This is a genomic window from Roseivirga ehrenbergii (assembly GCF_001593005.1).
GTDB lineage: Bacteria > Bacteroidota > Bacteroidia > Cytophagales > Cyclobacteriaceae > Roseivirga > Roseivirga ehrenbergii.
Genome location: NZ_LQZQ01000049.1, coordinates 1 through 115,343, shown reverse-complemented (window position 1 = coordinate 115,343; position 115,343 = coordinate 1). Strand labels below are relative to the sequence as shown.

110 protein-coding genes (1 of these 110 running past the window's edge) are annotated in these 115,343 nt (G+C 39.3%); 69 read left to right on the top strand and 41 right to left on the bottom strand.

The features are described 5' to 3' along the window. From MB14_RS14920 to MB14_RS14905, 4 genes are all read left to right on the top strand, one after another. On the top strand, window positions 1-396 hold the end of the coding sequence (locus MB14_RS14920) for a restriction endonuclease (protein WP_062592977.1). The gene continues 516 nt to the left of window position 1, outside the view; only the last 396 of its 912 coding nucleotides appear in the window; the start codon falls outside the window, past its left edge; its stop codon occupies window positions 394-396. Between the two features lie 428 nt (window positions 397-824). Further along, complete coding sequence (locus MB14_RS14915) at window positions 825-1,154, top strand: PadR family transcriptional regulator (RefSeq protein ID WP_062592975.1); 330 nt, start codon at window positions 825-827, stop codon at window positions 1,152-1,154. A gap of 5 nt (window positions 1,155-1,159) precedes the next feature. Further along, window positions 1,160-3,766: an ABC transporter permease gene (locus tag MB14_RS14910; RefSeq protein WP_221405505.1), complete on the top strand. Its 2,607-nt coding sequence runs from the start codon at window positions 1,160-1,162 to the stop codon at window positions 3,764-3,766. A 139-nt stretch (window positions 3,767-3,905) separates the two neighbouring features. After that, window positions 3,906-5,453: an SDR family NAD(P)-dependent oxidoreductase gene (locus MB14_RS14905; protein WP_062592973.1), complete on the top strand. Its 1,548-nt coding sequence runs from the start codon at window positions 3,906-3,908 to the stop codon at window positions 5,451-5,453. A gap of 5 nt (window positions 5,454-5,458) precedes the next feature. Here MB14_RS14905 and MB14_RS14900 read toward each other — a convergent pair whose 3' ends face one another. Beyond that, a complete protein-coding gene (locus MB14_RS14900; RefSeq protein ID WP_084376100.1) occupies window positions 5,459-5,893 on the bottom strand; it encodes a DUF2147 domain-containing protein in 435 nt (144 codons plus the stop codon). A gap of 287 nt (window positions 5,894-6,180) precedes the next feature. Here MB14_RS14900 and MB14_RS14895 point away from each other — a divergent pair, with 287 nt between their 5' ends. The 16 genes from MB14_RS14895 to MB14_RS14820 all read left to right on the top strand — a co-directional run bounded on the left by MB14_RS14895 (window position 6,181) and on the right by MB14_RS14820 (window position 17,377). Then, on the top strand, window positions 6,181-7,080 hold the full coding sequence (locus MB14_RS14895) for a cell division protein FtsX (protein WP_062592969.1): 900 nt from the start codon (window positions 6,181-6,183) through the stop codon (window positions 7,078-7,080). Window position 7,081: 1 nt separating this feature from the next. Then, entirely contained in the window at window positions 7,082-7,297 is a 216-nt protein-coding gene (locus MB14_RS14890; RefSeq protein WP_062592967.1) for a DUF3098 domain-containing protein, read from the top strand. Then, the gene (locus tag MB14_RS14885) at window positions 7,297-8,088 is read left to right on the top strand and encodes an undecaprenyl-diphosphate phosphatase (RefSeq protein WP_062302279.1); all 792 of its coding nucleotides are present in this window, start codon (window positions 7,297-7,299) and stop codon (window positions 8,086-8,088) included. Before MB14_RS14890 ends, MB14_RS14885 begins: the two co-directional genes overlap by 1 nt. Continuing rightward, complete coding sequence (gene truB / locus MB14_RS14880) at window positions 8,088-8,798, top strand: tRNA pseudouridine(55) synthase TruB (RefSeq protein ID WP_062592965.1); 711 nt, start codon at window positions 8,088-8,090, stop codon at window positions 8,796-8,798. Before MB14_RS14885 ends, truB begins: the two co-directional genes overlap by 1 nt. Continuing rightward, window positions 8,795-9,748 carry a bifunctional riboflavin kinase/FAD synthetase gene (locus MB14_RS14875; protein ID WP_062592963.1) on the top strand — a complete coding sequence of 318 codons (954 nt, stop codon included), beginning with the start codon at window positions 8,795-8,797 and terminating at the stop codon, window positions 9,746-9,748. The genes truB and MB14_RS14875 overlap by 4 nt, the downstream gene beginning before the upstream one ends. After that, on the top strand, window positions 9,738-10,436 hold the full coding sequence (locus MB14_RS14870) for a CoA transferase subunit A (protein ID WP_062592961.1): 699 nt from the start codon (window positions 9,738-9,740) through the stop codon (window positions 10,434-10,436). The genes MB14_RS14875 and MB14_RS14870 overlap by 11 nt, the downstream gene beginning before the upstream one ends. A 78-nt stretch (window positions 10,437-10,514) precedes the next feature. After that, window positions 10,515-11,171: a 3-oxoacid CoA-transferase subunit B gene (locus tag MB14_RS14865; RefSeq protein WP_062592959.1), complete on the top strand. Its 657-nt coding sequence runs from the start codon at window positions 10,515-10,517 to the stop codon at window positions 11,169-11,171. Between the two features lie 383 nt (window positions 11,172-11,554). After that, on the top strand, window positions 11,555-11,893 hold the full coding sequence (locus MB14_RS14860; protein ID WP_053225050.1) for a PadR family transcriptional regulator: 339 nt from the start codon (window positions 11,555-11,557) through the stop codon (window positions 11,891-11,893). After that, a complete protein-coding gene (locus MB14_RS14855) occupies window positions 11,890-12,588 on the top strand; it encodes a hypothetical protein (RefSeq protein WP_062592957.1) in 699 nt (232 codons plus the stop codon). Before MB14_RS14860 ends, MB14_RS14855 begins: the two co-directional genes overlap by 4 nt. Beyond that, entirely contained in the window at window positions 12,585-13,271 is a 687-nt protein-coding gene (locus MB14_RS14850) for a hypothetical protein (protein WP_062592955.1), read from the top strand. Before MB14_RS14855 ends, MB14_RS14850 begins: the two co-directional genes overlap by 4 nt. Next, window positions 13,268-13,954 carry a hypothetical protein gene (locus MB14_RS14845; protein ID WP_062592953.1) on the top strand — a complete coding sequence of 229 codons (687 nt, stop codon included), beginning with the start codon at window positions 13,268-13,270 and terminating at the stop codon, window positions 13,952-13,954. The genes MB14_RS14850 and MB14_RS14845 overlap by 4 nt, the downstream gene beginning before the upstream one ends. Further along, the gene (locus MB14_RS14840) at window positions 13,951-14,664 is read left to right on the top strand and encodes a hypothetical protein (RefSeq protein WP_062592951.1); all 714 of its coding nucleotides are present in this window, start codon (window positions 13,951-13,953) and stop codon (window positions 14,662-14,664) included. Before MB14_RS14845 ends, MB14_RS14840 begins: the two co-directional genes overlap by 4 nt. Before the next feature lie 12 nt (window positions 14,665-14,676). Next, a complete protein-coding gene (locus MB14_RS14835; RefSeq protein ID WP_062592949.1) occupies window positions 14,677-15,321 on the top strand; it encodes a hypothetical protein in 645 nt (214 codons plus the stop codon). Then, window positions 15,305-15,985: a hypothetical protein gene (locus tag MB14_RS14830; RefSeq protein WP_062592948.1), complete on the top strand. Its 681-nt coding sequence runs from the start codon at window positions 15,305-15,307 to the stop codon at window positions 15,983-15,985. The genes MB14_RS14835 and MB14_RS14830 overlap by 17 nt, the downstream gene beginning before the upstream one ends. Then, entirely contained in the window at window positions 15,978-16,682 is a 705-nt protein-coding gene (locus tag MB14_RS14825; protein ID WP_062592946.1) for a hypothetical protein, read from the top strand. The genes MB14_RS14830 and MB14_RS14825 overlap by 8 nt, the downstream gene beginning before the upstream one ends. 113 nt (window positions 16,683-16,795) lie before the next feature. Further along, on the top strand, window positions 16,796-17,377 hold the full coding sequence (locus MB14_RS14820) for a hypothetical protein (protein WP_062592944.1): 582 nt from the start codon (window positions 16,796-16,798) through the stop codon (window positions 17,375-17,377). Window positions 17,378-17,516: 139 nt separating this feature from the next. Here MB14_RS14820 and MB14_RS14815 read toward each other — a convergent pair whose 3' ends face one another. Beyond that, window positions 17,517-18,977, bottom strand: coding sequence for a DEAD/DEAH box helicase (locus MB14_RS14815; RefSeq protein ID WP_084376099.1), 1,461 nt, complete (start codon window positions 18,975-18,977; stop codon window positions 17,517-17,519). Window positions 18,978-19,301: 324 nt separating this feature from the next. On the opposite strand from MB14_RS14815, the gene MB14_RS14810 reads away from it, so the two are divergent. Continuing rightward, window positions 19,302-20,501 carry a sensor histidine kinase gene (locus tag MB14_RS14810; RefSeq protein WP_062592942.1) on the top strand — a complete coding sequence of 400 codons (1,200 nt, stop codon included), beginning with the start codon at window positions 19,302-19,304 and terminating at the stop codon, window positions 20,499-20,501. Between the two features lie 4 nt (window positions 20,502-20,505). Continuing rightward, window positions 20,506-20,931 (top strand): response regulator, encoded by a 426-nt coding sequence (locus MB14_RS14805; RefSeq protein WP_089082181.1) that lies wholly within the window; start codon window positions 20,506-20,508, stop codon window positions 20,929-20,931. Window positions 20,932-20,977: 46 nt separating this feature from the next. Here the strand turns inward: MB14_RS14805 and MB14_RS14800 are convergent, their stop codons facing one another. From MB14_RS14800 to MB14_RS14750, 10 genes are all read right to left on the bottom strand, one after another. Next, entirely contained in the window at window positions 20,978-21,469 is a 492-nt protein-coding gene (locus MB14_RS14800; protein ID WP_062592937.1) for a hypothetical protein, read from the bottom strand. 194 nt (window positions 21,470-21,663) lie between these two features. Beyond that, on the bottom strand, window positions 21,664-22,674 hold the full coding sequence (gene aroF, locus MB14_RS14795) for a 3-deoxy-7-phosphoheptulonate synthase (RefSeq protein WP_062592935.1): 1,011 nt from the start codon (window positions 22,672-22,674) through the stop codon (window positions 21,664-21,666). A gap of 126 nt (window positions 22,675-22,800) precedes the next feature. Continuing rightward, window positions 22,801-23,574 (bottom strand): tryptophan synthase subunit alpha, encoded by a 774-nt coding sequence (gene trpA / locus MB14_RS14790; RefSeq protein ID WP_062592933.1) that lies wholly within the window; start codon window positions 23,572-23,574, stop codon window positions 22,801-22,803. Window positions 23,575-23,654: 80 nt separating this feature from the next. Then, window positions 23,655-24,836, bottom strand: coding sequence for a tryptophan synthase subunit beta (gene trpB, locus MB14_RS14785; protein ID WP_062592932.1), 1,182 nt, complete (start codon window positions 24,834-24,836; stop codon window positions 23,655-23,657). A 408-nt stretch (window positions 24,837-25,244) separates the two neighbouring features. Continuing rightward, window positions 25,245-25,859, bottom strand: coding sequence for a phosphoribosylanthranilate isomerase (locus tag MB14_RS14775; protein ID WP_062592928.1), 615 nt, complete (start codon window positions 25,857-25,859; stop codon window positions 25,245-25,247). 91 nt (window positions 25,860-25,950) lie between these two features. After that, the gene (gene trpC, locus MB14_RS14770) at window positions 25,951-26,751 is read right to left on the bottom strand and encodes an indole-3-glycerol phosphate synthase TrpC (protein ID WP_062592926.1); all 801 of its coding nucleotides are present in this window, start codon (window positions 26,749-26,751) and stop codon (window positions 25,951-25,953) included. 91 nt (window positions 26,752-26,842) lie between these two features. Further along, entirely contained in the window at window positions 26,843-27,829 is a 987-nt protein-coding gene (trpD, locus tag MB14_RS14765) for an anthranilate phosphoribosyltransferase (RefSeq protein WP_062592923.1), read from the bottom strand. Between the two features lie 80 nt (window positions 27,830-27,909). Further along, on the bottom strand, window positions 27,910-28,497 hold the full coding sequence (locus MB14_RS14760; protein WP_062592921.1) for an anthranilate synthase component II: 588 nt from the start codon (window positions 28,495-28,497) through the stop codon (window positions 27,910-27,912). 39 nt (window positions 28,498-28,536) lie between these two features. Next, window positions 28,537-28,941, bottom strand: coding sequence for a four helix bundle protein (locus MB14_RS14755; RefSeq protein ID WP_062592919.1), 405 nt, complete (start codon window positions 28,939-28,941; stop codon window positions 28,537-28,539). A gap of 26 nt (window positions 28,942-28,967) precedes the next feature. Further along, window positions 28,968-30,377 (bottom strand): anthranilate synthase component I family protein, encoded by a 1,410-nt coding sequence (locus MB14_RS14750; RefSeq protein ID WP_062592917.1) that lies wholly within the window; start codon window positions 30,375-30,377, stop codon window positions 28,968-28,970. A 320-nt stretch (window positions 30,378-30,697) separates the two neighbouring features. On the opposite strand from MB14_RS14750, the gene MB14_RS14745 reads away from it, so the two are divergent. The 3 genes from MB14_RS14745 to MB14_RS14735 all read left to right on the top strand — a co-directional run bounded on the left by MB14_RS14745 (window position 30,698) and on the right by MB14_RS14735 (window position 33,076). After that, window positions 30,698-31,555 carry a M28 family metallopeptidase gene (locus MB14_RS14745; protein ID WP_062592916.1) on the top strand — a complete coding sequence of 286 codons (858 nt, stop codon included), beginning with the start codon at window positions 30,698-30,700 and terminating at the stop codon, window positions 31,553-31,555. A gap of 74 nt (window positions 31,556-31,629) precedes the next feature. Further along, window positions 31,630-32,361 (top strand): hypothetical protein, encoded by a 732-nt coding sequence (locus tag MB14_RS14740; RefSeq protein ID WP_062592914.1) that lies wholly within the window; start codon window positions 31,630-31,632, stop codon window positions 32,359-32,361. Between the two features lie 133 nt (window positions 32,362-32,494). Continuing rightward, the gene (locus MB14_RS14735) at window positions 32,495-33,076 is read left to right on the top strand and encodes a MiaE family protein (protein ID WP_053224207.1); all 582 of its coding nucleotides are present in this window, start codon (window positions 32,495-32,497) and stop codon (window positions 33,074-33,076) included. Between the two features lie 103 nt (window positions 33,077-33,179). Here MB14_RS14735 and MB14_RS14730 read toward each other — a convergent pair whose 3' ends face one another. The 3 genes from MB14_RS14730 to MB14_RS14720 form a co-directional block, all read right to left on the bottom strand. Then, window positions 33,180-34,070 (bottom strand): endonuclease/exonuclease/phosphatase family protein, encoded by an 891-nt coding sequence (locus MB14_RS14730; protein ID WP_062592912.1) that lies wholly within the window; start codon window positions 34,068-34,070, stop codon window positions 33,180-33,182. A gap of 110 nt (window positions 34,071-34,180) precedes the next feature. Continuing rightward, window positions 34,181-34,687 (bottom strand): hypothetical protein, encoded by a 507-nt coding sequence (locus tag MB14_RS14725; RefSeq protein WP_062592909.1) that lies wholly within the window; start codon window positions 34,685-34,687, stop codon window positions 34,181-34,183. Window positions 34,688-34,717: 30 nt separating this feature from the next. Continuing rightward, window positions 34,718-36,001 carry an NRAMP family divalent metal transporter gene (locus MB14_RS14720; RefSeq protein ID WP_084376098.1) on the bottom strand — a complete coding sequence of 428 codons (1,284 nt, stop codon included), beginning with the start codon at window positions 35,999-36,001 and terminating at the stop codon, window positions 34,718-34,720. Window positions 36,002-36,078: 77 nt separating this feature from the next. Here MB14_RS14720 and MB14_RS14715 point away from each other — a divergent pair, with 77 nt between their 5' ends. From MB14_RS14715 to MB14_RS14670, 10 genes are all read left to right on the top strand, one after another. Then, window positions 36,079-36,744, top strand: coding sequence for a hypothetical protein (locus tag MB14_RS14715; protein WP_062592907.1), 666 nt, complete (start codon window positions 36,079-36,081; stop codon window positions 36,742-36,744). 110 nt (window positions 36,745-36,854) lie between these two features. After that, window positions 36,855-37,523 (top strand): SRPBCC family protein, encoded by a 669-nt coding sequence (locus MB14_RS14710; protein WP_132643959.1) that lies wholly within the window; start codon window positions 36,855-36,857, stop codon window positions 37,521-37,523. Between the two features lie 104 nt (window positions 37,524-37,627). After that, entirely contained in the window at window positions 37,628-38,695 is a 1,068-nt protein-coding gene (locus MB14_RS14705) for a D-alanine--D-alanine ligase family protein (RefSeq protein WP_062592903.1), read from the top strand. Window positions 38,696-38,756: 61 nt separating this feature from the next. Then, window positions 38,757-39,524: a hypothetical protein gene (locus MB14_RS14700; RefSeq protein WP_062592901.1), complete on the top strand. Its 768-nt coding sequence runs from the start codon at window positions 38,757-38,759 to the stop codon at window positions 39,522-39,524. A gap of 147 nt (window positions 39,525-39,671) precedes the next feature. Next, window positions 39,672-40,043 (top strand): hypothetical protein, encoded by a 372-nt coding sequence (locus MB14_RS14695; protein WP_053224212.1) that lies wholly within the window; start codon window positions 39,672-39,674, stop codon window positions 40,041-40,043. Between the two features lie 53 nt (window positions 40,044-40,096). Next, window positions 40,097-41,086, top strand: a complete 990-nt coding sequence (locus tag MB14_RS14690) for an NAD-dependent epimerase/dehydratase family protein (RefSeq protein WP_062592899.1) — start codon at window positions 40,097-40,099, stop codon at window positions 41,084-41,086. Between the two features lie 19 nt (window positions 41,087-41,105). Beyond that, complete coding sequence (locus tag MB14_RS14685; RefSeq protein WP_062592896.1) at window positions 41,106-41,579, top strand: nuclear transport factor 2 family protein; 474 nt, start codon at window positions 41,106-41,108, stop codon at window positions 41,577-41,579. Next, window positions 41,576-42,340, top strand: coding sequence for a 5-oxoprolinase subunit PxpA (locus MB14_RS14680; RefSeq protein ID WP_062592894.1), 765 nt, complete (start codon window positions 41,576-41,578; stop codon window positions 42,338-42,340). The genes MB14_RS14685 and MB14_RS14680 overlap by 4 nt, the downstream gene beginning before the upstream one ends. Continuing rightward, complete coding sequence (pxpB, locus tag MB14_RS14675; RefSeq protein ID WP_062592892.1) at window positions 42,337-43,044, top strand: 5-oxoprolinase subunit PxpB; 708 nt, start codon at window positions 42,337-42,339, stop codon at window positions 43,042-43,044. Before MB14_RS14680 ends, pxpB begins: the two co-directional genes overlap by 4 nt. After that, a complete protein-coding gene (locus MB14_RS14670; protein WP_062592891.1) occupies window positions 43,037-43,912 on the top strand; it encodes a 5-oxoprolinase subunit C family protein in 876 nt (291 codons plus the stop codon). Before pxpB ends, MB14_RS14670 begins: the two co-directional genes overlap by 8 nt. A gap of 78 nt (window positions 43,913-43,990) precedes the next feature. Here MB14_RS14670 and MB14_RS14665 read toward each other — a convergent pair whose 3' ends face one another. Together MB14_RS14665 and MB14_RS18845 are read right to left on the bottom strand one after the other, a co-directional pair. After that, a complete protein-coding gene (locus MB14_RS14665; protein WP_062592889.1) occupies window positions 43,991-44,332 on the bottom strand; it encodes a hypothetical protein in 342 nt (113 codons plus the stop codon). 269 nt (window positions 44,333-44,601) lie between these two features. Beyond that, window positions 44,602-44,718, bottom strand: coding sequence for a 30S ribosomal protein THX (locus MB14_RS18845; RefSeq protein ID WP_071426786.1), 117 nt, complete (start codon window positions 44,716-44,718; stop codon window positions 44,602-44,604). A gap of 102 nt (window positions 44,719-44,820) precedes the next feature. Between MB14_RS18845 and MB14_RS14660 the strand changes: the two genes are divergently transcribed. The 4 genes from MB14_RS14660 (at window position 44,821) to MB14_RS14645 (ending at window position 50,109) form a co-directional block, all read left to right on the top strand. After that, the gene (locus MB14_RS14660; RefSeq protein ID WP_375596898.1) at window positions 44,821-46,029 is read left to right on the top strand and encodes an S-adenosylmethionine:tRNA ribosyltransferase-isomerase; all 1,209 of its coding nucleotides are present in this window, start codon (window positions 44,821-44,823) and stop codon (window positions 46,027-46,029) included. A gap of 27 nt (window positions 46,030-46,056) precedes the next feature. Further along, entirely contained in the window at window positions 46,057-47,211 is a 1,155-nt protein-coding gene (locus tag MB14_RS14655) for a mechanosensitive ion channel family protein (RefSeq protein ID WP_246032559.1), read from the top strand. Between the two features lie 85 nt (window positions 47,212-47,296). Beyond that, window positions 47,297-48,637 (top strand): Trk system potassium transporter TrkA, encoded by a 1,341-nt coding sequence (gene trkA / locus MB14_RS14650; protein ID WP_053224271.1) that lies wholly within the window; start codon window positions 47,297-47,299, stop codon window positions 48,635-48,637. A gap of 14 nt (window positions 48,638-48,651) precedes the next feature. Then, complete coding sequence (locus tag MB14_RS14645; RefSeq protein ID WP_062592885.1) at window positions 48,652-50,109, top strand: TrkH family potassium uptake protein; 1,458 nt, start codon at window positions 48,652-48,654, stop codon at window positions 50,107-50,109. On the opposite strand, the gene MB14_RS14640 is transcribed toward MB14_RS14645, so the two are convergent. Further along, on the bottom strand, window positions 50,106-50,339 hold the full coding sequence (locus MB14_RS14640) for a heavy-metal-associated domain-containing protein (protein ID WP_062592883.1): 234 nt from the start codon (window positions 50,337-50,339) through the stop codon (window positions 50,106-50,108). The genes MB14_RS14645 and MB14_RS14640 overlap by 4 nt on opposite strands. A 66-nt stretch (window positions 50,340-50,405) precedes the next feature. On the opposite strand from MB14_RS14640, the gene MB14_RS14635 reads away from it, so the two are divergent. Further along, window positions 50,406-51,620, top strand: a complete 1,215-nt coding sequence (locus MB14_RS14635) for a DEAD/DEAH box helicase (RefSeq protein WP_172796117.1) — start codon at window positions 50,406-50,408, stop codon at window positions 51,618-51,620. 291 nt (window positions 51,621-51,911) lie between these two features. After that, window positions 51,912-54,374: an ABC transporter permease gene (locus MB14_RS14630; protein WP_062592881.1), complete on the top strand. Its 2,463-nt coding sequence runs from the start codon at window positions 51,912-51,914 to the stop codon at window positions 54,372-54,374. 315 nt (window positions 54,375-54,689) lie between these two features. On the opposite strand, the gene MB14_RS14625 is transcribed toward MB14_RS14630, so the two are convergent. Genes MB14_RS14625 through sdaAB form a run of 3 tightly spaced genes read right to left on the bottom strand, consistent with a single transcriptional unit; the run spans window position 54,690 to window position 58,198 of the window. Then, on the bottom strand, window positions 54,690-56,057 hold the full coding sequence (locus MB14_RS14625; RefSeq protein ID WP_062592879.1) for an efflux RND transporter periplasmic adaptor subunit: 1,368 nt from the start codon (window positions 56,055-56,057) through the stop codon (window positions 54,690-54,692). Window position 56,058: 1 nt separating this feature from the next. After that, a complete protein-coding gene (locus MB14_RS14620; protein ID WP_062592877.1) occupies window positions 56,059-57,507 on the bottom strand; it encodes a TolC family protein in 1,449 nt (482 codons plus the stop codon). Between the two features lie 13 nt (window positions 57,508-57,520). Next, window positions 57,521-58,198, bottom strand: coding sequence for an L-serine ammonia-lyase, iron-sulfur-dependent subunit beta (gene sdaAB, locus MB14_RS14615; RefSeq protein WP_062592875.1), 678 nt, complete (start codon window positions 58,196-58,198; stop codon window positions 57,521-57,523). Window positions 58,199-58,280: 82 nt separating this feature from the next. Between sdaAB and MB14_RS14610 the strand changes: the two genes are divergently transcribed. Continuing rightward, entirely contained in the window at window positions 58,281-59,087 is an 807-nt protein-coding gene (locus MB14_RS14610) for an aminotransferase class IV (protein WP_062592873.1), read from the top strand. On the opposite strand, the gene MB14_RS14605 is transcribed toward MB14_RS14610, so the two are convergent. From MB14_RS14605 to MB14_RS14575, 7 genes are all read right to left on the bottom strand, one after another. Beyond that, complete coding sequence (locus MB14_RS14605; protein WP_062592872.1) at window positions 59,065-59,859, bottom strand: thymidylate synthase; 795 nt, start codon at window positions 59,857-59,859, stop codon at window positions 59,065-59,067. The genes MB14_RS14610 and MB14_RS14605 overlap by 23 nt on opposite strands. Before the next feature lie 128 nt (window positions 59,860-59,987). Further along, window positions 59,988-61,352 carry a DUF5723 family protein gene (locus tag MB14_RS14600; protein WP_132643958.1) on the bottom strand — a complete coding sequence of 455 codons (1,365 nt, stop codon included), beginning with the start codon at window positions 61,350-61,352 and terminating at the stop codon, window positions 59,988-59,990. Between the two features lie 8 nt (window positions 61,353-61,360). Then, a complete protein-coding gene (locus MB14_RS14595; protein WP_062592868.1) occupies window positions 61,361-62,989 on the bottom strand; it encodes a hypothetical protein in 1,629 nt (542 codons plus the stop codon). A gap of 27 nt (window positions 62,990-63,016) precedes the next feature. Beyond that, on the bottom strand, window positions 63,017-63,205 hold the full coding sequence (locus MB14_RS14590) for a PspC domain-containing protein (protein ID WP_053224232.1): 189 nt from the start codon (window positions 63,203-63,205) through the stop codon (window positions 63,017-63,019). A gap of 23 nt (window positions 63,206-63,228) precedes the next feature. After that, a complete protein-coding gene (locus MB14_RS14585) occupies window positions 63,229-64,224 on the bottom strand; it encodes an endonuclease/exonuclease/phosphatase family protein (protein WP_062592866.1) in 996 nt (331 codons plus the stop codon). A 111-nt stretch (window positions 64,225-64,335) separates the two neighbouring features. Beyond that, on the bottom strand, window positions 64,336-66,750 hold the full coding sequence (locus tag MB14_RS14580) for an ABC transporter permease (RefSeq protein ID WP_132643957.1): 2,415 nt from the start codon (window positions 66,748-66,750) through the stop codon (window positions 64,336-64,338). An 89-nt stretch (window positions 66,751-66,839) separates the two neighbouring features. Further along, window positions 66,840-67,943: an alanine racemase gene (locus MB14_RS14575; protein ID WP_062592863.1), complete on the bottom strand. Its 1,104-nt coding sequence runs from the start codon at window positions 67,941-67,943 to the stop codon at window positions 66,840-66,842. 39 nt (window positions 67,944-67,982) lie between these two features. On the opposite strand from MB14_RS14575, the gene MB14_RS14570 reads away from it, so the two are divergent. From MB14_RS14570 to MB14_RS14560, 5 genes are all read left to right on the top strand, one after another. Then, window positions 67,983-68,840 carry a DUF4349 domain-containing protein gene (locus MB14_RS14570; RefSeq protein WP_157716601.1) on the top strand — a complete coding sequence of 286 codons (858 nt, stop codon included), beginning with the start codon at window positions 67,983-67,985 and terminating at the stop codon, window positions 68,838-68,840. Window positions 68,841-69,030: 190 nt separating this feature from the next. Further along, a complete protein-coding gene (locus MB14_RS14565; protein WP_062592858.1) occupies window positions 69,031-69,882 on the top strand; it encodes an SPFH domain-containing protein in 852 nt (283 codons plus the stop codon). Window positions 69,883-69,934: 52 nt separating this feature from the next. Continuing rightward, window positions 69,935-70,081 (top strand): hypothetical protein, encoded by a 147-nt coding sequence (locus MB14_RS18990; RefSeq protein ID WP_157716600.1) that lies wholly within the window; start codon window positions 69,935-69,937, stop codon window positions 70,079-70,081. A 5-nt stretch (window positions 70,082-70,086) separates the two neighbouring features. Next, window positions 70,087-70,257 (top strand): type II toxin-antitoxin system antitoxin, encoded by a 171-nt coding sequence (locus MB14_RS18840; protein ID WP_084376097.1) that lies wholly within the window; start codon window positions 70,087-70,089, stop codon window positions 70,255-70,257. Continuing rightward, entirely contained in the window at window positions 70,257-70,637 is a 381-nt protein-coding gene (locus MB14_RS14560; protein ID WP_062592856.1) for an SdpI family protein, read from the top strand. The genes MB14_RS18840 and MB14_RS14560 overlap by 1 nt, the downstream gene beginning before the upstream one ends. Before the next feature lie 12 nt (window positions 70,638-70,649). On the opposite strand, the gene MB14_RS14555 is transcribed toward MB14_RS14560, so the two are convergent. Continuing rightward, window positions 70,650-72,383, bottom strand: coding sequence for an ArnT family glycosyltransferase (locus tag MB14_RS14555; protein ID WP_221405504.1), 1,734 nt, complete (start codon window positions 72,381-72,383; stop codon window positions 70,650-70,652). Window positions 72,384-72,465: 82 nt separating this feature from the next. Between MB14_RS14555 and MB14_RS14550 the strand changes: the two genes are divergently transcribed. Both MB14_RS14550 and MB14_RS14545 read left to right on the top strand, forming a co-directional pair. Continuing rightward, entirely contained in the window at window positions 72,466-72,852 is a 387-nt protein-coding gene (locus MB14_RS14550; RefSeq protein WP_062592852.1) for a GtrA family protein, read from the top strand. A gap of 207 nt (window positions 72,853-73,059) precedes the next feature. After that, complete coding sequence (locus tag MB14_RS14545) at window positions 73,060-73,695, top strand: peroxiredoxin (RefSeq protein ID WP_062302357.1); 636 nt, start codon at window positions 73,060-73,062, stop codon at window positions 73,693-73,695. 112 nt (window positions 73,696-73,807) lie between these two features. Here the strand turns inward: MB14_RS14545 and MB14_RS14540 are convergent, their stop codons facing one another. Then, entirely contained in the window at window positions 73,808-74,515 is a 708-nt protein-coding gene (locus tag MB14_RS14540; protein WP_062593430.1) for a DUF4197 domain-containing protein, read from the bottom strand. A gap of 236 nt (window positions 74,516-74,751) precedes the next feature. On the opposite strand from MB14_RS14540, the gene MB14_RS14535 reads away from it, so the two are divergent. From MB14_RS14535 to MB14_RS14520, 4 genes are all read left to right on the top strand, one after another. After that, window positions 74,752-74,991, top strand: coding sequence for a hypothetical protein (locus MB14_RS14535; protein WP_062592850.1), 240 nt, complete (start codon window positions 74,752-74,754; stop codon window positions 74,989-74,991). Window positions 74,992-75,011: 20 nt separating this feature from the next. Further along, a complete protein-coding gene (locus tag MB14_RS14530; RefSeq protein WP_062592849.1) occupies window positions 75,012-75,356 on the top strand; it encodes a TfoX/Sxy family protein in 345 nt (114 codons plus the stop codon). Between the two features lie 202 nt (window positions 75,357-75,558). Next, window positions 75,559-76,215: an oxygen-insensitive NAD(P)H nitroreductase gene (gene nfsB / locus MB14_RS14525; protein WP_062592847.1), complete on the top strand. Its 657-nt coding sequence runs from the start codon at window positions 75,559-75,561 to the stop codon at window positions 76,213-76,215. 35 nt (window positions 76,216-76,250) lie between these two features. Continuing rightward, window positions 76,251-76,628 (top strand): nuclear transport factor 2 family protein, encoded by a 378-nt coding sequence (locus MB14_RS14520; RefSeq protein ID WP_062592845.1) that lies wholly within the window; start codon window positions 76,251-76,253, stop codon window positions 76,626-76,628. Window positions 76,629-76,698: 70 nt separating this feature from the next. Here MB14_RS14520 and rapA read toward each other — a convergent pair whose 3' ends face one another. Next, window positions 76,699-79,530: an RNA polymerase-associated protein RapA gene (gene rapA / locus MB14_RS14515; protein ID WP_062592843.1), complete on the bottom strand. Its 2,832-nt coding sequence runs from the start codon at window positions 79,528-79,530 to the stop codon at window positions 76,699-76,701. A 436-nt stretch (window positions 79,531-79,966) separates the two neighbouring features. Here rapA and MB14_RS14510 point away from each other — a divergent pair, with 436 nt between their 5' ends. Continuing rightward, window positions 79,967-81,346, top strand: a complete 1,380-nt coding sequence (locus tag MB14_RS14510; protein WP_062592841.1) for an ATP-dependent nuclease — start codon at window positions 79,967-79,969, stop codon at window positions 81,344-81,346. 195 nt (window positions 81,347-81,541) lie between these two features. Here MB14_RS14510 and MB14_RS14505 read toward each other — a convergent pair whose 3' ends face one another. Beyond that, complete coding sequence (locus MB14_RS14505; protein WP_062592839.1) at window positions 81,542-83,935, bottom strand: ABC transporter permease; 2,394 nt, start codon at window positions 83,933-83,935, stop codon at window positions 81,542-81,544. Window positions 83,936-84,312: 377 nt separating this feature from the next. Then, the gene (locus MB14_RS14500; RefSeq protein WP_062592837.1) at window positions 84,313-84,558 is read right to left on the bottom strand and encodes a hypothetical protein; all 246 of its coding nucleotides are present in this window, start codon (window positions 84,556-84,558) and stop codon (window positions 84,313-84,315) included. A 129-nt stretch (window positions 84,559-84,687) separates the two neighbouring features. Here MB14_RS14500 and MB14_RS14495 point away from each other — a divergent pair, with 129 nt between their 5' ends. Continuing rightward, window positions 84,688-87,627 (top strand): leucine--tRNA ligase, encoded by a 2,940-nt coding sequence (locus tag MB14_RS14495; RefSeq protein WP_062592835.1) that lies wholly within the window; start codon window positions 84,688-84,690, stop codon window positions 87,625-87,627. Window positions 87,628-87,700: 73 nt separating this feature from the next. Here MB14_RS14495 and MB14_RS14490 read toward each other — a convergent pair whose 3' ends face one another. After that, a complete protein-coding gene (locus tag MB14_RS14490) occupies window positions 87,701-88,336 on the bottom strand; it encodes an outer membrane beta-barrel protein (RefSeq protein ID WP_157716599.1) in 636 nt (211 codons plus the stop codon). Between the two features lie 280 nt (window positions 88,337-88,616). Between MB14_RS14490 and MB14_RS14480 the strand changes: the two genes are divergently transcribed. After that, a complete protein-coding gene (locus tag MB14_RS14480) occupies window positions 88,617-89,006 on the top strand; it encodes an endonuclease domain-containing protein (protein ID WP_062592829.1) in 390 nt (129 codons plus the stop codon). A gap of 88 nt (window positions 89,007-89,094) precedes the next feature. After that, on the top strand, window positions 89,095-89,532 hold the full coding sequence (locus tag MB14_RS14475; RefSeq protein WP_062592827.1) for a hypothetical protein: 438 nt from the start codon (window positions 89,095-89,097) through the stop codon (window positions 89,530-89,532). A gap of 169 nt (window positions 89,533-89,701) precedes the next feature. Here MB14_RS14475 and MB14_RS14470 read toward each other — a convergent pair whose 3' ends face one another. Both MB14_RS14470 and MB14_RS14465 read right to left on the bottom strand, forming a co-directional pair. Continuing rightward, window positions 89,702-90,598 carry an alpha/beta fold hydrolase gene (locus tag MB14_RS14470; protein WP_157716598.1) on the bottom strand — a complete coding sequence of 299 codons (897 nt, stop codon included), beginning with the start codon at window positions 90,596-90,598 and terminating at the stop codon, window positions 89,702-89,704. Window positions 90,599-90,671: 73 nt separating this feature from the next. Beyond that, entirely contained in the window at window positions 90,672-92,834 is a 2,163-nt protein-coding gene (locus MB14_RS14465) for a glutamine synthetase III family protein (protein ID WP_062592823.1), read from the bottom strand. 232 nt (window positions 92,835-93,066) lie between these two features. Here MB14_RS14465 and mtaB point away from each other — a divergent pair, with 232 nt between their 5' ends. The 3 genes from mtaB (at window position 93,067) to MB14_RS14450 (ending at window position 95,462) form a co-directional block, all read left to right on the top strand. After that, window positions 93,067-94,386: a tRNA (N(6)-L-threonylcarbamoyladenosine(37)-C(2))-methylthiotransferase MtaB gene (gene mtaB / locus MB14_RS14460; protein ID WP_062592821.1), complete on the top strand. Its 1,320-nt coding sequence runs from the start codon at window positions 93,067-93,069 to the stop codon at window positions 94,384-94,386. A gap of 178 nt (window positions 94,387-94,564) precedes the next feature. Continuing rightward, complete coding sequence (locus MB14_RS14455) at window positions 94,565-94,861, top strand: hypothetical protein (protein WP_062592819.1); 297 nt, start codon at window positions 94,565-94,567, stop codon at window positions 94,859-94,861. Between the two features lie 127 nt (window positions 94,862-94,988). Further along, the gene (locus MB14_RS14450) at window positions 94,989-95,462 is read left to right on the top strand and encodes a heme-binding domain-containing protein (protein ID WP_053224255.1); all 474 of its coding nucleotides are present in this window, start codon (window positions 94,989-94,991) and stop codon (window positions 95,460-95,462) included. 92 nt (window positions 95,463-95,554) lie between these two features. On the opposite strand, the gene MB14_RS14445 is transcribed toward MB14_RS14450, so the two are convergent. Continuing rightward, window positions 95,555-97,960: an alpha-ketoacid dehydrogenase subunit alpha/beta gene (locus MB14_RS14445; RefSeq protein ID WP_062592817.1), complete on the bottom strand. Its 2,406-nt coding sequence runs from the start codon at window positions 97,958-97,960 to the stop codon at window positions 95,555-95,557. A gap of 333 nt (window positions 97,961-98,293) precedes the next feature. On the opposite strand from MB14_RS14445, the gene ald reads away from it, so the two are divergent. Both ald and MB14_RS14435 read left to right on the top strand, forming a co-directional pair. Further along, window positions 98,294-99,409: an alanine dehydrogenase gene (gene ald / locus MB14_RS14440; RefSeq protein WP_062592816.1), complete on the top strand. Its 1,116-nt coding sequence runs from the start codon at window positions 98,294-98,296 to the stop codon at window positions 99,407-99,409. A 221-nt stretch (window positions 99,410-99,630) separates the two neighbouring features. After that, a complete protein-coding gene (locus MB14_RS14435; RefSeq protein WP_062592814.1) occupies window positions 99,631-100,203 on the top strand; it encodes a hypothetical protein in 573 nt (190 codons plus the stop codon). 177 nt (window positions 100,204-100,380) lie between these two features. Here the strand turns inward: MB14_RS14435 and MB14_RS14430 are convergent, their stop codons facing one another. The 4 genes from MB14_RS14430 to MB14_RS19140 form a co-directional block, all read right to left on the bottom strand. Next, on the bottom strand, window positions 100,381-101,292 hold the full coding sequence (locus MB14_RS14430) for a DUF6607 family protein (RefSeq protein ID WP_062593428.1): 912 nt from the start codon (window positions 101,290-101,292) through the stop codon (window positions 100,381-100,383). Between the two features lie 76 nt (window positions 101,293-101,368). Next, window positions 101,369-102,460, bottom strand: a complete 1,092-nt coding sequence (locus MB14_RS14425) for an HmuY family protein (protein ID WP_062592812.1) — start codon at window positions 102,458-102,460, stop codon at window positions 101,369-101,371. Beyond that, window positions 102,457-104,730 carry a TonB-dependent receptor plug domain-containing protein gene (locus MB14_RS14420; RefSeq protein ID WP_062592810.1) on the bottom strand — a complete coding sequence of 758 codons (2,274 nt, stop codon included), beginning with the start codon at window positions 104,728-104,730 and terminating at the stop codon, window positions 102,457-102,459. Before MB14_RS14420 ends, MB14_RS14425 begins: the two co-directional genes overlap by 4 nt. Before the next feature lie 100 nt (window positions 104,731-104,830). Next, window positions 104,831-105,496, bottom strand: a complete 666-nt coding sequence (locus MB14_RS19140; RefSeq protein ID WP_084376096.1) for a LuxR C-terminal-related transcriptional regulator — start codon at window positions 105,494-105,496, stop codon at window positions 104,831-104,833. A 160-nt stretch (window positions 105,497-105,656) separates the two neighbouring features. Here MB14_RS19140 and MB14_RS14410 point away from each other — a divergent pair, with 160 nt between their 5' ends. The 7 genes from MB14_RS14410 to MB14_RS14375 all read left to right on the top strand — a co-directional run. Further along, on the top strand, window positions 105,657-106,946 hold the full coding sequence (locus MB14_RS14410; protein ID WP_062592804.1) for an aminopeptidase P N-terminal domain-containing protein: 1,290 nt from the start codon (window positions 105,657-105,659) through the stop codon (window positions 106,944-106,946). 6 nt (window positions 106,947-106,952) lie between these two features. After that, entirely contained in the window at window positions 106,953-107,393 is a 441-nt protein-coding gene (locus MB14_RS14405; RefSeq protein ID WP_062592802.1) for a GNAT family N-acetyltransferase, read from the top strand. After that, window positions 107,390-107,665: a hypothetical protein gene (locus tag MB14_RS14400; protein ID WP_062592801.1), complete on the top strand. Its 276-nt coding sequence runs from the start codon at window positions 107,390-107,392 to the stop codon at window positions 107,663-107,665. The genes MB14_RS14405 and MB14_RS14400 overlap by 4 nt, the downstream gene beginning before the upstream one ends. 9 nt (window positions 107,666-107,674) lie before the next feature. After that, complete coding sequence (locus MB14_RS14395) at window positions 107,675-108,088, top strand: RidA family protein (protein WP_062592799.1); 414 nt, start codon at window positions 107,675-107,677, stop codon at window positions 108,086-108,088. Window positions 108,089-108,180: 92 nt separating this feature from the next. Further along, complete coding sequence (locus MB14_RS14385) at window positions 108,181-110,544, top strand: alpha/beta hydrolase family protein (protein WP_084376095.1); 2,364 nt, start codon at window positions 108,181-108,183, stop codon at window positions 110,542-110,544. Window positions 110,545-110,714: 170 nt separating this feature from the next. Then, window positions 110,715-111,266, top strand: a complete 552-nt coding sequence (locus MB14_RS14380; protein WP_062592791.1) for a mechanosensitive ion channel family protein — start codon at window positions 110,715-110,717, stop codon at window positions 111,264-111,266. 357 nt (window positions 111,267-111,623) lie between these two features. Continuing rightward, window positions 111,624-115,343: SP85-like N-terminal domain-containing protein (locus MB14_RS14375; RefSeq protein ID WP_511476803.1), on the top strand; the 3,720-nt coding region annotated here is incomplete at its 3' end.

The window sequence follows — 115,343 nt, the reverse complement described above, 5'->3', positions numbered from 1 at the left end:
CTTAAACGAAAATGGCAAGATGGTTCACTTGGTTTCTTAAGAAGCGAGAAAGAACAAAAAATATATTTAGATGAACTTACCCCGCCTTATGAAATAAAAATAAATAATGAGCAAGAAGATATTCGATTCGCAAACTCATTTGCAATAAGCGCAAAGTTTGATACCAAGTATTATCTAACCGAATTGAGTAAACTTGATGGAACACAAATTTTAAAGAATATAACTGAAGAATCCACATCAATATTCTTCGACATAAAATCAATTAGAGATGTGAATAAGGAATTTAAAGAAGTTTCTAAAACCACAATAGATAGCTTCAATGGCATGCACATTGAAATAAGAATTTCAGGAAATTTTTCAGCATCAATGGGGGAAATTTTAAAACATAACACCTAAACAAATGCTAATGCCCATGATTATCAAATACCCCTAACAAGTCTAAACCCTGTCGCAGGTTCTCCGAACCTGTGACAATTATAATTCATGGCTCTGTCCTAAGCTCCGTCAATAAAACGAACAGACTGTCGCGTCACAAACCTGAGCTATCGCTCGGTTTATTCCTCACAGTGACGGTTCTGGACTGTCTCTTATAATAGCAGTTTGTCTGTTCATAGTACTTTATAATCCCCCACCTACCGCCCCACCTCGCTTTGCTGAAGCTTCGCGTAGGCAAGGAGGGCGGACATCAGTTCAAATATTGGATTTTGGATGTCTCACTCATCAAAGGGAACAATCAATATAAACTACAATACAGGTAAAAATAATTCACACCATCTCTTGCTTCCATTTTTATATTAACTACATTTAAGGTAAATAATAAAACAATGGGTAAACATAACCTTGGTGAATTCGAGGAAATTGTGCTCTTAACGGTAGCCATTTTACATGGTGAGGCCTACGGAGTAGCGATTATCGATGAAATGGAATCGCGCTTGGAGCGCTCGGTAAGCATTGGTGCTTTGCAAACAGTATTAAGAAGATTGGAAGACAAAGGATTTCTGACTTCTGAATTTGGCGAAGCCACCAAAGTGCGGGGCGGAAAAAGAAAACGGTTTTTTACCGTTACCAGTTTAGGCAAAACTACGCTTCGCGAAGCCAAAGAACAGCGCCTAAGTTTGTGGAAAGCCATTCCAGAAATAGCACTTAACGATTAATCGTCATGCGGTCACATGACAATATTCAGCCTTCAAAGTTTTGGCTCAGGTTCTTCAGGTGGTTCTGCAGAGCCGAGTACAAAGAAGACATTGAAGGTGATTTATTAGAACGGTTTGAGGCGAATGCCGAAAACCACGGAGTACAAAAGGCAAAAAGGTTATTCAAGAAAGACGTGCTAAAGCTGTTCAGGCCCAGCATAATCCGAAAATTAGAAGGAAATCAAAAACTCAATTATTACGGTATGTTCAAACACAACTTATTAGTCAGCTACAGAAATTTTCTGCGCTACAAAAGCGCATTTCTAATCAATCTAATTGGCCTTTCCACCGGATTGGCCTGCACCCTACTCATCTACCTTTGGGTAACCGATGAATTAAGCGTAGATAAATTCCACAAGCTCGATGACCAGCTTTTTCAGGTCATGCTTCACCATGAAGAGTCGGGCACCCTCAATACGCAAGAAGACACGCAAGCCATACTGGCCGAAGCCTTGGAGCAAGAAGTACCGGAAATAGAAATTGGCTTACAGGCCACCCCCTCCTTTTGGTTCGGTAAAATGCCACTAACAACTTCTGAGAAAACGATTAAAGCTTCGGGCAGATTTGCCGGAAAACGCTATTTCGAGCTTTTCACCTTTCCGCTGATTTATGGCTCAGCCACAAGCGCACTAGTAAACAAAGAGTCCATTGCTATTTCTGAAAGCTTGGCCACAAGCTTATTTGGAAACCCAGAAAAAGCCATGGGCCAAAACATAAAATGGCAAGTGTTGGAGTTCAGCAAAGACCTTCAGGTTTCGGGAGTTTTCGAAGATGTTCCCGCCAATTCTACTGAAGAATTCGACTTTGTTTTACCCTTCGATATCTTCGCTGATATGCTGGGCGAAGGTAAACATTGGGGCAATTATAATGCGCTTACCTATGTCAAATTGGCCAAAGGAACAGATGTTGACCAGCTCAATGAAAAGCTTGCACCATTTGTAAAGGAAAAAGCGCCTAAATCTAATGTAACTCCGTTCGTTCGCCCCTATTCCGATAAATACCTGTACTCCAATTATGAAAATGGTGTACAATCGGGTGGTAGAATAGAATATGTAAGACTCTTCTCTATTATTTCAATTTTCATTCTGCTGATCGCCTGCATCAACTTTATGAACCTTTCTACGGCCAAAGCCTCACGAAGAACCAAAGAAATTGGCGTTAAAAAAGCCATAGGCGCCAGACGCGAAGCCCTAATTTGGCAGTATTTGGAAGAGGCATTTCTCATGACCTTCATTTCTATTCTAGTAGCCTTGGTGTTGGTTGTGCTTATTCTTCCTCAGTTCAATGTGATTACGGGCAAGCAGATCGTTTTTCAACTCAGTTCTAATTTGCTCATTTTGCTTTTCGCCATTCTAGTAATCACTGGATTGATAGCGGGAAGTTATCCTGCGCTTTACTTGTCGGGATTCAAAGTAACTACCATTCTTAAAGGGAAAATCAAGAATTCATTGGGTGAACTTTGGGTGAGAAAAGGCTTGGTTGTTTTTCAGTTTACTTTATCTGTTGTTCTCATTGCAGCTGTACTGGTGGTTTCAAAACAAATTGAATTCGTACAGAACAAGAACATAGGTTACAATAAGGAAAACCTGATTCTCTTTGCCAACGAAGGCAAAGTAACAGAGAACCTAGACACCTTTATCGATCAACTCAAAAACACCCCTGGAGTAATCAATGCAGGCGGTACGCAACATACCATTATTAGTGGCGGAAGTTACACTACCGATGTGCACTGGCCAGAAAAAAACGAGGACGTGCAAACCCGATTCGGTAATATGACGGTGACTTATGATTTTATAGAAACGCTTGGCGTAGATATTATTGAAGGCAGAAGTTTTTCTAGAGAACTAACCACAGACATTTCTAAACTCATCATAAATCAGGAGGCAGTTAAAGTAATGAGGTTGATCAATCCAATAGGGCAAACCGTAAGGCTTTGGGGCAAAGACATGCAAATCATTGGTGTGGTGGAAGACTTTAATTTCAGTTCTTTACATGAGCCAATCACCCCAATGTTCTTCAAACTAGAAGACCAAAGAATGATGAATATTTTGGTTCGGATTGAACCCGGACAAGAGCGCAATACCATTGATAGAATCTCAAAGCTTTACAAAGAATACAATGCTGGTTTCGATTTCAATTACACCTTTTTAGACCAAGACTACGCCATTCAATATGCTTCTGAAGAACGTATTTCCACACTTTCAAAATACTTTGGAGGAATAGCCATTATCATTTCTTGCCTAGGCATTTTCGGATTGGCTGCTTTTACCGCAGAAAGACGCTCTAAAGAAATTGGAGTTAGAAAAGCGCTAGGCGCCAGTAATTCAAACATCGTTAGGTTACTCTCTGTCGATTTTAACCAAATGATTGTATTGGCCATTCTGATTGCGCTTCCTTTAAGCTATTTCTTACTGAAATCATGGTTGGATGAATTCGCCTATCATATCGATCTTGAAATCTGGTATTTCTTATTGGCTGGCCTTGCTGCGCTCGTCATTGCATGGCTTACCGTAGGCTTACAAACCTTTAAGGCCGCCAAGGCAAACCCAGTAAAGAGCCTAAGAAGCGAATAACAATCTTCAAAATCAGCCCTCCAAAGCTAAACAAGATTAGTTTGGAGGGCTTTTTATTTCCTTCCATTGAAATCATTCACTCTCCTATGAATGAAAATCAACGCTTATAATCTTACTTTTGCTGAACTAAGCAACAAACATGGCGAAAGAGGAGCCCACCAAATTAAGTCCAGAACAGATTCGCCAGTGCATTGAGGTATTGGAGAGCCTAAATGCCAACACCAACCAAATCTTCGATATTCCAAAAGAAGAACGACTGGCTTTGATTATAGCGGCAGGTACTTTTTCGCGTCCGAGCAAAGAAGAACTTTTGAAGCGCAAAAGAGGCGCTAAAAAAGTAATCAAGAAGAAAATAGCAGCCAAAGATAAGGAAGCAAGAAACGCCACTGGTATTAGAAGTGCTCGGGAAGCCTCCATTTTCATTGCCCCTACTATGATTGACCTCACGGGCAAAGAGCATGAGAAAGAAGTCGAGCTGGAATCTCCAAGAGAATGCTACGTGTGCAAAACCACTTTCAATAAACTTCACCATTTCTACGACACCATGTGCAAAGAATGTGGTGACTTCAATTATGCCAAACGTTTTCAAACCGCAGACCTCACCGGCCAAGTGGCTCTGGTCACAGGCTCTAGGTTGAAAATCGGTTACCACATTACTTTAATGATGTTGAGGGCTGGAGCTACGGTAATTGCTACCACTCGCTTCCCTATCGATTCGGCTTTGCGCTTTTCTAAAGAAGCCGATTTCAAAGATTGGGGCCATCGTTTGAACATTCATGGCTTAGATTTAAGGCATATTCCGAGCGTAGAAATCTTCTGCAATTTCATTGAACAGCAATACGACAGGCTCGATATTCTAATCAACAATGCGGCACAAACCGTGAGACGACCTGCTGGTTTTTATGCGCATTTAATGCCCAATGAAAGGCTCAAGTTTGAAGAGTTAACACCCTTCGCCCAAGACCTTCTGGCTGATCACAACGACTGCATACAAGAATTAAGAACTTTAAGTGCTGGCTTTGCCAAAGGCGAAAACAAGAATTTACCTGTAAGCTGGCACGGCAAACAATTGGGTATTGGACTAAGTGCTTCAGCTCAGCTCTCTCAAATCCCATACAGTATCGACAATTCACTTACTGCTAAGGAGGTTTTTCCTGAAGGGAAACTAGATGCAGATTTACAGCAGGTGGATTTACGAAAAACGAACAGTTGGCGATTGAAGCTTGGCGAAGTGCACACCAACGAAATGCTGGAAGTTCAACTGGTGAATTCAGTTGCTCCTTTTGTATTGTGTAACCGTTTGGTGAACCTGATGAAAAAGGAAAATACTGGAATTAAACATATCATCAATGTGTCGGCCATGGAAGGTAAATTCCACCAATTCCATAAAGAACCGCGCCATCCGCACACCAATATGGCGAAAGCCGCTTTGAACATGATGACGCTTACTTCGGCATCGGACTTGGCTAAATTTGGAATTTACACCAATGCCGTAGATACAGGTTGGGTAACAGACGAAGACCCAGCAGAATTGGCCCGAAGAAAAGAAGAACTGCATGATTTTCAGCCGCCACTTGATATTGTGGATGGCGCTGCAAGGGTAATGGATCCTTTATTTGATGGAATTAATACGGGCAAACATTGGTGCGGGAAATTCTTGAAAGACTATAAACCCACTTCTTGGTAGGTTAATTATTCGGTCTCATTCACCCTTTTCCAATACACCGATTTACCGAACATAGGCATTTTCATATAACCCCTTACCTCCAGTTGGTCGCCATCCAGTTTGAGAATGCAATCGTATGATTTTCCCTTTTCAGGATCATACACTTTTCCTTCCACCCACTTTGAATCTTTGAAGGTAAAACCTTCTATCAAATCAATACCAATGAGTGGTCTTTTCTTCAAACTTTCAATCTCATTATTAGCATCACGGATGACATGATCGCTATTGGCACTTGCTTTCAGCCAAATAATTTCACCAGAATAACGACCCGCTTCTTTATAAATCCTCACTTTCGCCTTCTTTCCTTCCGTCCACCAAACACCCAAAATGGTATCGGCAGTATCGGATGGTGCTTTAAAAACAGACATCGTTAAAAGGAATATGGTAACAATTAATTTCATAGGTAATAACTCTGTTTCAACCTCATCAAGCGATCTATTGTTCTAAAACACGAAGGCTATGATCAAAGATTGTGCGTATTCAAAAAATCTGCCAAGACCTTTAATCATTGCGAAATAATCGGCTTAAACATAGAGCTCAAAATTATCAGACATATTTTTGGTCTTACCTGTTTGTAGCAAAGACTTCCACTTCGCCCGACAATTCGATATCACATTAAATAATATTAACTGGAATAGACAGTTCTCTGAATGAATAAATTACTATTTTTGAACGAGTTTAAGCAATCGTGAATAAGCAAGAAAAGAAAGTCAGAAGGAAGAAAAAGGTTGGTTCATACCAATATGGCAGTGTCATTTTTAGTGTGACCTTGGCCCTATTTGTGGTTGGACTTTTCGGAATGCTCCTATTACATACCAACCGTCTCACTTCGGTGATTCAGGAGAATATTGAGATCCAAGTATACCTCAATAAAAACACGTCAGAAAATCAGCGTAACCGCATTCAGCGAGAAATTTCTACAAGCCCTTACGTGCTCAAAAAAGAAGACAAACCTCAAATCACCTTTATTTCGAAAGAGGATGCGGCCGAGCAGTTCGTAAAAGATACAGGTGAAGATTTTTCTGAATTCTTAGGCGATAACCCACTGCGCGATGCCTTGGTGGTAAACATTGCTCCTGAGTTTCAAACCAATGCTAAACTAGATAGTATCGGCAATAAAATCGAAACCATTAGCGGTGTTTATGAAGTCACTTTTGTAGAAAGTCTTGTAGATTCCATCAACAAAAACCTTAGAAACATCGGATTGATTCTGATGGGCTTTGCCACTATTCTTCTGATTGTAGTGGTCATGTTAATTAACAATACCATTAAGCTGGCCCTTTTCTCTCAGCGATTCTTAATCAGAAGTATGCAATTGGTGGGTGCTACCAGTGGTTTTATTAAAAAACCATTTCTAAAAAGAGCCATCTTTCATGGTGCTATAGCAGGAATTGTTTCATCGCTATTGCTTTATGGACTGCTTCAATTTGCCAATACCAAAATAGAAAGGTTAGTAGAACTTCAGCAAGAAGTTTTCATCTTGGCCCTTTACGGCTTACTCATTATTCTGGGAAGTTTCATTGCCTTTATCAGCACCTATAGGGCCATGAACAAGTATTTAAAAATGTCACTAGACGAACTATACTAATATGTCTGAAAATAAAAAGAACTTCGCCTTCGGGAAAGAAAACTACAAATGGATGCTCATTGGATTATGCGTTTTGCTCTTGGGCTTTATCGTTATGTCTTTAGAAAGCAACCCACAAGGCCAAGGTTTTCTTGGGCTTACTTTAGGGCCGATCATTATTCTTGCGGGTTTCATTATTGAGTTTTTTGCCATTTTCAAGAAAGATAAGAACGATTAATGACCATTATTGAATCGATTATTCTTGGCATCGTTCAAGGGTTAACAGAGTTTTTGCCAGTAAGTAGTAGTGGGCATTTAGAAATAGTAAAAGCCATTTTAGGCGACACTAGTGTTCCTGAAGAAAGTTTATTGATGACAGTAGTGCTACACGCTGCCACTGCCCTAAGTACCATTGTAATTTTCAGAAAAGAAATTGGTGAATTGGTGATGGGCCTTTTCCAGTTCAAGAACAACGACCAGTTCAAGTATTCCTTAAAAATAGTAGCCTCAATGATTCCTGCAGCCGTTATTGGCGTGCTCTTCGATGAAGAAATTGAATCGCTATTTGGCGGACAACTGTTATTGGTGGGTTGTATGCTTATTCTCACTGCAGGCCTTTTATTCTTGGCCGATAAAGCCAAAAAAACTGACAAAGCCGTATCAATGCCCAACGCAATCACTATCGGTATTGCACAGGCCATTGCCATTTTACCAGGCATTTCACGCTCTGGCGCGACCATTTCTACTGCCGTACTTTTGGGCATCGACAGAGAAAAAGCCGCTCGCTTCTCTTTCCTAATGGTGGTTCCATTAATCCTAGGAAAAGTAGCCAAAGACATGCTGAGTGGCGATATCGCTTCTAGCCAAATTGAAAGTGCTTCACTTATCGTTGGCTTTTTAGCGGCTTTTCTCGCAGGCCTTGTGGCTTGTAAGTGGATGATTGCCTTGGTGAAGAAAAGTCAATTGAAATATTTCTCATTCTATTGCTTTGCCGTTGGTTTAGGTGCAATAATCTACACCTTCATATAATGCCGAAATCTTTAGAAATAGATCCATCCCTCAGTAAAGAAGAAAATTTCAAAAACGGTCAGGTCATTCTAATTGACAAGCCTTTAGAATGGACATCTTTTGGGGTAGTTAAGAAAATCAGGTACAACATAGGGATTAAGAAAATTGGCCATGCAGGCACTTTGGATCCACTTGCTTCTGGACTTTTAATTCTTTGTACAGGAAAAAAAACCAAGTCTATTGAAAGTTATATGGCCGATGTAAAAGAATACACGGGCAGCTTTACATTGGGCAGCACTACCCCTAGCTATGATTTGGAATCTGAACCAACTCGCGCTGTTGATATTTCGCATTTAACAGCCGAGGAAATACAGCAAAACACCGAAAATTTCATCGGAGAAATCACCCAAACCCCTCCTATTTTTTCTGCCATTAAAGTAGATGGAAAGCGTGCTTATGATTTAGCGCGTGCGGGTAAGGATGTAGAATTAAAATCAAGACAAGTAACAATTTCGGAATTTGAAATAGTAAGCTTAGATTTACCTAAAGTCAACTTCAGGGTGGTCTGTTCAAAAGGCACTTATATTCGTACACTGGCCAATGACTTTGGAGAAAAGTTAGGCGTTGGCGCATATTTAAGTGCATTAAGGCGAACTAAAATTGGTGAACATTCGGTTGATGAAGCCTGGCAACTTGAAGACTTTATAAACTACGTGAAAACGATAGAATGAAAATTCATCTCGGAACAAACGACATTACAGAACTACGCAATGCAGTAGTCACCAGCGGTACTTTTGATGGCGTACACGTAGGCCACCAAAAAATACTTGCTCGCTTGCGCGAAGAAGCCGACAGAATTGGTGGAGAAACGGTACTTATTACTTACTGGCCTCATCCGCGCCAAGTGCTCAAACCTTGGGATAATTCTTTAAAACTGTTGACCACTTTTCCAGAAAAAGCTACCGTTCTAGAAAAGTATGGAGTAGACCATTTGGTAAAAATTCCTTTTACCCAAGAATTTGCCCAAATGAGCAGTGAAGAATACATTCGAGTTATTCTGACTGAGCGTGTTCATACCAAAAAACTAATTATAGGCTACGACCATCGCTTTGGGAAAAACAGAGATGGTGGACTGAAAGAACTTCAAGAATTTGCTCCCAAATACGGTTACGAAGTGGAAGAAATTCCTAGACAAGACATTGACGAAATCGGAGTTTCTTCTACCAAAATCAGAAGATCACTAGAAACAGGAGATGTAAAAACTGCCAACGAATACCTTGGCCGTCCGTATTCAGTAGCAGGAATGGTGGTGCACGGACAAAAAATTGGAAGAACCATTGGCTTTCCTACCGCCAACATTCACGTAAAAGAAAGTTATAAGCTCATTCCTGCCGATGGCATTTATGCCGTTCAGGTATGTAACAAGTACGAAAAGAGAGATGGAATGCTTAACATTGGCAACCGCCCAACCATTGGTGGCGATGACAAAACCATCGAAGTACATATTTTCGATTTTGATGAAGACATCTACGATTCGGAAATTAGTGTAGAGTTTATAGATTTGATTCGAAGAGAAGAAAAATTCAGTTCGGTAGAAGCACTTCAAAACCAACTGAAGCAAGATGAAATCGCTGTAAAAGCCTGTTTATCAAATTATAAAGCAAAAAATCATGATCAATAAGGTAGTTGCCAATGCCGATGAAGCTGTAAAAGACATTCCTAACAATGCCGTATTGATGTTGGGCGGTTTTGGGCTTTGCGGTATTCCTGAAAACTGTATTTCTGCCCTGCTGAAAACGGGAGTAAACGGTTTGACCTGCATTTCAAATAACGCTGGAGTTGACGATTTCGGGATTGGCTTAATGCTTAAAACCCGTCAAGTAAAGAAAATGATTTCCTCTTATGTAGGCGAAAATGCTGAATTTGAAAGGCAATTGCTTTCTGGGGAGTTGGAAGTAGACCTTATTCCACAAGGCACCTTGGCCGAAAGAATCAGGGCTGGTGGGGCTGGAATCCCTGCTTTTTATACACCAGCAGGTTACGGTACCGAAGTGGCCGAAGGCAAGGAAACCAGAGAATACGATGGTAAAATGTATTTGCTCGAAAATTGGCTTAAGGCAGATTTCGCTTTGGTTAAGGCTTGGAAAGGCGATACTTCTGGTAATCTAATCTTTAAAGGCACCGCCAGAAACTTCAACCCAATGATGGCTGCAGCGTGTAAAATCACCATTGCCGAAGTTGAAGAACTGGTAGAACCGGGCGAGTTGGATCCCAATCACATTCACACTCCCGGTATTTACGTTCAGCGTATTTTTCAAGGAAAGGATTACGAGAAAAGAATTGAACAGAGAACCACGAAACTTAAATGATTTGATGAATTATTGATTCAATGAATTAATGACTCATTAGACACAGCGTCAACACATAACCCTCATATTCAAATCATTATGTTAGATAAAATCGGAATAGCGAAAAGAATAGCACAGGAAGTTCAAGATGGTACTTATATCAATCTGGGAATTGGTATTCCTACCCTTGTAGCCAATTTTATTCCTGAAAACATCAATGTTGTGCTTCAGTCCGAGAATGGATTATTGGGTATTGGCCCTTTTCCGGAAGAGGATGAAGTAGATGCTGATTTGATCAATGCAGGCAAACAAACGGTAACTACTACCAAAGGCTCTGCACTTTTCAGCTCTTCTCAGAGCTTCGAGATGATTAGAGGCGGACATGTTGATCTTACTATTTTAGGCGCTATGGAAGTGTCTGAAAATGGAGACATTGCCAACTGGAAAATTCCAGGTAAAATGGTGAAAGGAATGGGTGGAGCCATGGACCTTGTAGCCTCTGCCGACAATATTATTGTGGCCATGCAGCATTGCAGCCGCAGTGGAGATTCTAAACTTTTGAGCGAATGCAGCTTGCCCATCACTGGTTTGCGTTGCGTAAAGAAGATTGTAACCGATATGGCGGTTTTGGATGTACTTCCTGAAGGTGGTTTTAAACTTTTAGAACGCGCACCGGGCGTAACTGTAGAAGAAATCAAAGCAGCCACCGCAGGCAAGCTAATCATCGAAGGCGATATTCCTGAAATGAAGATTTGATTCTAGTATTTTCGTCAAAAGATTGAATTGTAAGTCATTCCGTAGGAATCCTTTCACGTTCCACAAGTCAACCTTCAATGTATTACTGAAACACCTAGAAGCCTCGCGGGCAGGATAACTGTTCAATTAAGCTCATTCGAAGCGTCATTCTGATGACGAGGCACGAGGAGGAAAGAATCCGTCTGTTCTTGACTCTTGGCGCCTTTTACAAACGGATTCCTTCTTCACCTTTCGTTTCACTACAGGCTCATTGGAATGACGGTGATTTTTTTATTGACAACTGAGTAAGTAGAAAGTTAGACTCGGAATGTTAATCTCTTAACCACGATAAAATTTTACATACCCAATTTTCTTATGCATAAGAAAATTATGTATACTTGTGTATGTCATCGAGTAAACTATTAAAAGGAAGTCTGGCCACCATTGTTCTCAAGCTGCTGGAAGAGAACGAAAAAATGTACGGTTATGAAATCACACAACGCGTAAAGGAAATTACCGCGGGTGAATTCAAAATCACGGAAGGTGCCTTATACCCTACCCTTCATAAACTAGAAGCAGAAGGAATGCTTTCTACCGAAACACAAAAGGTAGATAATCGCATCCGAAAATACTACTCCCTTACCAAAGAAGGTAATGCCGAAGCCCAAACCAAAGTGGCCGAACTGGAAGAGTTCCTATTGAATTTACAAAAGTTGTTGAACCCTAAATTAGGTATGGGATGAAATTAACGGTAGAGCAGCACGAGCAGGTAGTCTTCTACCTTCAGCATTTAGACATTGATTCTCAAGAGTTATTCGAGGAGTTCTACGATCATATTGTGTGCTCCTATGAGACACAACTCCAAAAAGAACCTGAGTTGGAGATTAAAACACATATTTGGCATCGTCTTCAGCCTGAATTTGGCGGTGTAGGCGGCTTCAAAAAGGTGATCAAAAAACATGAAAAAGCCATTGGCTGGAATGTCAGCAAACGAGTGTTCATTACTGGCCTATCGGCTTTTAAAGGAATAAACTTGCTTTATTCTTTGGGCATATTCCTTGCCGCTTGGGGCTTAATGGCAACCACTCAAAACCTAACCATAATGGTCAGTTTAATTATTGCCTGCTTTGCCTTGCCTATGGCGGTTGTTATTCACAAACACTATCAGTTCAAAAAATCGATTCGAGAAAATAAGCCTGGTTATTACAGGAACCTGCGCAACAGTATTATTATGACTTACTCAACGATTTCACTGTATTTGCTCTATAATTTAGGCCACCTTACATACAGAAGTTTAGAAAATCATATCGAGTTTAACCAACTCTACACTGAAGTACCTTTGTTTCAGGCTACCCTAATTGGACTTGCTGCGCTTTACTGCTACACCATGCTCACCGTAATGAAGCACGATTTCAAAACCAAACTGCTGACCACATGAGCCTCACCACCGCACAGCACGACATATTGGTGAAATACCTCAAAGATGTAGGCATTGGACATCAAGAGCCTTTCGAGGAATTTTATGATCATATTGCTACGTCAATTGAAAAGGACAAACCTGAAGATATAAGTACTTATTTGAGAGAGGTAATTCAACCCTCTTTTGGTGGGGTTCAGGGCATGCTGAATGTAGTGAATGAACAGAGTAAAATCAGGAGGATTGCAATTTTGAAACGGGCAAAAGAAATCTTCCTTAGCCTATTTGGCTGGCCAGCCATAGGCTTTGTTATGGTGTCTTTTATATTACTCCAAACCTTATCAAATCAATTTGACGAAAAGTATGTACTCATTTACGCAGCAATTTTAGGTCTCTTTATTCCAGCCTCCGTCATGATGTACGGTGTATTTTCATTTTACAAGGATTGTAAAAAGCAGCAACTACCTTATACAACTAACGACCTGAACTCTTCAATTCTATTGCTTATGGTGATTCCATTTAATGCCTTGAGTATTGTAGGAAACCTCCTGATTCCAATATTTATTGGCAGAGATAACTTCGGTCAGTTTCTAACCGCTTACCCAGCAATAACCGTATGTTTTTCTACACTAGTCTTGTTATTTGGCTTTACCTGTCTTAAACTTTTTAAAGAGAAGTTCACGTTTAAATTGACAGTGAGATGAGCCTAACTACCGAACAGCACGACATATTGGTGAAGTACCTCAAGGGTGTAGGCATTGGACATCAAGAGCCTTTCGAGGAATTTTATGATCATATTGCCACAGCAATTGAAAAGGACAAACCAGAAGATGTAAGTACTTATTTGAGAGAGGTAATTCAACCTTCTTTTGGAGGAGCAAAAGGAATCAAAAAAATAGTGCTAAACCAAAGAAAAGCACGATCTAAAATGATCTGGAAGAGGATGAAGGAAATCTTCTTTAGCCTGTTTGGTTGGCCTGCAATTGGTATTGTAATGGTAAGCTTCATTCTCGTTCAAACCAGCTTTATTCAACTCGGAACTAAGTTTACTATAGTGGCTACTCTTGCCTTAGGCTTTCTATTACCTTTCATCATATTAGCCTACGGTGCAATCAGTTTTCACAGAGACTGTAAAAGGAATAATAGAAATTATAGAAACTCCGACCTGAATAGTTCATTGATGTTGCTCGTTCATTTGCCTTTCTCATTAATGAATATCTTCGGAAACCTAATTGTGCCTGTGGTTATTGGTCGAGATGTGTTTAAACATTTCATCTCGGAAAACATCTGGCTAAGTACTTTCCTATGTGCTTTTGCACTACTTTATGGCTTTACCTGCCTAAAGCTTACGAAAGAGCAGTTCATCTTTAAACTGGAGGTGGCATGACAGCACTAGAAGCGAAAGCCATACAGCTGTACCTTGCAGATTTGGAGGTTGATGAGGTAGAGTTCTACAACGAACTGTATGACCACATTGCAACAGCGTATGGTGACAGAGCAGACCAATCATTGGGTATTCAGGAGTTCTTAGAAGTGGTTATGCCCCCAAGATTTGGTGGAGAACAAGGAATACTTGTAGAAATACAGAGGCAGAGAAGGTTTGTAAGAAAGGGAATTTACAAGGAAGCACTTAGGAATTACATTTCCTTCTTTTCAACACCAGTAGGATTATTAAAGAGTACTCTTCTTCTGGGTATAATTCTATTACTTAACGAAATGCGGTTTTCGAAATCGTCCATCTCTACATTACTAGTATTAGCCTCTTGTTTGCCTTTCCTTATTTCAAATATTGTCAGCTGGCGCTTTAAACTAAAATGCAAAAAACAAAAACTTCCTTTCTATAGTAGCTATACAAATCAAATGGTGGTTATTTTAACCGCTTTCTTTGTGGGAGTTGTACAGGGTTTACCTGATATCACAAGTCGAATTTTATATGGTGAGCATTTTAGTTTGTTGAAAACTATAGAAACGAACACCACAATGCTTTCTATAGTCACTTTTCTGGTAATTATATATGGTTGGGTTTGCCTTGAAATAATTTGGCGTAAAACCACCATAAACAAAAAAATCACCTCTAAGCTTATTACCCAACCTTAAAGTTGAACTGATATGAAACTAGCGCACTATCAAATTGAGCATATTAGATCGTATGTAAAGGACCAAAATATTTGGTACTATGATGTACAGCATGAGCTAGTTGACCACATTGCATCGGCCATTGAAACTAAAATGGATGAGGACCAAATTTCATTCTCTTCTGCTTTTAGCCAAATCATTGAGTCCATTAATTGCCGGTCCATTCAGCGTTCAAGAACCAAAGCAGCCACATACGGTGTACATAAATCCATTTTTAAAGAATTAATGAACATGTTAAAAACTGTTCACGCTTTTATTCCAGTTGGACTGTTCTTTTCGTTATACCTTATTTTTAACGGGCTAACAGATGCCATATGGCTTATTAAACTCTTTAAAACACTGAGTATTTGCGCAATATTATTACCTCTGCTTATATCCCTTTTTGATAGGAGGTTCAAACCCTATAACTACACGAGTTTTATTGGAAGTTGTAATGGCGTATTTCTATACATCATCATTTTCGGATTTGTAGATGAAAGGCTTGTTCCTACTTCTTTAAAAACAACACCGTTTTATTATCCAATCTACTTCGCCATCATTTTCACTGGACTGTATTTGGCCTTTAACGTAATAAAAAAGCACTATAAAAACATCAAAAACCATGTCGCTTACCGTTAATCAAATTGACCAAATCAAGGCGTTTATTAACAAACGTGGCTTCAATACCATTGAAGTAGAAATGGAAGCACTTGACCATATGGCCAGTAAGGTAGAAGCATTGCTTGAAGAAAAGCCAGATATGAACTTTGATTTGGCCATTACCAAAGCTCATGCAGACTTAGGCATTTTTGGTTTTGCTACTTTTGAAGAAGCTATTTTTGCTGGGTGTAAAGAGCGATCTAAAAAAATCCGCAAGGCTGTACTCCGCGATTATCTAAAAGGCCCTAAGCTTTTAATAACTTTAGCCATAATCTCAGTCGCATTTCTCATTCAAAAATTTTTATTAAACCTACCATGGTCTGAAGAAGCTATGGTTGTTTTCATTTTTTCGGTTGTCCTAACCATGATCATTCTTCCATCTATCTATTTCATAAAAACAAAAAGGAAATGGGGCAAGAGATCGTTTGTGATATCAAACACTTTTGCAGGAACCAGTGGAGCAAGCCTAATCATATTCTACATCACGAGGTTCGTACTTGAATTTGGCACACTGTCTCCACTATTATTACAAATCATATTTACATTCGTAATCCTGAAGCTCAGTTTAATAGCTTTGATCAACTTTGCCATTATAAAAGAGGCAATCGCTTTCACTGAAGAGAAATATTTAAAATATGCCTAGTACACCTCTTACTCAAGAACAGATTGCAGCCATTAGGACTTTTATCAACAAGCGTGGCTTTAACACCATTGAAGTGGAAATGGAAGCACTTGACCATATGGCCAGTAAGGTAGAAGCATTGCTTGAAGAAAAGCCAGATATGAACTTTGATTTGGCCATTACCAAAGCTCATGCATCCTTCGGGATTTACGGCTTATCTACTTTGGCAGAATCAATCGAAGGCGGTTTGCTTCAGCGTTTCAAGCGACAATTCTTCAAGGAGCTCCTATCCTATTTCAACAGTTCCAAAATACTTATACCCATGGGATTGGCTATAATAGGCTACTTTCTTCTAACCCAATACCCACAAAACGATAAAGGAATGTTTCTCCAATCGGGCTTCCTTATCTATGGATTCCTTTTAGCAGTAATTCCTTATTCCATATTTAGAAAGCAAATGAAGCGATGGGAAAAGCGATCTAGTTTTGCTAAAATGAGCACTTATGGCCTATATATAACTCAATTCGTTTTTGGCCAAGGGTTCGGTTTAGTAACAAAAACACTTTATGAGCAAGGCTCTTCAGCTTTTCCTTATGTATTTATAGCTGGCTTTGTATTAACCTCACTTACTGTTTTCATCAATTATGATTTAATGAAATGGGGCATTGCTACGGTCAACGAAAAATGGGCAAAGTATATGCCTGAGGTAGCGGTGTAGTTTTAGATTCTTCGTATGCTCAGGAAAAGAAACGGTTCTATTGCCTTAAATTTCAGTAGGTAAGTTATTTTCCACTATCATTAAACTTCGATTAAAAAACCACCACCTATTAAATGCTTTACATCAAATTCAATATTCAAGACAGTTCAAATTATCAAGATTTTGAAAAGCTGTATGACCACATGGTTAAGGTAAGACAGCCTGAATTTGAATTTGAAGAAGAGGACGGCCCCGAGTTTGATTGGGGTGGCATGACGCAAGCGGAAGTAGATGATACGGTAGAAAAACTATCTACATTTTTAGACCAAGCACCAGAAGAGCGCAGGTACTTAGCCATAATACCAGCCTATGTAAATGAATTTCTGCAAAGCTACCTTCAAGTGGACAATGAGAAACTAGGTGCACTTGGCATTCAAGAAACACTGTCCATCTTCAATTATTTAGAATTCGATTTCGAAGTGGATATGGACAAAATTGAAAAGCTCAATGCACAATCGGGAATTATTGAATTCTCCACTGGCAACTATCCTTTTGGTGGCTTAGAGCGCTTTCTAATTACATTAAGAGCTTATGGTCTCACTCCCACAGAATGCTTCGATGGCTTTAACATTTGTACAATTGAGTGGAACTCTGACTTTGAATACAGCACCACAAAATTACCTGAAAGAACAAAGGTGTATTTAAATAGGAATTGAAAAAGAGCTGATTTCATTTGTGTCCTGCCTAAAGTTTTTTCGAGCAAATTCAGTAAACCTCAGGCTATCTCCAAACAATAAAAAGTCTGCTGAAATAAATCAGCAGACCTTATATTTTGCTTGATCAAGGGTTTAAGCCCTAATCTCTATTTCCTTTATTCGGCCTTGAGTTTCCGCTGCGTTGGCCACCAGAATTACCTCTTGGAGCTCCACCACCTGAACGTGGGCCGCTAGAGTTTCCTCTTGGCGTTCCGCCACCACTAGAACGTTGGCCTCCACCAGATTTACGGAATCCGCCACTCTTTCCTTCAGTTCTACGGTCACCTCCATCTCGTCCGTCCGTTCTTCTTTGCCCGCCTTGACCGCCACTACGTGGGCCCTGGCCTCCACCTGAACCTCCTTTACGGAAGTCTGGCTTTCTGCCTCCACTCGACCTTCTTGGTTCGTCTTTTGGTGCAGGTGGTGCAGCACTTGGCTCATAACCTTCCATAACCTCGATCTGAAGCTTTTGTCTCAAGAGCTTCTCTATACCATGCACCAAATCATGCTCATCGTGACTGACTAAAGAAATGGCTTCACCACTTGCTCCTGCCCTACCTGTACGGCCAATTCTATGCACGTAATCTTCAGATACGTTCGGCAACTCAAAGTTGATTACATGGGGCAATAAAGGAATATCCAAACCTCTGGCTGCGATATCAGTCGCTACTAATACGCGGGTCGTTCCATTCTTAAAACCTTCCAAAGCTTTGGTTCTAGCGCCTTGGCTTTTGTTACCATGAATCGCTAAAGAGGCGATTCCATTTTTCGTTAGCTTTTCGCTTAGCTTATTGGCCGCGTGTTTAGTTCTTGTGAAAATCAACACCTGACTCCAGTTGCCTTGAGAAATCAACTTGGTTACTAAAGAAGTTTTCTTCACCTTATCTACATGGTACACCTTCTGAATCACCAATTCCGCTGCGGTGTTCTTTGGTGTAGCTTCCACCAAAATTGGGTCAGTCATAAAACTGCCGGCCAACTGCTTAATTTCCGTAGAGAAAGTAGCTGAGAACAATAGATTTTGACGTTTTCCTGGCATTAATGCCAATATCTTTTTGATGTCGCGCAAAAAGCCCATATCGAGCATTCTGTCTGCTTCATCTAAAACTAAAATTTCTACCTGACTTAACGATAAAGCCCTTTGGTTGTACAAATCGAGTAAACGACCTGGGGTGGCTACCAAAATATCCACTCCGTTGCGCAAAGCACGTACCTGAGGGTTTTGATTCACTCCACCAAAAATCACGGTAGACTCGATGCTTAAGAATTCACTATACTCTTTTACGTTTTCATATACCTGAGCAGCAAGCTCACGCGTGGGTGTTAATACCAAAGCCCTAATTGGTCTTCTTTTAGGCTGTTTGCTTTCAGATAAAATCTGTAGCATAGGTAAGGTAAATCCTGCCGTTTTTCCCGTTCCGGTTTGGGCAGAAGCTAGAATATCTTTTCGCTCTAAAATGGGGGGAATTGCTTTTGTTTGGATGGGAGATGGCTCAGTATAACCCTTTTTTGTGATCGCATGTAAAAGCGAATCAGAAAGCCCTAATGACTTAAATGACATATAAATTAATTACGAAACAAGCGAACGAGAGCGCCCACTAAACGGTGGAGCTTGTCACTTGATGATTTGACTATGTTAAAATATTAAGCAGAAGAAATGTCTGGTCAATTTCACAAGCCATTTCGAAGTGCGAGGCAAAGGTACACCTAATTTCTACCATTGTTGGCTTTTATTAAGAGTTTCGGAAACAAAGGATAAGAAGCAAAACCAAATTAGCACTAAATTTAATATTATACATTAAGCAAAATAAACCCTTCATTCCCTTATATTTATTATCGTTGAAAATGGAAATGCAGTTCCAACATTTTATTCAAAATCAAACATGTGAAAGACTACAAGAAACTAGTTGACGAGACTCTATTCTTTATTGCTCAAAAAGGATGGACCATTAATGAAAATTCCTTCTACGATTCCTTAGCAATATTTTTAGGCGAGAAATTAGATATGGCCTATGTGCTAATTGACAAGGTTGGTGAAGAAGAAGGGAGCGTAGAGACGATTACATTTTATGCAAATGGTGAGATAAAAACCAACATTTCATACCCTCTTCAAAATACTCCTTGCGAAAACGTAGTAGGCAAAAACCTGTGTGTTTATTCCGACAATATTCAGAAACTATTTCCTGAAGACGACATGTTGGTACCTCTAAAAGCTGAAAGTTACATTGGCATTCCACTATGGGATTCTGAAGGAAAGGCAATAGGCTTAATTGCCTTATTAGACACGAAGCCAATCACTAACGCCTCGGCCATTGAGACTATTCTGCAAATTGTGGCAGTTCGGGTAGCGCATGAGATTGAACGAAACAATTATGAGCAAGCACTGCTTAACAAAAACAAAGAATTAGAAAGGCAAAACAAAGAATTAGAGCAATTTACTTATATCGCTTCACACGATCTTCAGGAACCATTGCGAACTTTAACTAGCATGAATCAGCTTTTTCAAAGCGAGTTCAAAGGGCGTTTAGATGAAAGAGCCGACACCTATCTTAAATTTATTAATGAGTCCGCCAAGCGAATGCAAATGCTGGTAAAAGGCTTATTAGATTATTCTAAAATCGGAAAGCTTGACAACTTTGCTGAAGTGGATTGCAACCAAGTGGTAAAAGAAGTTTTAGCTGATATTTCACTGACTATAAATGAAAGCAAGGCGAAGATTACAATTGAGGATTTACCTGTGGTGTGGGGCTATAAAACCGAACTGAGACAGCTCTTTCAGAATTTGATTGTCAATGCAATGAAATTTATGGATAAAGATATAATCCCTGAAATCAGAATTTCAGCCACTGAACGCGAAAAAGACTGGTTGTTCTCTGTAAAAGACAATGGTATTGGCATAGATGAAAATGATAAGGAGAAGATTTTTGTGATCTTTAGAAGGTTACATGATAGAAGTAAATATGAGGGTACTGGAATTGGCCTTTCCAACTGTAAAAAAATAGTAGAGCTACATAATGGGAACATTTGGGTAGAATCTGTGTTAGGAAATGGAAGCACTTTCCTTTTTACCATTTCCAAAGTTTAAATCTGTGAATAATAAGCTCAACTGCATATTGCTGATCGATGATGATGATGCCACGAACTTCATCCATCAGGTGATCATTAAGAAATCTGATATCACAGAGCAGTTAGTCACAACCCTAAATGGGAAACAAGCACTTGATTTTTTAACAAAGAATGTTGAAGACGCTAATACCGAAAATACTCTCCCTTCATTAATTTTTCTCGACATCAACATGCCTGTAATGGATGGCTGGGAGTTTATCGAAGCCTATAAGGGACTAAGTGAAAGCATAAGAAAGCAGATCGTTATTGTGATGCTCACTACATCTTATGATCCTGACGATAAAGAAAAAGCCATACGAATTCCTGAGATTTCAGAGTTTGAAAAGAAACCTCTAACCTTTGATATGCTCAACCGACTTATGGAAAAACACTTCCCCGAAAATAGTTAAGTGAAGAAAATCTATTGATTGAGAAGTGAGTTTGAGAACTAAACTCTTACCTCAAAAATAAATCCGCATACTCAGTCCCCATCTTAAAAGTAGAGCACATGGCTGTTGTAACTATAGTATTCCTTCTTGCCAGCCTTTTCCAGTAGCGATATGCTTTACGGTTTTCTCGAATTTGAATTGAATTATTGTAACCAGAGGGTGCTGGAGGGACTTCTTCTAAAGAAAGAAAGTCTTCTTTCTTTCCACCATTCCAAATAACATTCTCAATCCTATTTCCAACAATGACGAATTGATCACCTATTTTAAACCATTCCGAACAACTCCCTTGATCAAATTGATTTATCACAATTTGTTTAAGTTTATAATCGCCTTTAATCATTGAGTCCACCTTAAAAAGAACTTCAGAATAACCTTTATCTCTTTCTGAAATAAGTCTTCTAATGTCATCATCAAAATGAAGCACCTCTACTGCACTGCCTACAAATACGTAATCATAATTCTTTATAAAGGATTTGACCAGTGCTTTATCGATTTCCACGCAACTACAGGCATGCGCGAATTGCGGTAAACACAGCAAAGCTATTATCATTGGCAGGATGAAGTATCTCATCATGGGACTATTCAAATTCATTTGAACTTACAAAAGAATCGACAACTAATCTATTCGTTAAACAAAAAAAACCTGTCAGTATACAAACTAACAGGTTTAAAAATCATAGTTCTCTCTTCAACCTAAAAACTCTCTCTCAGCTCAAAGGTCTTGCGCATTCGCTTGATCATTTTTGTAGACTCTTCGAAGTTTAGCGTTTGCTGGCCATCAGAGTAAGCTTCTTCTGGCTTTTCATGTGTTTCGAAAATTACGCCATCGGCACCGGCCATAATGCTTGCCAAAGCAATAGGTTCAACAAAATCGCGAATCCCAATACCATGAGAAGGATCTGAAATCACTGGCAAATGCGTTTTCTCTTTCAAAACAGCAATCGCATTCAAGTCCATTGTGTTTCTTGTAGCGCTTTCATAAGTACGAATACCTCTTTCACAAAGCAAAAGCCTTTCATTTCCTCCACTGAAAACATATTCCGCAGAAGAAAGCAATTCGTCAATGGTGCCAGAAATACCACGCTTGATCATTACGGGTTTATCCACTTTACCCAATTCATCTAGTAGGTTGAAGTTTTGGGTGTTCCTTGCGCCTACCTGATAGATATCGGTGTATGGATACATTTCGGCAATTTGAGAAACCTGCATTACTTCAGTAATGATTTTAATACCTGCTTCTTTGGCCAATTGATACCACAACTGTAAACCTTCAATTCCTAAACCACGGAAAGAGTAAGGCGAGCTTCGGGGCTTGTATACTCCACCGCGCATAATAGAAATGCCATTTTCTTTCAAGTGACCAATCACCTTTCTGATTTGGTCTTCACTTTCGATAGAACATGGCCCAGCCATAATTTGGAAACCGCCTTCTTCAATGACAACACCATCGCCAAGGTCGATAATGGTAGGTTTTACCTTCCACTTTTTCGATACCAGTTTATAGTCGTCCGAAACGATGTGAACATCACTTATACCTTCCATATGACCGATCTCGCGGATATCGAAATCTTTTTTACCCGTACCAATCAGGTATTCTCCTTTTTGGGTAATCACGGTGGTCGGCTTATATTTCAAACCTTTTACTCTATTGACAATAGCCTCTTTCTGTGCCGTATTAATGTCTTTTTCGAATTGTATAATCATGGTATTTAGTCATTGGTCAATAGTCATTGGTCGATAGTAACCAGTAACTATGAATTCTAATTTCTTTAAATATTTTTGGCTCCTCTAATCCCTGTTTTCCGATTCACTGATATACTGATCCCTTAATCACCCAATCACTGATCTCACAAAACCAGAAATCTTCTCTTTCAAATTCCCCTCTTCCGAAATGGCTTTAATAAAGGCGCTGCCAATAATGGCTCCGTTGGCATTTTCACAGGCTTTGTCAAAGGTTTCTGCATTTGAAATCCCAAAACCGATGAGGGTCGGGTTTTTCAAATTCATGTTTTTTACGCGAGCAAAATAGTCGGATTGATCTACTGAAATGCTGGTCTTTGCCCCAGTGGTACTCGCTGACGATACCATGTAGATAAAACCGTTTGAGTTATCGTCTATCTGTTTGATTCTAGCCTCAGAAGTTTGCGGAGTAATTAAGAAGATATTATACAAGCCATGCTTTTCGAACATCGGCTTATAAATCTCTAAATACTCAAACATCGGTAAATCGGGTAGAATTACTGCGTCCACCCCTACTTCTTCGCACTTGGCGCAAAAGTTCTCCATGCCATACTGCACAATTGGGTTTACATAACCCATCAGCACAATCGGTACAGAAACCTTGTCTCTAATGCCTTTTAATTGATTGAAAAGCACCTTCAATGTCATGCCATTGTCCAAAGCCACACCATTGCTTTCTTGAATGGTTGGGCCATCGGCAATGGGATCGGAATACGGAATCCCGATTTCGATCAAGTCGGCACCCGAAGTTTCAAGCGCTTCTAAGATTGTGGTAGTATCGTTCAGCTGAGGGTAACCCGCAGTAAAGTACACGTTCAGTATGCGCTCCTTTTTGTTCTGAAATAATTTATCTATTCTGTTCATTGTTTTTAGTGCTTAGTAATTTGTGCACGGTGCTCAGAGATTTCAAAACCGAGCACTGGGCACTATAAACCATCAACCGATTAATATTTTCCCCATTTGATGTAAGTCTCCAAATCCTTATCGCCTCGGCCAGAAAGGTTGATGACCACTACATCGGAAGGATTAAATGTCATTTGATTGAGCGCAGCAAAAGCATGTGCACTTTCCACCGCAGGGATAATTCCTTCTGTTCGGCTCAATAGTACTCCCGCTTTCATGGCTTCTTCATCCGTTACGCTGTAGAATTTCGCTCTGCCAGTTTCAAACAAATGCGCGTGCACAGGACCAATTCCAGGGTAATCCAGTCCCGCAGAAATTGAATAAGGCTCTACAACTTGGCCGTCTTCCGTTTGCATTAAAAGTGTTTTACTACCGTGAAGAATGCCTGGTTTTCCTAAAACCGTAGTCGCTGCAGATTCTCCCGTATGATTTCCCAAACCAGCGGCTTCAACGGCTACCAGCTTCACGTCCTCTTCATTATAATAGTGGTAGAAAGCGCCAGCAGCATTGCTACCTCCACCCACGCAAGCGATAACATAATCTGGATTTTCCTTGCCCTTCTTTTCTAACAATTGGGTTTTAATTTCTTTACTAATGACGGACTGAAAACGAGCCACCATTTCAGGGTACGGATGAGGCCCCACTACCGAACCGATAATGTAGTGCGTATCGGTTGGGTTATTGATCCAGTGACGCATAGCTTCGTTGGTGGCATCTTTTAGGGTTTTGCTCCCACTTTTAGCCGGGCGAACTTCAGCGCCCAAAATGCGCATCCGTTCCACATTTGGTTTTTGCCGCGCCATGTCTACTTCGCCCATGTACACAATGCATTCAATGCCCATTAAAGCGCAAACCGTAGCGGTTGCTACCCCATGTTGACCAGCACCGGTTTCTGCGATGATTTTTTGTTTGCCTAGCTTTTGCGCAAGTAGAATCTGGCCTACCGTATTGTTCACCTTATGCGCTCCTGTATGACAAAGGTCTTCTCTTTTAAGGTAGATTTCAGCACCGTACTTTTCAGACAAACGCTCGGCTAAGTACAAAGGTGTTGGACGACCTACAAAATCACGAAGCAAATGATTGAATTGCTTTTGAAAATCAGGTGCCTGAACAATTTGCTCGTAGTTCTCTCGTAGCTCTTCAATGTTTGGATAAAGCATTTCAGGAATGAATGCTCCTCCAAAATTTCCGTAATACCCTCTTTCGTCTACTTGTATTTTCATTTCCTTTTGTTTTCTAAACTTTATTTGGCCAGCCACGAAGGACTACGCTTTTCACTCATCATTCTTCTTTAGTCGCTTGGACAGATCCTGAAACAAGTTCAGGATGACTGTTCGAACCGTCATTGCGAACGCTTGCGCATTAGCTTCAGCGTTGGCGCAGGAAGTAGACTTGTCGATAGACAAGGTTACGACCGCGGCAATCTGTTTATTTCAACCTCGAGACTGCCGCGTTCTTTATCTCCCTCTGGTCGAAAAAGCACTCGCAGTGACGGTAACTGATCGTCATTGCGAGGAACAAGCCATGCGCGAGCAATGGTTTGTTACGAAGCAATCTCACTGTATCTAATAAAGAGATTGCTTCGTCACCTTTCTTTGCTACCGCAAGGAAGCTTTCTCGCAATGACGGCTCTAAATTAAATTCTTCAATTCCTTCAACCTCTCCACATCCTTCAACCCAGGTTCAATCTCAAACTTTGAGTTGACATCAATGGCATAAGGTTGAACTTTCAAATCGCTTAACGATTCAATATTTTCTAAGTCAATTCCTCCACTTAAAAAGAAAGGAATTTCCCCATCGTATTCATTCAATAAACCCCAGTTAAACAACTCTCCATTCCCTCCTCTTTCTTTTCCCTTGGTATCAAAAAGGAAGAAATCAACATAAGGCTTATACGCTTCCAATGCACCGAAATCAAAGCTTTCTCCCACCGAAAAGACCTTCATTACTTTAACTCCACTCGCTTTTAGTTCAGCACAATATTCAGGGGATTCGTCACCGTGTAGCTGCACTAAATTCAGCCCAAACAGAGATACTTTCTCTTTCACGAAATCAAGTGCTGCATTTACAAACACACCCACTTTCTTCGTACTGGAAGGAAAAGCATTCAACAGCTGAGCATCCAAACCATCCGCTACATCACGTTTCGACTTTCCGTAGAAAATAAAGCCCATATAGTCAGGCTGTAGCTTTAACAGCTCGCTGATATTGGTGCTTTCTCGCATGCCGCAGACTTTTAGTTTCATGATTAGTTATCAGTTAAAGCGAATTCTTTTCAGAGGTTTCAGTTCCCTCCCCGAAGTTTCGGGGCTGTTTTCTGATCAACTTTTTCCTTTTTTACACTGAAAGCTGTTTCTGAACTGCCTCAATAAATTCCGCAGCTGCGCGCTCTGGCCGTCCTGTTTTCATAAAGGCTTCGCCAATTAGAAAACCTTGGAAGCCTGCCTTTTTCAACTCAACAATCGTAGCAGGATCGCTAATACCGCTTTCCGAAATCTTCACAAACTCGTTAGGAATTTTGTCCACCAACATTTTAGAAGTTTCAATACTGGTTTCGAAAGTCTTGAGGTTACGGTTGTTTACTCCTACCACATCTAAATCTGGTGAGAGGTACGGATGCAACTCTTCTTCATTGTGAATTTCCATCAGTACTTCTAACTGAAGCGTTTTGGCAAATGCGGCTAATTCCTTAAGCCGCTCTGGTGTCAAGCAAGCAGCAATCAGCAAAATAGCATCGGCACCAATCGACTTGGCTTCAATGATCTGGTATTCATCAATGATAAAGTCCTTTCTCAATACTGGGCAGAAGTTGAATTTTCTGGCCGTAGAAAGGTCTTCGTTCTTTCCTCCGAAAAATTCAGAATCCGTCAGTACAGAAAGTGCCGAAGCTCCTGCCTGCATGTAACCAATAGTAGTGCGTTCTACCTTCGCATGCGCATTAATCACTCCCTTCGAAGGCGATTTACGCTTGAATTCAGCTATTATCCCCGATTTATCTTCGCGTAGCAAATACTTTTTTAGCGAAACGGTTTTGCTCTCGAAGTAAATGCTCTGTTCTAATAATTTAGGAGGAAAAAGGCCTTTTCGTTCGGCTACTTCCTTCTCTTTGTGTGCGATTATTTTTTGTAGTATATCCATTCTATGTCAGTTATCAGGGATTAGTTAATCAGTGGATCAGTGAATTATTGTCATCCATTCTACTGATTACTGATTCTCTGTTTTCTCGATTTTATAAATCTAATAATGTCTTAAATACCTTGAATGCCTTCCCCGATTCGAGTGATTCCCGTGCGTAACCCACTGCATCATCGGCATTATAGCCCTTCCCGCATTGTAAAGCCATGGCCGAGTTGGCAATCACCACTTCGTTTTGGGCTTTTGTGCCTTCTCCTTTTAAGATCTTCTCGAAAATCTTAGCTGATTCTTCTACCGTTTCGCCACCAAAAATGGCTTCGGGCTGAATTCGAGTAAGTCCTAAATCTTCGGGTTGAACAATTTCTTCCTGCAAGTGCGTGATTTTCTTAAAACCTCCTGTCAATGAAATTTCGTCATAGCCATCGAGGGCATGCAAAATCACAAACTGCTTATCGGTTTTTTGGTAAAGGTAGCCGTATAATCTGGCCAACTCTAGACTAAACACTCCCACCAATTGTTTTTTGGGGAAGGAAGGATTTACCATTGGCCCCAACATATTGAAGAAGGTTTTTACGCCCAAGTCTCTTCGAATGGGTGCTACGTTTTTCATCGCTGGGTGAAAAAGTGGTGCATGTAAAAAGGCAATTCCGCTTTCATCCAAACTCTTCTTCAGCTTACCAATGTCGTTGGTGAACTCGTAACCGAAATGCGCCATCAGGTTAGAAGAACCAGAAACAGACGACACTCCATTGTTTCCGTGTTTGGCTACGTTTTGCCCTGCACCAGCCACAATAAATGAGCTTAGTGTGGAAATGTTAAAGGTGTTCTTTCCGTCTCCGCCCGTTCCACAAAGATCAATGGCATCGTATTCTGGAATATCTACAGGTACACAAAGTTCTAGCATGGCATCTCGAAAGCCTTCGAGTTCCTCTACCGTGATGCTTCGCATTAAGTACACCGTTAGAAATGCCGCCACCTGACTTTGATTGTATTTCCCCAGTGTGAGGTTCATCAAAATCTCCTTTGCAGTGGTTTTATCCAGCGATTTATATTCTATAAGTTGGTTTAATATGTCTTTCATCTTCTTTAACTAGTTATTAGTTATTGAGAAATTAGTTATGAGTATTTTCTATCGGGTCAGAACTCATAACCAATAACTATTTACCCTTTACTGAGCCCTGCTTTCAGCCAATTCTCAAGCAGCTCATGCCCATGCTCTGTCATGATGGATTCTGGGTGGAACTGTACGCCTTTCACATCATATTCCTTATGACTGATCGCCATGATTTCACCGAGTTCGTCATAAGCGGTGACTTCCAGTTCATTGCCTAAATCCTCCTTACTCACATTCCAGCTGTGGTAATGGCAAATTTCATATTCGCTTGGAATTCCATTGAACAGTCTGTCCTCTGGCTTCACTACTTTAATCTTGCTCGAAACACCATGCAGCACTTCAGCCATATTATAAAGTGACGCTCCATAGGCTTCGGCAATGGCTTGATGCCCTAAGCAAACTCCCAAAATGCTTTTGGTTGCCCCATAACGCTTGATCAGTTCAGGCATAATTCCCGCTTCTTCTGGAATTCCTGGCCCAGGAGAAAGCAAAATCTTATCGTAAGCCTCCACTTCGTCTAGTGTAATTTGATCGTTTCGTACCACGGTCATTTCCGCACCTTCTGCCAACTCGCGCAGGTAATGCACCAAGTTGTAGGTGAATGAATCGTAGTTATCTAGTATTAGTATCTTCATCGTTCGCTTTGCTCACTTTTAGTTATGAGTAATTAGAAATTAGTTATTAGGGGGAGTTTCATCGGTATCTAATGGCAATTGCTTTGCCTTTGCGAGATACTTGATATATCCATTCAGTATTTTCTTAACCTCAGTCAATTGAGATTCATAATTCTTTAAAGTTTGTTCATCGATATACCCTTCATCGAAGGCAACAATTAAATGGTCTAAAGTCTCGGTTATAGAACCTCTTGCTACTCTACAGAACTGAATATTTTCCTGGTAGTGAAATCGACCATAACCCTCAGCAATATTAGCTGTGATCGACCTACTCGAACGTTTGATCTGATCGGTTAATTTGAACTTCTCATCAGCAGGAAATTTTTGAGTTAAAGTTGAAATGCTCTTTCTCAGCACCCTTGCCTTTTTCCAAACCTCCAAATCCGTAAAACTGTGAATACTCATTTCTCTTAACTTTTAACCAATAACTACTACCTAATATTCTCAGCCATTTCAATGGCCTTTCTCAACGCTCCAAGTTTATTGTTTACTTCTTGCAACTCAGAAGCTTTGTCTGATTTAGCGACTACACCAGCGCCTGCTTGAAAGTGTAGATTGCTGTTTTTACTTAAGAAAGAACGGATCATAATTGCATGGTTGAAATTGCCATCGAAACCCATAAAACCGATGGCGCCACCGTAGTATCCTCGTCTGGTTTTTTCGTATTCGTTGATCAGTTGCATGGCACGTACTTTCGGGGCGCCAGAAAGTGTTCCGGCTGGAAATGTACCCGTTACCATGTCGGTTGAAAGCACATCGGGATTCAGCGTTCCCGTTACCTTCGATACCAAGTGAATCACATGCGAGTAATATTGAATTTCTTTGTAAGTATCCACTTTCACATTCGATCCAGCACGACTCAAGTCGTTACGGGCTAAATCCACCAACATGACATGCTCCGAATTTTCCTTTGGATCGTTGTGCAATGCCTTGGCCAATTCCGCATCGGCTTCATCATTCCCAGTACGTTTGAAAGTACCTGCAATGGGGTGGATAGTGGCTTCACCATCTTTAATCACCAATTGCGCTTCGGGTGAAGATCCGAATATTTTGAAGCTACCGTAGTCAAAGTAGAAAAGGTAAGGTGAAGGATTTACCGACCTTAGGGCACGATAAACGTTAAATTCATCTCCCTTAAAGCCCTTCTGGAACCTTCTTGAAAGCACAATCTGGAATACATCTCCTCTGTGGCAATGGTCAATTCCCTTTTGAATGATGTTCAAAAACTCATCATCTGTATAGTTAGAGCTTTCTTCGGCTACAGTTTTGAACTCGTAAGAAGGATAGTTCTTATTGTTCACCAAATTGATAATTGGCTCCAAGCCTTTGGGCGCAGTTCCCTCTGGCGAATGTTCAAAAACATAGAGTTCGTTTTTGAAATGATCGATAGCGATTACATAGCGATACACATGGTAAAGCACATCAGGAATACCGTATTGATCTTCCTTCTTCTCGTTTACCCGAATGTTCTCGAAATACTTCACCGCATCGTAACCAATGTATCCGAAAAGGCCATTATTGATGAATTTGTAAGGGTTAGCATCGGATTCGAAGCTTTTTGAAAAAGCACTCAATTCATCGCCTACCTTACTATTTTCTACCTGATATTGTGTTTCAGTTTGACCGGGCAGCTGCTTTGTCAATTGACCATCCTTCAACCTAAAACTGGCCAGAGGTTCGCAACAGATATAAGAAAAGCTATTGTCATTTCCATGATAATCAGAGCTTTCCAACAAAATTGGGTTCTCGTATTTGTCGCGCAGCTTCAAGTAGATACTCACCGGAGTGACTGTATCTGCCAGTAGTTTTTGCGAGGTAGTATTTAATTTAATCTTGTTCATTTTTCGGTTCTTCAATGGCCTAAAACAAAAAAAAAAGCCTGCGTGAAGCAGGCTTTTGAATATCGTTAGATTACGTATAGCATGAGTTCACATCAACTGAGTTCAGTTAAATGCCACCACCATGCGCTATGTAAAATTGTGTTTCTCATTATGCCCCAAATCTAGGAAAGGATTTTTTCAAAGCAAACAGAAAATTAGAAATTTACATCTGAGGTCATTTCTCCATTCCATTAAGTTGAAATTAAATTCCATTTAACCGACATTCCTGTTTTTATCATTAAGGAATATTCTAAATTGTGAATTCAAAAAACGCTTAAGACATGACCCGTAAATTGAATTTTTTAGTTGCTACAGCTCTTCTCTTCTCTTTCAATTCAATGGCCTTTCAAGGGCAAAAACTTGCAGAGCAAGTAGACTTAACCTCTAAGCTTACTGGGCACACCGCCATCAAAGGCGATACAAAACTAAAAGACCGTCATGCACAAGAATCGCGTGAAATAGTAGCTGATTTCTTGAAAGCAGAACTCTCAAAATTCATCGATCAAGTCGAGATTGAGAATTACAGCGTCACGGGAAATAATGTAGTGGGTACTATTATGGCCTCTACAAAAACGGACGAATGGGTGGTTTTAGGTGCGCATTATGATTCCGTAAAAGACAGCCCCGGAGCAAATGACAATGCTTCGGGCACTGCTTTGGTCTATTCAGTGGCCAAGCATATTGCAGGTTTAAACTCGCGTAAGTACAATGTAAAGATTGTTTTCTTCGATGAAGAAGAGCGCGGCCTAAAAGGCAGTAAGGCTTATGCGAAGAAACTAAAGGATGAGAACTTCAATATTGTTTCCGTGCACACCATTGACCAAATGGGTTGGGACAATGATGGTGATCGTGGTTTTGAGTTAGAAATGCCTACAGAAGCACTAAAAGACCATTACTTGAAAGTGGCTAAAGATTACGGTTATGAATTCCCAATCCATATGTCTACCGTAACTTCTACCGATCACCGTTCTTTCAGAAATGTGGGTTTTAATGCCATTGGTTTAACTGAAGAGTATGTAAACAAAGACACTACTCCGCATTACCACAAACCAACCGATACTTTCGAAACTATTAACTTTGAATACTTAAGGACTATCACTGTGTATGTTCAGAAGGTGTTTGAGGAATTGTTGAAATAAAATATTTTTCAAGTTTTTAGGTACGGAAGAATTTCTGGCATTTGAATTGTCACGGTGTCAGAAATTTTTTAACCATGCAAAAACTCAAATTAACCATCATCATTTTTCTGGGCTTCGGTGCTAGTGCATTGGCCCAAGACTTTTTAGCACCTTACTCGAGCTTTATTGGAAACAACACCAGTTACGTGATTACACAAGCTGGTGACAGTATTACTGGAACATTAAGGAGCGTAAGCCAAGACAATGGCATTATAAAACGTGTTGTACTACTCGGTGAAAACAAACAGGTTCACAAATTTGGAGCGGAAGAATTGAGGCGTTTCGCCTTAAAACCCGATGATTTCGCCAAAATGGATGCGATTTCCGATAACTCCTTCAGCATAAGGCAAATGACAAAAACGGATTATCATGAAATTATTCAACGAGAATGGCTGATATACGAAACTCAACAGCTACCGAGAAAAAAGAACAAATTTGGAATGCTCCAATTGCTCAACCCAGGCTTCGACCAGCACATTAAGGTTTATCATCATCCCTTTGGATCAAAGTCAATGCCTGTAAAGCTAGCTGGAATTAGAGTTATTGGAGGAGAAGATCGCACACTTTTGGTGGTCAAAAACGGACAACAGGCACAAATTGTCCGCAAAGTTTCTTACGACAAAAGTTTTACTGAGCTATTTTCTGACGAGTTAGAATTAATGAATGAGGTAGACCGTAAGCCTAAGTTCAAAAATTTTGCAGCGCATATTTTTGCTTACAACGATTTGAAAGGTACCGTGTACTACTATGCCACTAGCATCAAATAATTGAACAGCTTTAATCTTTTCAATCCTAACTGTTTACGATAATAGTTAGGATTGAAAAACATAAAACCGCTGCATAATTATTAATCCATTAGGCTTAACCCTATTTTTGCCTTTCTTATAAAATCAAATTGATATGCTCGGTTTAAAACTCGCTACCGACCCACGTTGGGCACATTTAGCAGAAACTAATATTGAAGAAATTCTAACAGACCATGCTTGGTGCGAACAAAAAGCAGCTACCAATGCCATCACCATTATTGCGGGAAATTCGGAACATACTGAACTGGTTACTGAACTACTAATTTTGGCGCAAGAAGAGCTTGAGCATTTTAGAATGGTGCACGAAATCATCAAGAAACGTGGTTATACTTTAGGGCGAGAACGAAAAGACAGCTATGTCAATGAGCTGTTTAAAGCGAGAATTAAAGGGGGCAGCAGGCAACAAAGCTTGGTAAACCGACTGCTATTTTCTGCCATGATTGAAGCCAGAAGCTGCGAACGCTTTAAAGTACTTTCAGAAAATATAAAAGATGAAGAATTGTCTAAATTCTATTACCAGCTAATGGTCAGTGAAGCGGGGCATTATACCACATTTCTAGGTTTTGCCAGAAAGTACGGTGAAGGTTTAGATGTAGATAAGCAATGGAAAGAACTAATTGAAATTGAAGGCGAGATTATTCAACGCTACGGTAAATCAGAGTCCATTCATGGTTGAGTGGATCAAATTCTAGCTTAAATCGTCTTATAATCGCTATAAAAAACAAAATAGCCCTACCAAGAAGTTTTTGGAAGGGCGATTTTCATTAAAAGAATCAGATTTAATTATTATTCAACCGAATCATTACAGGCCTGTGGTCAGAAACCTGCGATTCAAATGTAGTTTGACAATTGTCGAGTTTCAATACTAAGGTTTCTGTTGCCTTTGTGAAAAGCTCATTAGTGATTAGAATTTGATCGATTTGGCTTGGCCAAGAAGGGTATGACCATTCACTTGAAGGCCCTTGAGCAATAGGCATGGTAGCAAATTTATAGTTCGCATTGTCATCAATAAAGTTCTGATAAACGTTATCCGCTTGGTCAACAATTTCATCATTAAAATCTCCGAGTAAAATCACATTCTCATTCGGTAAATTAGTATCAATGTAGTCTTTCAGTAATACAGCTCCACTTCTCCTTCTGTCTTCTGAACCATTACAACACTTCATATGAACATTGATGATGTTTACTGTCAACCCGTTTATGTGCTGAAATTTCATATATAATGGCCTTCTTACACTAGTGAAAGCAAAATTGTAATCGTCATTACTGCTTTCTGGAAATAGGTTTTCAGGTTGTGTCAGCACGGTGATTTCGGAAGTTTTATACATATAGCCCACCCACTGTGAGCCTGCATAATCCTCAACATGACCAGACCAGCCATCTAAAGCATCCACAAGGGCATTAAATTCTGACTTTGAGGTAATCTCTTGAAGCGCGATTACATCCACATCTGTATCTTCAATGACTGTTTTTACCGCAACCGCAGTATTGGTGTGCACCGGGAAATTTTCAACATTCCAAGTCACTACCTCTAAAGTACTCTCTCCAACTTCTGGCAAGCAAGCATCGTAATTTGGGGTTTCTATCACGGGAGTTGGAGCTGGAGTATCTCCTCCCCCACAGGCCGTCACCAAAAAACACACTACCACTGCTAATCTCCACAACTTCATATCACTTTCTTTTTTTGTGCAAAATTAAGCGATATTTCATGCATTGCATGATTAATCTCTATCAATTCGTATTAAGCTAACATTACCTTTTTGCACTGAAAGTCCAAGATTTACTCACAAATACGGCCATATAGTTTCCAGTTAGAAATCACCTTTACATAATCTCCTTCTACTTCATTCATTTCTTTGACTGACCTCCATTTGGCATTTGTTGTATTATAAATACCTGAGGCATCATAAGCCGCCACCTTCCCATCTATTACAGGTACATGTATTTGGCCTACATCTTTCATCTTCACCCAAACCTCCACCTCAAATGCTTCCGCTTTAGGATTAATTAAGTAGGTAAACGTTTCAGCTTCCCAAGTTTTCAAGTCTACCTCGCCTTTTGATTTTTTTACTATTACATCCTCAGTTTTGAAATCATCCAAAGTCAGTTTGAATCTAATTTTGACTCCTTCGTGCATACAAAATGTAACGGCTTCTGTTCCAAAATCAAGTTCGGTAACCGTAAGTTTTGGAGTGTGTTTTAATTGATGAACATTTGGAAGTTGCATACTGGACAGTACTACCGAAATCAGCACTGACCACAGAACGAAAGAAATTCTAGAAACCATATTTACCAATACTTTTACTTGTTGAATAAGCTATTGTAACCTCTCTTTCATCACTTTCCAGCCCGCCAAAAAAGTAACTAAAAGTGACAAGGCAAGAATAGTCATTTGATTTAAGCCCTCAAAAGCAAAACTACTTCCCACTGCAGCGTAACCCGCCTTGAAAACATTAATAAAACCCAAAACGCTAGCAACAAAAACCGTAATCAACATGGCTAAATTCATTCCAATCCCATTCCTATATACTTTGAGGTAATTTGAATTATTACAGATCAGCCAAAGAAAAATAGCGATCACGGGAAGTATCAACCCGTTGGCCGCTTGGGCTAAAATTATTACAGGAATGGGCTTTACGCCCGTTACACCAAAAACTAAGCCCGTGAGCATTACACTCCCCCATGCCAATCTATATTTTAAACCATTGGCTTCCCAACCTTTTTTGCTTTTGGCCACACTCTTTAAAGTAATGGCCGCTGCTAATGGTGCTGTTATGCTGGAAGTAAATCCTGCTGCAAAAAGGCCAATTGCAAAAGTATAGGACATCCAAATACCATTGTTATTGGTTAAGGTAGCGGCTAAATTTTCAAAGCTAAATTCCCCGACTACCGAAGCCCCCGCCAATAAAATGGCCGTAGAGATCAATCCGCCAATTAAAATAGCCAGTACCAAACCAAAACGCATAAAAGACAAGCTTTGCCCTTTCGCCAAGCCCGACCCCATGAAAATATTATAAGGCACAATGGTGGTTCCGACCAAGCCTAAAGTGATCAAAATAGAACCTTCGGGTAAAGAAGGAATGAGAGCGCCCTTCAATAAATCAGCTCCATTAATGGGCGTACTTAAGCCAGAAATTAAAAAAGCGACTCCCATGATGGCCACCACAAAGCCCATGATATTGGCTACTGTTTTCGTTTTACCACTCCACAATACAAAAGTGCTTGCACCTACAATAATCAAAGTGAAAATTGCGGGTTGTACACCCGTAAAAATTAGCGCAACACCAGAAATAGCCCCTAGAATATTCCCTGCTTCATAAGCCGCACAGCCCAAAAATATGGCAACTCCAATGCTCAGTGCTACTCGCTGCGACTTAAACCTATCTTTAATTGCTTCGCCCAAGGTGAGTTCAGAAGCAATGGTAATTCTAGCAGCCGACTCTTGTAAGATGATACAGGCAAAAATAGAAAAGACCAATGCCCAAAGTAAGCTATAGCCATAACCAGTGCCAGCGGCTGCAGCTGTCGTTACGGTACCAGGACCAATAAAGGCTGCAGCAATGACCATCCAAAAAAGTAAACTCCACAGTTTTGATTTCATTCGGGAAGATATGAAAAGATTACAAAAGCTTGTGTGATCGATAATTATGTGATTACTTTAAACTAAATAAATAGTTTATGATAGGGAAACGCATCTATTTACTAGCTATCATCTCATTGATCAGCTGTAAACCTGAACCCGTTGTGTTGAAAAAAATCAACGCATTGGAACTTGCCGTTTACCCCTTCGATGTATTGACACCTCTTGATTCAACAAGTATTTTAGCGTTGGCAGAAAATGACAATCTAACTGGGTGGAGTGATTTAGAGAGTCTCCTCATGGATGACTATCCTGATGGTGACTGGGAGTCACTTCTTGATCAAAGAAAGCAAGCATTTACAAAAAAATTTATTGATCAGCGGGAATTCTATGAGTTCCCATTTGAGGCTGGGGCAGCTAAATACTCATTCATTCTTATTAATTTTCAGGGCGATTTTGATGAAGATGATAAGGATATTACGGTCTATTCCAAGCCCCAAAAAAATGACAATGAATTAATTGTGATTGCTGAGTACACTAATCTCATGGGAATTACGGAATTCACAAAAATCACGGAATGCACCTTTTTGGAAGGTGGAAATATTATTACACAAACGTTCACCAAAAATTGCTCCGATGTATTATCCGAAGATGATAAAACAACTTGTTTTTCAGATACTCTTAAAGTGACGTATAGAACAAATAGGAATGGTGAATTAAAGGAAATCAAGAGACATCAAATTAAATCTTCTTATGAATTATAAGTCCATTGGATTTATCAAAACCATAGTCTTAACCTACTTTAACAAGAAAACCAGTCAAAACTATTGAGGCTTATGACTTAAAAACATACCTTCGGAAGTATAATTAAAACATGAAACGATCTACCCTGTCTTTTATCATTTGGTTTAGCTGCTGTGGGTTTTTACAAGCCCAAAAAACTTGGGAGCATAAAGGCATTTCCATGACTCAACTGGACACCCTTGCCGATGGATATGAAGCTTTAAGAGGCACCTTCACTATTAAAAATTCAAGCATCTATGAAGTCATGAACCTGATTTTAGATGTAGATGGCTACAACTGGGTAGAAGGCGAAAGCAAATCGAAAATGCTCTTGGTAGATAAACAAGACTCTTCATTTACCTTCGATTTCTTTGTCGACATTCCTTGGCTCTTTGTTAAGAAAACAGGCCGAGTAAAAGTAGATGTCAGGTACGAAAACGAGACCTTTCATACTCTTTCCAGCCAAATAAAAGAGTATAACAGAAATAAGGACTACGATTTAATGGATTTCTATTCTGCTCAATGGAAATTGCAAAAGCACGGGGAAAATGATGTAAAGGTTAACTACTTGGGCGTATACCAAGACCAAAAAATGGTGATTAACCTTAACAGCATTATTATCAGTAGAATTAGAAAACGATTGAGCGGCACGCTGTATAACCTAAAAGTAAGGGCATCGGAAAAAGTAAACCCCGTTCAATCACTGACATGGCCAATTGAAAAAGCCAACACCCAGTTCAAGTCAGATAGAAATCAGTAAATATCTTTATTCCTGTCAAACTCACTTGAATAAATTTCTTAAACCAATATGAATATTTAGTTCTCTTGGCGTTATTCACGTGTACAAATTCATTTACTTTTTAGATGTCAAAAATTAAAGTTGCGGTGGTTTTCGGTGGGCGATCTACCGAGCACGAAATTTCCCTTATATCTTCAGAAGGTATTCTGAAACATATTAATAGATCGTTATTTGAAGTCATTCCGTTACGGATTGACATTGGAGGCCATTGGTTTTTACAAGACACTGAAAACACACATGATAAAGTAGGAACCTCTGTAACCTTGATTCAGGGTGAGAAAGGAGCTGCGGTGTTAGAAAACGGCTCTGGAAAAATATTGAGAGAAATCGACATTGTCTTCCCTGTGTTACATGGGGTTTTTGGGGAAGACGGAACCATTCAAGGCATGTTGAAAATGCTCAATGTGGCCTTTGTAGGCTGCGGGGTTTTAGCTTCTGCTACTTGTATGGACAAAGATGTAACCAAACGTTTGTTGCGCGATGCCAACATTGCCATTGCTCCATATGTTTGCGCTACATGGACTCATCAACCTAATTTCGAAAAGGTAGAACAAGAGCTTGGTCTCCCACTTTTCATCAAGCCTGCTAATTTAGGTTCTTCCGTAGGTGTGCATAAAGTAAATTCCAAAACGGAATATGATGCGGCCTTACAAGATGCGCTAAAGTACGACAGTAAGGTACTTATAGAACAGAATATCAACGGACGCGAAATCGAAGTAGCGGTAATGGGCAATGAAAAGCCACAAGCGTCTTTACCTGGCGAAATAGTAAACACGGCTGGTTTTTATGATTTCGAATCGAAATATGTAAGTAAAGATGCTTCGAGCATTCATATTCCTGCTCAATTAACAGATGAGCAAATCAACGATGTGCGAGAAATAGCCAAGAGAGCATATACCACATTAGGTTGTGAAGGCCTCGCCCGTGTCGATTTCTTTATCAGCACCGATGGAACCATTATGATCAACGAGATTAATACGCTTCCAGGTTTTACGCCAATTAGTATGTATCCAAAAATGTGGGAAGCCACAGGAGTAAGTTATACTGAGTTAATTGAGTTGCTTATTCAGTTTGGCTTGGAAAGGTTTGAAAGAGAACGACAGTTAAAAATTGTTGCTCGGGAGGTGAAATAATCCATTCAAACGACACCATCAAATGCGTTTAAGATTACTCATAAAAAATTTATTACTCGTTATGATCACACTGTGCTCTAACGTTTATGGGCAAAACCAAACGAATGAACAGAAGCTCCCCGATGAAATCATCTATGTAAGTAATCCGAACCGAGGCGATGATCTTTGCATTTCAGAAATTGAGCGTGCAAAAAAAGATATAGCCAACGGTAAAATTGTTTTTACTCAACAGGTTGGATTCCTTTATGGATATATCAGATACGAGTCTGAATTAAAACAAATCTGCAAAGAAAATGGGCTTGAATTTGACATTGAGCTTATCAGCGATGTGCAGTTTGACGGAGAAACTCAGGGCTGCTATGGCTACTACATGGACAAGGTAATCATTGAAAAATATGGGTTAGGATTTAAAGAAAAAATCCACCTAGAAGCTGACAGTCTCTACTTTTCTTTAATTCAATCAGAAAATCGGCTTGTAGATTCTTTCGACTGTGATAAGCAACCAAGACTACCAAATGAATTAAGTGAAAGAGATATTTATCTACTTAAGGTTTCAGATATAGACATCCAAGAGAAAAGTGGTGAAAATGGAGGTTGGCCATTTTTTGATGTCGGGTTTATTATTGAAAAGGACTGTACGATCTCGGAATTCAGAATAAACAACTTTGTACCTCAGCACGAAAAAAATAAGAAGTTTAAAGAAGAGCTCTTTTCAAAAGTTACAGAACACATCAAACAAAAATACCCTATTTGGATACCGGGAAAAATAAAGAACACACCTGTCAGGACTAATGCCAATGCCAGATTCTTCATTGAGAAGAAGCAGTAGCCTCCTTAGTTCATTTACCTATTTTAGCCCATGGTGAAAGAGGCCAAATCAATTCTCTAAAACAGATATTCTCTTTTTATTTGCCCTAGCCCTTGACTTTTTAACTTTTAAATAGAAATTGCCTTAAAATTGAATCAGAAATAAACTATGAGCTCACCAAGTCCCAAGCCAAGGGTAATTAAAGATTTTGACAAGCTGGACGTAGAAATCCAAGAGCAAATTAAGCTTGAGTATCCTGAAGGCTTTGAAGACAACCTTATTTACTTTACCAATAAAGATGGTAAACGTGTATCTGCCCTTCCTTTCGAAACTGAGGAGAAATATTACCTTGTTCGAATGACCGTTGAAGAAGCACAACAAATCATTGAAGATGACGATGATTACGATGCAGACGGTAACCTCAAAGATGAGATTAAAGAGGAATACGAAGAAAGACATGCTGAAGATGTGGATGACGAAGACGAAGGTACTGGCTTCGACATTGCAGACGATGAGGACGAAGATGATGATGAAGATTAATCTTCATTCCTCTATTTATCCTCTAACTTAAAACTCACTACTTCCTATAAATTATGAAAATTGGCATTATTGGTGGCACAGGCATGTTGGGTCACCATTTGGCCATTGCTGCTCAATTGCGGCAGTACGAAGTAGTGATTATTCATCGAAAAGACTCCAACCTATCCCATATTAAAGACCTTCAGTTCGAAAGTCGTATTGCCGACCTAAACGATAGAGGCAGTATGATTCGAGCCATGGAAGGATTAGACTATGTAGCCAATTGCGCTGCTTATTACCCCACCGTTCCAAAACCACTCGCCCAAGAAATTAAGACTGCCCGTTTGCAAATGCAGTTCTTTATTGATGGCGTTCGCGAAGCGAAAGTAAGTCGAGCTTTGTATGTGGGCGGCTCCATTGTTTTGCCTAAAAACCCTAACGGCTTAGGCCATGAAAGTCTGAACTACCCTCAAGAACCAGAAAGCACTAATGCCTATTTAAGGGTAAAATGGCTCATGGATTATATGGCCAAAATAAATGCTGAAGACGGCCTGCCTATTGTCATTGGAATTCCAAGTATGACTTTTGGTGAATATGATTATGCCCCTACTACAGGTCGATTAATTCAAGATGTGGCGAATGAAGAAATCCCGGCTTATGTTCATGGACTTCGAAATGCGGTTTATGCTGGCGATGCAGCCCGGGGTTTACTATTGGCATTAGAAAAAGGTCGTTTTGGGGAGCGATACTTGATCACTGGTGAAAATACTTCGATAGAAGAAATCATTAAAATGATTTGTGAAATTGCTCAAGTTCCTATGATCAAAAAGACCATTCCTTTGAACATGGCCAAGTTCATTTCTAAATCACAAGAAATAAAATATACCCTTTTCAGAGGCTCTCCTCCTACTCTTTCCTCAACGGCAGTGGCCATTTTAGCTTACGGTCAGCATTTGGATGGAAGTAAGGCCAAAGAAGAATTGGGTTACGAACCTGACCTTACCGTGAAAGACGCTATCGAAAGAGCTTACAATTGGTTCAAGAAAGAAGGTTATATTGAGTAAATTTTAACTCCATTGCCTTATGTCGATACAAGAGAACCGCCTACTTATCGATCAGTTTTACACTGCATTTGCCCAAAAGAATGCCGAAGCCATGAATGCCTGCTATGCCAAACAAGCAGTATTCGAAGATCCAGCCTTTGGTAGATTAAATGATTCAGAAATCACTTCCATGTGGTCGATGTTGATAGAAAGAGGTGGAAAAGACTTGACGGTGACCCATAAAATTCTCGATGTCACCAACGGAAAAGCCAAAGCTCAATGGACGGCTGTGTACCCTTTCAGCAAAACACAGCGAGTGGTACACAACAAAATTACGGCCGAATTTATTATTGAAGAGGGAAAGATTGTATACCATAAAGACCACTTCAATATGTGGAAATGGTGTTCGATGGCACTGGGCTTGCCCGGAATGCTTTTAGGCTGGAGTGGTTTTATGAAAAATAAAGTTCGAAAAACGGCTTTATCATCACTTCATAAGTACATTCAAAAATGAAACAAATAGACATCAATTGCGATATGGGAGAAAGCTACGGCAACTTTTCAGTTGGCAATGACAAGGCTATTTTTCCTCATATTACCTCCACCAATATTGCCTGTGGCATGCATGCTGGCGATCCTTACCATATTCAGAAAACCATAGAAATGGCCATTGCTCAAGGTGTTCAAATCGGTGCGCATCCTGGCTATCCAGATTTACAAGGCTTTGGTAGAAGGGTGATTCCAATGTCTGCTGAAGAATTATCTGCTTCCATCAAATACCAGGTAGCCGCTTTAAAAGGAATGGTAGAAAGCGCTGGAGGGCAACTGAAATATGTAAAACCGCACGGTGCCCTTTATAATGAAATGGCCATTAATGAAAAGGAGGCTTCCACCGTTGTAAAAGCCATTAAATCCATAGGCCCAAACCTGATGATTATGGGGTTGGCCGGAAGTCATGTAAAACGAATTGTAGAAGCAGAAGGCATGACTTTTATAGCCGAAGCATTTGCCGACAGAAGGTATGAAGCTGATGGAAAACTAATGAGCAGAGCAAAAAAAAACTCAGTAATTCATAATGCCGAAGAGGCCGCCAATCAAGTATTGTCGGTGGTTAAGGATGGCTATACCCAAACGCTAAATGGTGAAAAGGTTGAATTGCAAGCGCAAAGCTTTTGCATTCATGGCGACAATCCTCAGGCGGTGGAAATTCTAAAAGCCATTAAATTAGGTTTGGAAGAAAACGGAATAACTCAAAAAGCTTTTTCAACACCATGAAAATTGTGCGCTTTGGCGACTCAGCTTTGCTCTTAAACTTTGAGCAGAAAATTGATGAAGCCATCAACAATCAAGTGCTTTCACTGTATAAACAACTTCAAGAGATCAAAGAAGTCACTTTTCTTATTCCGGCTTATTGCTCGTTAACGGTGGGTTTTAGTGAGAACACTTCGTTCAAAACTCTCTCTAAACAAATTGAAGAACTAAACTCAAAAAGCCAATCGACAGACCTAGAGTTAAACTCAAAAATCATTGAAATTCCTGTTTGCTATCAGACACCTTACGCGCTCGACATGAATGAAGTAAGTGAAAAAACTGGCCTGACTCAGCAGGAAATCATTGATACTCATTGCCAAGAAACTTACAAAGTATACATGCTCGGTTTTGTAGCGGGCTTCGCCTATTTAGGCAGTTTGCCCGAGCAATTATTCTGCCCTAGAAAAGAAGAACCAAGAAAAGAAGTTTTGGTTGGTTCAGTCGGCTTGGCGGGTTTGCAAACCGGTATTTATCCAGCCAATGCACCGGGCGGATGGCAAATTATAGGCCGGACTCCCATTCCTACTTTTAACCCCAAAGCGGAGAAACCCACGCTTTTCAAAGCGGGTGACGCTGTCAAATTCAAGCCTATTTCCACTTCAGAATTTGAGGAAATAGAAAAGCGAGTATCCAGCAATACATTCAACTTAGAAGAATATTATGGCTAGGCTACATTTTCTAAAATCGGGTTTACAAACTACCATACAAGATTTGGGTAGACAGGGTGTGCAGGATTTGGGCATCCCCATTAACGGAACTATGGACAAAGCTTCGGCTCAACTTGCCAATCAGTTGGCTGGCAACGATGCTAATTCCCCGGTTTTAGAAATCGCTTTACTAGGGCCGAAAATTCAATTCGAAGACCCATGTCAAATTGCTATTACTGGTGCTGACCTTTCTGCCGAAATTAACGGAAATACAATACCACTATTCAGAACAATAAACATTGAACATGGGGATGTATTGAGCTTTGGTAAACCCCTTACAGGTTGCAGGGCTTATTTAGCCATTAATGGAAAGTGGGACATTCAAAGTTGGTTAGGGAGTTGTAGTGCTTCGGCTACCAACACTGCCCAAACTACGCCTGACAGTATAATCGTCAAAGATCAAATCTTAGAGATCATCCGTGGTAAAGAACAGCCTATTATTGCCATTTCTGAAAGTGAAAGACTAAGTTTATCCATTGAAGCACCAATAAAAGTGTATCCTGGACCTGAGTTCGATGCTTTTTCTGACATTGAAAAACAAAGCTTTTTTGGCAACAGCTTCACCATTGGCCCAGATTCGAATAGAATGGGTTATAGACTAAAAGAAGCACTTAGCGGCTATACTCAAAAGAAAGAGGTGATTTCGTCAGGAGTGATTCCAGGTACCATACAAATTACAAATTCTGGTCAACCCATCGTTTTAATGGCCGATGCCCAAACCACAGGCGGCTACCCAAGAATTGCCAATGTAAGTTCAAATGATTTAGACCGATTGGCTCAATTTAAGCCTGGTGACAAAGTGAAGTTTGAATTGATTAGTTTTAAATAGTAGTCCCTTAAAATAGACAAGGCGATCTCCGTCTGAAATCGCCTTAATCAACCTTAAACTAAACTACTAGCTATACTATTATTTCAATCGATAGTATTTCGTGTTATACAAAGACGACAAATAATCTGCCTGTCTGTAAATTTTCAAACCTTCTTCGCTTAATTCAGAAACCATACCTTGTAAAACCAAGTTGCCTTCCGCATCGAATACTTTTACAGTTTGAGGAGCTTCTTCGAACACCATTGGACTTGGTTCCATGTATGCGTCAACATACTCTTGAACATCCTCTAAATAGGATAAGTCTTCTTCGAAAATTGGGGTGTTGGAATCATTAGATTTAGCGTCAACCGATGTAACGATTGTAATTGCTAAAAAAAGTGCGATTAACGCAGAGATGTTTTTTTGACCTAGATTTTTCATGTTGTTGTTTTGATATTTTGAGTTACCGCCCGACCAAAGGCGGTTAATTTTAACCTTATTGTTTTTAACCTTGCCAACTTCTTTCCAATCGGCATGCCAAAACAGTTATAAACCTAAAAATCAAACACTTAACTCAAATCACAATCCATTACTAATAAAAAAGTGTACGAAAACGACCGATCATGTGAACACTTTTGAATACCTAAAAACAGTGAGGTCGGCATTTCTGCCGACCTCACATAAATTTGTTCAATTGATTAGCACTTAATTCAGCGCTTTGTTTTTGGTTTAGGACTAACGATTTTACTCGCTTTCCGAGGACGGTTAACGCCAAAACTTCCGTTGGCGATTTTGCCTTTCTTGGTTTTTATGTCTCCTTTTCCCATAATATTGATTGTTTAAGATTTACTCATTTTACTAATCAGATAGAAAAAAGTTTCAATCTATCTCCGTTTACGGTTGTGCCTTAATAAATTGCATCGCAAATGATGAATACAGAGAAAGAGATTAACCTGAGCGATTACACTTACTCATTACCTGATGAACGAATTGCTAAATATCCGTTAGCCAAAAGAGATCAGTCTAAGCTTCTGCATTATCATAATGGCTCAATTGAGCATAAGAGTTTTAAGGAGATTGAAGAACTCATTCCTGATCAATCCACGCTTTTTTTTAACAATACTAAAGTAATTCCAGCCCGATTGATTTTTCATAAATCGACTGGTGCTCAAATAGAGATTTTTCTACTCAAGCCCATTTCGCCTTCACCCATCTTAAGTATTGTAATGGAAGAGCGTGAAACCGTGATTTGGGAATGCATGATTGGCAATGTCAAAAAATGGAAGGAAGACATTCCTTTGGTGAGAGAGTTGATTATTGACGACAATAAAATCACACTTCAGGCCAGTATTCACGATCGAGAAAAGCGACAAATTCAATTCAGTTGGAATGACGACTCTATTTCGTTTTCAGAAATAGTTGAAGCTTCTGGTAAGGTGCCACTTCCCCCCTACTTAAACCGACAGCCAGAAGAAGATGACAAACCACGTTATCAAACCGTTTACTCAGCACATGACGGTGCTGTAGCCGCCCCCACAGCGGGTCTACATTTCACTCCAGAAATTCTGAAGTCTTTGGCTAACCGAGGGATTAAAGAAAGTTTCCTTACGCTCCATGTTAGTGCTGGTACTTTTCAGCCTATTAAAACCGAAAATATATTGGAACACCCAATGCATTCGGAACAAATGGTGGTAAATAGACAGAGTATTCAGAGTGTAGTTGAGGCCGAAGGAAAGATCATTGCCATTGGTACAACTTCAATGCGTACTTTGGAAAGCCTTTATTGGTTTGGTGTTCGACTAATAAATGGGAATGAAGATTTCTCCATTCAGAAATTGGAGCCTTACCAATCTAAACATGAAGCCAGTCGTTCAGAAGCCTTTTCTGCCATTCTGAAATGGATGGACAAAAACGAATTAAGTCAAGTAATTGGCACAACAGAAATTTTCATTTTTCCTGGGTACCAATTTAGAGTTTGTGATGGTTTGATCACCAATTTCCATCAACCTGGAAGCACTTTGATTTTACTGGTAGCCGCATTTATTGGCGAAGATTGGCGCAAAGTATATCAAGAAGCTGACAACAATGGTTATCGCTTTCTGAGCTATGGCGATTCATCTTTTTTACTGCCCAAGTAAAGAAATGTGCTATATTGGTAACCACTTATGCAAAATGACTTAGAAGAGGTATTGTCTAGCTATGACCAGCTAATTATCTCTATTAATGATAGTATTCCATTCATCAGCGAGCCTATTTCTTTTTTAGGAATAGAGTTCACCATCGCTGAAGTGGTTCTGCCTGTAGTTTTCTTGATATTAATTAATCTACTGGGTAACCTGGTAAGGTCTATCCTAATTAATAAAGTGTTGGGCAAATACATTGAAGATAGAAAAACAATTCTTTCAATAGGAAACACTACCAAATACATTATTCTGTTTTTCGGTTTGTTAATAGCGCTTACTGCTATTGGAATAGATAAAGACTCAAGTTTAAACTTTGCGCTGGGCAAAACTGGAGAAGACCCATTAATGCTTTTCGAGTTGCTCAGGGTAATTTTCTTATTGGTTTTACTCGTTTTTTTAAGTGGAAAACTTAAAATCATCTTTGTAAAACAAGTCATGAGTCGTTATTCCGATGATATTGGTGTAAACCAGTCCATCGGTACTATTTTTCAATATGTTGCTGTTTTAATTGGAGGTCTCATTATTATACAAAGTACAATTGAACTAGGGTCATTAAATGTTTTGGCAGGTGCACTTGGTGTTGGTATAGGTTTTGGACTTCAGAATATTGCTAACAATTTCATTTCGGGTTTAATTATACTTTTTGAGCGTCCCATTAAAGTAGGTGATCGAATTGAAGTAGGTCAAGTAACTGGCGATATTGTCAGGATTTCTTCAAGAGCTACTACGGTGAGTACCAATGATAATATTTCAATCATTATCCCTAATGCAGAATTCATCAGCAAACCTGTTATTAACTGGAGCCATAGTGGTAGAAATATTCGTTTTCATGTTCCTGTTGGAGTGGCTTATAAAGAAGATCCTGCGCACATTAAATCAATTTTATTGGGCATAGCCACCAAACACCCTGATGTACTACAAACACCTCCACCCGATGTGCTTTTTAAAGAGTATGGTGATAATTCTCTGAATTTCGACTTATTAGTATGGACAAGCACTTATATAAACAGGCCTACCGTATTAAAAAGCCAGCTGTATTACTTGATATTTGAGAAGTTTAAAGAGCACAATGTAGAGATCCCTTTCCCTCAAAGAGATATTCACATAAAATCTGGAAGTGCACTTCCTCAAAAATGATAGAAATCCTTTTTGGCATATTGTTAAAAGCATTTACTTGCACCACTAGGATTTAAGCTAAACATAGCGATTTTCGGATATGACAATGAGAGTAATAATTGCGGGTGTTGGGAATGTGGGATTTCATTTGGCTAAATTACTATGCGCTGAAGGTCAGAACATTGTACTGATTGACCAAGTGGCAGATAAGTTGAAGTCTGCGTCAAACTCTGTAGATGCGTCTACAATTAAAGGAAACTCCACTTCATACAGTGTTTTGGAGGAAGCGGGAGTTTCAGAAGCAGACCTACTTATTGCCGTAACTTCATCAGAAGACGCCAATATAGCCACGGCCATTATAGCCAAGCACTTGGGCGCAAAGAGAACCATTGCAAGAATCTCGAATACCGAGTTTATCTATCAAAAAGATAAACTCAACCTTAAACATCTAGGGATTGATGATATCATTTCTCCAGAGTCGCTAGCCGCCAAAGAAATTAAAAGACTTTTAAAAGAAGTAGCTCTCACCGACAGTTTTGAATTTGAAAAGGGGCTTCTTTCTTTAATTGGGGTAAATATCGCAGAAAACAGCCCTCTGAACGGTAAAACCATGATGGAGGTAGCCAAATTAAATCCTGATCAGAAGTTTATGACCGTGGCCATTCTACGCCACGATGAAACATTAATTCCATACGGAAACACTAAGTTTCAGGTAAACGACCATGCCTATTTTGTAGCACAACCTGACGGGGTTGAAAAACTACTCTTCTTGGCTGCCAAGAAAAAAGAGCCCGTTAAAAGTGTAATGATTTTAGGAGGGTCAAGAGTTGGGTTTCATGCAGCTAAAATCTTAAGTAACCGTTACAATGTTAAAATCATTGAGCGCGACCCTCAGAAGTGTTTCGAACTTGCCGATCAACTTCCTGATGCGATGGTAATTAATGGAGACGGCAGAAATGTAGACTTACTTCATGAAGAAGGCATTAGCGATATTGATGCATTTATTGCTGTAACTGGAAACTCAGAAACCAATATTATTTCCTGTTTGGTAGCCAAAAACAATGGGGTGAAGAAAACCATTGCAATGGTAGAAAACATGGACTACATCCACCTTTCTCAAAGCATTGGAGTGGATACTATGATCAACAAAAAGCTCATTGCAGCCAACTTTATCTTCCGCCATATTAGGCAAGGTGATATTGTATCCATTACCAGTATTCATGGTGTAGACGCAGAAATTCTTGAGTTTGAAGTAAAAGAAGGCTCAAAGATTACCCAGCACCAATTAAGGAACCTTCAATTCCCGAAAACCGCAATTATTGGCGGTGTTATTCGTGATGGCAGAGGTTTCACCACTCCTGGTGATTTTAGATTTCAACCAAAAGACAGAGTAGTAGTGCTATCGAAACCAGAAAGTATCAATAAAGTAGAGTCTTACTTTATTTGATAAATTACAGACAGATGAGGTTCAATATTAAAGCAATTTCAAAAGTCCTCGGTATTCTTCTTATGATGAATGCCGGCTTTATGGCTCTTTGTCTGCCTGTATCCATTTATTATGGCGAACATGATTTAATAGCCATTGCCTCTTCAGCAGCCATTACAGCATTGGTGGGGTTTTCAATGAAATTCTTTACACGAAAACTTCCAGACAAAGAACTCAAAAAACGTGATGGGTACATTGTTGTTACATCAGGCTGGATTTTTATGTCAATTTTTGGGGCACTGCCATTTGTGTTGAGTAATAGTATTCCTGATTTTACCAATGCTTTTTTTGAGACCATCTCTGGCTATACGACCACAGGAGCTTCAATTCTTAATGATATAGAGGCCGTTCCAAAAGGGATTTTATTATGGCGAAGTCTTACCCAATGGATTGGAGGGATGGGTATTATTGTATTGGCCGTAGCCATTCTTCCATTTTTAGGTATTGGTGGCATGCAGCTTTTTGTGGCAGAAGCCCCTGGCATTACGCCCGACAAATTACAACCTAGAATACAAGATACTGCCAAACGCCTATGGTTTATTTATGTAGGCTTAACTGTTGCAGAAGCCATTCTTCTCTACTTCGGTGGAATGACCATTTACGATGCAGTGAATCATTCGCTTACCACCATGGCTACTGGAGGTTTTTCTACTAAAAATGCCAGTGCAGCACATTATGATTCTCCTTTTATTCAATATGTATTGATCGTATTTATGTTTTTAGCGGGCACTAGTTTTACGCTTACCTACTACGCACTTAAAAGGAATTTCAAAAAAGTATTTAAAAACGAAGAGTTCATTGTTTACAGCATTTTCACAATCGTTATAGCGCTTATTGTTACCATTACGGTATTTATTGCTACGGATAGTGGACTTGAAAAATCATTCAGAGATTCACTCTTTCAAGTGGTTTCGATCATTACAACAACTGGTTTTGTATCAGCCGACTATACCGCTTGGGCACCTTTTCTTACCACACTTTTTTTCATTCTATTATTAGTTGGAGGTTCTGCCGGTTCCACAGCTGGTGGTGTTAAAGTGATTCGACATGTAGTGTTGTTCAAAAACTCATTTTTAGAATTAAAAAGGCAACTTCATCCATCGGCAGTTATTCCTGTAAGAATAAGCGGAAAAGCCATTGAACAAGGAGTTGTGTCGAATGTACTGGCCTTTATTATGATCTATATTTTGGTGATGATTTTGGGAGTAATCTTACTCTCTACCATGAATGTAGACTTCGACACTGCCTTTGGAGCCGTGGCTACATCATTGGGTAACGTTGGGCCTGGAATTGGAAATGTAGGCCCTTTGGACAACTTCTATAATATACCAGCCCCAGGAAAATGGCTCCTCTCTTTCTTGATGCTTTTAGGTAGGCTAGAGTTATTCACCGTACTTATGTTACTTTCTCCTTACTTCTGGAAGAAGAATTAAAATAACTTACCAAAAACGGACTGCTTTTTTTCTGCCTTGAATCCTGCTTGTTCAACCGCTTGAATAACTCGGTCAGAATCAATATTTTCGGCCTTCACGGTAAGCAGTCTATCTTTACTGCTTAAATCTACAGACCATTCCGACACTTCTTTTAACTCATTTAAGAAAGGTGTAACCGTAGAAAGACAGTTGCCACAATTAATATTGGTTTTATATACGGCTTTTTTCATTTAATTTTCAATCTAAATTGTAACAGACTTAGGCAATTCCCTAAGTCTCATAAAGATAAATCACACTTGACATTTAAAGAACTTAATCTCCACGAAAGTGTATTGGAAGGTTTGGATGCTATGGGTTTTGAAAACCCAACCCCTATCCAAGAGCAAGCTATCCCAGTAATTATTGAAAACAAAGATTTAATTGCTGTGGCTCAAACGGGCACCGGAAAAACTGCTGCTTTCCTGCTACCAATTCTACATAAAATCTGTTCGAACGAAATACCAGACGGCCAAATCAACACCTTGATTATTTGCCCTACCAGAGAGCTTGCCGTGCAAATAGATCAGCAACTTGAAGGCCTTGGCTACTTTACTCCAGCTACTTCATTACCGATTTATGGTGGCGGTGATGGCGATGGATTTTCAAGAGAAAAGAAAGCGTTGACCACAGGAGCTCATATTATTGTGGGAACACCGGGGAAACTTATTTCTCACCTTAATTTGGGTTACGCTAAAATTGATCACTTAGAGCACTTAATTCTGGACGAGGCTGATCGAATGCTAGACATGGGCTTTTATGAAGACCTGATGCGCATCATTGGTTTCTTGCCTAAAAACAGACAAAACTTGATGTTTTCAGCTACTATGCCTCCAAAAATCAGGAAGCTGGCTAAAGACATTCTGCAAGACCCGCATGAAATCAGCATAGCCATTTCTAAACCTGCCGAAAAGGTGGTTCAGGTAGCTTTCAATACCTACAATAATCAGAAAATTGCCCTTGTAAAGCATTTGTTACGCTTCAACGACATTCCTAGCTTGGTGATTTTTGCTTCGACAAAACTGAAGGTAAAAGAACTCACTAGAGAACTACAGCGTGAAAAAATGAATGCGAAACCAATTTCTTCTGACTTAGAGCAAAAAGACAGAGAAGACATTCTTCGAGAATTTAAAAGCCGAAAACTTCAAATTTTAGTAGCTACCGATGTAATTTCAAGAGGTATCGATATTGACAATATTGACATGGTGATTAACTATGATGTCCCCAACGATGCGGAAGATTACATCCACCGTATTGGCCGTACGGCCAGGGCTTCTTCTGAAGGTGAAGCGGTAACTTTTATCAATGAAGAAGATCAGTTCAAATTTTCCAAAATTGAAGATCTAATAGGTAAACCTGTGCGTAAAGTAGCTTTGCCTGAATTTTTGGGAGAAGCCCCCGTTTATGACCCTGTCAAAAATAAGAGCAAGGGCAAACGCTCCTTCGGCAATAAAAAAGGATTTAAAAGGAGGTAATATAAAACCTCCTTTCATGGCAAGTCGTTCTGATTTAATCGCTAAAGACCATTAAATCAGAAGATTGCCGATCTGGCGCATACAGTTTCAATTGCCTTCTGTTAATCAAAAAACACAGCACATAAATTGTACGAATGCGTTCATAATTCAGTTCGATAGCGAACAGAAAACGTAGCTCTCTCCACTCATATTCAACACAAACCATTGATTAACAAAGCATTAAAACCAATATAAAGCTTTGGCATCTTTAGTGGTACTAAGCTTGTTGTTCATCAGCTTTAAACCACTTCTATGAAGAATTTTTCCTACGCCTTCAGAGTCTTACTTCGTAATAAGTTTTATTCATTCCTAAATATCTTCGGTTTAGCTATTGGCTTGGCTGTGGCTATTATCATTCTTCTTTATGTTCAAAGCGACATGAGCTTTGATAAACACCATGAAAAGTACGATCAGATTTATAGGGTAGAATCTAAATTTAGAATCCCTCCTAAGGATGATGAATTTGCTCTTAGCTCTTTTGTATTGGCCGAAATGATGAAAGAAGAATTTCCTGAAATTCAGAATTTCACAAGGTTTATGGGTGCTGGAAGGCAATTATTCAGAATTGGTGATAAAAACATTTATCAAGACAATCTATACTTCGCTGACTCTTCTGTATTCAGCATTTTTACTCATGAATTTATCGAAGGAAACCCTAATACGGCCTTAGTAGAGCCTAGCAGTATTGTGCTCACACAAACAGCCGCCAAGCGTATTTTTGGTAATGGCGAAGCAATGGGGCAAGTAATAGAAACCGATAACAATAACTTTAAGGTAACGGGTATAATCAAAGACTTACCGGACAACGTCCATCTCACATTTGAAGGATTGATTTCCATCTCAACAGTTACGTCTGGGCAACCTGTACAAACAGGTCAACAAAAAGCCAATCAGTTGTGGAATATCTCACTCTATTCTTACATCATGCTTCCGAAAAACTATGATGTGAATAACATCTACAACAAGTTTCCTGACTTTTTTGAAAAATACATGAAGCCTTTAGTGCTACAAGCTGGCTTGGGAGATGCTGGCTTTAGCCCGCGATTAAGGCCTTTAGCAGAAATCCACTTTAACTCCAAAGTGCAATACGACTTACCCACTGGGAACTTAACCTACACAAAAGCCTTTACCGCCATTGGTATTTTCATTCTTCTGTTAGCCAGCATAAATTACATGAACTTGGCCACGGCAAGGGCCACCAACCGATCTAAAGAAGTAGGAGTACGAAAAGTGTTAGGATCAAGCAGAGGAAAACTGCGCGCTCAATTCTTAAGTGAATCGGTCATCATTACTTTTCTTTCATTGATGTTGGCCATATTAATCGTGAACATTTTAATTCATGGTACAAACTTAAATGCACTTTTAGGAAAAGACCTTCAACTCAACTTCTTTGGCAATCCACTTCTATTGTTTGGGTCGCTGGGGGTTGCTATAATCATCGGTTTATTTTCAGGTATTTATCCTGCTTTTTATCTGTCTGCCATTTCAGTATTAGTGGCTATGAAGGGAAGTGTAAAAACTGGCCCTAAGAGTGTTTTCTTAAGAAAAGTCTTAGTGGCATTTCAGTTTTTTATCTCCATTGCGGTAGTTATTACCACTCTACTAATGAATAGCCAAATCGACTTTTTGAGAACCAAAGACCTAGGCTTTAATAAAGACAATGTAGTGTTGATTCCATTGCAGGACACCACAGTTAGAAATAGAATGGAGTTTATAAAAGCAGAGTTAATGCAGAACCCAAATATTCTAGGCATTACCGATGCTTTCGGTGTAGGCAGAGGTGGAGGAAATATAGGTAATAGTCTTTTAGGGGCTGGAAGACGACTATTAAGTGTGAGTGACAATGAAAACAACATTACTCAAGACACATACAATGTTCTTACTGTTGGAAAAGATTACTTCAAAACAATGGACATTGAAATTGTTCAGGGAAGAGATTTTGACGAGAAAATGCCTACGGACATTACTCAAGGCGTAATTGTTAATCAAGCTGTTGTTGATGCTATGGGTTGGGATGATCCAATAGGCCAAACCGTTTCACCTATTGGTCTACCAGAACCAACTAAAGTGATTGGTGTTGTTAAAGATTTTAATGCATTTTCACTTCACGTAAAGGTAGAACCAACCGCTATTTTTAGATACCAATTACAAAATGCTGGAGCGCAAGGTTTACCCACCTTGATGGTTCATGTGAATGATGGTGCTATTGGTCCAACCATGAATTACTTAGAAAATAAATTTACCGAATTAGACCCTAATCACCCTTTTGAATATGAGTTTCTAGATCAGCAAGCGGAAGAGCTTTACCGTGGAGATCAACGACAAAGCAAGCTTACAGGAATACTTTCATACATCTGTATTTTGATCTCTTGTTTGGGTTTATTAGGTCTATCGTCATTCACTACGGCTACTCGAATAAAAGAAATTGGGGTGAGAAAAGTATTAGGCGCCACAGTTCCTCAATTGGTCTTCATGATTTTCAAGGATATTATGGTGCTAGTACTGATTGGCTTCGTATTGGCCGCACCTGCCGCCTACTGGTTAATTAATGATTGGTTAGATGTATTTGCTTATAGAATGAATTTGCAAGAAGTTATACTTCTTGCGGCAGGTATGTCGGGAATATTGGCCTTAGTTATCTCTTTTATAACGGTCAGCTTCCATTCGCTAAAAGCTGCAAATCAGAACCCAGTAAAAGCACTGCGATACGAATAAGAACTTCAATCTCAACTCAAATAAAAGGCAACCCCGAATGGGGTTGTCTTTTTGCTTTTTAGGTAAGCCTATTTAGTTAGTTTAACTTTTAATTAAGGCTTACCCTGTTTCAAATCAACGAGTCAAACCATATTAACCGTACTACTAAGCCGCAATTAAATATTACTCATTACCCAACAAACTACTTAAGGCTAACGCAAAGAAAAAACTCATTTGGTTATAACGGATAGCCAAAAAAAATCTCCCTGCGAGTAGAAGACTACTTACAGGGAGATCAATATGTTTTTAAACGGTTTTTAAGCGCTTCAGTTTATCTTAATTGTTAGATACAGCACCGAAGTTCTTAGCCTCAGTTTTCTCAATTAAATCACCTTCTTTAATTGTTTTAGATACCACCAAGAATGGGCCAGAAACTACAACATCACCTTCTTTCAAACCTTCTAGTACTTCGATGTTATCATAATCACTGATACCAGTTTTTACGACAACCATTTTAGCCTTTCCGCCTTCATCGATGAATACTACTTCTTTGGTTTCATCCTTTGACATAGTATTGGTTGTAGCCACAGCAGTGGTTCCTGTAGTCTGTGCTTCAGTTGCTTTAACATTTGGATTTCTTGTTGTTACCGCTGACAATGGAACAGAAAGTACATCTGCTTTAGTATTAGTGATAATCTCAACACTAGCAGTCATACCTGGTCTGAATGGAGAAGCACTTTGAATCTCAGAAAGTAAGTCTGCAAAAGACTCGTTCAATATTCTGATTTTTACTTCAAATTCAGTTACTGCATCTGCAGAAGTCTTTGTATTTGCCGTATTAGCAATTGATGTTACGATTCCTTTGAATTTTTTATCCATTGAGCTGTAAGAGTCAACATCAATAATAGCTGTATCACCTTGCGTTACACGAATAATGTCGTTTTCATTTACATCTACTCTAACTTCCATCATTGTTAAATCGGCAATACGCATCATTTCGGTACCCGCCATTTGCTGAGTTCCTACAACACGCTCTCCTTTTTCAACATCTAATTTTGAAACCGTTCCAGAAGATGGCGCTCTTACCACAGTAAGTCTAACATTCTCTTCAGCTTCTTCTACAGTAGCTTGGCTCGACTTAATTACGTACTCCGAAGCCTTCACACTTTCTTTTGCAGCGTCTAGGTTCTTCTTTGCTACTTCATAATTAGCTTTAGCCGTTTCGAAATCAGATTCAGAGATTACATTCTCTTTTCTTAATTGTTCCGAACGCTCATAGGCTTGCTTAGATTGAAGCAATTGCGCTTCGTTTCTAGCTACCTGAGCAATACTTGAGGCTAAATTAGCTTTCTGCTGATTTAAGTTTGCTCTTGCTCTTTCTAATGCCGACTGTAAGTTATCAGGTCTGATTTTAACCAAAACCATTCCCTCAGTAACGAAGTCTCCCTCCTCAACATTCAACTCGATAATCTCCCCTGCCACATCCGGACTAAGCTTAATTTCTGTTACCGGTTGAACTACACCAGAGGCAGTTACTTTCTCTATAATAGTAGCTTTCTTGGCAGATGCCATCTGAACTTTTAATGTTTTCGGCTGGCCGATAAAGCCAGCTTGCTTGCCAACCACGGCAATTACCAAAATCAGTACTACCGCTACTAATAGTATATAGATTAGTTTATTTGATCCTTTCTTTTTCTTAGCCATGTTATTGTAATGTAAGTGGGTTCCCTAAATAGAAATCTAAAATCTTTGTTCTAAAAATGTACTCGTATTTGTTTCGAATTAAATCTGCTCTTGCTGAAAACAAGTTGTTACTCGCAATTTGGTAATCAAGATTGTTTACATCACCAACATTATAACGTTGTTCGGTAGCTCGGAACGATTCTTCTAAGGCGGCTACACGTTTAAGCGTAGCGTTGTATGTATTTAAGGCCGCTAAAGCACTATTATAAGCAGACTCGATACTTTGTCTCAACTGATTTCTAGTATTCATAGAAGTAATCTCAGCCCTTTGTTTTGTTATTTGAGCCCTTTGCAGGTTGGCACTATTTGAATATCTGCTGAAAATCGGAACGTTTAAACGAATAGAAACGGACTGACCAAGGTTATCATCATACTGATTTAATACCCCGTAGCTCTCTGAGTATACCGGAACCGTTTGTTGACTTGGGTTAGAAAAAACAGATTGATTAGTTCCATCTACAAAACCAATATTCTGTGCTGGAACTGTTACTTGCTGTGTTCCTATTAGCTGCCTAGCTCTTCCAGAATGGTTTGTAGAAATGCTACCACTTAAGCTTAAACTAGGCAAGAAAGCACTCTTAGCAAGATCGACTCCCAATTCGCTACTTTTTACTCCAAGTTCAGCACTTTGTATCTCTGGTTGTACGCCCATTGCAATGTTATATATCTCATTTGGGCTTTGAGATATAAATCCCATATTATCTACCGAAACCTCTGGTGCTTCAACTTCTAAAGGTTCGTCAGCTGGCATTTGCATCGCTTGCTTTAAGTTTAAAGTAGCTGCCCTAAGGTTATTTTCTGCATTTACTACAGACACCTCATTTGTGGCCACTTGTGACTCTAAATCCAATTGGTTAGTCATAGGCAAAGAACCCGCGTTTACTAATTTTTTGGTTCTTTCTAACTGAGCTTGAGAAGACTCTAATTGAAACTTAGCATTCTTAAGCTGCTCTCTTCCCAATAAAACATTTAAAAAATTTGTTGCTACAGTTACCCCAATATCATTTTTTGCCTTCTGTAGATCAAATTCACTTGCATCAAGATTAAGCTCATTTCTCTTAATAGTATTTCTCAGCGCTCCTCCATTAAATAATGTAACAGAAGAACTAGCAGAAACACCACTACTCACAAAGCTTGTACTAATAAAACCGTTTGTAACTGGGTCAATAGTTCTACCAAATGATTTACTCAAATTACCTCCACCACTTAGGCTCGGTAAAAGAGCAAATTTTGATTCCTTCAATGATATCTCACTGTTTAACTTGTTGAGTTCACTAGAACGAACCGTTAGATTATTTTGCCATGCATAATTAATACACTCTTCTAGCGTCCAGTTATTCTGCTGACCATAGGACGCCATTAGCATAAAGAGCCCTGTGAGACTCAGGTAAATTTTTCTTTTCCAAATCATGTTTGATTGCTTTTTAAAAATCTATATCGGGTATGTAAATGACCTTTTTGACCCAACTTAAATGGTTTAAATATTCAATAGTAATTTTATCTAACCCTGAATCGGCTTCAATACAATGACAAGCCATATCAGATTTACCTTTACGGTTTACCGACATATTTGCAATATTACACTCAGAATTAGCCAAAATGCTTGCGATAAACGCTATTGCTCCTTTTCTATCATCTGCTGTAATAATCAAAGTGTGCAAATTGGCATTAAAGCCTGTAGAAAACCCGTTTACACTAACAATTTTTATTACCCCTCCTCCTCTACTTTCTCCTATTACCTCAATGGTTTCTTCCTTTGCAGTAGCTCTGATCTTAACTGTATTGGGGTGCATAGTAAGCGAGTTACCAACTGACCTAAAAGTGTAAGTAAAGCCTGCTTTCTCAGCTTCATCAAATGATGTTTTAATTCTAGCGTCATCTGTTTTAAAATCGAGAAGTCCAGCTACAATAGCTCTGTCACTTCCATGGCCTTCATAAGTTCTGGCAAAAGAATTATAAAAAGTAATTTCAGCTATTTCTGGTTGACAGCCCAAAATTTTTCTGGCCACTCGTCCAATTCTAACCACTCCAGCAGTATGCGAACTAGATGGTCCTATCATAACAGGACCAATCATATCAAATACACTACTTTGTTCAGCCATAACCTAAATTTATTCTACTTTCAATATTAGAGAATAATCCCCTACTTGAATTGGCAATCTGTTTAAGTGGTTTATAGAATACATGAAAGCGATATTTAATTCCCGACTCATTGAAATTGACAGCCTAGCGCTCGATACAAAAAACCGAGCGTTCTGCTATGGAGACGGCCTGTTCGAAACAATTGTTACAGGCCCCAACAGAATTAATTTGACTGATTTTCATTTGGAAAGATTAACGAGGGCTTGTAAAGTATTAGAACTTGAACCGCCTCAACTTTCAAGTCAAACTTTAAATGAAATGATTTCACAACTAGCTGACATCAATCAACTTAAAGGAAACATAAGAGCAAGAATTCAAGTTTGGAGAGAGCATGGCGGGCTCTATACTCCTGAACAATCTGCATCTTCTTTTTTATTACAAGTAGCCGAAACCACAAAACCTGTTTTTATGGAAGGCGGGGCAGTTGGCGTTTCAGAGTCATCAAAAGTGACCCATACCGCCATCTCTTTTGCTAAGACCATGAGTGCATTACCTTATGTATTGGCTGGCATAGAAATGCGACAAAAAAACTTAGACGAAATTATTTTACTGGATGACCAAGGGAATTTAGCAGAAACCCACAGTTCGAATCTTTTTTGGATTGAAGGTGATAAAATATATACACCATCAATCCAAACGGGTTGTATTGGTGGAATAATGAGAAGATTGATTCTAGAAACCTTAGAGGTAAAGGAAGTTTTGGCTAAGCCTGAAATTCTTCTTCAAGCAGATTCTATATTTAATTCTAACGCAAGCGGAATTCGTTACTTCACTTCTTTTGGCAAAAAGAAGTATTCAAACCCAAAAGAAAAACTAATGGAAGTGCTTAAACTGCTACAGCCCCTTTAATATGAGGGTGAGGATCATAGCCTACTAATTCAAAATCCTCAAACTTGAAGTCAAAAATATTCTTCACACTAAGATTAATCTTCATGGTTGGCAGTGGACGGAAATCCCTTGACAACTGGAGTTCGGCCTGTTCAAAGTGATTAGAATATAAGTGGGCATCACCGAAAGTATGGATAAATTCGCCCGGCTCTAGATCACACACCTGAGCTACCATGAGCACCAATAAAGAATATGAAGCGATATTAAACGGCACACCTAAAAACACGTCTGCACTACGCTGATACAGCTGACAAGAAAGCTTTCCATCTGCCACATAAAACTGGAACAATGCATGACAAGGCGGAAGCGCCATGTGGTCTACATCTGCAACATTCCAAGCGCTCACCATTAGTCGTCTGGAGTTAGGGTTTTTCTTAATTTGATCGATTAGCTTAGTGATTTGATCGATTGTTCCTCCATCTCTGGCAGGCCAATTCCTCCACTGATAGCCATAAACTGGGCCCAAATCTCCATTTTCATCCGCCCAATCATCCCAAATGGAAACACCATTCTCTTTCAGGTATTTTATGTTGGTATCGCCTTGAAGAAACCAAAGCAATTCATGAATGATAGACCGTAGATGGAGTTTTTTGGTGGTTACCACTGGAAAACCCTCAGATAAATCAAAACGCATTTGATAACCAAAAACACTCCTAGTACCTGTTCCAGTTCTATCTCCTTTGTCCACTCCGTTTTCAAGAATGTGTTTCATTAGGTCATGGTACTGCTTCATACGTAAGGGTGTTTTCGAATTAAGAATTGATCATCAAAATAAGTTATTTTAAAGATCAATCCGAAGTTTGATGGCGGCTTTTTGGCCACTATTCTTTTAATGATTTAAACAGAGATATGCTTTTTGTTTTACAATGAGTCTAAATCCACAATGTCTAATTTCGGCAACCATTTTTTGTAACCAAACATAAGGTTGAGCCCAAAACGAAGGTCAAATTTAGAGTATTGCTCAGGCTTGTTTGAAACCAAGGCGTTATCTGTTGCCACATATAATTGAATTGGACCAATATCGGCAGCAATGTTCATCCCCATGTTAAATTCATTTTGAGGCCCTCTATAACTACCTAGCAATCCGAATGTGAATTTATTCATCGTATGATTATAAGCAACAGCAAAAGAGGGGTCGATTTCCTTGAACACATGATTATTGAATGCCACTACGGTAAACTTATCTTTCGAAGTCAAAAATAACGAAGCTGCCAAATAGGTTTTTGTTGGCAAGCTTGTGCTGAATTCATTTTGAGTCTCGTTTGATCTGAATTTGTTCTCAATACTATCTCTAAATACTTCAGAAGAATTTTCTAAGCCTCTTAGTTGCACACCGTTAATAATTACCGTAGTGTCAGCTGAGTTGTAATTCCTTACCTGTTCTTTCCATTTAATGGTACCAATATCATTCATAGCTGCCTCTACGGTAAGCCAATCCAACACCTTAAATTTCGCCCCTAAATCAAAGGCTACTGTTTTATTTTGGTTGTTCATGGCGTATTTGGAAGTCGCATTACTTTCGTAATCATCGCTATTCATTAATAGGTCTAATCCAGCCGTGTTCACTGTTGCGTTTTTCAGTGAAATCCTCCAGCTGTTGTCAATTTCATTGGTATATAAAGTTCCACTTGCACCTTCGGCAGTCGAGGCGTGAAATAAACCTGTAATAAGTTTTACCCTTGCTCCAACCGTTAAGCGTTCTCCTAAAAATTTACGGGCATGTCCTACCCCAATTTCTTGATAAGAATTTGCAAAAACTCTAGATTCAGAAAGGTTGATTTCACCTCCAATTCGGTTTGAGTTACCGTTGGCCATAAACTCCATAAAATCCTTTCCATACCTTAGGTCCACAGATGCTCTGGCATTGGCAAAAAGGCTATATGCCCCATTCTTGGTTTTATATCCAATATGAAAAAGGTTTGCGGTTACGTCTGTGCTTACTCTGTTTATTTCTGCGGAAGCCCCCAAAAGCACATTAAAATTGACCTCAAAATTAATATCTCCATCAGGTTTAGAAATCAGTTCGCGAAGCCTAAAATCAGATTGCGCTAAGAAACCCGCTGTTGGTAAACCAAAAGTAAAAGTGTTCTTAGGAATAAATGCTGGTTGTAAACTCTGCGTCTGAGGAACTAGTTCTCGTAATTGAAAATAAGAAAAGTATGCTTGCGAGTAAGAAAGCTGAATGCAGAATACCAGTATTAACGATGTAAGTAGAAGTTTTTTCATGGCTTTTATCAATCGTTAGAGGTTAACTCGATGTCGGCCTGAACAGCCAATTTAACAGTGAGATTATAATCTGAGAAAAACTTCACAATCTCATCAGAAGAGGCACCCGTTGTGGTCATTCGGGTTACCACATCAATACTCGTTGCATTTTCCAGAAGCCGAATATCAGCATCCGCAAAATGAATGTCTACTATTTTAGTAGTGGCTTGGGTTGTTCTCCCATCACTTCCGACTGGTGCGCCATCAAACAAGGCCCTTTCACTCACAGTATAAACCGTATTGTTATTCTCATCTTTAAAAACCAGCTCAATTTCACCACCAAGTGGTAAATTATTTTCGGCAATCAACCTTAAAGTCAATTCCTTTGCTTGATCTAAATCATCGGCAACATCAAAGTCAACATTTTGTCTAGAAACCAAACCATTGATATTCACAATCATTGGCAGTTCTAATCTTACCCCTACGTTTAACTCACTACCAGCATCTACAAAATTATATTGGGCTGGTGCGCTAGCAGGATTCGCCTCAGTATTCACTTCAATAATCACCTTTTTAGGCATCGAACTGATCAGTTCTGGAAGGTTAGAGTTGGTGGAATTCAAATCCAAAGTGGTATTTACATTTGTGCCAATTGCATCAACTTGAGGTCCATTAACAATACCTGGAGTAGTGGCTGCACTCCCTGTTAAAGGAATGATTTGTCCCTGTTGTGTAATTGCGGCAATTTCATTGAAGCTAACCCCCAAAGGAAACCCAAAACTATTATCGAAAACAAAGCTAAAACGAGGCTCTGCAAAGCTTATCGTTCCCTCTCTAAACGAATCAAAGAAATCGAGATTCAGTAATTCAAAGTTCACATCAAGTTTTCTTTCACCCACATAACCATATACTAGGTCAAACTCAGGGTTGCTTAAGGTCATTGAAAAACTCACTCCATCGGTAAGTTGAATTACTGAAGTTGGTGATACTCTCACCTGATAATCGAGCTCTACAACAATCTTATTTCTTACCGCATTCGCATTGGCGTCTTTCGAAAAATCACCCAAGTACTTATTTAAGACATCAGTAAAATTTACAGAGGTATTTGAAGGATCCAATATTCCCGATACCACCAGTGGCTGATGAGTTTCATTTGTAACCAGCGAATTCAAGGTAAGGGTATATGCCACTTCTGCATCCAATTCGGAAGACATCAATATATCAATATTCCCTCCACTGAAATTCACACTATCATACTCTTCATTCTGAGTGGCCGCAAGATCAAATACAAAAACCTCATTATAATCGTGTAGAGAAGAAAAGCCTTGGGCGTTAATATTTAAACCAGCATCTACACTTTGTCCGAAACTCTGATTGGCCAAGGTTAGAAAACCAGTAGCACTTTGAGATTGTAATTGAGCTTCATAGGTAAGCATTACAATGTTATCTGAGTTCTGGCCAATATCAACTCCAGCTTCGCTCAATTCATCAAAAAGATCTTGAACACTATAAGATAGTTCACCTATGGGAATAGCTAAGGAAGGCTTCCAAACAAAATCGTTGAGCTTAGCATCTGCGAAGTATTCAAGGTTACACCCCACTAAAATGGCCGTAGCACAGACTGCAAGCAGAAGGCTTCTTATTTTTTTTATAAACATAAAAATATCGTTAAGTACACACTTTAGTTATTCCTGAGGCATTACTATCCACAGAACTATATAGACCAAAAGCCCAGAAAATGCGGTGAAAATTGTGGCGAATACATACAAAACCCTCACAAGGCTAACGTCCCAACCGAGCCATTCTGCAAGACCTCCACATACTCCTGCAATTACTTTATCAGAAGTTCTTTTAAGTTTTTTATTTGATGACATGCGTAAAAATGTAAGTCACTAAATTAGTGACTTATTGAATAAATACCTACTACTGGAAAATGGTCAGAGTAGTCTATTTCGCTCAATGTGTTAAAGTCAAGGGCCTTTAACTTATTATTATAGAACTGATTATCGATTCTTAAAAATGGTAATTTTCCGTTATAGGTAAACCCAAAACCTCTTCCGGCATCTTCAAAAGCATTATTGAATTCTCTTGAAATTTTAAAGTAATTGTAGCTATAGGGTATGTCGTTAAAATCACCGACAATAATGATCGGATAGGTAACCTTCTCCGCATGCTTGAGTAAGTCGTTGATTTGAGCTGTTCTTCTTACTGAGCCATCTTGAAACTTTCTACGCACTGTTTCATATTTCTTTTCAAATTCAGCCTGATCTATCACTTCTTGATCGACATTAATGCTCATAGACTGCAAATGCACATTGTACACCCTAAGCGTATCCTTTCCTATTTTCAAATCGGCAAAAAGTATATTGTTGCTCGTTTGTTTTTCATAAAACACACCTTTGTTCAAAATAGGGTATTTTGAAAATATAGCATAGCTGTCACCATAGCCTCCAGTAAAACTATTATACTTTCCCGATTGTGAAATGGCTTTGATCACATTTTTAGAACCTAGAAACTCTTGAAAACATTTAATATCAGAAGGGCTGGAAGCAATCCACTGAAGCATATCCTTTTCATTTCCTTTGTTCATCCTCATCATATTGTAATTCATTACTTGAAAAGATGAAGGAGCTTCATTGCTTTTACTTAAAGAGAATGTTGATTTAATAAAGGGAAGCCCAATGAGGAGCAACACTGCAGGTGCAATCGCTATTCTTGACCTTGCAAATAAAAAAATCAAGAAGAAAATTAGGTTTAGAATCAGCAAAAAAGGAATACCCAATGAAACCAGCCCAGAGTATTTAAACAGCTCAGGAGAAACCCATACACTTCCGTAAACAACTAGCGTTAGAATACACCAAATGAAAATGGGAAGTTTTAAAATGCGCTTCATTGATTAAGGTAATTGTTGCTATTCTAACCATTTTCGGTCGTAATTCTAATATTCAGAGCATAAAAAAAGCAGTTCAAGTACGAACTGCTTTATAATCAATAAGATAATTCTCTATTCACTTCGAAGCGATTTTACTGGATTCGCCCTTGCCACCTTAATCGACTGATAACTCATAGTGAGTAAGGCAATTGCAAAAGCAGATACACCTGCTAAAACAAACGACAGCAAACTAATTGGTGGTCGATATGTAAAATCTTGCATCCACCAGTTCACTCCCCAATAGCCTAGGGCCGATGCTAACACAAAAGATATAAATACCAAAATTGAAATTTCTTTGGACATTAGGTACACCAGCTGAATTACAGATGCACCCAATACTTTTCTGATTCCTACTTCTTTGGTTTTCTTTTGGGCTGTAAAGGCTGCCAAACCAAATAAACCCAAGCAAGCGATTACAATCGCCAAGGCTGCAAAAACTGTAAAAATCTCTCCTAATTTGCTTTCGGCAGTGTACATATTTGTAAAGCGATCATCCAAAAATGAATACTCAAAAGGTTGTCCTGGAGCCATTTCATCCCATTTGGCTTCTGCATCTTTCACCTGAGCGCTAACATTTTCACTATTCAGTTTAATGCTTAAATAGCCAGTAGTTTTACCCAAGCGCATAATCAAGGGCTCGATACCGCTTTTCAAAGATTCAAAGTTGAAGTCCTCAATAATTCCTATCACATTGTAGCGATCGAGCACTTCTGCATTATCACCAAAGGTGCCTATAATACGGCCATCAATTTCTTCAATACCTAAATTCTTAGCTGCAGTTTCATTGATGACCATGGCGGTAGAGTCCGTTCCAAACTCTTTAGAAAAGAACCTTCCTTGCTTCATTTTCATGCCAAACACGTTGAGGTAATTTTCATCTACTCGCCAATTCTGACACACCATTCCTCGGTCTTTATCAATTATTCCATCAGGAAAAAATACGGTAGAAGAACGACTACTCGATGTAGGCAAATAGCTAGAGAATGAAGCTTGCTCTACATCTGGGCTTTGTAATATCATATTCCGAAAGGCATCTGAATTATCACCTAACATATATGCGTTATGAATCACCAAAACTCTATCTCTTTCAAAACCCAACTTCTTATTCTGAATAAAATTCAGTTGGTTGAGAATACTAAAAGTAGCGATGATTAAGAGTATGGAAACAAAAAACTGAAAGCTTACCAAGGCTTTTCTAAGACCGCCCGATTTTCCTCCAGTACTCACATCTCCTTTTAAAACCTTTGCCGGACTAAAAGCTGAAAGGAAAAATGCTGGGTATAAACCTGCTAAAAATCCAACTAAAACTGACCCAATAGCCACGATTGGCAGATTGGGAATAAACTCCAAAACCATCTGTCTATCGGTGAAATCATTGAAGAATGGAATAACCACCACGGCAATGGAAAGTCCCAAAAGGCCTGCAATAAAAGTGATTAGCACAGATTCTGAAATAAATTGGCCTATCAACTGAGACCTAAAAGATCCTAAAACTTTTCTTACCCCTACCTCTTTGGCTCTGTTGGCCGAGCGCGCGGTAGATAAGTTCATGAAATTAATGCAGGCAATTACAAGAATGAAAATAGCAATTGAGGTAAATATATACACATAGGTAATGTCACCTTCGGGTTCAAAACCACCATAATTATTCGACCTCAAATGAATATCAGTTAATGGCTGCAAAAAGTAATTGAAATTATTTCCTCCAGCTTTAAACTGTTCAAAACTCATATTAAGGTATTGCTGAAGCTCCAAGCCCATTTTCTCGATAGCAATCTCGTTGATCTTGTTTTCAACAGAAGCAATGTCAGCATTCTTATTAATCACCAAATAGGTGTCAAAATTCTGGCTCAACCATTCCTGATTATTATAATCGCCTTCTCTAGTGATAAATGAGAGTATAAAATCGAAATGAAAATGGCTGTTATCGAGAATGTCTTCATACACTCCACTAACGATCCATTCTTCGTCATTATCCAGCTTGAGCACTTTGCCCATCGGGTCTTCATCTCCAAAATATTTTTTGGCTTGGGTTTGATTCAGTACCAAATGATTTGGTCTCGACAAAGCTTCCTCTGGATTACCTTGAACAAGGTTTACAGAAAACACCTTGAAGAAAGTTTCATCTGCAAAAACCAAGTCGTCTTCATTGAAAACTTTATCTCCATACTGCACCACCCAGTCACCAGTGTTCCTAAAACGAAGGCGTTCCTCTACTTCAGGAATTTGCTCTTTAAATGTAGGACCAGCTGGGGATGGATTTTGGGAACCTGTGAAATCACGGCCATTAAAACGGCCTTCAATAACTACTCTGTAAATCTGTTCCTGATTTTCGAAGTGTTTATCGAAACTCAGTTCGTAATTCACATAAGTCATGATTAACAGCACGCAAGAAATGCCAATGGCAAGTCCGGTGACGTTCAAAAATGAAAAAAACTTATCACGCAAAAGGCTGCGGAATGCAATTTTGAGGTAATTTTTAAGCATACGGTTGTTGTTTGAGTTGTTTGACCTGAACCCGCTATCCAACAGGCTCAAAAACAAGACGACACCATTTACCCAATGGTTGCACCGACCTAAAAACTTTCTAAATGTTTTATTTCCTGACCGTTAAATGTGGTGTATGACTTCATTAAATTGGCAGTCAGGCATGAGTGAATAGGAAGTACACCTAAAACATCACCCACTTCAATGGCTTCAAATACTTCAGGCGTTGCACTAAGCACACCATGTTCTTGTGAAAGGGAAACCAATTTAATCCCCTCTAGAATTGGCGACCAACCCTCCTCTTCTAACACTACTACTTCACCAAAAAACTTCTCTTCGTTTTCATCAAAGAGGTGATCTTTTGAAAAATGAACTGCACCTCCATGAATAATGATTTCGTTTCGATCTTCATTCTTAGCTACTACTGGGCAGGCCATTGCTACCGCAATATCGCTCTCAGTGCATACATCTAGATAGTTCATTACCAAATCATAGAACACAAAATTACCAGGCCCAATTTCGTCCACCCCTTCCATTTCTTCTACCACAGCACAGCCAGGTGTATCCCCCACTCTAATTTTTAATGAGTCTCCAGCAGAGCCTAAAGCAACTTTTACAGCCGACATTTTTTGAATCACATCCGCCCAAATACTTTTAATTTCCTCTACCGAATTGGCGTGATAGGTATTCCCGGGGTGGCAATACAAACCATATAGATTTGTCATATGTCCTGCCTCAATCAATGCAGCTAATTTCTTAACCTTAGCAATATCTTTTGTAGAAACACCAGATCTACCATATCCCGCATCCATTTCTATAAACAAGTTTACCGGAGCTTCCAATTCTTCATTCAACCGATGAATCACCTCCGTATTCACCACAAAAAGAGTAAGCTTAACGTTTTGCTTCAGCATTCTATTCACGGCTGGAATTTCATGCATGTTGAAAGGAAAAGCTACAGTAATATTACTCCAACCTGAACGTGCAAAAAATTCAGCCATCTTTACAGAAGAAACCGTAATGTTTTCAATACCATGACCCTTAAACCACTCCCCAATTTCTGACGACTGGTGGGTTTTAAAGTGAGGAACCAGTTGCACATTCAAACGTTTGGCTTTGTCGGCCATTCGCTGAATATTAATTTTGCACTGTTTTTCGTTTAGCAATAAGGTTGGTCTGGTAATTGCAATCATTGGATTCGAACGATTAGAAACATTAACATGAATATAGCCATGAAGAAACCACTTTTTATCCTGATGTCCATACTTATTTTGAGTAGTTGTGAATCTGGCAATAGCAATTACCTTGGGCAAGAACTTGCAGATGTAGAGCGCGAAAAGGTTGCGGTAGGATATGGAAATCCAAATGAAAGCATGAAGCTTTCTGCCGATAGTTATTCAGGTAGGGCAATGGCTACCTCTAATTTTGTAGAGCAAGACCAAACCTCAAAAATTATAACTACAGCCGACCTAAATATGGAAGTGGCCAGTTTAGAAAAATTCGAAGCGAGTTTAAACGAACTTTTGAGTAAGTACAAAGCCAATGTAACCAACCAAAGCCGAAACGATTCAGACAGAAGGCTGGATGCTTATTTTACTATTCGTGTTCCACAAGATCAATTCAATAATCTGTTTGACGGCTTAAAACCATTTGCTAAGAAAATCGAACATCAGTCGCTTAATCAGCAAGATGTTACTGAGCAATTCATTGATGTTGAAACTAGGTTGAAAAACAGAAAAGCGCTAGAAGCACGCTATTTAGAACTTCTGAAAAAGGCCAACAATGTGAATGATATGCTAAATATCGAAAGGCAATTGAACCAAGTTCGTTCCGAGATTGAATCTCAAGAAGGAAGACTGAAATACCTCAACGATCAGGTAGATATGAGCACTATTCAATTGAATGCTTATGAAGTAAAACCTTATGTGTATGAGCCCGAAAACCAAGACAACTTTGGCCAACGTATTTTGAAATCGTTAGCCAATGGCTGGGCAGGTCTTATCAACGGAATCATGTGGATCATAGGTCTATGGCCATTATTCCTTGTAGTTGGTTTGGTTGTATTGGTGGTAAAAAAGAGAAAAGCGTAATTAGTTATCTCTCGAACAAGAATTTTAAAAGTGGCTTTTGCCACTTTTTTTTATGCCCAAAAATCAAGGCAAAGCCCCTTTTAAACCGAACAGTAAAAATATTCCGAACCTATTCTTTAGTTATTCCGTAAAATGAGTTACTTTGATATTAAATTAATATCACTTTAAATCAACTCAAAACACATACATCATGAAAGAAGAAAAAACTTTTGAACCAAGGTCAGGTTTCCCAATGCTCTTATTGACCTTCCTTATTTTATTCGGAACCATAGCCGCATTGATTGTTACACAGATGCCGATTTTCGCATTGTTCTTCCTTGCATTCTTCATTATGCTTTTGGGCTTTTTCATCATCAACCCAAATTCATCTCGCGTAATGGTATTTTTTGGCGACTACCGCGGAACCGTTAAGAAAAACGGTTTTTTCTGGGCCAACCCCTTCTATTCAAAAAAAAAAGTATCGCTCAGAGCTTATAATTTTGATAGTGAAAGACTAAAAGTGAATGATAAACTAGGAAACCCAATTATGATTTCGGTGATCTTAGTTTGGCAGGTAAAAAACACCTACAAAGCCATGTTTGAAGTAAATGATTACGAACATTTTGTCCGTGTTCAGTCCGATGCCGCGGTACGTAAATTAGGTGGAAGCTACGCATACGACAACTTTGAAGACGATGGTGAAATTACTTTAAGAAGTGGCATGAACGAAGTAAACCACGACCTTGAAGAAGAACTTCGCGAAAGATTAGCCATGGCTGGAATTGATGTCATTGAAGCCAGAATTGGTTACTTGGCCTATGCTGAGGAAATTGCAAGCGCTATGCTGCAGCGTCAACAGGCTACTGCTATTGTTGCAGCCAGACAAAAGATTGTTGAAGGTGCTGTGGGAATGGTAGAAATGGCTTTAGATGAACTGAACCAAAAGAGTATCGTAGAATTAGACGAAGAAAAGAAAGCCGCAATGGTATCTAATTTAATGGTAGTGCTTTGTTCCGACAGGGCCGTAACACCAGTAGTCAATACCGGTACACTAAATCATTAATTTATTGATCCCAAAGTTCATTCTCTCATTAATTCATTAAAACATTAATTCTATGGAATATAAAATCATATATAAAGGGCCATTTGAGAAAATGGAGAGCTTTGAGAAAAAGCTCAACGCCTTGGCCACATCAGGATGGCGAATTGTTACTTCGTATAGTGGTGGTGCTTATCTCATCCTTGGACGATCTAAACACTAAAGCTTATGTCAAAGAAAAAGCCATTTGTACTACGACTTGACCCTGAACTATTAGGGGCTGTTGAAAAGTGGGCTGCGGACGAATTTCGTAGTACAAATGGACAGTTGGAATGGTTGATCAATAAGGCGTTGAAAGAGGCTGGCAGATTAAAAAACAAATCAAAAAATGAAGAATAATGGAAGGAAATGAATTACTCATAGTACACTTGGTGATCGCATTTACCGTCATACTACCCGCAGTGTTGATGAAATTGGTCGTGTCAGAATACCCAAATACATTTGTTGGGTATAGAACACCAGCCTCGTTGAGGAGTAAAGAAGCATGGGAGTTTGCCCAGCCTTATAGTGCTAACCTCATGCTCTGGTCTTCGGGCGCCACATTATTAACCCAAGTGATCACCTATTTTACGGTTCCTGCCGATGCCTCAATACTGATTACATCAGGGGTATTAGTAATAGGTTTGGCAGTAGTAATTATACTCACCGAACTAGGGCTAAAAAAGCGATTTGATAAAAAAGGCAATCCAAAATCAAAAACCATTATTAGAGGAAACTAAAAGCAGGGGTGATTATTTAACAATCACCCGCTGTTTTCTTCCATTAATTGGTGCTTCAATTCCTTCTACTTGAATAGAAAAGCGTAAATCGAATTTACCTTCTAAATCAGGCATTTTCACTGTTACCGTTTTAATCAACTCTTCGCCTGGCGCAAGACTAATTTTCAATAGCTCGAGCACATCGGTTTGTATTGGATTAAGTCCTTCGAGTATATGTGCATTAAGGTAAACCTCCCTCCCATTCACATCAGAAAAATCAACAGCATAATCGTAGTTGTTTTTCATAGTAATGCTAAGCGTTACCTCTTCACTAGACATAAACTCATTGTCATCAAGTTTATCTACTTCAACATTCACATTTCTAAACGACCTGAAATTCTCGACTACCCTGTAGTGAATACCCTTGCCAATTGAAGTGGTAAAAGTTTCGTACTCGCCTTTACGGTTATGTCTATCAATAAGGAAAATGGTTTTGCCTTGTAAATTTTCTTCCAACGGCCATAAGTCATGCTGTGTTTCTCTGTAATCAAAAGTATTGTAGCAATGCACAATATCTCCTTTGAGGTAACTATAGCGCGAAGCACGCTCATAGTGGTTTATAAACACAATGGGAAGCCCACCAGAAAGATCTTCTACTTCTTCGGCCCAACCATCCCAGCCATGAAGTACGTCCCACCCTTCTGTCCACTTTGAAGGAAGAAAATCATACATCAAATAAATGCGTGCGGGAATAAATAACACCAATGAAATCACACAAAGCTTCATCATCCAATTTCGCCAATTTTCACGGCTAGAAATATATTCATGCCCCAAAAGGATTAATGGAATCATAACCACACTTGTCCAGTGCTTGTGAACTTCTACCCTAAAGGCAGAAATTAAGAAGAAGATAAGCACCCCAACAATATTGAATTTTAGCGCTCTATAAAAAGCCGATTCAGTCTTGTGCTTATAAGCTGCCGCAAATAGCATTACACCAATTAGAGGCCCAAAAACAAGTGGTTGAATACTGATATAATAAAGAATTGTACCAAAACTGAAACCTAAATCAATACGATTGTACAGGTGGAATTTAATACTGGCAAAATCGTGGGTATACTGCCAATAAGTGTGTGGCAGCATAAATACTACTGTTAAACCTACAATGGCCCAAAATGATTTCTTCTTAAATAACCCCAAATTGGAAAGCACGGTAAAGAAGACTACCAAAACTCCGTGGTACTTGCTCATCATCACCAAGGCAATGTTTAAAGCCAGAAGCACTACGATTTTCCAGTTATCTTCTTTTAAATATTGTTTATAGAAATAAAAGAAAGTTGCTGTAAAGAATAAAAGAGGCACATCCGTTTTTACCAATAAAGCACCGAGGTGAAAAGGCAGTAGCCCCAACATCATCCAGACAAAGAGCTTATCATCCTTAACTTCTAGTGTTCTGCGCAGCACAATAATGGTAAGAATGTTCGTAATCAACATTCCCATTCTCAAGCCCATATCGTTTGGAATCAGCCAATAACCGGGAGCCGTAACCACCCCTACCATAGGCGGATGATCTAGGTAACTCCAATCTAAAAACTGAGAAAACAACCAATAATAAGCCTCTTCACCACTTACCTCTGTAAAATAGTTTTGTATTAGGCCTGCAATTATCCAAAGGATTAAAAAATAGAAAAAGAAGCGTTCATGTTTACCGTTCTGCTGCGTATCCAGTGAAGTCATTCCAATAGTCAAGTTTAAATGGGAGTTCAAAAGTACAAGTTTTCGCGTTACGAAAATTGTTAAGCATATTTGTATTTGACTTAACCTAAAAAATCAGACCTCAGCATTCTTCATGTTTGAATTAGGATTCAAATTTTTAAAATTCAGCGCAGTAGGCCTTTCTGGCCTCGCTATAGATTTCTGCATCACTTTTTTAGCAAAAGAAAAACTGCGCTTAAACAAATATTTCGCCAACAGCCTCGGCTTTGTATTTGCCGCTACTTCCAACTATTTACTCAATAAAACCTGGACTTTTCAGGACACGAATCCATATGCGGTCACTCAATTCTCAAAGTATATTCTCATAGCCCTTATTGGCCTTATTATCAATAATTTAATTATCTACTTATTGGTTAATAAGAAAGAAATGAGCTTTTATTGGGCGAAATTGGTAGCCATAGGAATTGTGGTGCTTTGGAACTTCATCGCCAATTACAACTTCACTTTTGTTGCCAATTAATCCTGTTTTAAGAGTTATAAAAATCAGAATTGCTTTAATATTAGACGGCCTCTCTCTTTCACGCAAACTTTAAACAAAACAGCCTCTCTCCGATAAAATATGTTATCTTAAAATTTATTACCCTACTTTTTCGATAGACTTTATATTTATTAATCAAAATATTTAGCTTTGCGTATCAATTAGTTCACACTAAAAACATCATAAAACATGAGCATTAGATTAGGAGACATTGCCCCAGATTTTAAAGCAGAAACAACTGAGGGCACCATTAATTTTCATGAGTGGTTAGGCAATAGCTGGGGAATGCTGTTTTCGCATCCGGCAGATTATACCCCCGTTTGCACCACTGAATTGGGCAGAACCGCGCAACTTAAGTCAGAATTTGAGAAACGCAACGTAAAGGTTTTAGCGGTTTCGGTTGACGGACTGGAATCGCACAAAGGCTGGGTTAAAGACATTGAGGAAACACAAAATACCACAGTGGATTTTCCAATTATTGCCGATGAAGATAAAACCGTGGCCAATTTGTACGATATGATTCACCCCAATGCAAACGATACGTTAACGGTGCGCTCGGTATTTATTATTGGACCAGACAAAAAGGTAAAACTGACATTAACATATCCAGCTTCTACTGGCCGAAACTTCCACGAACTTTTAAGAGTAATCGACTCTCTTCAATTGACAGCAAATTATAGCGTTGCTACCCCTGCCGATTGGAAAGATGGAGAAGATACGGTGGTTTCGCCAGCTATCGCTACGGAAGATATTCCTGCGAAATTCCCTAAAGGGCACCGTGTAGTAAAACCTTATTTAAGATACACACCACAGCCAAATAAGTAAGTTTGAGCAAAATTAAAGGACTTCATTTTGAAGTCTTTTAATTTTTAATTCGTTGTTACAATAAAAGGATCCTGAGACTTTCGAAACTTCGGAATCAGGATAACCAAATTGATTATTTTCCGAAAACCTTTTTAAGTAATTCCGAAGTACGTGCTCCAGCATTCTCTCTGATATTAAGCTCTTCTTTGGCAATCATCACGAACAAGCCATCAATGGCTTTTGCTGTAACATAAGCAGTTAAATCCGTTTCTACTTTCTTCACAAATGGCACCTTGTTGTAAGTCCCCATTACATCAGACCAATATTTAGTAGCATTTACCTTTTGCAGTGACGCCTCTATAATTGGGTTAAACTTTCCTTCTAGTGAAGTGGTAGTTTCTCTTTCTAAAAATTGGGTTGCAGCATCTTTATCTCCCTTTACAATGTTTATAGCATCGTTAATGGTGAGTGATTTAATGGCAGCAATAAAAATATCCTTGGCTTCATAGGCAGCATCTTCAGCCGCACGGTTCAAAGATTCCACTGCTTGATCAACCTGATTACCCAAACCGAGTGCTCTTAGCTTACTTTCAACCGTCTGGGCTTCTTGCGGAAAAGGAATCTTGATTTCAGGGTTTTTATAATAACCATCTACTTTAGAGAGCAAGTCAACCCCTTTTGACGTGCCTTGCTCCAAAGCTTCTTTTAGCGCATTGGCCGCTTCTTCTTTAGAAAAGGCTGCTCCTCCGCCTAAAATATCTTTAGCCTGTTTAAATATCTGACCTTGAGCGGCACAACCGAATAATAGAAAAAAGGAAAATAGTAAGGTTAGTTTTTTCATAGTGATGATTCTTTGTTTGAACGTAACGAAAGGTTTAGCAAAACGCACACCAAAACAGGTTAATTTTTTATAAATCACGAATAATCACATCTTAATTTTCCGAAACAACTCCTCAATTGCCCCACTTCAAATAGACAATAAAGCCATTGATGCCATAATAAAAGACCAAGATTCATTAGATTGAAAATCAATACGAAAGAAGTAAAACAGAGACACGTTAATACAAAAGTAGTTTTATGAAAACGATGCGCTGTAATCAATTGGGCGGAGCCTGTGATCAAGAATTTCAAGCCAACACCTTTGAAGAAATAGCAGAAATGGCACAGAAACACGGAATGGAAATGTTTCAGAAAAAAGATGAAGCTCACCTCAAGGCCATGAATGACATGCAAGAAATCATGAAATCACCTCAAGAGATGAAAGTCTGGTTTGACAACAAGAAAAGAGAATTCGAAAGTTTGCCGGAAAACAAATAACCCTGTATCAATTAGAGAAAATGGCCTACGACATTTATTTAGGAGAACGAATCAGTCAAATACTAAAATCTAGAAACATACTTTTCACTGAGAAAAAAATGATGGGTGCGCTAATTTTTATGGTGAATGAAAAAATGTGCATCGGAATTCATATTAACAAAAAGTACGGTGACAGCCTTATTATGGCCAAAATTGGAGCCAAAGCCTATGAAGTAGAGATCAAAAAAGAAGTTTGTCTACCCATGGATTTTTCAGGCAGGCCTTCACTAAATTTCATCTACATCACGCCTGATGGATTTGACATGGACAATGACCTGGAATACTGGGTGGATAAAGCTTTAGATTTCAACCTGAATGATAAGTAACATAGTTATCCGCCCCAGCAGCTCCCAAATCCATACATAATGAAAAAATCACAGAACATTCGACTGTGATTGAACCAATCTCTTCCCAAGACAGTTGGCAAAACCTATATAGAAATTTCTAAACACAAACGACCCAATATTTAGAAAATCACGGGTCGTTCTTGGGTTAATCGAGAGACTAAAAAAGCAAATTATTATTAAGATGAATATTACTGAAATTTTAAACAGACGTTATTCCACTAAGGAATTTGACACAACAAAAACCATTTCGGACGAAGATTTCGAGCAAGTAAAAGCATTGCTAAGATTAAGTCCGTCAAGTACTAACCTTCAGCCTTGGCACTTTATTATTGCCAACACAAAAGCCGGGAAAGAAAGAATTGCTAAAGGAACTCAAGGCTTCTTCCAATTCAACAATTCGAAAGTATTGGACGCATCTCATGTAATTGTTTTCTGTTCTAAAATTGATGCGGATGAAGAGTTCTTAAATCGCATTTTAGAGCAAGAAGATAAAGATGGTCGTTTTGCCCAACAATCATTCAAAGAGCAAATGAAGGGCGGCAGAAAAATGTTTACCGACATTCATCGCTATGATTTGAAAGACCTTCAGCATTGGTTAGAAAAGCAAGTTTATTTAAATATGGGCTCACTTTTACTTGGCGTAGCCGCATTAGGCATTGATGCCGTACCTATGGAAGGTGTTGATGTAAAAATTCTCGACCAAGAATTCGGCTTACGCGAAAAAGGGCTAACCACATTGGCAGTTGTAGCTTTGGGTTATCGTAAAGACACTGACTTTAATGCGACTTTGCCAAAATCGAGACTTCCAGAAGAAGAAATCATTACTCAATTGGATTAGTTAATTTGATATTTCGGCCTGCAAAAAAAACGAACATGGATTTAGAAAAGAATAAACAAAACGCCATTGCTTTCTATAAAACGGCCTATGAAGGAAATCCACAAAAGGCAATTGATTTGTATGTTGGCGAGGAGTATATTCAGCATAACCCAGATGTAGAAAACGGAACCGAAGGGTTCATCAGCTATTTCAAACGAATGCAGACCGAATACCCAGATAAGTCGATTGAGTTTGTGCGCTGCATTGCCGAAGGGGATTTAGTAGCGCTACACACCCATCAAACTTGGCCGGGGAATGACCAATACGTGACCATGGACTTTTTCCGCTTTGATAAGAACGGAAAAATCTGTGAACATTGGGATGCCATTCAACAAATACCAAGCATATCGAAGAATCCCAACACCATGTATTAAGACAGATTTGAAACACCTCTCTTCACTTCAAAATGGAGAGAGGTGTTTTCTTTTTAAGAATAACTCAACTTTAAGCTCCCTCTTTAATCAACTGAAGCGCATCCATTCTAACACGGGAACTTTTGATCAACCTCGAAAGCATGGCTTGTTCATTAAGGGCTATCTGGATTTCTTCTGACCTGATATGTCTGTTTTTTTCATGAAGTGAAGCAAGCCTGCCAATTTCGTGATTCATAGTTTGACTCATTTGTTTCAGTCCTTTTATGACTTCTTTCTCCCTATGTTCCTCGACCAGTTCTGTGGCACATTTGATCATATGAGGGAGAATAGTATCCACCAAATACTCATTCTCTAGCAAATCATTCACTTGCCCTGGCCTTAATTGATGATCGAACAATTCAACCGGATACTCTTCCGTAACCTCCTCACCACTATGATCCACTACAATCCTCAAAGGTGTATTGGGAAGAAAACGGTCCACATTAATATTCTTGCCACCGGAGGTTTCGAGCACAAAAAGCACTTCCAAAAGAATCATTGAATTACCTGTTCCGCGAAGCACTCCGTAACTGGCACCACCCGTGCCTGAGCTCAGCATCATATCTATGGCACCAGTGACCATCGGGTGATCCCAACTGATAAAACTTACATCTTCCCTACTCAAGGCGCGCTTTCGGTCAAAAGTAATTGAAATCCCTTGGTCTGGAATGGAAGGGAATTGAACCGCATTGGATTGTTTCGGGTGTAACAAATAAGTCCTTGGCGCGAGGTCTTCCATATCAATCCCAAACTGCTCAAAAACCTGAGTCATGTACTTCTCCAGGTTCATATCCAAGTCCGCTGCTTTAATCCGCTCTACCAATTTCTCTGCAACTCTCGGTCGGAAGGAGTTCATTTCAAGCAATCGATCTCGACCCTTGGCCAGCATTTCCTTTAGCTTTTGATGATAAGCTGCGGTATCGGCAATCAGCGATTCAAGTTGATCGCCTGCTGCTGCCAATGAAACAGACAAAGTGGCTTCCTTCAAGCGATTGTAAAACAATTGCATCAGTTGATTTCCACCCTCCAAATTTTCTTCAAAAGCATTCAGTCCTTCGTGAAACCATCGAACAAGCACTTCTTGCGGACTTCCCTCAAGGTATGGCACATGAATTTGGATGTCTTCCAATTGCCCAATCCGATCCAAGCGCCCGATTCTCTGTTCCAATAATTCAGGATGAATCGGCAAATCGAAGAGAATAAGGTGATGTGCAAATTGAAAATTCCTTCCCTCGCTCCCTATTTCAGAACAAAGGAGCAAACGAGCACCATCAGGTTCAGCAAACCAAGCCGCATTCCTATCCCTTTGCACAATGGTAAGGTCTTCGTGAAAAACAGCCACTTTTATGCTACTGAGCTTTTTCAAAGCAGCTTCCAAAGCCAGTACTTTCTCTTTGCTTCTGCAAATCAGCACAGCTTTTGCTGGCCTCAGTTGCTTCATCAATTTCACCAACCAACTCACCCTTGGGTCTTCATTAAACCAAAACTTTTGTTTGGCCGAAGCAGAATCTGATGGCTCCATATCGAGTGTATATTCCTGTGATAAACGTTTTACCCACAGGTCATGCTCTTCTGCTGCTTGAAGAGGAATGAGATGAACTTTTCGTTTTGGAAAGCCACTCATGGCTGAACGTGTGTTTCTAAACACCACCCTTCCTGGGCCATGTTGGTCAAGCAAATCTTCGATAAGGTGGTTCTTTGCTGCTTCACTTCCTTTGGCAAAGGCTTCCATTCTTTCCTTCCCAAACATCTGTTCCAATAATTGGAACTCAGTCGCCACTAATTCCTTGCCCGATGACAATTTCTCTACAATATTGGCAACGGCAGTATTGTCCTGTGATTCATTCTTAAAGACATTATAATCCGCATACCGCTCTGGGTCAAGCAATCGAAGTCTAGCGAAATGACTCTCTACACCCAATTGTTCAGGCGTAGCCGTCAATAATAACAGGCCCTTTGCTACTTTACTCAATAGCTCCACAATGGCATACTCATGACTTACTTTATCAACAGACCACTCCAAATGATGAGCTTCATCCACCACCAGCATGTCCCAGCTGGCGGTTAGGGCCTGCCGAGCACGCTTTTTTGAACCCGCCACAAAAGAAGTGCTGCAAATAATCAATTGGTCATCTAAGAACGGATTTCCTTCTGGCGCACTTTCATCGAGCGAAGCACAGCGCTCTTCATCATAAATATGAAACCACAGGTTAAATCGTCTGAGCAGTTCTACAAACCATTGGTGTACCAGTGAGTCCGGAACAAGGATTAACACCCTAGAAATCCGTCCGCTCAAGAGTAATCTATGCAAAATCAAACAGGCCTCTATGGTTTTACCAAGCCCTACTTGGTCGGAGAGCAGTACGCGGGGCGCATAACGCGAACTCACCTCGTGGGCAATATATAACTGATGGGGAATGAGGTCGATTCGGCCACCCACAAAACCATTGATGGGCGAAATTCTTCTATGGTGGTCGTATTCTAATGTCTTTCTACGTAATGCGAATAATTGAGGGGTTTCAACATCTCCCATAAACAGGCGATCGTCAACCCCATGCGTTACGGATACATCTCCAAGTTCTGCTTCCGAGAGGCGTCTATCTTTCCCTATATAGAGGAATAAATCACCTTTCTCCTCTACCCGACCCACCAATAATGGCTTTTGGCTCTTATCCACGATGGTATCTCCAGGCTTGAAAACTACCCTACGCAAGGGTGCATTTTCCATAGCATACTGTCGAGTTTCATCTGGCACAGGAAAATGAATCATGACCCTCCCTTTGCTGGTTTCTGTAACGATTCCCACGCCTAGTTCAGGCTCTCCCTCACTTGTCCATCTTTGCTCTGGAAAGAAGTTTCCCATAGAATAGTTCTTATTTGGTTGATGTTGAAACAGAATCAGACCAAAAGGATTTTCCTCTTAATTCCTCCGCTCTCTTCCTACTCAGCAAAGTTGACGAACAAATTCAATATAGACTTACAAATGTTTAGGAAATGTGATTAGCTTAAAGGGTTTAGCGCCCGCTGACACCAACACGAGTTTCAAAACGTTTCGACACTCCCCTAGCCCCTCTTATTAGAGGGGAATGGTTCAGCATTATTTTTAAGCTCCGCCAGCAAACTCAAGCTAGGAACATCCTGCAATTATTAACCACCAAAGCATTCCCTCCTTGAGGAGGGATAGGGAGGTGATGAAATACAAAAAATTAGTAGATTGAGAAAGAACAGAGTAAACTAATGGCATTAAGTTGTACATTAATAATTATTCCGTTTAGTTATTCAATGCACATTATTAAGCTATGCAGTACAAATCAATTAAAATAAGTGGGTTTAGGGGTTTTGAACGCAGTCAAGAACTGGAGATAGCAACTTCAAATGGCCAGAAAGGATCAGGAATGACCATAATTGTAGGCCCTAATAACTCAGGAAAATCTACCATTTACGAATCTTTTAGGGCCATTTCTCAAGATAAGCCTCCTAGTTTCACTGAGGGGAAAAGGAACAAAAAAGCAGGGGATAAAATTTTTATAGAGTTAACGCAAAATGAAGGACATTCGATCGTCTTAAAAACAAATGATTATGCAGGAAGTGAATCAATATTTAATGAGAAAGGAATAAAAAAAGATGATGTTAATATCCATACTCTACCTTCTAGAAGAACTTTTAATCCTTTCTTTTCTAAAGGAGACTGGAATAAATCGACTTATTTAAAACAGGCGACTTTACCGTCTATTCGAGGTCGAGAACTTGATGCCTTTAATCATAGAATATTTGACATACAGAAAAACCAAGAAAAATTCAATGCAGTTCTAGAGAGAGTTATAAACCCACTTCCGAAATGGTATATTGACCAAAATGAGAATGGTAGTTTTTACATAAAATTCAATTATGAAGACAATTACCATAATAGCGATGGTGCCGGAGAAGGATTAATTAGCATTTTCACTATAGTAGATACTTTGTACGACTCTACACCTAATGATGTCATAGTAATTGATGAGCCAGAATTGTCATTGCACCCAGCATTGCAAAGAAAATTGTGTCAGCTTTTATTAGATTATTCCGCTGATAGACAAATCATCATCTCAACTCACTCACCTTTTTTTATTGATTGGACAAGCTTGTTAAATGGAGGAAAACTTGCTAGAACATCTAAAAAGGATGGGGCAATTAATATCAACAACCTTAAACAAACTACTATTGAATCATTGAGGCCGCTGTTCAGCAACTTGAATAATCCTCATATATTTGGGTTAAACGCAAATGAGGTCTTTTTCCTAGATGACAATGTAATACTGACTGAAGGCCAAGAGGATGTGATATTTCTAAAACGCGTTATTGAAATCTTAGGTCTTAAGGTAAAAGGGAACTTCTTCGGCTGGGGTGTTGGAGGAGCTACAAACCTTAAAACAATATTAACATTAATGAGTGATTTAGGGTTTGAAAAAGTCGCTGCCATTCTAGATAACAATGTTTCAGAACTAAAAACTTCGTTATCCGCTAGTTTTCCGACTTACTTTTTCCAATGCATACCGACAGACGATGTTAGAGACAAACCTGCTAGAAAAGGGACGATTGCTATTTCAGGGCTAATCGATCAAGGTGGGAAGAAAATCAAAACTCAGCATAAACCAGCCATTTTCAAACTATTCGAGGAGTTAAACGAAAAATTAAACTAGCCGCCTTCTTCCCAACACCAATACAAAAGCCCTAGCGATACACTTGGACTTGTGAAGTGCCAGTCCTGCTTCAAAACCATTTTCTGATTTCCCACTAGCCTTAACATCTCGTTACGATTATCTCAAACCATCCAATATAAAAAAGGCCCATTCCACAAACAGAACGAGCCTTTTGACTTTTAATTACTTTACTACTTATTCACTCCTCAACTTTTCCGCAGGATTAGCGGTGGCAGCCTTGCGGGCATGATAACCCGTGGTAAGCACAGTAATCACAATAGTCCCAATCAAAACAGTAGCGAAGATTGTGAAACCCGGAGTTATATGAAATTGGAAGTTTTCCAGCCAGTCCATCATAGAAAAATAGCCCAATATTGATGCTGGTATAGCGGCAATCACAATGAGAATCACAAAATCTTTAATAAGCAAACTAATCAACCCTTGTGTATTAGCGCCAAGCACTTTTCTAATGCTAATTTCCTTAGAACGTTGTTCCGCAGTGTATGAAGCCAAGCCCAATAAGCCCAAACAGGCAATCAAGATGGTCATGCCAGAAAAGCCCAAGAATAATTGACCACGAATCTTATCAGCCTCGTAACTCGCCATAAATTGCTCATCGATAAACACATACTCGAATGCTGTATTAGGATATGTTCTTTCCCATGCCTCCTCGATAAAGGCAACTGTAGGTGCTACATCGCCTGTGATCTTAACGATTGCCGAAGGGTTAAGGCGACCCGGAGTAAACAATAAAGCCGAAATTGGTTCATAAAGAGATTGTTGATGAAAATCTTTCACCACACCAACCACCACAGCGGGAGGCAGAGACTCGTCCCCTGATATATTTACTTTTTTTCCGATTGGGTTAGTCCAATTCATTCTACGAACCATGGTCTCGTTTACCATTACGGCCTGAGATGAGTCTGAAGGATAATCCAACGAAAAGTTTCTGCCTTGAACCACTTCAATACCTAGTGTAGGAAAGAAATCATAATCTACCTGATAATGGTCTAATCCACGGTTATCCATTGGCCCTTCTTCAGTCTCAATTGGCATTACGTTTTTAGCATAACCATTACCTGGAGTGGTGCTCGCAGATGCAATTCCACCTATATTGGCGTTTTGTACTAGTTCATTTTTAAGAACATTCCATTTCTCTACATCGGCCCTACTTCTAAAGTCAATCTGCATCATCTGTTCTTTGTCAAAACCCAAATCTTTATCTCTCAAAAACTGCATTTGACGATAAATAACCAAAGTACCAATCAACATAAAGATGGAAATGGAGAACTGAAGCGTCACCAAAAACTTCCTTAAAAATTTACTTCCAGATTTTCCGCCACCTCCTTTAAGCACAGCCGCTGGCTGAAAAGAAGATAAAAAGAATGCAGGGTAACAGCCACCCAAAAATCCTGTAATAAATACGATACCGATAATGGCCAATATCACCTTAGTATCCAGCAATGCCTCAATAGCCAAATTAGTGCCCACGATGCTATTTATAGCTGGAACCACTGCCATCATTACCAGCACACTTAAGAATAAGGAAATTAGTGTAATCAGAATTGATTCAGTTAAAAACTGACCTATTAAGCCGCCTCTTTGAGCGCCCATTACTTTTCTTAAACCCACTTCCATCGATCTTTTGGCAGATCTAGCGGTAGCCAAGTTCATATAGTTGATACTCGCAATTATGATAAGGAAAATTGCTATTGCTGTGAAAATTTGAACATACCGAATGTTGCCTACAGCCACAGGTTCACCTTCAAAATCTGATGTCAAATGAATATCCTTCAACGGCACTGGTATCATTTTAACCTTTATATTCAGCGGGTCAAAAATGGGAGCTATGTATTTGGTAACAGTTGCATCAAGTTTCTCTTGCAAGGTTTCTTTTGTAACTCCTTCATTGACTAAAACATAAGAAAAAACACCCCAGCCTCCCCAGCTACCATCTCCCCCAGTAAAAATCGTCTTCCAAGAAATCAGTGCGTCAGCAATGAGGTGAGAAGTGTTAGGCATATCTTTATAGACGCCAGTCACTTGTAAAGTCATTTCTCTATTCCCACCACTCTTTAGCGTTTTGCCAATGGGGTCTTCATTTTTGAAGATTTTTTCCGCCAAAGACTCATTAATAACAATCGAGTTTGGCGCCTCCAATGCAGTTTTAGGGTTACCTGCTATAAATTCAAAATCAAATACCTCAAAAATCGTTGAGTCTGCCGCATAAACATTCTCTTGATAATAGTCCACTTGATTGTAGTCGAACCGTGTACCGCCTTGACCACTTATGCTTGATAAACGAGTAGCCTGTTCTACCTCTGGATTTTCATTTTTAATTGTAAATGCAGCAGGCCTTGTCATACTCGCCCATTTAAATGAATTGTCAGGCTCCGTAATTTCTGTTGAAAGCCTATAAATCCGATCACCCTTGGAGTGCTGTTTATCGAAGCTTGTTTCGTGAAAGATGTACAGCAGAACTATTAAACTAGAGGCAATACCAACGGTGAGTCCAATAATATTGAGTGCTGTGTAGCCAGGTTGTCTTAGCAGGCTGCGGAAAGCAACCTTAATGTAATTTTTAAGCATGTGTGTTGTTTTTTAGATTTCGAGAATCTGATTAAAAAAAAAATTGACCGCTATAAATGTAATAAAAATACGTAATGCCTTACGTAGAAATTATAGCTATTTCAAAACCTAGTGTCAAAAACTGTTCGAAAAAATGATTAATGATTCATTCCACTGCTCTATGAGAGCAACATTAAGTTTTCGACACCTATGAACATTTGGCGATTATTAACCACCAAAGCATTCCCTGCTCGAGAAGGGCTAGAGAGGTGACCAAGCGGAAAAATTAGCAGAAAATTTACTCAATGCTCGGGTTGATAACTTGAACTAGTCTCGCTAAGATCAAGACAAAAGTCCAAGCGAGACGCTTGAGCTAGCGAAGTCCCAGCCTTTACAAATCAATCCTTCTTCAAAATCACTTTCTGGTTCTCCGTAATCGCATCCACCATACGCACATAACTTACGCGTTCTCCAGTTTCAATCGACTCGTAAAAAAATACCAGCTCTTCCAATACCACTTTACAATCGCCCAAATCATAGCGTAGCGAGGTCACTACATCGCCCTCATTTATGGGATTGCTATTCAGATCGAGCAGTTTTGGCGCCTGCTTTTCTTTGGGCTTCTTTTTAAATAAACCGAACATAGATTTCTATTCAATGATTAAATATAATGGCTCTTGCCCAAAAGGCACGAATAATCGCGAAAATGATTTATTCAAGGGCGAAAAACACTATTTTTGCGCACTTTAGATATTAGAAACGGTTAAGCGGCAATGGCAGATTATAATCACAAACATATAGAACCTAAATGGCAGGCATTCTGGAACGAAAACCAGACGTTCAAAGCTACAGTAGACAAGAGCAAACCCAAATTTTACTCGCTCGACATGTTCCCCTACCCCTCTGGCGCTGGGCTGCACGTAGGCCACCCACTAGGCTATATCGCTTCCGATATCGTTTCTAGGTTCAAAAGAAACAAGGGTTTTAATGTATTGCACCCTATGGGCTTCGATGCATTCGGTTTACCTGCCGAGCAATATGCCATTCAAACGGGGCAGCACCCTGCTATTACCACCAAAGAAAACATCGACCGCTACAAAGAGCAGCTGAAGAACATCGGTTTTTCCTTTGATTGGGATAAAGAAATTCAAACCTGCGACCCTGCGTACTACAAATGGACACAGTGGATTTTCCTAAGAATTTTCAATAGCTGGTACAACAAAGCCACCGAAAAGGCAGAAACCATCGACCAATTGGTAGCCACCTTTGCTCAATCGGGTAATGCGAATGTAAATGCCGCTTGCGATGAAGATACTCCGTCTTTTTCAGCAGACGAATGGAATGCTTGGTCGGAAGAAGAGCAGCAGCGCATGCTGCTCAAATACAGACTCACTTACCTTTCTGAAACCTCGGTAAACTGGTGTCCCGAACTGAAAACCGTACTCTCTAACGATGAAGTAAAAGATGGTTTTTCGGAACGCGGTGGCCACCCCGTAGTAAAGAAGAAAATGAAGCAATGGAGCATGCGCATCACTGCCTATGCTCAAAGGTTGCTCGAAGGTTTGGACAACCTTGATTGGCCAGAACCATTGAAAGAAATGCAGCGCAACTGGATTGGTAAATCCATTGGTGCCGAATTGGCTTTCCCTGTGGTAGGTCATGATTTGAAGATCAATGTGTTCACCACACGTATCGATACGATTTTCGGGGTTACATTCTTGTCTCTAGCGCCTGAAAGCGAAATGGTGGCCGAATTGACCACCGAAGACCAAAAAGAAGCGGTGGCTGCTTATGTGGAAACGGCCAAAAACCGTTCGGAACGCGACAGAATGAGTGATGTAAAAACCATCTCAGGCGTGTTTACGGGCAGTTATGCGACCAATCCATTCAACGGAGAAAAAATTCAGATCTGGATTGCCGATTACGTTTTGGCGGGTTACGGTACTGGCGCAGTAATGGCCGTGCCTTGTGGCGACCAACGTGATTACGACTTCGCGAAGCACTTCGGTTTACCGATTGTTCCGGTAATTGAAGGCGCAGACATCAGCGAAAAAGCCGATCCTACCAAGGAAGGCATAATGATGAACTCTGGTTTTTTGAATGGTTTGAATTGCAAGGACGCCATTGCCAAAGCCATTGAGTTTGCAGAAGAAAAAGGAATTGGAAAAGGAAAAATCAATTTCAGAATTAGAGATGCCATTTTCGCACGTCAAAGGTATTGGGGTGAACCTGTGCCTGTCTATTTCAAAAACGACATTCCTTACTTGGTAGACGAGGCCGACTTGCCGATTATTCTACCCGAAATTGATAAATACTTACCTACGGAAGATGGCGATCCGCCATTGGCCAGGGCCGAAAACTTTAATTATACGCCAAAAGGCGAAACCCAAGCTTATCCGCTAGAAATGAGCACCATGCCGGGTTGGGCTGGCTCAAGCTGGTATTGGTACCGCTATATGGACGCCAAAAACGATACGGCTTTTGTAGACAAAGACATTCAGGAATATTGGGAGAATGTGGACTTGTACATTGGTGGCTCTGAACACGCCACAGGTCACTTGCTGTATTCTCGTTTCTGGAACAAAATCATGTTCGATTTAGGCATTGTGAACCAACAAGAGCCTTTCAAGAAATTGATCAACCAAGGAATGATTCAGGGGAGATCGAATTTTGTTTACAGGTTAAGAACTAACTCATCACTTAACAAACAGGTATATATTTCAAAGAATCTACGAGACCGCATCATTAGTGGTGAATTATCTACAACAGATAAGAAGGAGATTAATAATTTCTTTCCAGATTTAAACCTAGAAGACACTATTGTAACCAATGAGAACCTTCTTGAGTCAATAGAAGATTCAAATCAAAAATACGCTTTACTAGCAACATCGGACATACATGTAGATGTCAACATTGTTTACAATGATGAACTCGATATGGAAGCTTTCCGCAACTGGCGACCTGATTTGGCGGATGCAGAATTCATTACTGAAGAAAACGGCAAATATGTTTGCGGATGGGAAGTAGAGAAAATGTCTAAGCGTTATTATAATGTGGTCAATCCAGATGACATAGTTAATAAGTACGGTGCCGACACCCTTCGTTTATACGAAATGTTCCTTGGGCCTTTGGAGCAATTCAAACCATGGAACACCAATGGCATTGATGGTGTTTCTAAATTCTTGAAGAAGCTTTGGAGACTTTTCCATAACCAAGAAGGTGAGTTTGCGGTAAGCGATGAAGCGCCAAGCAAAGCGGAGTTGAAAGTGCTTCACAAAACCATTAAAAAAGCGGAAGAAGACATAGAGCGCTATTCGTTCAATACTTCTGTCAGTAGCTTTATGATTTGCGTGAATGAGCTTACCGCATTGAACTGCAATAACCGTCAGGTATTGGCTGATTTAGTGGTGTTAATTTCGCCTTATGCACCACACATCACCGAAGAACTTTGGAGCTTATTGGGCAATAAGGGCAGTATTGTAAATGCGCCTTATCCAGTACTGAATGAAGAGTTTTTAGTCGAAGACGAGCACGAATACCCGGTTGCCATTAATGGTAAAATGAGGGTGAAAATGAGTTTCGCGGTAGATAAGCCAAATGCTGAAATTCAAGCAGAAGTACTCGCCAACGAAAACGTTCAAAAATGGCTCGAAGGTAAAACCCCTAAAAAGGTAATCGTGGTACCTAAGAAGATCGTGAATATCGTGATTTAGTCGATAGTCGATAGTCGATAGAAAAAATGAAATATTGAAAAGCCTAATTCGAAAGAGTTAGGCTTTTTTGGTTTTATCTACTCAGTATAAAGGCATAGCCGAAATTGATATTCCAACTTCTATTTTTAGATGAGTTGTTTTCATCAGCATTCTTTGGCGACCTAAAGTAGGTGCTCTCCAATAATAAACTCCCCTTTCCAATCTGGTAACCAAAACCAACACCTAGATAAACACCATTGTCCCAACGGTTTAGGTTTCTTCTATCAAAATCAACCCTCTGTTTCAATAACTCCTCATTGGTTTCTAAGTCGACTATTTTCTCGTTGGCACTTACCATATAAGCCAAACCATAACCCAGTTTAGCTTTGAATTCAAGTTTCGGACTCCAGAAAGGTAGATTAGCCGCTAACATAAGTGGCATTTCTACATAATTCAAAGTCAATTGAGTATCTCCTGAAAACCCCGGAGTACCTCCCCACCAACCTGGTACGCATGCCGCACCCCGTTTCACAAAACCTGGCTCAATCCCTAGACTAAAATGTGGTGTCAAACGATAAAAGCCTATGGCTGTAACATTGAATCTATTCACATGGATTATCGCATCGTCAGGTAAGTTGACATCACCATAATCCTCCCAAGCCTGGGTATAACCAGTTTTAAGACCTACAGTTATTTGTGCCTGCAAAGCTGGACTCGCTGCTCCAAGCATGAAAGAAATAATAAAAAATCGAATAGTTTTCATACCCCAATAGACACACCCTCATCTTGATTGGTTGGAAGTTAAAGCGTGAATCAAATCTCCTTCTGGATGCGCCACCTCCCCCAAGGGAGGACAGCAGCAGAGGTGCAGAAACTTCAGATAACAAAAAGGAAAAGTTGCAAAAAAGCATTGAGACCTCAGAAGCAAAACCAAACAACAACCGTAAATATCCCCCGCTGGCGGGGGCAGGGGGTGGATAGTAAGTGAAATATTTTCTAACTTAAACTTAATGCCATCTAACAATCACTACAATAAGCACCTAAAACATCCCGCAAAAAGACTCAGAAATGAAATGACAAAAGCTGAGGCTTCTTTATGGAAATACATCCTAAGCAAACGTCAAGTTTATGGGCAACAATTCAGACGTCAAAGACCTATAGACAATTACATTGTCGACTTCGTTTGTTTACCCTTAAAACTCATTATTGAAGTTGATGGTATTACCCATACTTATGAAGAAGTTACCGAAAATGATAAAATAAGACAATTGAAACTAGAGTCTCTAGGCTTCAAGGTCATCCGATTCACAGATGAAGAAGTATCAACTTCTATAAGCTCGGTTTACAGAAATATAGCTTATGAAGTGGAAGTGCTAATGGCCAAGATTCAGAACGAATAAAAATCTCCCTCCAACCTCCCCAACGGAGAACAGCATGGGAATAACCTTTTTTTTTACAAATAAACTCTTTAAACTATCTTTAAATAGAATGGCCAACAAGGTGAGGTTTTATCATTTATGGGATAAAAAAGAGGTTCTAGGGAACCTTATGTTTTGGATTCTTATAATTACATTATTCATCATAATTTTCAACTTCTCTAAAATTACAGAACACTTTAAACTCACCACATATGACTCCGAAACCGTAGGAACTTTAATCACTACTGATATTAAAACAGGAATGCGTCAAAGTTTGGAAGGTAATAAAACAGAGGTCAATCACATTCTAATTCAATACGAATATAAAGTGGGAACAATGGAGTTTACCCAAACGGACAGAGTTGCGCCAACACAAGAAAATTTAGAAAGCCTAGATCGGATAATCAATGACCCAGACAAAAAGGTTTATGTGAAATATCGGTTTACAGAACCTCAAAAAAGCGCAATCAACTTGAAAAAAACACCTCCGACTGATTCAACAATGTAAACTTTTTTAGGACGAGTCAGAGGCAAATCCCCCTCCAACCTCCCCCAGGGGAGGACAGCGGAAGATTTACTGAAACTCCAGAAGTAAAAATATAAGCTCTACTGCTTATCTCCCCCGCTGGCGGGGGCAGGGGGTGGACATACCCAAAAATTAATAAAAATCTCATCACCTAACTCCCAGCCCCACTCCTAATCCCTTCCAACATCTCCAATATCGTTTTTTTAACGAGCTCAGATTCGTTCCAAGGCAAAAAATGGTTTTGCTTAGGCAGCATAATAATTTCATGTGGCGCATTGACCAGAACGCTATCTGCAAATGCTCCATTTCCGGGGTGAACAAGATCATCGGCTTCGCCTTGAATTACAACGCTAGGCATTGTAACATCCTTCCAAAGCGGCATCATTAGTTCAAGTTCCTCTCTTAAGAAAATAAGTTCTTCGTTAGAGATTCTAAATATTTTAGGGAAAATTCCTTCAATAATTGGCCAACGCATAGGCACTCTAAACCAATCTTCGTGCGGTTCCAATTCGGCAGAAAGTGCTGGTGCCAACATAATAATACCATCTACCAGCTCTGGAAAATCCATAGCCATTCTTGCGACAATTGGCCCACCTAGCGAATGACCTATTAGAATTCTTGGTGCTGGGTACTTCTCTAAAATAGGAGCTAAATATTTGGCTTGGGTTTCTAATGAAGCAATTGGTTTACCGTAACTCGACTTCCCAAAACCCGGCCGATCGGGAGATACTATTACTGCTTTATTATAAAGCGTGCTATCAACAAAATAATCAATGAAGGCATCCCAAGAACCGGGCGTGCCGTGTATAAATACGAATGTCGCAGGTTGTTTTAGGTCCAGCACTTTATAGTGCATTTCATAGTCGTCAACCGTATAAGTATCGCTGACTGGTTTTACAGGCTGGTCTTCAAAAAATTTAGCTACCTCTTTGTCGCTTTTGGAAAAGCTAATACAACCGCTTACTATTTGAGAAAGAACTACAATAAGCACCACGCTTGAAAAGCAACCAATTCTCACTCTTTTAAACCACTTCGATTTCTTCTTCATAAGCATTAGAAACATACCATAAAAAAACCACTCCCTACTGGAAGTGGTTTTAAAATTTATGAAATAGTTTCGGTTATCTTAAGAAAAGCATTTCTCTATATTTCAATAAAGGCCAATCCTCATCGTCAACCAATAGTTCGAGTTTATCCACTGCATTACGAATTTCATCAAAGTATTTTCCTTTAATTCTATCACAATACGCAATTGCTCTATCTCTAGATTCTTCGATATGGTTCACCTCGCCTCGCTCATCATTCATGGCATTTACCTTGGTCTGAATGGTTTGAATGTAACCATTCACCTTTGTAATAACAGCCATAATATGAGAATTATCGAGACCCAAACTTGCAAGCTTAGTCGCATTATCCATTAGTCTGCTTTGATAATCAACAGCTGCAGGAAGAATCATATTCATTGCAATTTCGCCCATTAACCTGGCTTCAATCTGCAATTTCAGAATATAGTTTTCTAACTGAATCTCGTTTCTGGCTTCAAGCTCAACTGCATTCATCACCTTAAATTCCTCAAACATTTTGATGGAATCTTCAGCAACATAAGCATCTAGAGCTCTTGCTGTATCTTTTACATTTGGAAGGCCTCTTTTCTTTGCCTCCTCTGCCCATTCTTCAGAATATCCGTCACCTTCAAATAAAACAGACTTAGATTCTTTAATGTACTTTCTCAGTACATTGACTATCGCAATTTTCTTGTCCTCACCTTTCTTGATCAAGTTGCTTACCTCATTGTAAAACTCTTTTAATTGATTTGCTACAATTAGGTTCAGCACAGTCATTGGCTCAGCCACATTTTGGTCAGATCCAACGGCTCTAAACTCAAACTTATTTCCAGTAAAAGCAAAAGGAGAAGTCCTGTTTCTATCGGTATTATCGAGTATGATTTGAGGAATTTTATCGATCCCCAATTTCATATACATGTTATCACCTTTGTCAACTTTAACGTTTCCGTTGTTCTCCAATTCTTGTAAAACTGAAGTAAGTTCAGAACCAATAAATACCGACATAATAGCAGGAGGAGCCTCATTCGCACCTAACCTATGATCGTTACCAGCAGAAGCAATACTGGCCCTCAGCATTCCTGGGTGCTCGTGAATAGCCTTAATAGTTGTTACTAAGAAGGTTAAAAACTGCAAGTTTTCTCTAGCGCTAGAGCTTGGTTGGAATACGTTTACACCAGTACCTGTGATTAGCGACCAGTTGTTGTGTTTTCCAGAACCGTTAAGTCCAGCAAATGGCTTTTCGTGGAAAATAACCTTTAGGTCATGTCTTTCAGCAACACGATCCATCACGTCCATCATCAATGAATTGTGATCAGTTGCTATGTTAATATCTTCGTATAATGGGGCTACTTCAAACTGAGCTGGGGCTACTTCATTATGACGAGTCATTACAGGAATTCCCAATTTCAAAGACTCAATTTCAAAGTCTTTCATGAAATTATAAACACGACTTGGAATAGCACCAAAGTAATGATCATCTAACTGTTGCCCTCTTGCTGGGTGGTGACCGAAAATTGTTCTTCCGCTCATTACCAAGTCAGGACGTGCATTAAACAAAGCTTTGTCGATTACAAAGTATTCTTGCTCAACACCCAATGAAACACTCACACCAGCTACATTCCTATCGAAAAGTTGGCAAACTTTAGTTGCTGCTTTATCAACCGCTTCAACCGCCTTTAATAAAGGCACTTTATGGTCTAGCGCTTCACCTGTGTAAGAAACAAAGATGGTTGGAATACATAAAGTTCTACCCCAAATGAATATCGGAGAAGTAGGATCCCAAGCAGTATAACCACGTGCCTCAAAAGTACTTCTGATTCCACCATTTGGGAAAGAAGAGGCGTCTGGCTCTTGTTGAATCAACGCACTGCCTTTTAACACCTCAATACCCTTTTGAGCATCAAAGAAAGAGTCATGCTTTTCAGCAGTCGATCCTGTTAAAGGTTGAAACCAGTGTGTGAAATGGGTAGTTCCCTTAGAAAGGGCCCATGTTTTTACCGCAGAAGCTACCTCGCTGGCAGTTTCTAGGTCTATTTTCTTTCCTTTCTTTATTACCGCTTCAACTTTCTTGAACGTTTCTGGAGTCAAAGTTGACCTCATTTTCTCAAGTGTGAATACATCATCGGCAAAGAAATCTGAAATTTTGTCTGCAGGGGCGAAAACGCGCTCTGTAGTTCTTGTTTGAACGATATTAAGCGCTCGCTGACGTTGATTTAACATACGATAGAACTGATTGGTTAAAATTTACACCCAAAACTAAGTGAATTGCAGCAAAAAATTTAGAAACAGGGTGTTTTTTTACCCTACTTTTTTCAGAAAAACGAAAAACACCCTAAAATCAGACACAACAAAGTATTTTCAACTTCAAAACTCAAAGCATAGCCTAAAGCAGACTCACTTCAACCTTAATACTTCTGAATACTAAGTTAAATGCTTAGATTTGCAGCCCGAAATGAGAAAAGTAGCATTTTATACATTAGGCTGTAAGCTGAATTTTTCAGAAACCTCCACCATTTCCCGTCAGTTTGCTGAAAAGGGTTATCAAAAGGTAGAGTTTTCTGAAACACCCGATATTTTCATTATTAACACCTGTTCGGTAACTGATAATGCAGATAAAAAGTGTGCGAAGATTGTTCGCGAAGCTCAAAACATAAACCCCAACGGTTATGTAGCTATTATTGGCTGCTACGCACAACTAAAACCTAAAGAAATTTCGGAAATCCCAGGTGTAGATGCAGTTTTAGGTGCAGCGGAAAAATTCAGACTTATTGAATTACTGGATGGCTTTGTAAAGCCAGAAAACACACAGGTGTTAGCTTCTGAAATTAAAGAAGCGACAACCTTTAATAATGCTTACTCTATTAATGACAGAACACGTACTTTCCTGAAAGTACAAGACGGCTGTAATTATCATTGTGCATTTTGCACCATTCCTTTGGCGCGCGGCAAAAGCAGAAGCGACAGTGTGGAGAATATTTTGAATTCGGCACGAGAAATTGCTGCTTCAGAAGTAAAAGAGGTAGTACTTACCGGTGTAAACATTGGCGATTTCGGAATTCAAGACGGAAAAAGAACTGAACGTTTTGTAGACTTGGTAAAAGCCATTGATGAAGTAGAAGGCATTGATCGTATACGCATTTCTTCCATTGAGCCTAATTTGCTTACCAACGAGATCATTGAGTTTACTTCAAGCTCGAAACGCTTTGTACCTCACTTCCACATTCCGTTGCAATCTGGGAATAACAAAACGCTCAGACGAATGCGCAGACGCTATTTGAGGGAGCTGTACGAGGACAGAATCAACAAAATCAAGCAACTGATGCCCAATTGCTGTATTGGTGTGGATGTTATAGTTGGTTTTCCGGGCGAAACGCATGAGGACTTTTTAGATACTTATAACTTCTTAAACGAGTTAAACATTTCTTACCTCCACGTTTTCACTTATTCTGAAAGGGCAAATACCGCTGCACCAGAAATGGAAGGGCGAGTTCCTTTAAAAGAAAGAAAAGAGCGCTCGAAAATGCTTCGAATTCTTTCAGAGAAAAAGAAACAGCAATTCTATAGAGAGAATCTGGGGTCTACTGCAACTGTTCTTTTTGAGAATGATATTGAGAACGGTATGATGCACGGCTTTACTGAAAACTATGTGCGCGTTTCCGCTAAATATGACCCGATGCTCATCAATGAGCTAAAAACGGTTACACTAAAGTCTATCAATGAAAACGGAACTGTTGATGTAGAAGAACCAGAAATGGTTTTTGAAACTCATTAAAACTCCTTCTTCTCAATAAATTCAGGGAATTTACATGAAAATCTAGAATTAGAAGTGGTAAGATAGATCTTACACATCACCGAGAACCCTTTACCCAAGTCTCCTACCACTTACCCTCAGCGAGGAACCCAAACGTACTTTTTACGAAAACCTACATGTCACTAAACTTAAAAAAATCATGGCAAGCGGATTAGGTTTCATATTAGATGCGAACAACAGAATGATGAATAATAGGGCTCTACTAAACAGAGGAGGCTCTTTTAACATCCAGTCAGCAAACAAGTTCATCCAACCCTCTGGGCGCAAATACACTTTCAAAAAGCTTAGTACTCTAGGATCAAAAAAAATCAGAACACAGATTCAACAAGAGCAATTAGAAGACAGAAAAAGAACACTACTTCTAATTACTGCCAGTACAGCAGTCTCTCTTTTACTCTTCTGGGGAGGTTATGAATTCCTGAATTTTATCTTCTAAGAATACTAACAATAGTCGCAGTACATAAAGTCTGCGACTTCCATTTTTTATACAAGCGCCTAATTTTATACAGAAATATTTTTCATATTTGAATTAGCACCGAATATTCAACTGCTAATTCTTAACCATGAAAAAAATACTCCGCTACATTCTTCTCTTCATTCTTTTTGCATTTGTTGTCATTCAATTTATCAATCGCCCTGAAAAAATAAGTGAGCCAGTTACTGATAACGACATCATTCTTTCCTTGAATATAGATGATGAAATTGCTGCCATGCTAAAAACATCTTGTTATGATTGCCACTCAGATCAACCACGTTACCCTTGGTATTCAAACGTTGCTCCTTTAAGCTGGTGGATTGGCGATCATATTGAACACGGTAGAGACGAATTAAACTTTTCATTATGGGGTACTTATACTGCCCGTAGACGTGACCATAAATTAGAGGAAGTAGTTGAGTTGGTTGAAAAGCGTGAAATGCCACTTCCTAACTATCTCCCTATGCACAAAGATGCCGAACTTTCTGACGAGCAGATTGAAAAGCTCAGAAATTGGGCAAATGCAGAAAGAGCCAACATTGCCGCAGAAACAGAAAATTAAACAACCATTATTCAATAAAAAAGGGAAGGCTTTACCATATGGTAAAGCCTTCCCTTTTACTTTAAAGCCACTTTAAGGCTTTAATATCCTTATTAGTATAATTCTGGAAATTTAACTGGATCTACCTCATTCATTAACGCATAAGCCGTGTCGAAAACAGTTTCAACGCTCGGTTTAGAGAAATAATCTCCATCAGAAGCATATGCTGGCCTGTGCTCTTTTGCTGCAATGGTTACTGGCTGAGAATCTAAATGGAAGTAAGCACCTTGCTCCTCCACTACTTTCTGCATCATGTAAGCCGAAGCACCTCCAGGTACATCTTCATCAGCAAAAATCACCCTATTGGTTTTCTTAATTGAATCGACTATTGAATGATGAACATCAAAAGGAAGTAAAGTCTGAACATCGATCACCTCTACTGAAATACCAATCTCCTCTAGTTCTTCGGCAGCCTGCATTACAATTCTACACATTGAACCATATGTAACAATAGTCATATCGGTACCCTCTTTTAATACTTCAGGAATACCCAAAGGCAAAGTGAACTCACCAATATTATTTGGGATTCGTTCTTTCAGGCGGTAACCATTCAAACATTCAATAATCAGTGCTGGCTCATCGGCTTTTAACATGGTATTATAGAACCCAGCTGCTTGCGTCATATTTCGAGGCACTAACACATGAATTCCGCGTAAGCTGCTCAAAATCATCCCCATTGGCGACCCTGAATGCCAAACACCTTCAAGCCTATGCCCTCTTGTTCTAATAATCAATGGTGCCTTTTGGCCGCCAGCAGTTCTGTACTGAAGAGAGGCTAGGTCATCAGAAAGAATCTGAATAGCATAGAGTAAGTAATCCAAATACTGAATTTCGGTAATTGGCCTTAAGCCCCTAAGTGCCGCACCAATTCCTTGTCCGATAATGGTAGCTTCGCGAATACCAGTATCGGTAACTCTTAACTGTCCGTACTTATCTTGCAAGCCAGCAAAAGCCTGATTTACATCTCCGATTTTCCCTACATCTTCACCAATGGCAAAAACCCTAGGATCGCGGGCCAAAGCGGCATCAAAACATGCTTGAAGCACTTCTCGACCATCAACCAAAGGAGATTCATCTGAAAACTCTGCTTTAATTTCATCAACTTTTAAAGCTGACTTTGCAGACTCGCTTAAAAGATGTGAACTGAATCTTTCTTCATTTTTTGCTAAGGTATTTTTAAGCCAAGCCGCTAACTCCGTTCTTGCTTCAGTATTTTCTGAACGGGTCAGCCTAAGCACTTTTTTAACGGCTTTGATCGAATCCAATCGAATTGGATTCATCGTTTTCTTTAGGTCAGATGCAGCTTGGTGTATTTCTCCGATGAAATTACTGTCTTCAGCACATTTCTCGATCGCTGCAATCGCCTCGTTTTGCTCGGCTTTTATATCTTGCATAAAGGCATTCCATGCAGCAGTTTTTGCTGACTTCGCACCTTCTTTGGCTTCTTTTTCTATTATATCTAAATCAGCTTCTTGCGCCAATTCATTTTCTAGAATCCATTCCCTCATTTTTTTGAGGCAATCAAAATCAGCTTCCCACTGAAGCCTTTCCTTTGATTTATATCTTTCATGTGAGCCCGAAGTAGAATGACCTTGTGGCTGTGTCATTTCAACCACGTGAATAAAGGTAGGTACATGTTCTTCTCGAGCTATTTTGGCGGCCTTTTCAAAAGTTTCGACCAATGCCATATAATCCCAGCCTTTCACCACAAACACCTCAAAACCAGGTTTGTCTTTTGTGCGCTGTATTCCGGCTAAAAACTCAGAGATACTCCCCTTCGTAGTGTGGTATTCTTTTGGAACAGAAATCCCATATTCATCATCCCAAACAGACATTACCATTGGTACTTGTAGCACCCCAGCAGCGTTAATCGACTCAAAAAATGGGCCTTCAGAAGTTGATGCGTTACCAATTGTTCCAAAGGCTACTTCATTTCCTGTTATTGAGAAATCAGAGAATTGATGTAAATCTTTATTTTGGCGATAGAGCTTTGAAGCATAAGCCAAACCCAAAAGTCTTGGCATTTGACCAGCAGTTGGAGAAATATCTGCACTGGAGTTTTTCATTTCCGTTTGCTTCTTCCATTCTCCATTTTCGTCTAAAAGTCGAGTGCCGAAGTGACCGTTCATAGACCTTCCTCCGCTAGCAGGTTCTGCTTCAACATCGGTGTGAGCATACAGCTGAGCGAAGTATTCCTGAACACTAAGCTGACCAATAGCAAACATAAAGGTTTGATCGCGATAGTAACCAGAACGGAAATCTCCCTTTTTGAAAGCCTTGGCCATAGCAATTTGAGCTACCTCTTTACCATCACCAAAAATGCCAAACTTAGCTTTCCCCATGAAAACTTCCTTTCGTCCCATCAAACTCGCTTCTCTGCTTTCGCATGCCAAACGATAATCGTTCAATATCTCCTCTACACTTATACCCAGTTTTCTATCTGTTTTAGTCGCTCCCAATATCTTAAACGTTAAATTTTTAAAGCACCTTTTATCCGAATGTGAACAAAAATACAATTTTACAGATACGAATCAAATTTGGCGTAAGCTAAATTACAAACGGTTACACAGAATAAAAGACAGAAAATAAATAAATTTCAATATATTATTTCGAATAAGTTTGCCGAACGAAATTTTATTCCCTATTAACCTTAAGTTGAAATTTTTCATCAAAGTGACTCTAAACCCTTAAATAAAAACCTTTTATATCAGCGGACTCTTTTTTCTCTGACTTTGCCATCGTTTGATGTCTAGCTTACTATATTTGCCGAGTAACATTAAAATTCAGATATCATGATCATTGGTGTACCAATCGAAATTAAAAACAATGAAAACAGGGTTGCTTTAACCCCGGGTGGTGCCTTAGAACTTATTAAGCGTGGTCACACGGTTTATGTTCAGGATAATGCGGGCTTCAATAGTGGTTTCCCAAATGAATTATACGAAAGTGTAGGGGCTAAAATATTGCCTACTATCGAAGCTGTATATGACATTGCGGAAATGATCATGAAGGTGAAGGAACCGATTGAAAGCGAATATAAATTGATCAAAGAAGATCAGTTGTTATTCACTTATTTCCACTTTGCTTCTTATGAGCCATTGACTAAAGCGATGATTGAAAATCGTTCAGTTTGTTTGGCTTACGAAACAGTTGAAAAAGCTGACCGCTCTTTACCTCTTTTGATTCCTATGTCGGAAGTTGCTGGTAGAATGGCTACCCAACAAGGCGCTAAATACCTTGAAAAACCTATTAAAGGAAAAGGTGTATTGCTTGGTGGTGTACCAGGTGTTAGCCCAGGCAGAGTACTTGTTTTAGGTGGTGGAGTAGTTGGTACTCAAGCTGCTAAAATGGCTGCTGGTCTTGGTGCTCAAGTAACCATTATGGACATCAACCTTGACCGCTTGCGCTATTTGAACGATGTAATGCCTGCAAATGTGGTAACTCGCTATTCTAGTGAGGTAAACATTCGTGAGTTAATTCCGATCATGGATTTGATTATTGGTGCGGTATTAATTCCTGGTGCAAAAGCGCCTAACTTGATCACAAGAGACATGTTGAAAGACATGCAAAAAGGAACTGTTCTTGTTGACGTTGCGGTAGACCAAGGTGGTTGTATTGAAACATGTAAACCAACAACTCATGAGAATCCTACTTTCATTATTGACGATATTGTTCACTACTGTGTAGCCAACATGCCGGGTGCTGTACCTTACACTTCTACTGTGGCACTTACTAACGCAACTTTGCCTTACGCTATTGAATTAGCCAATAAGGGCTGGAAAAAAGCATGTAATGAAAACAGAGAGTTAGAATTAGGGTTAAACGTAATCAAAGGAGACGTGGTATACAAAGCGGTTGCTGAAGCTTTTGATTTACCTTATGTTGATGTTAAGAAACACTTGAACTAATAAGGATTTATTCTTTGAACATACAAAAGGCCGCTTTCCGCGGTCTTTTTTGTTTTCTACAATCTCCGAACCACTAGGCTTATTTACCATTAATAAAGAATTAAGAGAAAATTTATTTCAAACCCTTGCAACAATGTTGCACATGCACTATCGTTGCATATATAATATGCGTCTTTAAAAGTGATCTTTAAGTATATTCAAAAATATAACGTTTAATAATTATGAAATTCACACGTATCAAGCTTTATTCCTTAGCCGTATTTGCAGCTATTTTGACTACTACGGCCTGTGGTTCGGACGATCCAGAACCAGTAAATGAAGAAGAATTAATCACCACTTTGAGGGTAACTTTTACAGGAACTGGCCCTAATGAGGGTGAGGTAGTAACAGCTACTTTCAAGGACCTTGATGGTACAGGAGGAAATGATCCTGAAATTACCAACCCAGTATTAGCCGCCAACGGTTCATATGATGTAAGTGTAGCTTTTCTAAATGAAGCGGAATCTCCTGCAGAAAATATCACTTTGGAAGTAGAGGAAGAAGGTGATGAGCATCAGGTATTCTTTGTTGCCAACAATATCACTTTCACTTACCAATATGCCGATCAGGATGTTAATTCAAAACCAATTGGTTTATCGGGTTCTGTTTTAGTTGGTGCGGCCGGTACAGGAACTTTACAAGTACTCCTTATTCACGAACCAAATAAAGATGCTACTGGAGTTAGCGGTGGCGACCCAACTAACGCTGGCGGAGAAACCGACATTAGCGTTACTTTTAACGTAACTATCCAATAGAAAAGTAAGTAATAGTTTTAGTTAGTTAGCAGTTATACACGTATCGATTTTTCAATCGGTACGTGTTTTTTTATACCTGAATTAAAACAAAAAGAGCACCTCTTCTGAAGTGCTCTAAATGGCAAAAGCTCTTGTGTAAAATTCCCTTGACGGCCTTTCACCCAGCTTTTACACAATCTAATCCATATAAGATTTAATGATTTCCGATACTTTAGTCTTTACCTCTGTGCTATTGTATTTCTCGGCAGTAGCCATTTCATCACCTAAAGCAAAAAGTACTTCATAAAGCATTTTATCATCAAGACTTTGTGCATAACTAAAGTCAGGGTTAGCAGCATAAACTTCAGCCCAAACAGATCTCACATCAGCCCAGTACTGCTCATTTTTCTTCCACCACTCTTGTGCTGCAACACATCTACTGTCCTCCACTTTAGTGTATACATTCATCCCCTTCTCTTCTGCTAAAAGCTCATCTCCATTTTCGGTACGATTTACCTTTCCATTGTCTTGCTCATGAATCCACCCAAAATCTGTAAGCTCATGTCTATTGGTGCGAAGCATAACGTTGTAATCACTTCGCTTTGAATATTCTCTTCTTGGTAATGGAGAATCCGAAGCACCTTCCCAATAATGTTTTCCATCTACATGTACCCATGAACCAGAACTTTCATAACGTGGGCTGTCGTCTACATGGTAAACCTTTTGCGACCACTGCCCTTTCACTGCTGATTTTGGCAAAGCATGAAGCTTCCAACTATTGTCTTTTACATAGCTGTAAAGTTCTGTGTTTTCATAAAACCAATCCTGCCTCCAGTGTTTCACAATTTGACCTCCCCCTACAATCAACAAATGTTGCATAGAGATTTCATCCTTATCATCTTTTATCAGTTGCACCCACTCAAACCCTTTGGTTCTGTAGTTGTCATGAAACTGGTAATCTCTCTGATAATCAAAAGTTTCCGCAAAGTTGAAAGTAATTTCATAACAGCCACACATCTCTTTAATGGCTTGTTGATCTTGCTTCTTTTTACTCTGTGCCAATGCAATAGTGGACATCATCAGCATAAGGCAAATCAGTATATTCTTCATTTTACTTATTATTTGAATGTGTATTAATACTTGGTTAGACTTGAATGATTTGAGTTTTTGAACTTTGAAATTCGGTTTACTGAACCAGCAGATCATACTGAATTTGAGGATAGCCTCTTTCACCAGAAATTGGGTCTAACATTCTAGTGAATTTCAGTTTGTAATAGTTGTTATCGCTATCTTTCACCACATAGAATATATCTGGATTCACTCCGGTTTCTTGATCAGAGCCAGGCTGGGCAACAATCCTCCATTCGCTTCCAATTGTAGCTAAATCTGAAGAGTAGCTTAAGTCAGTGGAGTTGGTATATGTGAAATCTTCATAAGCATAATCCGATACAGCTACTTCGGCTATTTCCACATTTGCTCTATTTTGAATCACAAAATCTTTGTAAGCATAAGGTATTTTGGAAGTCGCGTCAATGGGTAAAAGGTTAGTGAAAATTGTGAAGCAAATGTCCCATTTAGTTTTCTCAGGTTCTACATCTACCAGTCCTTGATTAAAGTTGACGTAATTGAAATTATAGTTACTGTCTTTATTAATCTGTATTTCACTAAAAGTGGCTGAATTGATTTCGGCATACTGCATTTTATACCCACTACCCTCTCTCAAGAATCGAGCTTTCATCCAGCCTCGGCCTGATCCGTCAGCATTTTTACCACGGTTGATAATGTATACTTTATTTTGCTCAGCTGTAGCAGACACTTCAGCAATGGCAGTTCCTTCTAAAGATCCATCTGGCTGATCCATCCAAGTTTGAGCTAGAGGTAACCATTCCGCTGGTGCTCCAAACAATGAACCGAAGATGGCATCAATATCCATTTGAGCCCCCATTCCTACGGTATCTTCCGCAGTAACTTCAGTCAAATCAGTTTTGTCAATTGCTTGAGTAAGCATACTTGCAGGATTGTTCAGAATCACTCTAAACTCGCTACCAGCATAAAAACCTAAATCCCAAGAAGCACGATTAACTACTGTTTGAGTTTTAGAAGAAAAATCGATGAAAACTTGGTTAGGTTGATCAGTCCCTCCCACTTCTGCATCTATAATTGCACTAGAAACTGCAGGGTCAACTTTAGGTTGATCATCTTCAGAATCGCAAGCATTTAAGAAGCCAATTGCTACTAAAGCAAGAATTAGCTTCAAGGTGTATTTACTGTTCGTCATTTTAATTTTAGGTTATAGTTTAATTTTATAAAATAGCTTCTTCCGTAGGATACAGGCACAGAAGCACCGCCAGAGTGTGTTCCGCCTGAAACTCCTGAATTATTGATTCTTTGAATATCTAGTAAGTTTCTTACCCCTAACACCATATCAAAATGCGTGAAAAAGGTTTTAGATAAGGTTAAGTCCAGCCAGTGATACCCTTCCACTTCACCAATGGTTACCTCTTGTTCGCCAGCAGCATTTTCCGAGAAAATGTAGTTTCTTAATGCTCCTGTGTATTTGTAGAAAACATTGATTTTTGTTCCAATCGCTGCCCAATCGTACTGAACATTTCCATTGAGTTCTGGTGTATAGAAAAACTTGTTTAAATCGTTTTGCTGGTTTTCGTCTAAACGGTTATACCTACCAACATATGAAATCCCAAAACTTGTCGTGAGCTTCTCCCACTCCATTTTCTGGTTTACACCAAGCCCTAAGGTTTTGTATTTATCAATATTGACATAGGTGGTAGCCGTTGCATCAGAGGCTGATTGGGCGATTCCAATCTGGTCGTCAATCGTATTGTAGAAGAGGTTAAATGCAGCTTCTGATTTAGCATTTCCTACCTCGTAAGGTTTAGTGAAATTAGAGCTTAAATGATGAGAAAACTCTGGCGTCAAATTTTCATTTCCGAAAATCCTGTGATTAGAATCAACAAACTCAAAGTAGAGCTCCCGAACAGAAGGCGCACGATAGCCTCTTCCGTAAGAAAGTCTTAAATCTGCATTCCCTTCAAATGATTTCTTGATTTGTGCCGAAGGAATTAGCTGTGTTCCAAAAGCGCTATTCGAAGCCAAGCGTAGCCCCGGACGAACAAGAATATTCTCACCCACTTTCCACTCAAGTGAGCTATAGATAGCCAAATCGTTAATCTCTTGTTCGCCTTCTTGAATTCTTCCACCACCTACTTTTTCAAAGCTTAAATTATAACCTGTCTGTAAGTCAATTTTATCAGAAATAGATAAATATCCAGCCCCTCCAAATTCCCATACATTATACGTACTTACATCTTGGTCGCCATCAGCGGTGGTTAACTGTTCTTCACCTGTAACCAGGTTTTTCGAAACTTTTCTCTTTATTCTTTCAAAGTCAGAATAAGAAGCAAAAGCATTGTAACGGCTCAAAAAAGGGAGTTTGCCTTCCGCTTGAATATGATGAATAGCACGCTGAGTCAAGTACTGTTCATCTATAGCGAAAGGCTGATTTTCTCCCGAGGGTAAATAATTATTATTCGATTTACCGAGGTCATTGATCGTCTCGTCTAAATAATCTAACCTATAATAAATGGAGTGATTTTCTGGGCTAAATCGTAGGAGCGCATTGCCCTGATATTGCTCTTTAGGATTCCATTCCTTTGGCCGGCCTGTTTGATTTCCTTGAAAACCCATAAAATCGTTATGCAATACACCAATTTGCCCAAACCATTGCTTAGCAATTTGTTGTCTTACGTCTATGCTTTGAATGTGCTTTCCTTCATCTGGCCCAAACTCAGAACCTACGGTTTCTTCCTGTATACCTACAGAAATTTCGGTGGTGTTTTGTGCGTCTTTATAAGAAATAAGATTGATTACTCCGGCCAAAGCATTCGCACCATAGTTCACCGCCATTGGGCCTTCCACAATCTCAATTCTTTCAATGTTATTTAGGTTGATTTGAGAAAGGTCGGCCGCATTTCCGTTTCCGTTTCGGTTAACCAAAGGAACTCCATCTAGAAGAATCTTCACGTTCTGACCAGAAATTCCCTGCATGCTAATTCCGGAGCTTCCAATGGCCAAATCTTGGGATGCACGAATATTTAAAGTATTGGAAAGCGCTTCGGATAAATTCACCGCTCCTCGTGCTTTTATTTCCTCTCGCTCAATCACCTTTACAGTGAAAACCGACTGCTCTGCTGACTGAGGGTTGAACTGCCCTGTAACAATAAAATCATTGAGCTGAACCTTCTTTGGCACAAGGTGAATCAAGTAATCTGTGGAAGTCTTTAATGTGTCTGAATAGGATTGGTAACCCACATGTTGGGTTTTTATAACGATAGGAAAATCGACTGCCTTCAGTTCAACAACACCAAGAGTATTTGATACCATTTGACCACTATATGCTCCATTTAAAGGCTGAAACATAAAGGCCACCCCGTCAATTAAATCGCCCGTATTTTGGTCCCTTAATGTAATTTTCTGCCCAAAAATGGTAGGACAAGTGAGTATAAATATGAGAGTAATTGCGCTGCGCACGAGTGTTATTTAGATTAATTCTTAATAACACAAAGGTAGCTGGCTTTTAAGTTGGCTTACAATCGCTAATGCTAGGGAAAATAATCACTAGCATTAGTGACTATCTTCGTTCTAAGCTCACCCAGCCTTGTTCGGCCGCAAAGATGATAAGCTCTGTAGGAGATTTGAGTTTCAGCTTTTTAAGTATGTTTTTGCGGTGTGAGTTTACCGTATGAATGCTAATACTGAGTATATCTGCAATTTCAGAAGATGAATTTCCAGCAGCAATTAACTTCACTACCTCCTTCTCTCGTTCAGAAAGTTCAAAAAACTCATTACCCTCATCTACCAGTGCTTTAAGCACTCTATTGCAGTAGAATGTCTTACCATTTTTGATTGCGCTTATGGCCTCAAGAATTTCCGCTTCACTACAAGATTTCGTTAAAAAGCCACTCACCCCCATTTTCAGCACGCTGCGTATTCTATTACTGTCTACATCATCAGTAATGACCAACACATTCAGATTAGGATGCGTCTGAATCCATCGACTAAGTTCGTGCACAAAACCTTCGTCTTCATTTTGGTAGTCTAAAATTACAGTTTCAGTTTCATGACTCCCAATCCACTTCTTAAGTTCAGAAGTGTGCCTAAATACCTTCACCTCACTAAAATGACCGCTATTATTAGCCAAAGCCAGCAAACCTTGCTGAATTAGATATTGCGGAAAACAGATGTAAAGTGGGGCTAGATTCAATTGACTATCCTTATTTAGACTAATTCTACGCAAAGGTAAAGCAAAAAGATAAATATGAAACAGATGAGCTATTTAAAAAATCATTTCCTCCAAGATGAAACCATAAAAGAATAGTCAATAAGACTTAACGTGCTTTCCTTCCTTTTCTCCCTTTTTCCTAGTTATTTCGTTCGAATTCATAAAAACATAGATTATGAGATACGAAGCAATAGGAAAAGACCTGTTTATTAAAAACAGAGAAAAACTAAAAGCCCGTTTAAAGCCAAACTCAGTTGTTGTAGTTTGCTCTAACGATGTTATGCCCACCAATGCAGATGGCACCATGCCGTTCCGTCAAAATAGTAACATGCTTTACCTTTCTGGAATCGATCAAGAAGAATCCATATTATTGATTGCCCCTGATTTCCCAGACCCCAAATTCAGAGAAGTATTGTTTGTAAGAGAAACCAATGAGCATATTGCCGTTTGGGAAGGACATAAATATACGCAAGAAGAAGCCACAGAAACCTCAGGCATTCAGACCGTTATTTGGAATGACAAGTTCGAGAACACCTTTAACACCATTCTTGCCGAAACAGAAAACATCTACCTTTATAATAATGAGCATATCCGCAATGCCACAGAGGTAGAAACCCGCACAGATAGATTCACAAAATGGTGCCATGCCAACTACCCAAATTATGAGTATGAAAGACTAGCACCAATTATTTACGACCTGAGAACAGTTAAAGAGAAACGAGAAATCGAACTCATGCAAACTGCATGTGATATTACCGAAAAGGCTTTCAGAAAAGTACTAGGTTTAACCAAGCCAGGCGTTTGGGAATACGAGGTAGAAGCTGAATTTCAGTATGAATTTGTAAAAAGAAAGTCTAAAGGATTTGCATATACCCCAATTATTGGTGGTGGGCCAAATGCTTGTGTTCTTCATTATGTTGAAAACAAAGACCAATTGAGAGATGGCGATTTGTTACTGATGGATGTTGGAGCAGAATACGCCAACTACAATGCAGACATGACGCGTACAATTCCAGTTAATGGCAGATTCACAAAAAGACAACGCGCGGTTTACGATGCGGTTTTGAGAGTGAAAAAAGAAGCCACCGCTATGTTGAAGCCAGGAAATAGGATTCCTGAATACCATAAAGAGGTGGGTAAAATCATGACAAGTGAACTAATTGGTTTGGGCTTAATTGACAAAACTGATGTAGCTAATGAAAATCCGGATTGGCCGGCTTACAAAAAGTATTTTATGCATGGCACTTCTCACCATATCGGTTTAGATGTTCATGATGTGGCCAGCATTTATACAGAGTTTAAAGAAGGTATGGTCTTCACTGTTGAGCCGGGTATTTATATTCCAGAAGAAGGACTTGGTATTCGATTAGAAGATGATGAATTAATTACAAAAGATGGTACGTTCAACCTAATGCGTAACATCCCGATTGAGGCCGAAGAGATTGAAAGCATAATGAACGCTTAATTTCAAATGGCTATAGAAATTTATCAAGGAACACTTTCAGAGGCATTAAAGGTCTTAGGAAGTGTTCCTGAATTTGATCCTTTGTTGGATTCAGATTACTATGAAGGCAAAATCAAGAATAAAGCCCATATCGTATTATTGGCTAAAATTGATGGTACCACAGTAGGCTGCAAAGTAGGTTATCACAAACACAAAGACGGTTCATTTTATAGTTGGCTGGGTGGTGTTTTGCCTGAATACAGAAAACTTGGCGTAGCAAAAGCCTTGGCAAACGAAATGGAAGGTTGGGCCTTAAATAAAGGCTACTCCAAAATTCGTTTTAAAACATTAAACCGACACAAGGCAATGTTGATCTTCGCATTTAAAAATGGCTTCGATATTTTTAATGTGAAACCAAAAGACGAACTTGAGAACTATCGCATTGAACTTGTAAAGCATTTAAAATGAGTACAGCAGCCGCAGCACAAGCCGCTATTCAACAAGCCATAAAAGCATCTGGCGCAATCATCAAAATCGAGGCCAATGATTTTGGCCGAATGCTTTCAAGGATGGATGACGGTTTGGTAATTGAACATCAGAGCAAACTATTTTTTAAAGACGTTTATAAATACAGCACCTCATATAAAGGCTTTGTTTTCTATTGTAAATCGAATGAAAAGATTACGATTCCTACAAGATTAGAAAGCATTTCCGCCAAACACATTTGGGTTCCACAATAACAAAAGACTATGAGTGACAAGCTAAATTCAAATAGAGCACCAGAGCCTGTAGGCTTATATCCGCATGCGCGAAAAGTAGGTAACCTCCTATTTCTTTCTGGCGTTGGGCCAAGAGAACGAGGTACAAAAAACATCCCCGGGGTTGAATTAGATGGTGAAGGTAATATTCTCACTTACGATATTGAAGCGCAATGTCATTCGGTTTTCAAAAATGTAAAGCTCATTCTGGAAGATTCTGGAAGCAGCTGGGATCAGTTGGTAGATGTTACCGTTTTTCTGACCAACATGAAGGCTGATTTCAAAACCTATAATCGTATCTACGCGGAATACTTTAAAGATAATCAACCATGTCGAACGACTGTTGAAATCAACTCCCTCCCTACCCCAATTGCTATTGAGCTCAAATGTATTGCTACCATTTGAGCTATATTTAAAGGTAGAACAGATTATACTTATAAATTAAGCGATTTGATAATCAACGATTTATAAGTAGATTTTGGAAACCTTATTTCGTTATGCGCAATTTCTTCAAACGTATTTCCAGAGCAGTTAAATCCTTCTTATTAAAAATAACACCCGGGGAAATTGCTTGGAAAGGCGCTAACAAAGCCATCGCCACAACCGCAGTGGTAATTTGGGTTTTAGGAGCAATGTTCATGTTTGTCTTAGAATCAGGCACACCAATCGGTCTAATTCCTTTAGCACTCGGACTGCTTCTTGCATTTCTGTGTAGCGCCAGTTTAATTCTATTGCTGCTTATTCTTAAAAAATTACCCAAGAGTTTTTTATGGGTTTTACCAGGCGCTTTCTTTTTAACCACCATGCTTTTTGGAGATAGCTTAGCCATAAAATTCCCTTTGCTTGTCATCGGTTTTTCTGGACTAGCGGGGGCGGGTTTGTTTTCATTAACAAAAAAGAACAGAAGCAAACTTTCAATTTATCAACTTATTGTATCAAGCCTAGGTAGCCTCATTGGTTTAGCAGGCTTAGTCTGGGGCCTTATTTGGTTGTTCGACACAGGGAGTTTACCAGAAATAGCGCACATTGATGCAGCTCAAACTTCACCTTATAAAGCCCCATTAATTCAAGCCCCAAATCCTGCCTTAGAAGGCGAATATCAGGTTGCTTACCTCACTTATGGTAGCGGAAATGACAAACAGCGAAAAGAGTTTGCAGAAGAAGTCACGATTGTCACGGATTCAGTAGACGGATCTCGTTTATTAGATAATTGGGAAGGTTTTGCAGGAAAACTACGCACTCGCTTTTGGGGGTTCAATGAAGAGGCACTTCCTATAAATGGGCGAGTTTGGTATCCTGAAGGAGATGGACCTTTTCCTCTAGCATTAATTGTCCATGGCAATCATGGCATGGAAGATTTTTCAGACCCCGGCTATGAATACTTAGGAAAACTGCTGGCCAGCCAAGGAATGATAATGGTGAGTGTAGATGAAAATTTCATTAACAGCTCGTGGAAAGACATGTTTGGTGATGGCTTGGATGAGGAAAATGATGCTCGTGGCTGGTTGCTTTTAGAGCACTTGAAATACTGGAGAAAGTGGAATGATGAAAGTGACAATATTTTTCAAAATAAAGTTGACCTAGAAAATATTGCCGTAATGGGGCATTCGCGGGGTGGCGAAGCAGCCGCAATTGCAGGCTTCTTCAACAAGTTACAGTTCTATCCGGATGACGCCAAGCAAAAATTCGACTTCGACTTTAATATAAAATCTGTTGTAGCTATTGCTCCTGTAGATGGTCAATACAAACCAGGAGAAACTCAAACGCCATTAGAAAATGTAAACTACTTGGTGCTTCATGGCGCAAATGATGGAGACGTTCAGTCGTTTTCAGGCTTAAGACAATACGAAAGAGTCAAATTCACCGATTCACTATATCATTTCAAATCGGCTATCTATATATATGGTGCAAATCATGGACAATTCAATACCACGTGGGGCAATTCAGATTCAGGGCAACCCTATGGTTCTCTTCTAAATAAAAAAGCATTGTTACCAATGGAAGATCAATTGGAAATTGGTAAAGTATATATAAGTGCATTCTTGCAAGCCACATTGCAAGGCAAAAAAGAATATGAAGTTTTATTTAAAGACCATCGAAGCGGTAACAATTGGCTCCCCCCTACTATTTACCTCAACCAATACGAATCATCAAATTGGAAAGTCATTGCCGATTTCGAAGAAGACTTAGACCTTACCACTAACTCAAGTGGAGGAAAAGTAACCTCCGAAAACCTAACCGTTTGGAGAGAACAGTTGGTAGGTATGAAATGGGGTAACAAGGCAACTCAAGCTGTATATGTAGGTTGGGACAGTCTAGCTTATGAAAGTCAAACCGCTTGGATTGAATTTTCTGTTGGCGATCAACAAAAACTACCGCAATCAACCGCACTTACTTTCGAATTGGCCGAATCTAAAGAAAACTCTTACCCAGATAAAGACAGAGATAAAAAGAAAGCTGACGAAAATTCGAACGAGAATAATGAATCGGACAATGACAAAAACAATTCAAATCAGAACGATGAGGAAACAGAAGAAAGTGAAAAAGACGATGATGACGAAAAGGCACCAGAGCCTATTAACTTCAGTATCCTACTCACAGATGATGCTGGCCACACAGTACAGCTTACCTTAAGTGAATACAGTTATTTACAAAGACAACTTACAGTTGACGTTCTAAAAAACCCTAGTCTTCAATCCACCAAAACTTCTGAAGCCGTTTACAACACCTTCTTTATTAATAATGAAATGTTAAATGCTAAATCACCAGAGTTCAATCTTGACGCTTTGAGAAAAGTGCGTTTTGTATTTGACAAGAGTTCTAAAGGAGTGATTATCATTGATAAAATAGCTTTGCATTAAGCCACCTACAGAATTTACTTATTCCCAACAGCCACTTTTTACTCCCAAAATGGGATGCTCCTGCACGCTAAGAGAAATACCTAATAAATTTATGTGTATCTGGTAGGGTATACATACACATATGTGTATTTGGTACAGAGATTGAAACTACTTTCATCAAAGTATCACTTATGAGAACCATCAGCAACAAAATGAAAGCACCTTTTTTAACGTCTATACTTAATCTTTCAGGAGGTATCTTCTTAAAGACAGTAAAGCCGTTTAAAACAGGTGACTTTATCGAAATTGATGGTGAAATAGGTTCAGTAACATCTAGCAACTGGATCAATAGCGAAATTAAAACTATTGATGGCGAAAAGGTTTTAGTTGACAATTCTCAATTCTTATTAGGCACATTAAATAACTTAAGTGATAAAAATATCATCAGGTTAGAGTTGAAGCTTAATGTTTGTTATTCAGAAAATATGGCCTTGGTAAAAGAAACCATTTACGCTTTTCTTAAAGAACAAACCAGTATTTTAAAATCTCCTAAATCAAGAATAGAGGTAATCAAACTACATGAGAACTCTGTTGAACTGAAAGTTACCCCTTGGTGCTTGTTAGATCATTTTTTAGAGCTCGACTACAAATTAGAAACAGCACTACATAAGTACCTCATTGAAAAGGGCTTTAAAATGCCTATTAGTAAAGAAGCATTCATTGAAGTTAGAGAAACTGCTTAATAGAAACCATTAATTAAAGTATCGCAACCCTTGTAAGAAGGGTTGAAAGAATTTGAAAAACAGGGATTAATAGAAATAAACGGCTGAATAAGGATATGGCAAAATCAGAAGTCAAAAAGCAAACTTACTGAGAGTATATCATACCCGACAATTCTGACCTTCAAGCTGTTAAATGTATTTAAATAACAAAATACCGTATACATTGTACGTATTTTTATATATTTGCATTCCTTTCACTTAATCTCTTTCACCTCAAGCTTGGTCAAACATAAATGTGTGTATGTTCTTAAAAACTGGCCTATGCATTAACGAGGAGAAAAAAACAAAGATTGCTTTTAACCAAAACGTGTGTATAAAATGTTAAAATCTGTACTCCATCCTGTCATCAGGAGTGCTTTTAATTTGAAGAAGGGATTACTAACACTTGTGTGTTGGTTTTCTTTGTTTATTTCAGCCAATGCTCAAGTTACCCCAGTACTTAACTTGAATTCAACTGGAAATGCTTCACTTAATTTGGCCTCCCTTAACTTAAATGACTGTTTCACATCTACTCCGTACACTCCGACTGCTGCGGTTGGTGATGGTCATGCAATGTGGTTAAGCAATAATCCATTTCCTTCAAGTACCACAGATTTTGTTTTTAGTGCTGGAGCTTCATTTATTGAAAATGCAGATGGAACCGCTACCCTTAAAGGAACTTTAACGAATACAGGAAATCCCTTAGACCAATGGGAAGTTAATCTTTACCTATCTAGTAAGTCTAACTGGGCACAATGGAGTGGTTTAGGTAGAACCTACAAAGATGAGTCTGGCTTAATTGGAAATAACTATACGAATTGGTCATATTATATAGAAAACCCAAATCTTACAAGTACCATAATAGGGTTATCAGGGAACTCAGGTAAGACGGTAGAGATTACACACATGCCGGCTAACTATAATTTCGGTTTTCAGGTTGGTACGGCTGCGAATAACAAGAATTCAGGTTTTGGACTATCGGGTTGGTTCAGTTATTCATTAGATGGACAAAATTATCACCAAGGAGATTTCAACCTTGACCTTGCTCAGGTACAAAGAGTAGTCAATCACACAGCAAGTCAAACTACCTTCGACTGCTCAAACTTAGGGTTAAATACTATTACAATCACTTCAACCGATCAGTTTGGTGAAACATGCACTCAGCAAGTTGACATTAATATTAAGGATGTTACACCTCCTGTTGTTGTAACGAAAAATGTAATCCGTACGCTGATGAATGGAACAGTCACCATATCGGCAAACGATGTACTAGATTTTAATTGTAGCACTGGAGGTATTTCAAGCTTATATGGTCCAAATTCACTAAATGCTGATGGAACTATAGAAAGTATAGTTGCACCAAATGAAGGTGGAGAAGATTTTTTCTTTGCAAAACCTTGTACATCGGACAACTGCTCAATTGCCTCTTATGTGATAAGTAAAAAAACTTTCGATTGTTCCAATATTGGAGAAAACATTGTTACAGCTACTGTTACAGATCAAAGTGGAAACGTTACCACGGCAACTGCAATAGTTTATATCAGGGATAATACCTTTCCTGTTGCAAAAGCTAAAAATATAACGGTAGCCTTAGATGCTAACGGTATTGCCACAATCACACCTCAAATGATAAATAATGGATCAAGCGATGCTTGTGGAACAATTAGCTTATCATTAAATAAAACAACCTTTGACTGTTCAAATCTCGGTTTCAACGAAGTAACGTTGATTGTAACTGATAACAGTGGAAATACAAAAACTGCTACAGCTAATGTGAATGTAGTTGACAATACCGCCCCTACTGTAGTCACCAAAAATATATCTTTAAATCTTGATGAATTTGGTCAAGCATCTATTGCGGATGCGCTTGACCTACTTGTGCTTTGTGACGATGCTGTTATAGACATTGATAATGGTGGGTTTGGCGATGGAGGATTTGGCGATGGAGGCTTCGGAGGTGGATTTGTACCTGGAGCTGGTGAAACTGCTAGATTTATTCCTGCACAATACTATCAAGAAGCAACCTGTACTAAAGACAATTGTTCTATCACTGAAGTCAGTGTAGACATTACTGATTTTGACTGCTCTAATATCGGGCAGAATATAGTTACCGTTACTGTTTCTGATGCTAGTGGAAATTCAACTTCTAAAACAGCTATTGTTACTATAAATGACATCACACCTCCAACAGTAAGTACAAAAAACATCACGGTAAATTTAGACGCCAACGGAAATGCAGCAATTACCCCTGCACAAATAGACAATGGCTCTTCTGATGTTTGTGGTGTCACACTTTCCCTTGATAAAACTTCTTTCGGTTGTTCAGATGTTGGTACTCAAACGGTAATATTGACGGCTACTGATGCAAGCGGAAACACTACTTCTAAAACTGCTACAGTAACTATTACTGACAATACCGCTCCTACTATTATTACAAAGAACATTACGCTTCCACTCGATGCTAATGGAAACGTAAGCCTTACTGCAGCGCAAGTTGACAGTGGATCTTATGACAACTGTGGTATTACTTTATCAATTGACAAACTATCATTTGACTGTAATCAGGTTGGGACTCAAACGGTTACTTTAACAGGTACGGATCCTAGTGGAAACTCTGCTTCGGCTCCTGCTACGGTAACCATTGTAGATAACACCGCTCCAACCATTATTACTCAGAACTTAACAGTAGCACTTAATGCGAACGGAAATGCCTCCATTACTAGTAATCAAGTAGATAACGGCACAACAGATAACTGTGGAATCGCCACAATTGAACTAAGTAAGGTGAATTTCGATTGTTCAAATCTTGGTGACAACACTGTAACCGTAACTGCTACAGACACCAATGGAAATGTTAGCACCAAGTCGGTAACAATTACTGTAACTGACAACACTGCTCCAACCATTATCACTAAGAACATTTCCGTAACACTTGATGCCAACGGAAATGCCAGCATAACAGCTGCGCAGGTCGATAATGGCTCTTTCGATAATTGTGACATTACTCTGTCAATTGATAAATTCGCTTTCGATTGTTCAGATGAAGGACCGCAAACAGTTACCTTAACTGGTACTGACGCAAGTGGAAACTCTGCATCAGCGTCTGCAATTGTTACTGTCATAAATAACAATGCGCCTGAAGTTGTAACAAATAACATAACAGTATCACTAGATGCTAGTGGAAATGCCTCAATAAGCGCTAGTGATTTAATCGATAACGCTGTTGAAATTTGTACAGTGGTACCTTATGACGGATACAGTAACCATGCTGTATCATTCAAAAATTACTACCCTAACGATAATAATTGGATCGATTTCAAATTCGATGCAAATGGTGGCCAATTAGTTCAATACGCAGATGGTACCGCTATGGTTATTGGTACTATCGTCAATAAATCCGACCCAAATGATATTTGGGTAGCTCAGCTCAACCTTGACCAAAAGAGAAATTGGACTGAATGGTCTGCATTAGGAAGAAGTTGGAAAGGAGACGCCAATATTGTTGGAAACAACTATAAAGATTGGTCTTACTATCAAATGAGCACTACCATACCTTCTACCTTTACTGGTGGAGGTAATAATACTGGACAAGTGAAAACAATTACTCACATGCCAGGAAATTATAACTATGGTTTCCAAGTAGGTCAAGCTGCTAACGACAAAAATGGTAACTACGGAATGTCAGGTTGGTTCTTCTATACCAACGGGCAGGGCCAATCAGTTGGTGGTGACTTCAATATGGATATCTCCTCATGTACTGTTTCTACAGGAACTGGTTCATGCGATCCTGAGTCAATCGAAATTAATAAGGCAGATTTTGACTGTAATGACCTAGGTGAGAATACGGTAACATTAACCGTAACAGATAGTCATGGCAATACCACTACAAAAACATCTGTAGTAACTATTGTTGACGACATCACCCCTACCGTTCTTGCAAAAGACATTACAGTAGCCCTTGATGCTAATGGAAATGCTAATATTACAGCCGCTCAGATAGACAATGGTTCTTCAGATAACTGTAATCTTACATTAACCGTTGACAAGACTTCGTTTAGT

Excerpts from the sequence above, each read along its gene's own strand:
- MB14_RS14605 (WP_062592872.1), bottom strand. The coding sequence starts at position 59,859 with ATGAAGCAGTACCATGACCTAATGAAACACATTCTTGAAAACGGAGTG.
- MB14_RS14475 (WP_062592827.1), top strand. The coding sequence starts at position 89,095 with ATGGCCAACAAGGTGAGGTTTTATCATTTATGGGATAAAAAAGAGGTT.
- MB14_RS14755 (WP_062592919.1), bottom strand. The coding sequence starts at position 28,941 with ATGAGTATTCACAGTTTTACGGATTTGGAGGTTTGGAAAAAGGCAAGG.
- MB14_RS14915 (WP_062592975.1), top strand. The coding sequence starts at position 825 with ATGGGTAAACATAACCTTGGTGAATTCGAGGAAATTGTGCTCTTAACG.
- MB14_RS14860 (WP_053225050.1), top strand. The coding sequence starts at position 11,555 with ATGTCATCGAGTAAACTATTAAAAGGAAGTCTGGCCACCATTGTTCTC.
- MB14_RS14815 (WP_084376099.1), bottom strand. The coding sequence starts at position 18,977 with ATGTCATTTAAGTCATTAGGGCTTTCTGATTCGCTTTTACATGCGATC.
- MB14_RS14450 (WP_053224255.1), top strand. The coding sequence starts at position 94,989 with ATGAAAAAAATACTCCGCTACATTCTTCTCTTCATTCTTTTTGCATTT.
- MB14_RS14820 (WP_062592944.1), top strand. The coding sequence starts at position 16,796 with ATGCTTTACATCAAATTCAATATTCAAGACAGTTCAAATTATCAAGAT.
- MB14_RS14875 (WP_062592963.1), top strand. The coding sequence starts at position 8,795 with ATGAAAATTCATCTCGGAACAAACGACATTACAGAACTACGCAATGCA.
- MB14_RS14400 (WP_062592801.1), top strand. The coding sequence starts at position 107,390 with ATGAGTACAGCAGCCGCAGCACAAGCCGCTATTCAACAAGCCATAAAA.
- MB14_RS14590 (WP_053224232.1), bottom strand. The coding sequence starts at position 63,205 with ATGTCATCAAATAAAAAACTTAAAAGAACTTCTGATAAAGTAATTGCA.
- MB14_RS14565 (WP_062592858.1), top strand. The coding sequence starts at position 69,031 with ATGAAAGAAGAAAAAACTTTTGAACCAAGGTCAGGTTTCCCAATGCTC.
- MB14_RS14825 (WP_062592946.1), top strand. The coding sequence starts at position 15,978 with ATGCCTAGTACACCTCTTACTCAAGAACAGATTGCAGCCATTAGGACT.
- MB14_RS14530 (WP_062592849.1), top strand. The coding sequence starts at position 75,012 with ATGGCCTACGACATTTATTTAGGAGAACGAATCAGTCAAATACTAAAA.
- MB14_RS14655 (WP_246032559.1), top strand. The coding sequence starts at position 46,057 with ATGCAAAATGACTTAGAAGAGGTATTGTCTAGCTATGACCAGCTAATT.
- MB14_RS14505 (WP_062592839.1), bottom strand. The coding sequence starts at position 83,935 with ATGCTTAAAAATTACATTAAGGTTGCTTTCCGCAGCCTGCTAAGACAA.
- nfsB (WP_062592847.1), top strand. The coding sequence starts at position 75,559 with ATGAATATTACTGAAATTTTAAACAGACGTTATTCCACTAAGGAATTT.
- MB14_RS14695 (WP_053224212.1), top strand. The coding sequence starts at position 39,672 with ATGAGCTCACCAAGTCCCAAGCCAAGGGTAATTAAAGATTTTGACAAG.
- MB14_RS14840 (WP_062592951.1), top strand. The coding sequence starts at position 13,951 with ATGACAGCACTAGAAGCGAAAGCCATACAGCTGTACCTTGCAGATTTG.
- MB14_RS14455 (WP_062592819.1), top strand. The coding sequence starts at position 94,565 with ATGGCAAGCGGATTAGGTTTCATATTAGATGCGAACAACAGAATGATG.
- MB14_RS14520 (WP_062592845.1), top strand. The coding sequence starts at position 76,251 with ATGGATTTAGAAAAGAATAAACAAAACGCCATTGCTTTCTATAAAACG.
- MB14_RS14435 (WP_062592814.1), top strand. The coding sequence starts at position 99,631 with ATGAAATTCACACGTATCAAGCTTTATTCCTTAGCCGTATTTGCAGCT.
- MB14_RS14905 (WP_062592973.1), top strand. The coding sequence starts at position 3,906 with ATGGCGAAAGAGGAGCCCACCAAATTAAGTCCAGAACAGATTCGCCAG.
- MB14_RS14465 (WP_062592823.1), bottom strand. The coding sequence starts at position 92,834 with ATGTTAAATCAACGTCAGCGAGCGCTTAATATCGTTCAAACAAGAACT.
- trpA (WP_062592933.1), bottom strand. The coding sequence starts at position 23,574 with ATGAACAGAATAGATAAATTATTTCAGAACAAAAAGGAGCGCATACTG.
- sdaAB (WP_062592875.1), bottom strand. The coding sequence starts at position 58,198 with ATGGCTGAACAAAGTAGTGTATTTGATATGATTGGTCCTGTTATGATA.
- truB (WP_062592965.1), top strand. The coding sequence starts at position 8,088 with ATGCCGAAATCTTTAGAAATAGATCCATCCCTCAGTAAAGAAGAAAAT.
- MB14_RS14550 (WP_062592852.1), top strand. The coding sequence starts at position 72,466 with ATGTTTGAATTAGGATTCAAATTTTTAAAATTCAGCGCAGTAGGCCTT.
- MB14_RS14910 (WP_221405505.1), top strand. The coding sequence starts at position 1,160 with ATGCGGTCACATGACAATATTCAGCCTTCAAAGTTTTGGCTCAGGTTC.
- ald (WP_062592816.1), top strand. The coding sequence starts at position 98,294 with ATGATCATTGGTGTACCAATCGAAATTAAAAACAATGAAAACAGGGTT.
- MB14_RS14410 (WP_062592804.1), top strand. The coding sequence starts at position 105,657 with ATGAGATACGAAGCAATAGGAAAAGACCTGTTTATTAAAAACAGAGAA.
- MB14_RS14660 (WP_375596898.1), top strand. The coding sequence starts at position 44,821 with ATGAATACAGAGAAAGAGATTAACCTGAGCGATTACACTTACTCATTA.
- MB14_RS14850 (WP_062592955.1), top strand. The coding sequence starts at position 12,585 with ATGAGCCTCACCACCGCACAGCACGACATATTGGTGAAATACCTCAAA.
- MB14_RS14610 (WP_062592873.1), top strand. The coding sequence starts at position 58,281 with ATGAAAGCGATATTTAATTCCCGACTCATTGAAATTGACAGCCTAGCG.
- MB14_RS14625 (WP_062592879.1), bottom strand. The coding sequence starts at position 56,057 with ATGGCTAAGAAAAAGAAAGGATCAAATAAACTAATCTATATACTATTA.
- MB14_RS14600 (WP_132643958.1), bottom strand. The coding sequence starts at position 61,352 with ATGAAAAAACTTCTACTTACATCGTTAATACTGGTATTCTGCATTCAG.
- MB14_RS14480 (WP_062592829.1), top strand. The coding sequence starts at position 88,617 with ATGCCATCTAACAATCACTACAATAAGCACCTAAAACATCCCGCAAAA.
- MB14_RS14845 (WP_062592953.1), top strand. The coding sequence starts at position 13,268 with ATGAGCCTAACTACCGAACAGCACGACATATTGGTGAAGTACCTCAAG.
- MB14_RS14470 (WP_157716598.1), bottom strand. The coding sequence starts at position 90,598 with ATGAAGAAGAAATCGAAGTGGTTTAAAAGAGTGAGAATTGGTTGCTTT.
- MB14_RS14405 (WP_062592802.1), top strand. The coding sequence starts at position 106,953 with ATGGCTATAGAAATTTATCAAGGAACACTTTCAGAGGCATTAAAGGTC.
- MB14_RS14715 (WP_062592907.1), top strand. The coding sequence starts at position 36,079 with ATGATAGGGAAACGCATCTATTTACTAGCTATCATCTCATTGATCAGC.
- MB14_RS14710 (WP_132643959.1), top strand. The coding sequence starts at position 36,855 with ATGAAACGATCTACCCTGTCTTTTATCATTTGGTTTAGCTGCTGTGGG.
- MB14_RS14835 (WP_062592949.1), top strand. The coding sequence starts at position 14,677 with ATGAAACTAGCGCACTATCAAATTGAGCATATTAGATCGTATGTAAAG.
- MB14_RS14680 (WP_062592894.1), top strand. The coding sequence starts at position 41,576 with ATGAAACAAATAGACATCAATTGCGATATGGGAGAAAGCTACGGCAAC.
- MB14_RS14645 (WP_062592885.1), top strand. The coding sequence starts at position 48,652 with ATGAGGTTCAATATTAAAGCAATTTCAAAAGTCCTCGGTATTCTTCTT.
- MB14_RS14585 (WP_062592866.1), bottom strand. The coding sequence starts at position 64,224 with ATGAAGCGCATTTTAAAACTTCCCATTTTCATTTGGTGTATTCTAACG.
- MB14_RS14890 (WP_062592967.1), top strand. The coding sequence starts at position 7,082 with ATGTCTGAAAATAAAAAGAACTTCGCCTTCGGGAAAGAAAACTACAAA.
- MB14_RS14900 (WP_084376100.1), bottom strand. The coding sequence starts at position 5,893 with ATGAAATTAATTGTTACCATATTCCTTTTAACGATGTCTGTTTTTAAA.
- MB14_RS14855 (WP_062592957.1), top strand. The coding sequence starts at position 11,890 with ATGAAATTAACGGTAGAGCAGCACGAGCAGGTAGTCTTCTACCTTCAG.
- MB14_RS14490 (WP_157716599.1), bottom strand. The coding sequence starts at position 88,336 with ATGCTTGGAGCAGCGAGTCCAGCTTTGCAGGCACAAATAACTGTAGGT.
- MB14_RS14745 (WP_062592916.1), top strand. The coding sequence starts at position 30,698 with ATGACCCGTAAATTGAATTTTTTAGTTGCTACAGCTCTTCTCTTCTCT.
- MB14_RS14730 (WP_062592912.1), bottom strand. The coding sequence starts at position 34,070 with ATGAAGTTGTGGAGATTAGCAGTGGTAGTGTGTTTTTTGGTGACGGCC.
- MB14_RS14705 (WP_062592903.1), top strand. The coding sequence starts at position 37,628 with ATGTCAAAAATTAAAGTTGCGGTGGTTTTCGGTGGGCGATCTACCGAG.
- aroF (WP_062592935.1), bottom strand. The coding sequence starts at position 22,674 with ATGATTATACAATTCGAAAAAGACATTAATACGGCACAGAAAGAGGCT.
- mtaB (WP_062592821.1), top strand. The coding sequence starts at position 93,067 with ATGAGAAAAGTAGCATTTTATACATTAGGCTGTAAGCTGAATTTTTCA.
- MB14_RS14560 (WP_062592856.1), top strand. The coding sequence starts at position 70,257 with ATGGAAGGAAATGAATTACTCATAGTACACTTGGTGATCGCATTTACC.
- MB14_RS14425 (WP_062592812.1), bottom strand. The coding sequence starts at position 102,460 with ATGACGAACAGTAAATACACCTTGAAGCTAATTCTTGCTTTAGTAGCA.
- MB14_RS14685 (WP_062592896.1), top strand. The coding sequence starts at position 41,106 with ATGTCGATACAAGAGAACCGCCTACTTATCGATCAGTTTTACACTGCA.
- MB14_RS14720 (WP_084376098.1), bottom strand. The coding sequence starts at position 36,001 with ATGAAATCAAAACTGTGGAGTTTACTTTTTTGGATGGTCATTGCTGCA.
- MB14_RS14740 (WP_062592914.1), top strand. The coding sequence starts at position 31,630 with ATGCAAAAACTCAAATTAACCATCATCATTTTTCTGGGCTTCGGTGCT.
- rapA (WP_062592843.1), bottom strand. The coding sequence starts at position 79,530 with ATGGGAAACTTCTTTCCAGAGCAAAGATGGACAAGTGAGGGAGAGCCT.
- MB14_RS14700 (WP_062592901.1), top strand. The coding sequence starts at position 38,757 with ATGATCACACTGTGCTCTAACGTTTATGGGCAAAACCAAACGAATGAA.
- trkA (WP_053224271.1), top strand. The coding sequence starts at position 47,297 with ATGAGAGTAATAATTGCGGGTGTTGGGAATGTGGGATTTCATTTGGCT.
- MB14_RS14775 (WP_062592928.1), bottom strand. The coding sequence starts at position 25,859 with ATGAAACTAAAAGTCTGCGGCATGCGAGAAAGCACCAATATCAGCGAG.
- MB14_RS14570 (WP_157716601.1), top strand. The coding sequence starts at position 67,983 with ATGAAGAAACCACTTTTTATCCTGATGTCCATACTTATTTTGAGTAGT.
- MB14_RS14385 (WP_084376095.1), top strand. The coding sequence starts at position 108,181 with ATGCGCAATTTCTTCAAACGTATTTCCAGAGCAGTTAAATCCTTCTTA.
- pxpB (WP_062592892.1), top strand. The coding sequence starts at position 42,337 with ATGAAAATTGTGCGCTTTGGCGACTCAGCTTTGCTCTTAAACTTTGAG.
- MB14_RS14430 (WP_062593428.1), bottom strand. The coding sequence starts at position 101,292 with ATGAAGAATATACTGATTTGCCTTATGCTGATGATGTCCACTATTGCA.
- MB14_RS14495 (WP_062592835.1), top strand. The coding sequence starts at position 84,688 with ATGGCAGATTATAATCACAAACATATAGAACCTAAATGGCAGGCATTC.
- MB14_RS14870 (WP_062592961.1), top strand. The coding sequence starts at position 9,738 with ATGATCAATAAGGTAGTTGCCAATGCCGATGAAGCTGTAAAAGACATT.
- MB14_RS14580 (WP_132643957.1), bottom strand. The coding sequence starts at position 66,750 with ATGCTTAAAAATTACCTCAAAATTGCATTCCGCAGCCTTTTGCGTGAT.
- MB14_RS14640 (WP_062592883.1), bottom strand. The coding sequence starts at position 50,339 with ATGAAAAAAGCCGTATATAAAACCAATATTAATTGTGGCAACTGTCTT.
- MB14_RS14725 (WP_062592909.1), bottom strand. The coding sequence starts at position 34,687 with ATGGTTTCTAGAATTTCTTTCGTTCTGTGGTCAGTGCTGATTTCGGTA.
- MB14_RS14735 (WP_053224207.1), top strand. The coding sequence starts at position 32,495 with ATGCTCGGTTTAAAACTCGCTACCGACCCACGTTGGGCACATTTAGCA.
- MB14_RS14535 (WP_062592850.1), top strand. The coding sequence starts at position 74,752 with ATGAAAACGATGCGCTGTAATCAATTGGGCGGAGCCTGTGATCAAGAA.
- MB14_RS14630 (WP_062592881.1), top strand. The coding sequence starts at position 51,912 with ATGAAGAATTTTTCCTACGCCTTCAGAGTCTTACTTCGTAATAAGTTT.
- MB14_RS14690 (WP_062592899.1), top strand. The coding sequence starts at position 40,097 with ATGAAAATTGGCATTATTGGTGGCACAGGCATGTTGGGTCACCATTTG.
- MB14_RS14665 (WP_062592889.1), bottom strand. The coding sequence starts at position 44,332 with ATGAAAAATCTAGGTCAAAAAAACATCTCTGCGTTAATCGCACTTTTT.
- MB14_RS14670 (WP_062592891.1), top strand. The coding sequence starts at position 43,037 with ATGGCTAGGCTACATTTTCTAAAATCGGGTTTACAAACTACCATACAA.
- MB14_RS14510 (WP_062592841.1), top strand. The coding sequence starts at position 79,967 with ATGCAGTACAAATCAATTAAAATAAGTGGGTTTAGGGGTTTTGAACGC.
- trpC (WP_062592926.1), bottom strand. The coding sequence starts at position 26,751 with ATGGATATACTACAAAAAATAATCGCACACAAAGAGAAGGAAGTAGCC.
- MB14_RS18840 (WP_084376097.1), top strand. The coding sequence starts at position 70,087 with ATGTCAAAGAAAAAGCCATTTGTACTACGACTTGACCCTGAACTATTA.
- MB14_RS14545 (WP_062302357.1), top strand. The coding sequence starts at position 73,060 with ATGAGCATTAGATTAGGAGACATTGCCCCAGATTTTAAAGCAGAAACA.
- MB14_RS14620 (WP_062592877.1), bottom strand. The coding sequence starts at position 57,507 with ATGATTTGGAAAAGAAAAATTTACCTGAGTCTCACAGGGCTCTTTATG.
- MB14_RS14760 (WP_062592921.1), bottom strand. The coding sequence starts at position 28,497 with ATGAAGATACTAATACTAGATAACTACGATTCATTCACCTACAACTTG.
- trpD (WP_062592923.1), bottom strand. The coding sequence starts at position 27,829 with ATGAAAGACATATTAAACCAACTTATAGAATATAAATCGCTGGATAAA.
- MB14_RS14395 (WP_062592799.1), top strand. The coding sequence starts at position 107,675 with ATGAGTGACAAGCTAAATTCAAATAGAGCACCAGAGCCTGTAGGCTTA.
- MB14_RS14830 (WP_062592948.1), top strand. The coding sequence starts at position 15,305 with ATGTCGCTTACCGTTAATCAAATTGACCAAATCAAGGCGTTTATTAAC.
- MB14_RS14380 (WP_062592791.1), top strand. The coding sequence starts at position 110,715 with ATGAGAACCATCAGCAACAAAATGAAAGCACCTTTTTTAACGTCTATA.
- MB14_RS14575 (WP_062592863.1), bottom strand. The coding sequence starts at position 67,943 with ATGATTGCAATTACCAGACCAACCTTATTGCTAAACGAAAAACAGTGC.
- MB14_RS14885 (WP_062302279.1), top strand. The coding sequence starts at position 7,297 with ATGACCATTATTGAATCGATTATTCTTGGCATCGTTCAAGGGTTAACA.
- trpB (WP_062592932.1), bottom strand. The coding sequence starts at position 24,836 with ATGAAAATACAAGTAGACGAAAGAGGGTATTACGGAAATTTTGGAGGA.
- MB14_RS14595 (WP_062592868.1), bottom strand. The coding sequence starts at position 62,989 with ATGTTTATAAAAAAAATAAGAAGCCTTCTGCTTGCAGTCTGTGCTACG.
- MB14_RS18845 (WP_071426786.1), bottom strand. The coding sequence starts at position 44,718 with ATGGGAAAAGGAGACATAAAAACCAAGAAAGGCAAAATCGCCAACGGA.
- MB14_RS14500 (WP_062592837.1), bottom strand. The coding sequence starts at position 84,558 with ATGTTCGGTTTATTTAAAAAGAAGCCCAAAGAAAAGCAGGCGCCAAAA.
- MB14_RS14540 (WP_062593430.1), bottom strand. The coding sequence starts at position 74,515 with ATGAAAAAACTAACCTTACTATTTTCCTTTTTTCTATTATTCGGTTGT.
- MB14_RS14865 (WP_062592959.1), top strand. The coding sequence starts at position 10,515 with ATGTTAGATAAAATCGGAATAGCGAAAAGAATAGCACAGGAAGTTCAA.
- MB14_RS18990 (WP_157716600.1), top strand. The coding sequence starts at position 69,935 with ATGGAATATAAAATCATATATAAAGGGCCATTTGAGAAAATGGAGAGC.
- MB14_RS14750 (WP_062592917.1), bottom strand. The coding sequence starts at position 30,377 with ATGAACAAGATTAAATTAAATACTACCTCGCAAAAACTACTGGCAGAT.